The organism is Pseudomonas sp. 8AS (assembly GCF_902506505.1).
Taxonomy (GTDB): Bacteria; Pseudomonadota; Gammaproteobacteria; order Pseudomonadales; family Pseudomonadaceae; genus Aquipseudomonas.
This window is the reverse complement of sequence record NZ_LR733406.1, coordinates 3561955-3674440: the sequence shown is the minus strand read 5'-3', so window position 1 is coordinate 3674440 and position 112486 is coordinate 3561955. Positions and strand designations below refer to the sequence as shown.

Below are 112486 nucleotides of genomic sequence, written 5' to 3'. Positions count from 1 at the left end.
ATGCATGTCTACGAGATGAACCGCATGGGCGCGCAGATTCTGGTCGAAGGCAACACCGCCATCGTCACCGGCGTACCGGCGCTGAAAGGCGCTCCGGTGATGGCCACCGACCTGCGCGCTTCCGCCAGCCTGGTGATCGCCGCCCTGGTGGCCGAAGGCGAAACCCTGATCGACCGCATCTACCACATCGACCGTGGCTACGAGTGCATCGAGGAAAAACTGCAGCTGCTCGGCGCCAAGATCCGCCGCGTGCCGGGCTAGGTTGGCGCTGCGCGTAGCGAGGCCCAACCCACCAGCCCGCAAGGGCTGGCGCCTGTTCTAAGGAAATTGCGTAATGCTGACCATCGCCCTGTCCAAAGGCCGCATTCTCGATGACACCCTGCCGTTGCTGGCCGAAGCCGGCATCGTGCCCACCGAGAATCCGGAAAAGAGCCGCAAGCTGATCATCCCCACCACCCAGGAGGATGTGCAGCTGCTGATCGTCCGCGCTACCGACGTGCCGACCTATGTCGAGCATGGCGCGGCCGATATCGGCGTGGCCGGCAAGGACGTGCTGCTCGAGTACGGCGGCCAGCTCTACGAGCCGCTGGATCTGCAGATCGCCAAGTGCAAGCTGATGACCGCCGGCAAGGTCGGCGCGCCGGAGCCGAAAGGTCGCCTGCGCGTGGCCACCAAGTTCGTCAACGTGGCCAAGCGCTACTACGCCGAGCAGGGCCGCCAGGTCGAAGTGATCAAGCTGTACGGCTCCATGGAGCTGGCGCCGCTGGTCGGCCTGGCCGACAAGATCATCGACGTGGTCGACACCGGCAACACCCTGCGTGCCAATGGCCTGGAAGCCCAGGAGCTGATCGCCACCATCAGCTCGCGGCTGATCGTCAACAAGGCGTCGATGAAGATGCAGCACAGCCGCATCCAGGCGCTGATCGATACCCTGCGCGCCGCGGTCGAGTCCCGATGACCGCCAGGGATGGCGGAAATGTCGAAAATGCAGGAGCATTTTTCGACCACCGACGCTAATACCCTCAACGCGGCAATCCGCCGCGTCTGCCTATCCGTGTCATAGCCACTTTTCTCGGGCGTCCATGCGGTGGGCTTGGTAGCCTAGCGACGCCCGAGCATTTGCCAATCAAGAGGCCCGCTATGACCAGTCCCATTGCTATCCGCCGACTCAACGCCGCCGACCAGGACTTCGCCCGTCATCTGGATCATCTGCTGAGCTGGGAAAGCGTGTCGGACGATGCGGTCAATCAGCGCGTGCTGGAGATCATCCAGGCCGTGCGCAGCAGAGGCGATGCCGCCCTGGTCGAGTACACCAAGCAGTTCGACGGCCTGGACGTCGCCGGCATGGCCGACCTGATCCTGCCGCGCGAGCGCCTGGAACTGGCCCTGACCCGCATCACGCCCGAGCAGCGCAGCGCTCTGGAAAAGGCCGCCGAGCGCGTGCGCCTGTACCACGAGCGGCAGAAGCAGGATTCCTGGACCTACACCGAGGCCGACGGCACGGTGCTGGGGCAGAAGGTCACCCCGCTGGACCGCGCCGGCCTGTATGTGCCGGGAGGCAAGGCCTCGTACCCCTCTTCGGTGCTGATGAATGCCATCCCGGCCAAGGTCGCCGGTGTACCGGAAGTGGTGATGGTGGTGCCGACCCCGCGCGGCGAGATCAACGAGATCGTCCTGGCCGCCGCCTGCATCGCCGGCGTCGACCGGGTGTTCACCATCGGCGGGGCCCAGGCCGTGGCCGCGCTGGCCTACGGCACCGAGAGCGTGCCGCCGGTGGACAAGATTGTCGGGCCGGGCAACATCTATGTGGCCACCGCCAAGCGCCACGTGTTCGGCAAGGTCGGCATCGACATGATCGCCGGCCCTTCGGAGATCCTGGTGGTCTGCGACGGCCAGACCGATCCGGACTGGATCGCCATGGATCTGTTTTCCCAGGCCGAGCACGACGAAGACGCCCAGTCGATCCTGGTCAGCCCGGATGCCGCCTTCCTCGATCGCGTTGCCGACAGCATCGCCAAGCTGCTGCCGACTCTGGAACGCGAGAGTATCGCCCGCACGTCCCTCGAAGGCCGCGGTGCGCTGATCCAGGTCGCCGACATGGCGCAGGCCATCGAGGTGGCCAACCGTATCGCCCCGGAGCACCTGGAACTGTCGGTGGAAAACCCCGAGCAGTACCTGCCGCTGATCCGCCACGCCGGTGCGATCTTTATGGGTCGCTATACGGCAGAGGCTTTGGGCGATTACTGCGCCGGGCCCAACCACGTGCTGCCGACCTCCGGCACCGCGCGCTACTCCTCGCCGCTGGGCGTCTACGACTTCCAGAAGCGCTCGTCGATCATCCACTGCTCGGCTGAGGGGGCATCGGAGCTGGGCAAGGTCGCCAGCGTGCTGGCCCGTGGCGAGTCGCTGACTGCGCATGCGCGCAGCGCCGAGTACCGGATCAAGCCTTAAGTACCCGAACCTGTAGGAGCCAGCTTGCTGGCGATCCATGCTGAACAGCATCGCCAGCAAGCTGGCTCCTACAACAAGCAGATCGAACGAATTCGAGGAGAGAAGGGCAGATGAGCAAATTCTGGAGCCCCTTCGTCAAGGACCTGGTGCCCTACGTGCCGGGTGAGCAGCCGAAACTGGCCAGGCTGGTCAAGCTGAATACCAACGAGAACCCCTATGGCCCGTCGCCCAAGGCGATCGCCGCCATGCAGGCCGAGCTGAACGACAGCCTGCGCCTGTATCCGGACCCCAACAGCGACCGCCTGAAACAGGCGGTGGCCGACTACTACGGCGTGAGCACTGCCCAGGTGTTTGTCGGCAACGGTTCCGACGAGGTGCTGGCGCACGCCTTCCACGGCCTGTTCCAGCATGGCCAGCCGTTGCTGTTCCCGGATGTCACCTACAGCTTCTACCCGGTCTACTGCGGCCTGTACGGCATCCCCTACGAGGCCTTGCCGCTGGATGAGCAGTTCCAGATTCGCGTGGAAGACTACGCGCGGCCCAATGGCGGCATCATCTTCCCCAACCCCAATGCGCCAACTGGCTGCGCCCTGGCTCTGGACGCCATCGAGCGCCTGCTCAAGGCCAATCCGGACAGCGTGGTGCTGGTCGACGAGGCCTATATCGACTTCGGTGGCGAGACGGCAATCAGCCTGGTGAACCAGTATCCCAACCTACTGGTGACCCAGACCCTGTCCAAGTCGCGCTCCCTGGCCGGCCTGCGGGTTGGTCTGGCAGTCGGCCACCCGGACCTGATCGAGGCCCTGGAGCGGATCAAGAACAGCTTCAACTCCTACCCGCTGGACCGCATGGCGATTGCCGGTGCGGCGGCGGCGTTCGAGGACAAGGCGTATTTCCAGCAGACCTGCCAGGCGGTGATTGCCAGCCGCGAGGCGCTGGTGGCCGCCATGAGCGGCCTGGGTTTCGAGGTGCTGCCATCGGCCGCCAACTTCATCTTCGCCCGTCACCCGCAGCATGATGCCGGCGAGCTGGCCGCGGCCCTGCGCGAGCACGGCGTGATCGTGCGGCACTTCAAGCAGCAGCGCATCGCCCAGTTCCTGCGCATCACCATCGGCGCGCCGGAGCAGAACCAGGCCTTGCTGGATGCCCTGGGGCAGATCCTCTGAAATAGACAACGGCGCCCAAAGGCGCCGTTTTTCATGTTGCGTCGCTTGAGCGGCTTCAGCCGCGAAGCCCGTCGTTACTGCGACTCTTGTTCCAGCTGCTGCAGGCGCTGTTGACTCTGGGCGTTGGCCTGGTCGATCTGCTGTTTGAGCTGGTCCATCTGCTGCTGTGCCTGCTTGGCCTGTTCGGCCTGCAGGGCAGCGGTGGTCGCGGTGGCGCCGGCGTCGCAGCCGCTCAGGGCGAGGATCAGCAGGGAGAGTACGAGGGCTGTACGCATGGCGGGCTCCGGCAAGGCTAGGGGCGTCACCATAGCCTGCCTCGGGCGTCGCGGCCAGTCATCGCGTCGTGCTCGGCTGAATCAGCCGTAACGCTTCTTCGCCTCGATGGCCAGGCCGCTGCCGATGCTGCCGAAGGTGTTGCCTTCGGTGGCGCGGGCATTCGGCAGCAGGGCGCAGATGCTCTGGCGCAGGGCCGGGATGCCGCTGGAGCCGCCGGTGAAGAACACCGTGTCGATGTCCTCGGCCTTCACCCCGGCCTGCGTGAGCAGCTCGGCGACGCTGGCGGTGACCCGCTCCAGCAGGCCGCCGATGGCCTGGTCGAACAGCGGCCGGTCGAGCAGGACCTGCAGGCCGCTTTCGACCCGCTGCAGGTCGATGCGGTGCTGGTCGTGCTCGGTCAGGGCGATCTTGCTGTCCTCCACCTGCATGGCCAGCCAGTGCCCGGCACGTTGCTCGATCAGCTTGAACAGGCGGTCGATGCCGGTCGGGTCGACGATGTCGTAGCGCATGTTCTGCAGCGCCAGTTGCGACTTCTGCGCGTACACCGCGTTGATCGTGTGCCAGGTGGCCAGGTTGAGGTGGTAGCTGGTGGGCATGAAGGCGTCGCTCTTCATCCGGCTGCCGTAGCCGAACAGCGGCATCACCCCTTCCAGGCTGAGCTGCTTGTCGAAGTCGGTGCCGCCGATATGCACGCCGCCGGTGGCGAGGATGTCGCTCTGCCGCTCGGCCATATCGCGGCGCTCGGGCGACAGGCGGATCAGCGAGAAGTCCGAGGTACCGCCGCCGATGTCGACGATCAGCACGCGTTCCTCGCGGGTCACCGTGCGTTCGTAGTCGAAGGCCGCGGCGATCGGCTCGAACTGGAATGACACGTCCTTGAAGCCGAGCTTGTTGGCCACCGCCACCAGGGTGTTGGCGGCTTCCTGGTCGGCGAGCGGGTCGTCGTCGACGAAGAACACCGGACGGCCCAGCACCACCTGCTCGAACTCGCGGCCGGCGAAGGCTTCGGCGCGCTTCTTCAGCTCGCCGATAAAGAAGCCGAGCAGGTCGCGAAACGGCAGGGCGCTGCCCAGCACGGTGGTTTCGCTTTTCAGCAGCTTGGAACCCAACAGGCTCTTCAGCGAGCGCATCAGTCGCCCTTCATAGCCGTCCAGGTATTCGTGCAGGGCCAGGCGGCCATACACCGGGCGGCGTTCCTCGGTGTTGAAGAACACCACCGAGGGCAGGGTGATCTTGCCGTCTTCCAGTTCCAGCAGCGGCTCGACGCCGTTGCGCCACCAGCCGACGGTGGAGTTGGAAGTACCGAAGTCGATGCCCAGGGCATTGGCGGGAAGATCGAGACTCATGCTGCAGCGGTTCCGGGAAAAAACGGCCGCGCAGTTTATGCGAGAGCGGCGCGGCATGCTCGGGGAATCTGCGCCCGTGTGTCGGGGCGCGTCATGCCGCGCATGGGGTATGCGGGACGAATGCCGACGGGCAACTGCAAGCCATGGATCGCCACTGGCCAGGCGTGGCTTGGTCGAGCCTCATGGCCGCCCGGCAAGTGCGTCGACATGGGCTAGGCTGAACTGAACGGGGAGGAGGCGACGATGCGTGCATGGCTGCTGGCCGGCTTGCTGCTGGGCCTGGTTCTGCCGAGCCCGGGTTCGGCCGAGTTGTTGCTGCTGACCGAGGAGGCGCCGCCGACCAGCTATAGCCGCGACGGCAAGCTGGGTGGCTACTCGGTGGAAGTGGTGCGCATGCTGGTGCAGCGCACCGGGCATGCCGTGCGCATGGAGTTGCTGCCCTGGACGCGGGCCTACCACCTGGTCAAGACCGAGCCCGACACGGCGCTGTTCTCCATGGTCCGAACCGAGGAGCGTGAGCCGCTGTTCCAGTGGGTGGGGCCGATTCTGCAGGGCTCCACGCGCTTCTTTTCGCTGAAGTCCAGCAACCTGCGCATCGATACCCTGGAAGATGCCGCCAACAGCGGCACCCTGGCCCTGCCCAAACAGTGGTACAGCTTCGAGACCCTGCAGCGCATGGGCTTCACCAACCTCTATGGCGTGCCCAACTCCAGGCAGATGGTGATCATGCTCAAGCACGGTCGGGTCAAGCTGATCGTCGCCGAGGACGTGACCCTGCGCGAGGAGCTGGCCGCCGGCGGGCTGAGCACCGATGACGTGCAGGCCCACCTGAGCTTCATGAAGTCCGATTATTACATCGCGTTTTCCAGGCAGACCGCCCCCGCGGTGATCGCCGAGTGGCAGCGGCAGCTTGATGGGATGCGCCGGGACGGTAGTCTCGTGCAGCTCCGCCAGCGCTGGCTGCCTGAAGCCGGCTCCGCAGAGCCTGCGCAATAGGAGATGCTCGCCGGCGTGTGGCAGCGGTCATCGGACCTGGCGTGGGAATGGATTTGCCGGCGATCTGGTCGCGACAGTTGCCACGCAACGTCGGTGAACGGCTGCCGAGTCATAGGTACGGGCAGTGGCGTTGGGTTTGCATCAGGTTGGCAGGGGTGCCCTGTGTTTTGGCGCGGGTAGGTTGGCGTCGAGCGCAGCCGGGCTCGGCAGGCTTGTCGCGCAGCCCAGTGTGCAAGCGAGATATGGCTTTTGCTTCGCTGCTGAAAGCCGGGCGCAAGGTTGATGGGGCTATATGGCGATCTTGGTGCATGGATGCTTTTGTAGTTTTGCTACATAATTGACCCTCCAGAGCAGACAACGACTTGTAGTGCAGACCATGCAAAGAGCCTCACATCACGACCTTCGCGCGCAGTTTCGCGCACTTCTTGCAGCTAATTCCTGCTATCACACGGCATCTGTGTTCGATCCAATGTCTGCGCGGATCGCTGCAGACCTCGGTTTCGAGGTGGGTATCCTGGGCGGTTCTGTAGCTTCACTACAAGTTCTGGCGGCGCCGGACTTCGCCCTGATCAGCCTCAGCGAGTTCGTCGAGCAGGCCACCCGCATCGGCCGGGTCGCCCGCCTGCCGGTGATCGCCGATGCCGACCACGGCTACGGCAACGCGCTCAACGTGATGCGCACGGTGGTCGAACTGGAACGTGCCGGCATCGCCGCGCTGACCCTGGAAGACACCCTGCTGCCGGCCCAGTTCGGCCGCAAGTCCACCGACCTGATCGGCATCGACGAAGGTGTCGGCAAGATCCGCGCGGCACTGGAGGCACGGGTCGATCCCGAGCTGGCGATCATCGCCCGCACCCATGCCGGCGTGCTGGATGTCGACGAGGTGATCCGCCGCACCCTGGCCTACCAGGCCGCCGGGGCCGATGCCATCTGCATGGTCGGGGTGCGCGACTTCGAACACCTGGAGCTGATCGCGCAGAACCTCAGCGTGCCGCTGATGCTGGTTAGCTACGGCAACCCCTCGCTGCGTGACGACTCGCGCCTGGCCAGTCTCGGCGTGCGCATCGTGGTCGACGGTCATGCCGCCTACTTCGCCGCGATCAAGGCCACCTACGACTGCCTGCGCGAGCAGCGCGGCATCGCTGCCAGCGCGCACAGCGCCACCGAGCTGACCCACAAGTACACCCAGCCCGAGGACTATATCGTCTGGGCACGCGAGTACATGGACGTGCAGGAATAGACGAACTGCACTGGCAAATCGCCGCGAGTCTGCGCATAACTGTCGCAGGACGCTAACGTAGCGGAGGTGGTCATGGCCGGTGGCTGGAGCAGCGATGGCGCGGTGCAGGAACAGATCGACAGCAGCATCGAGGATGCCATCCAGCGTGCCCGCAGCCAGCTGCCGCGCGGCGCCAGCCTGACGCATTGCCAGGAGTGCGCCGCGCTTATCCCCGAAGCCCGGCGCCAGGCCGTTCCGGGTGTGCGCCTGTGCGTGGCGTGCCAGAGCGAGCACGACAAGGAGCAGGCGCAGTTCGCCGGATACAACCGGCGCGGCAGCAAGGACAGCCAGCTACGCTGATCAGGGCGTGATCGAGTAGCCGCGGCTCTGCATGCAGCTGGAATAGGCCGAGCTCGATGTGCTGGACGCCTGCTCGGCCGTGCGCCGATCGTCGCGCCGCTCCCGCCGGTCGCGGGAACCGCCGACCACCATGCCGACGGCCGCGGCCTCGCGCGCCTGATTCTGCCGGTATTCCTGCTTCACATCGTCGTCCACCCGGTCATAGACCTCTTCGTGACGCTCGCCGCGCACCTCGGCGGCGGCGGCGCCAGCCACTGCCCCGGCGGTCGCGCCCCGTAGGCGGCCACCGCCGTCACGCCCGCTGTCACTGGAGCTGCTCGAGCTGCCGCCGGCCTGGCTCTGGCAGGCAGTGATATCGCTCTGGATCTGTTGCTGGGTCTGGCCATTGAGCGGCACCAGGGTTTCGGCATGCGCCGGAGTGAAGCTGAACAACAGCGACAAAGCAGTGCTTGCCGCGAGGGGCTTGAGAATAGGCATGCTGGCTTCTCGCGCAGTGAAGGTAGCTTTAACTTTAGTCCTCTAGTGCCCGGGCGCATTGCCATTGATCAATAAGCTACGAGAGCCGCTGGTCAGGCTGGGCGCTCGTTCAGTAACATGAGTAGCTTGCTAATTATGTGTCGGGTTACCTTCTGTGCATAACACCTCCCGTCCGGGGCTGGGGATACTGCTGATCCTCTGTTCCGGTCTGCTGCTGTCCAGCCAGGATGCGCTGTCGAAGGTCCTCACGGCGGTTTATCCGGTGCTGCTGGTGGTCTGGCTACGCTACCTGTCGCAGAGCGTGCTGATGCTGGCGCTGTTTGCGCCGCGCATGGGCTGGAGCCTGGTACGCACCCAGCGGCCCTGGCTGCAACTGGTGCGCGGCCTGAGCCTGGTGGCGATCACCCTGCTGTTCTACAGCGCGCTGCGTTATATCCCGTTAGGTGAAGCCACGGCGGTGATCTTCCTCGCGCCGCTGGTGGTCATCGTGCTGTCGGCGACCTGGCTGAAAGAACACATCAGCCGCGGCCTGTGGCTGTCGGTGGGCTGTGGCCTGCTCGGCGTGTTGCTGATCGTGCGTCCCGGCGGTGCCCTGTTCACTCCGGCGATCCTGCTGCCGCTGGGCGCGGCGTTCTGCTTTGGCCTGTATCAGCTGCTGACCCGGCGGCTGAGCGCGACCGACCACCCGGCCACCAGCAACTTCCTCTCCGCCTTGCTCGGCACCCTGAGCATGAGCCTGTTGCTGCCCTGGGTCTGGCAGACGCCGAGCCTGATGGATGGCCTGTTGATGGCGACCTTGGGGGCCACCGCCATGACCGGCCATATGCTGCTGACCCACGCCTACCGCTTCGCCAGCGCGGCCAGCCTGGCGCCGTTCACCTATGGCCAGATCGTTACCGCCACACTGCTCGGGCTGGTGTTCTTCGACCATGCCCCGGATGCCTGGTCGATCCTCGGCATGGCGGTGATCATCCTCAGCGGCGCGGCCCTGGCCTGGGGGCAGCGCGCCCGCTAGACCCGGGTTGAGCGCAGCAAGCACGACCTCAGAACAGGCCGCTCAGAACAGGCTGCTCAGAACAGAAAGTACCGCTGCGCCAGCGGCAGTACCTCGGCCGGTTCGCACCAGAGCAGCTGGCCGTCGGCCTTGACCTGGTAGTTCTGCGGGTCGACCTCGATGCTCGGCAGGTAGTCGTTATGGATCAGGTCGCTCTTCTGCACGGTGCGACAGCCCTTGACCACGCCAATCTGCTTCTGCAAACCCAGTTGCTCCGGCACCCCGGCATCGAAGGCGGCCTGGCTGATAAAGGTCAGGCTGGTGGCGTGCAGCATGCCGGCGTAGCTGCCGAACATCGGCCGGTAGTGCACCGGTTGCGGCGTTGGGATCGAGGCGTTGGCGTCGCCCATCAGGCTGGCGGCGATGGCGCCACCCTTGAGGATCAGCGTCGGCTTGACCCCGAAGAACGCCGGGCGCCACAGCACCAGGTCGGCGAACTTACCCACTTCGATAGAGCCGACTTCATGGCTGATGCCATGGGTGATCGCCGGGTTGATGGTGTACTTGGCGATATAGCGTTTGACCCGGAAGTTGTCGTTGCCCAGTGCGTCTTCTGGCAGGGCGCCGCGCTGCTGCTTCATCTTGTCGGCGGTCTGCCAGGTGCGGGTGATCACCTCGCCGACGCGGCCCATGGCCTGGCTGTCGGAGCTGATCATCGAGAACGCACCGAGGTCATGCAGGATGTCTTCGGCGGCGATGGTCTCGCGACGGATGCGGCTTTCGGCAAACGCCACGTCCTCGGCGATGCTCGGGTCGAGGTGGTGGCAGACCATCAGCATGTCCAGGTGTTCGTCGATGGTGTTCTTGGTGAACGGCCGGGTCGGGTTGGTCGAGCTGGGCAGCACGTTGGGGAAGCCACAGGCCTTGATGATGTCCGGCGCATGGCCGCCGCCGGCGCCTTCGGTGTGGTAGGTGTGGATGGTGCGGCCCTTGAACGCGCCCAGCGTAGTCTCGACGAAGCCGGACTCGTTGAGGGTGTCGGTGTGGATGGCCACCTGCACGTCGTACTGGTCGGCCACGCTTAGGCAGTTGTCGATGGCCGCCGGGGTGGTGCCCCAGTCCTCGTGCAGTTTGAGGCCGATGGCGCCGGCCTTGACCTGTTCGATCAAGGGCTCGGGCAGCGAGACGTTGCCCTTGCCGGTGAAGCCGATGTTCATCGGGAAGGCATCGGCGGCCTTGAGCATCATCGCCATGTGCCACGGGCCGGGCGTCACGGTGGTGGCATAGGTGCCGGTGGCCGGGCCGGTGCCGCCGCCGATCATGGTGGTGGTGCCGCTCATCAGGGCTTCTTCGATCTGCTGCGGGCAGATGAAGTGGATATGGGTGTCGACGCCGCCGGCGGTGAGGATCATGCCCTCGCCGGCGATCACTTCGGTGGCACCGCCGATGGCGATGGTGACAAAGGGCTGGATATCCGGGTTGCCGGCCTTGCCGATGGCAGCGATGCGCCCGCCCTTGAGGCCTACGTCGGCCTTGACGATGCCCCAGTGGTCGATGATCAGCGCGTTGGTGATCACCGTGTCGACCACGTCCTCGGCGCACAGCTGGCTCTGGCCCATGCCGTCGCGGATGACCTTGCCGCCGCCGAACTTGACCTCGTCGCCGTAGGTGGTGAAGTCCTTCTCCACCTCGATCCACAGCTCGGTGTCGGCCAGGCGTACCTTGTCGCCAACGGTGGGGCCGAACATGTCGGCATAGGCTTGGCGGGAAATCTTCATTACAGCGCTCCCATGATGCGACCGGCAAAACCGTAGACGCGACGATCACCCGCCAGCTCCACCAGCTCGACTTCGCGCGACTGGCCCGGCTCGAAGCGCACGGCGGTGCCGGCAGCGATGTTCAGGCGCATGCCCCGCGTGGTCTCACGGTCAAATGTCAGCGCATCGTTGGTCTCGAAGAAGTGGAAGTGGGAGCCGACCTGGATCGGCCGGTCGCCGCTGTTGGCCACGGTCACGCGCAGGGTGCGGCGGCCGGCATTGAGTTCGATCTCGCAGTCCTGGATCTGGTATTCGCCGGGAATCATGGTGCGCTGCGCTCCGGGGTGAGGATCAGTTGCATGAAGGTCAGATCCAGCCAGCGGCCGAACTTGCGGCCGACCTGGGGCATCTGCCCGGTGATGGTGAAGCCAAAGCGCTGGTGCAGGCCGATGGAGGCGCTGTTGCCGCTCTCGATGGCGGCGACCATCACATGCTTGCCGCCAGCCCGTGCGCGCTCGATCAAGGCGCCGAGCAGCAGCACGCCGAGGCCGCGGCCACGCTGCTCGGCCTGTATGTACAGCGAATTTTCCACGGTGTTGCAGAAACCGTCGAAGGGCCGCCAGTCGCCATAGGCGGCATAGCCGAGCACATGGTCCTCGGCATCCACCGCGACCAGTACCGGGTAACCCTGCTGGCGGCGCGCGGCGAGCCAGGCCTGGCGGTTGGCCAGGTCGACGGTGGCGTCCATCCAGATCGCCGTGGTGCTCCGCACGGCGTCATTGAAGATGTCGCGGATGGCTTCCAGGTCGCTGTCGCGGGCATCGCGAATGATCATGTGGCTTCCTCGCGTAGGGCGGGTGCAACCCGCGATCTCATGGCGCGGGTTGCACCCGCCCTACGCTTGTTACGCAATGGGTTGGTGCACGGTGACCAGTTTGGTGCCATCCGGGAAGGTGGCCTCGACCTGGATTTCCGGGATCATTTCCGGGATGCCTTCCATCACCTGCTCGCGAGTCAGCAGGGTGGTGCCGTAGTGCATCAGCTCGGCCACGGTCTGGCCGTCGCGGGCGCCTTCGAGCAGGGCGGCGCTGATGTAGGCCATGGCTTCCGGGTAGTTGAGCTTCACGCCACGGGCCAGGCGCCGCTCGGCGACCAGGCCGGCGGTGAAGATCAGCAGCTTGTCTTTCTCGCGGGGTGAAAGATCCATCAGGTACTCCAGATACGAGGGGGCACGGCTTCGCGCCCGAGCAAGGCAGGGCGCAGCAGGCGCCAGAGTTCGATCAGCCAGGCGCGGGCATGCAGCGCCTCGCCGGCCAGGCAGCGGGCGACCAGCAGGCCCGGCAGCTGGCTGAGGTCGCCGTGCACCGGGCCGGGGATGGTGCGGCAGCGTTCCAGCAATTCGGTGGCGAGTTCGCCGCTGATCAGCAGGGTGGCGAACACCGGCTGCCCGGCCAGGCCGATCGGCGAGTCGAGCAGGCCGTCGTTGCCGCTGATGCGCTGGCGTTCGTGCCAGAGCAGCTGGCCGTCGCGGCGGATATCCAGCTGGGCCTGGAAATGCCCGGCGTCGAAGCGTTCTCCCGCCGCCGGGCGGCCGAGGGCGACCATGTCCCAGTAGCACAGGCGCGCGTCGCCCTCGAGGTCGATGCGGGTGCTCAGCTCGGCCTGGGCGCCGGCGTAGACGATGGTTTCCTGCGGCAGCCATTCCAGGGTGGCGCCGGCGGCTACCTTGAGTTCGACCTGCTGATAGGCCGGCCCGGCGGCGCGGTACCACTTGGCGGCGCCGGGGCTGGTCAGCTGGGCCCAGGCGTGCTCGCCGAGGGTGGCGCTGATGTGCAGGCGATCACCCCCGGCAATCCCGCCCGGCGGGTGGACGATGATGTGCTGGCACACCTCGGGGCCTTCGGCGTACAGGTGCTTCTGCACCCGCAGGGGGCCGAGATGGCGGCGCTGCACGGGCCGCGTGGCGTCACCCTGGCGCGCATAGCCGAGTTCCAGCTCGGCATGCCAGTTGGGGGTGAACAGGGTAGGGGGAAGGGCTGCGTTCATGGGCTGTGTTGTATCAGATTGCCACCAGCCCGCGCACGCCATCGGCTTCCATCGTCTCGCCACGGCCCTGCTGGACGATCTCGCCACGGCTCATCACCAGGTACTGGTCGGCCAGCTCGGCGGCGAAGTCGTAGAACTGCTCGACCAGCAGGATGGCCATATCGCCGCGCTCTGCGAGCTTCTTGATCACCGCGCCGATCTCCTTGATCACCGAGGGCTGGATGCCCTCGGTGGGTTCGTCGAGGATCAGCAGGCGCGGCTGGCTGGCCAGTGCGCGGCCGATGGCCAGCTGTTGCTGCTGGCCTCCGGAGAGGTCGCCGCCGCGGCGTTGCTTCATCTGCAGCAGCACCGGGAACAGCTCGTAGATAAAAGCCGGGACTTCCTTGGCTTCCGTCGCGCCAAAACGGGAAAGCCCCATCAGCAGATTCTCTTCGACTGTCAGTCGAGGGAAAATTTCTCGCCCCTGCGGTACGTAGGCGATGCCGGCGTGCACGCGCTGGTGTGGCTTGAATGCGGTAATCGGTTTGCCTTCCCATTGCACGGCGCCTTCCTTGGCCGGGATCAGGCCCATCAGGCATTTCAGCAGGGTGGTCTTGCCCACGCCGTTGCGGCCAAGCAGGCAGGTGACTTCGCCGACCTTGGCCTCGAAGCTCAAGCCACGCAGGATGTGGCTGCCGCCGTAGTACTGGTGCAGTTGTTGGACTTGCAGCATGTCTTGCCCCTTGATCGTTCCCACGCTCTGCGTGGGCATGCATCCGGTGACGCTCTGCGTCGCTGGGACGCGGAGCGTCCCGTTAGGGATTCCCACGCTGGAGCGTGGGAACCATCAATCCTGTGCAGCCTGGCTCGCGATCCTCGGTATTTAGCGGCCGAGATAAACCTCGATCACCCGCTCATCCGCCTGCACCTGGGCCAGCGAGCCTTCGGCCAGCACGCTGCCCTGGTGCAGCACGGTGACGTGGTCGGCGATGGAGCCGACGAAGCCCATGTCGTGCTCGACCACCATCAGCGAGTGCTTGCGCGCCAGGGACTTGAACAGTTCGGCGGTGAATTCGGTCTCGGCGTCGGTCATGCCCGCCACCGGCTCGTCGAGCAGCAGCAATTGCGGATCCTGCACGAGCAGCATGCCGATCTCGAGGAACTGCTTCTGGCCGTGGGACAGCAGCCCGGCCGGGCGCTGGCGCGCGCTTTCCAGCTTGATGGTGGCGAGGACTTCGTCGATCCGTTCTTTCTGTGCGGCGGAGAGTTTGGCGCGCAGGCTGGCCCACACCGACTTGTTGGTCTTCAGCGCCAGTTCGAGATTTTCGAACACGCTGAGGGCCTCGAACACCGTGGGCTTCTGGAACTTGCGGCCGATGCCGGACTGGGCGATCTCGACTTCGCTCATCTGCGTCAGATCGAGGGTTTCGCCGAAGTAGGCGTGGCCGTTGTCGGGGCGGGTCTTGCCGGTGATCACGTCCATCATGGTGGTCTTGCCGGCGCCGTTGGGGCCGATGATGCAGCGCAGTTCGCCGACACCGATGTACAGGTTGAGGTCGGTCAGCGCCTTGAAGCCGTCGAAGCTGACGTTGATGCCTTCCAGAGTGAGTATGGTGCCGTGACGCACATCCAGGCCCTTGGCCGCGGCGCTGCCGAGCCCGACGGCCTCGCGGCCTGTGCCGGCCGGGTCGAAGGCGGGCTCGAGCATGAATTCGGGTACTGGAGTGGCGCGCATCATTGCTCTCCCTTCTTACGCAGCAGGCCGATCACGCCCTTGGGCAGGAACAGCGTGACGACGATGAACAGGAAGCCCAGGGCGAACAGCCAGTACTCGGGGAAGGCCACGGTGAACCAGCTCTTCATGCCATTGACCAGACCGGCGCCGAGCAGCGGGCCGATCAGCGTGCCGCGACCACCGAGGGCGACCCACACGGCGGCCTCGATGGAGTTGGTCGGCGACATCTCGCTGGGGTTGATGATGCCCACCTGCGGCACGTACAGCGCACCGGCCAGGCCGCACAGCACGGCGGAGAGCACCCAGATAAACAGCTTGTAGCCGCGAGGGTCGTAGCCGCAGAACATCAGGCGGTTTTCCGCGTCGCGCAGGGCGGTGAGTACCCGGCCAAACTTGCTGCGCGCCAGCTTGAAGCCCAGCAGCAGGCTACCGACCAGCAGCGCCACGGTGCAGAGGAACAGCACGGCGCGGGTGCTCGGCGCGGTGATGTCGAAGCCGAGCATGCTGCGGAAGTTGGTGAAGCCGTTGTTGCCGCCGAAACCAGTCTCGTTGCGGAAGAACAGCAGCATGCCGGCGAAGGTCAGCGCCTGGGTCATGATCGAGAAATACACGCCCTTGATCCGCGAGCGGAAGGCGAAGAAGCCGAACACCAGGGCCAGCAGGCCGGGCGCCAGCACCACCAGGCACAGCGCCCAGAGGAAGCTGGAGGTGCCGTACCAGTACCACGGCAGCTCTGTCCAGGAGAGGAACACCATGAACGCGGGCAGGCCGTCACCGGCGCTTTCGCGCATCAGGTACATGCCCATGGCGTAACCGCCGAGGGCGAAGAACAGGCCGTGGCCGAGCGAGAGCAGGCCGGCATAGCCCCAGACCAGGTCCAGTGCCAGGGCGACCACGCAGTAGCAGAGGATCTTGCCGACCAGGGTCAGGCTGTAGGCCGAGACATGCAGGGCATGGTCGGCCGGCAGCAGGTGCAGCAGCGGCATGGCCAGCAGCAGGAGCAGGATCAGGCCGCCGATGGTCAGCGAGGTCTTCGGTCCGAGTTTCGCCGTGGCGCGTGCCAGCAACGTTTGATTGAGTGCTTGAGTCATTAGTCGATCACCCGTCCTTTCAGTGCAAAAAGACCTTGGGGTCGTTTCTGGATAAACAGGATGATCAGCGCGAGGATGAGGATCTTGCCCAGCACGGCGCCGATCTGCGGTTCGAGGATCTTGTTCGCCACGCCCAGGCCGAAGGCGGCCAGCACGCTACCGGCCAGCTGGCCGACGCCACCGAGCACCACCACCAGGAACGAGTCGATGATGTAGCTCTGGCCCAGGTCCGGGCCGACGTTGCCGATCTGGCTGAGGGCCACGCCGCCTAGGCCTGCGATGCCCGAGCCGAGGCCGAAGGCGAGCATGTCCACCCGCCCTGTAGGAACCCCACAACAGGCCGCCATATTGCGGTTCTGCGTCACGGCGCGCACGTTGAGGCCGAGGCGGGTCTTGTTCAGCAACAACCAAGTCAAGGCCACCACAAAGAGTGCGAAGCCGATGATCACCATGCGGCTGTAGGGCAGCACCAGATTCGGCAGCACCTGCACGCCGCCGGACAACCACTCGGGGTTGGCCACCTCGACGTTCTGCGCGCCGAAGATCACCCGCACCAGCTGGATCAGGATCAGGCTGATGCCCCAGGTGGCCAGCAGGGTTTCCAGCGGGCGCCCATAGAGATGGCGGATCACCGTGCGTTCCAGGGCCATGCCGATGGCGGCGGTGACGAAGAAGGCGATCGGCAGGGCGGCCAGCGGGTAGATGGCCAGGTAGTTGGGGGCGAGTTTCTGGAAGGCGATCTGCACCATGTAGGTGGTGTAGGCACCGAGCATCAGCATCTCGCCGTGGGCCATATTGATCACCCCGAGCAGGCCGAAGGTGATGGCCAGGCCCAGCGCCGCCAGCAGCAGGATGCTGCCCAGGCTCAGGCCGCTGAACGCCTGGCCGAGCAGCTCGCCGCCGAGCAGGCGACGTTTGACCTGGGCCAGGCTGGTTGTGGCGGCGGTACGCACCTCGGCATCGCTTTCCACACCTTCGGTGAGCAGCGCTTCCAGGCGGGTGCGGGCCAACGGTTCGCCGGTCTCACCGAGCAGGCGTACGGCGCTCAGGCGGATCGCCGGGTCCGGGTCGACCAGTTGCAGGTTGGCCAACGCCAGGGCCAGGGCGGCGCGCACGCTGGCGTCCTCCTCGCTGGCGACGCGGGCATTGAGCAGTTCCAGCTGCGCCGGCTTGGCGCTCTTCTGCAGTTGCTGGGCGGCGGCCAGGCGCACGGCCGGCGCGCTGGCAAGTAACTGGTGGCTGGCCTGGGCGGTGGCCAGCAGGCCGCGCAGGCGGTTGTTCAGGCGCAGCTTCTTCGGCGGGCTGGCCGGCTCGGCCTGGCCTTCGGCGGCGACGAAGCGGCCGGCTTCTTCAAGGAAGGGCGTCTTGTTGCTGTCACTGGCCAGACGGCCACTCTGCAGGGCATCGAGCAGTGGCAGGCGGACGGGATCGGGCTGGGCGGCCCAGTTTTCCAGCAGCTTGGCCTGCTGGGCGGGATTGGCGGCGACGAAGTCGGCGGCATCGCCGGCATGGGTGGTCAATGGCAGGAGCAGGGCCAGTGACAGGAGAATGCGGATAAGGGCAGTGGGCATACATATGTCCTGGAAGCGGAGCTCCGTAGGAGCGAGCTTGCTCGCGATCGCGGTTCACCAGGACAACCGCGTTGCTTCGATCGCCAGCAAGCTGGCTCCTACGGAGTGAATCGGGCTAGGCCCGGCGGATCAGTTGGACTTCACCGCATAGTCCGGCTTCTTGTCGTTGCCGGGGATGTACGGGCTCCACGGCTGGGCGCGCAGCGGGCCTTCGGTCTGCCAGACGATGGAGAACTGCCCGTCTTCCTGGACTTCGCCGATCATCACCGGCTTGTGCAGGTGGTGGTTGGTCTTGTCCATGGTCAGGGTGTAGCCGCTCGGCGCGGCGAAGGTCTGGCCGGCCAGGGCTTCACGCACCTTGTCGACGTCGGTGGTGCCGGCTTTCTCGACGGCCTGGGCCCACATGTTGATGCCGACGTAAGTGGCTTCCATCGGGTCGTTGGTCACCGCCTTGTCGGCGCCCGGCAGGTTCTTGGCCTTGGCGTAGGCCTTCCACTTGTTGACGAACTCGGTGTTGACCGGGTTTTCCACCGACTGGAAGTAGTTCCACGCCGCCAGTTGGCCGACCAGCGGCTTGGTGTCGATGCCGCGCAGTTCTTCTTCGCCGACCGAGAAGGCCACCACCGGGATGTCGGTGGCTTCGATGCCCTGGTTGGCCAGTTCCTTGTAGAACGGCACGTTGGAGTCGCCGTTGACGGTGGAAATCACCGCAGTCTTGCCGCCGGCGGAGAACTTCTTGATGTTGGCGACGATGGTTTGATAGTCGCTATGGCCGAAGGGGGTGTAGACCTCTTCGATATCCTTGTCGGCCACGCCTTTGCTGTGCAGGAAGCTGCGCAGGATCTTGTTGGTGGTGCGCGGGTAAACGTAGTCGGTGCCGAGCAGGAAGTAGCGCTTGGCGGCGCCGCCGTCTTCGCTCATCAGGTATTCCACGGCTGGGATTGCCTGCTGGTTCGGCGCGGCGCCGGTGTAGAAGACGTTCGGCGACATCTCTTCGCCTTCGTACTGCACCGGGTAGAACAGCAGGCCGTTGAGTTCCTCGAACACCGGCAGCACGGATTTGCGCGATACCGAGGTCCAGCAGCCGAACACCACGTCGACCTTGTCCTGGGTCAGCAGCTGGCGGCCTTTCTCGGCGAACAACGGCCAGTTGGAGGCCGGGTCGACCACCACGGCTTCCAGTTGTTTGCCATTGACGCCGCCTTTGGCGTTGATTTCGTCAATGGTCATCAGCGCCATGTCTTTCAGCGAAGTCTCGGAAATCGCCATGGTGCCGGACAGCGAGTGGAGGATGCCGACCTTGATGGTCTCGGCGGCCTGCAGGCTGTAGGGGAACAGGCCGCTGAGCAGCAGGGCGCTGGCGGCGAGGGTGGATTTCAACAGAGGACGGCGTTTCATCTTGTTAGGGCTCCATGCGCAACTGTGATTGAACCTAAGGGTCGCCAGTTCTTTGGCAGCATCCGTGCCAAGCTGCGCAAAGCCTTGTGCCAGCGGGCTTTCTGCGGATCGGGGTGTGCCGTGCAGGGCTGCGCCTGAGCGATCTTGGTGCGCGGATGCGCGGGTCCGGCCGACCGCATCGCGGTATGCACTGCTTTGAGGCAAGGGGCGGCGTGCGGGCCGGCGGCGCTTGTCTGCCCGGCGCCGAGGCACGCTGGTGGTGAGATAGGAGTGACTCGGTGCTTTAACCCCGGCAGCGAGCCGGCACCGGGATTCAGGGCAGCAGGTAGCCGCGCACGCCGGTGAAGATGATCTGCGCCGCCAGGGCGCAGACGAACAGGCCCATCAGGCGGCTGAGAATCTGCAGGCCCTTCTCGCCCAGGACCCGCTCGAAGCCGTGGGAGAGGAACAGCACGAAGCCGACGGTGAGGCTGGCCAGGGCGATGCCGGCCACGGCCAGCAGCTTGTCGTCCCAGTGCGGCTGGCTGACGCCCATCACCAGCAGGGCGCCGATGGTGCCGGGGCCGACCGTGAGCGGGATGGTCAGCGGCACGATGGTGACATCCTGGTGGATGTCGTCGGTCTGTACCGCCGACTTGCCCTGGGCCATGCCCAGGGCGGAGATGAACAGCACGGAGCCGGCGCCGATGCGGAAGGCGTCGGCGGTGATGCCGAACACGTCGAAGATGCTCTGGCCGAACAGGTACAGCAGCACGCTGGCGATCAGGGTGCCGAGCGCCACCTTCCAGGCCAGCTTCTTGCGCTCGCGGTTGGTGTAGCCGGGGGTCAGACCGATGAAGCAGGACAGCACGAAGAACGGGCTGTAGAGGACCAGCATCTTCAGGTACAGGCTGAACAGCTCGGGCAGCATGGGGCGGACTCGTCAGAAGGCGGTTGGGGCAAGCATAGCGGCCGCGTCGCGGCGCGGCATGGGGCGGATTCAGCCGGGCAGGGCGGCATGCTGGCGGCGTTCGCGCTCGGCCACCCAGTGGGCGATCAGTTCGCGCAGTTGCGACATCTCTACCGGCTTGGCCATGTGCCCGTCCATGCCGACCTGGCGCGCGCGCTCCTTGTGCTCGGTGAGGATGTGCGCGGTCAGCGCCACCACCGGCGTGTGGCTGCGCCGTTCGCGCTGCTCCCAGGCGCGCAGCTGCTCGGTGGCGGAGAAGCCGTCGAGCACCGGCATTTCGCAGTCCATCAGTACCAGGTCGTACTGCCGCGCCTGCATGGCGCGCAGGGCTTCTTCACCGTTGCTGGCGGTGTCCGGCTGCAGGTTGAGCTTGCTCAGCATGCCGCGGATGACCTTGGTGGAGATGCTGTTGTCCTCGGCGACGAGGATACGGAAGTCTTCCGGAACCTTCAGCGCCGGGCCTTCGCCGGCATGCGTCAGGGGCACGCTGAAGCCGCTCTGGCGCTGGGCCAGCTCGTCGGCCAGGGTGGTCTTGAGGGTGTAGCCGGCCACCGGCTTGGCCAGGATGCGCTTGATCCCGGCGTTGCGCGCGATGATCTTGCTCGGCGCATGGCTGATGCCGGTGAGCATGACCAGCAGGATGTCGTGGTTGAGGTTGCGGTCTTCCTTGATCTTGGCCGCCAGCTGCATGCCGGTCATGCCGGGCATTTCCTGGTCGAGCAGCACCGCGTCGAAGAACTCGTGCATGTGCGCCTTGGTCCGCAGCAGGGCCAGGGCCTCCTTGCCGGACGCCACGCTGCTGACCTGCAGGCCCCAGGCGACGCATTGCTGCACCAGCACCTTGCGGCAGGTCTCGTTGTCGTCGACCACCAGCAGGCGGGCGCCCTGCAGCGGACCGTCGAGGTCGGCGGTGGGTTGTTCCAGGCGCTCGGCGTCCAGCGGCAGGGTCAGCCACAGGGTGCTGCCCTGGTTGTCGCCACTCTGGATGCCGAACTCGCCGCCCATCAGGCGCACCAGCTGGCGGGCGATGATCAGGCCGAGGCGGCCGCCGAGCTTGCTGGTGCTGAGGAAGTCGGCGCTGTGCAGTTCGGTGTTGAGCAGGGCATCGCGCTCGGCGGCCTCCAGGGCGCGGCCGCTGTCCTGCACGGCGATGCGCAGGCGCGGCAGCTTGCTTTCGCTGTCCAGGGCCACCACCAGGAGGATCTCGCCTTCGCTGGTCTGGCGGAAGGCGTTGTCCAGCAGGCTGAGCAGGGCCTGGCGCAGGCGGGTCGGGTCGCCGCTGATGACCCGCGGCGCCTGCGGCTGGACGAAGCTGATCAGCTCGACCTTCTGCTGCTCGGCCTTGGCGCGGAAGATGTCCAGGCAGTCGTCGATCAGGGCGTTGAGGTCGAACTGCACGTCGTCCAGCTCGATCTGCCCGGATTCCAGCTTGGAGATGTCGAGAATCTCGTTGATCAGGGTCAGCAGCTCGTTGCCGGAGCTGTGGATGGTCTGCACGTAGTCGCGCTGCTTGGCCGACAGCGGTGTGCCGAGCAGCAGTTCGGTCATGCCCAGCACGCCGTTCATCGGGGTGCGGATTTCGTGGCTGATCTTGGCGAGGAATTCGGCCTTGGCTTTCAGCTCGGCGCTGCTGGCTGCTTCGCTGGTACGTTGGAACAGGGTGTCGTTCTGGATCTGCCGCTGTCGCTCGGCCAGCGCGATGCTGAGCGTCAGCCCGCAGAGCATGGCCACGCTGAACAGGCTGAGCACCAGCCAGCCCGGGTTGAGCTGGTCGAAGCCGAACAGCACCGGAATCAGCACGGCGAAGCCCAGGTTGAAGACCAGCAGGCCGGCGACGATCAGGCGCGCCGGCTGGTAGCCCGCGCGCCAGTGGATGAAGGCGATCACCGGCACGGTCAGGGCAGTCATGATCACCAGGCCATAGACCAGCCAGCTGTGCCAGAACAGGCCGGTGAAGGCGATCATCGCCGCGGCCAGGCTGATCACCAGGAACTCGGCGTGCAGCACGTGGCGCAGCCGGCTGTGTTCGGCCGGGGTGGCGTGGAAGAAACGCAGGGTGAAGCCCAGGACGCAGAGCCCGGCGGCCAGGGCCGAGAGGTCGGCGATCAGCGACTGGTTGTAGCTCTGTTCCGGCAGCCATACCGCCAGCAGGCCGATGTTGCAGGTGGCGCAGAGGGCCAGGGCCAGGTGCATGCCGGCCAGCCACAGGTTGCTGGTCGTCGGCGAATAGGCCATGCGCAGCAGGTTGAACAGGGCCAGCAGGAGCAGGCCGCCGAGCAGGGCGCCGAACAGGTAGGCGGGTTTTTCCTGGGTGACCAGCTCGGCCTCGTTGATCGCCTTGAACCACATCATCAGGGCGTGGTTGGAGGTCATGCGGATATAGGCTTCGCGCGGCTGGCCATCGTTGGGCTGGCTGAACAGGTAGGCGCGCGACGGCAGCGGGCGGCTGTTCTGCGACAGGGCTTCGCCGGTCTGCAGCTGCTGCTCCAGCTGGCCATTGCGCAGCAGGTAGTAGTCCAGGTGCTGCACGCGCGGGGCGAACAGCCACAGCCAGTGCGGAGCCTGGTAGGCCGGGGTCTTGATATGCAGCCAGATGGCGTGGCGCGAGGCCGGGAAGGTGATGGCGCGACGATCCAGCGGCTGGAAACGGGCGGACTGGTCCTTGATCTGCGCGAAGCTGAGTTCGGCCGTCTTATCGAGCAGGATGGACCAGCTTTCCTGTGCGGCCGGGCGCGTGGCGGCTTCACCTTCCGCCAGTGCCGGGGGCAGGCAGAACAGGGTCAGCAACAGGCTGACGATGAGTCCGGTGGCGATCCTGAGCCGTCGCACGGGCGAGGTCCCTTCAATGGTGAATCGTCGGATTATAGCCGTGGCTTATAGGCAAAAGGCAGCCACCAGGGCTGCCTTTTATGGGCTTTTGCCGCAACTTTACCCTCAGGCCTTGCCTTGCTCGCGAGCGATGGCGCGGTAGCCGATGTCGTGGCGGTAGAAGCAGCCATTCCAGCGGATTTTCTCGGCCAGACGATAGGCCTGCTGCTGGGCTTCGGACACCGTGCGGCCGATGGCGGTGGCGCACAGTACGCGGCCGCCGGCGGTGACGATCTCACCGGCAGCGTTCAGTGCGGTACCGGCGTGGAATACCTTGCCGTCCAGTTGCGCGGCGTCGGCCAGGCCGGAGATGGTGTCGCCCTTGGCGTAGTCGGCCGGGTAGCCACCGGCCGCCAGCACCACGCCCACGGTCGGGCGCGGGTCCCAGGTGGCCTCGACCTTGTCCAGCGCCTTGGCCAGCGCGGCCTCGATCAGCAGCACCAGGGAGGATTCCAGACGGACCATGATCGGCTGGGTTTCCGGGTCGCCGAAGCGGCAGTTGAACTCGATGACCTTCGGCTTGCCGGCCTTGTCGATCATCAGACCGGCGTAGAGGAAGCCGGTGTAGACGTTGCCTTCGGCTGCCATGCCGCGCACGGTCGGGTAGATCACTTCGTCCATCACGCGCTGGTGCACGTCCGGGGTGACCACCGGGGCCGGCGAATAGGCGCCCATGCCGCCGGTGTTCGGGCCGGTGTCGGCGTCGCCGACGCGCTTGTGGTCCTGGCTGGTGGCCATCGGCAGCACGTTCTCGCCGTCGACCATGACGATGAAGCTGGCTTCTTCGCCGTCGAGGAACTCCTCGATCACTACACGCGCGCCGGCGTCACCGAAGGCGTTGCCCGACAGCATGTCGCGCACGGCCTCTTCGGCCTCGGCCAGGGTCATGGCGACGATCACGCCCTTGCCGGCAGCCAGGCCGTCGGCCTTGACCACGATCGGCGCGCCTTTCTCGCGCAGGTAGGCCAGGGCCGGCTCGACTTCGGTGAAGTTCTGGTAGTCGGCGGTGGGGATCGCGTGGCGGGCGAGGAAGTCCTTGGTGAAGGCCTTGGAACCTTCCAGCTGGGCGGCGGCGGCGGTGGGGCCGAAGATGTCCAGCTTGCGGGCGCGGAACAGGTCGACCACGCCCTTCACCAGCGGCGCCTCGGGGCCGACGATGGTCAGCTGTACGTTCTTCTCGGCGAAATCGGCCAGTTGCTCGATGGCCAGCACGTCGATGGCGACGTTCTCGCACTTGGGCTCAAGGGCGGTGCCGGCGTTGCCCGGGGCGACGAAGACCTTCTCGACGCGCTTGTCCTGCGCCACTTTCCAGGCCAGGGCGTGTTCACGACCGCCGCTGCCGATGATCAGTACGTTCATGTCTCTCTCCTTTTGGAGGCGGGCCTTGGGCCCGTTTGGTGGACAGCCTGGGCGGTCCACCCTACGAATCTGTTGGGCTTCGCTGCGCTCAACCCAACCTACAAGTCTGCTTTTTGCGTCGTATCGGCCGTGATGGAGCGTCTGGCTGCTAGGCGGAGATCGGTTCGACGAGCGCAGTTGCCGCCTGGCAATGAGCATCGGCGAATCGGCCTCCAACAACGCAGGCGGGCGCTTCAGCGCGGCCGTGCCACGGTCAGTGGCGGAAGTGGCGCATGCCGGTGAAGACCATGGCGATGCCGGCCTCGTCGGCTGCAGCGATGACTTCCGCATCACGCATCGAACCACCCGGCTGGATCACCGCGGTGATGCCATTGGCCGCCGCATTGTCCAGGCCGTCGCGGAAGGGGAAGAAGGCGTCGGAGGCCATCACCGAGCCGGCGACCTGCAGGCCGGCATGCTCGGCCTTGATTGCGGCAATGCGCGCGGAGTTCACGCGCGACATCTGGCCGGCGCCGACGCCGATGGTCTGGCGGCCCTTGGCGTAGACGATGGCGTTGGATTTGACGAACTTGGCCACTTTCCAGGCGAACACCAGGTCGTGGATTTCCTGCTCGCTCGGCGCGCGCTTGGTGACCACTTTGAGGTCTTCGGCCTTGATCATGCCGATATCGCGGCTCTGCACCAGCAGGCCACCGTTGACCCGCTTGAAGTCCCAGCCGGCGGCACGTTCGGCCGGCCATTCGCCGCATTCCAGCAGACGCACGTTGGCCTTGGCGGCAACGACGGCACGGGCTTCGGCGGAAACCTTGGGTGCGATAATCACTTCGACGAACTGACGCTCGACGATGGCCTGAGCGGTGGCACCGTCCAGCTCGCGGTTGAAGGCGATGATGCCGCCGAAGGCGGATTCGGTGTCGGTGGCGTAGGCCAGGTCGTAGGCCTTGCGGATGCCGCCTTCCTCGTCGGTGGCCACGGCCACGCCACACGGGTTGGCGTGCTTGACGATGACGCAGGCCGGCTTGACGAAGCTCTTCACGCACTCCAGCGCGGCGTCGGTGTCGGCCACGTTGTTGAACGACAGTTCCTTGCCCTGCAGTTGCACGGCGGTGGAGACGCTGGCTTCGCCGCGCTGGGCCTCGACATAGAACGCCGCGCTCTGGTGCGGGTTCTCGCCGTAGCGCATTTCCTGGGCCTTGATGAACTGGCTGTTGAAGGTGCGCGGGAAGGCGCCGCGGTCTTCAGTGGACAGGGTTTCGCGGCTCTGGTCGATGGTCCCCAGGTAGTTGGCGATCATGCCGTCGTAGGCAGCGGTGTGCTCGAAGGCTTTCAGGGCCAGGTCGAAGCGCTGGGCGTAGCTCAGGCCGCCGGCCTTGAGCGACTCGACGATGCCGGCGTAGTCGCTGGCGTTGACCACGATGGCCACGTCCTTGTGGTTCTTCGCCGCGCTGCGGACCATGGTCGGGCCGCCGATGTCGATGTTCTCGATGGCGTCGGCCAGGTCACAGCCGGGCTTGGCCACGGTGGCGGCGAAGGGGTAGAGGTTGACCGCGACCAGGTCGATCGGCTTGATGCCGTGCTGCTCCATCACGGCGCCATCGAGGGCGCGACGGCCGAGGATGCCGCCGTGGATCTTCGGGTGCAGGGTCTTGACGCGACCGTCCATCATCTCCGGGAAGCCGGTGTAGTCGGCGACTTCCACGGCGGCCACGCCGTTGTCCTTGAGCAGCTTGTAGGTGCCGCCGGTGGAGAGGATCTCGACGCCCAGGGCGACGAGTTCGCGGGCGAACTCGAGGATGCCGGTCTTGTCGGAAACGCTGATCAGGGCGCGGCGAACGGGGAGGCGGGTGGTCTGGTCGGTCATGTCACTGTCCATCAGGCGGTAAAGATCAAAAACATAAAGGGCGACCTCGGCCGAGATCGCCCTTCATGCGGGATTGGGTCAGAGCAGGTCGTACTGCTTGAGCTTCTTGCGCAGGGTGCCGCGGTTCAGGCCGAGCAGTTCGGAGGCCTTGGTCTGGTTGCCCTTGACGTAGTTCATCACGGTTTCCAGCAGCGGGGCCTCGACCTCGGTCAGAACCAGGTTGTAGACATCGGTGACGTCGGCGCCTTCGAGGTGAGCAAAGTAGTTGTGCAGCGCCTTTTCCACACTGCCGCGCAGGGTGTGGCCCTGCTCGCTGGGTGTGCTCAGGTGCTGCTTCAGGTTGGCGTTGTCGCTCACGGGTACTGCCCCATCAAAAACTGATTGATCAAAAAAAGGCTCGGTCATCCTCGTCATGCGGCCACCTCGTTGTCCTTGTTATGGCGTGCGGCAAAAAACTGCCGAACGTGGGTGTACTGCGCGTCCGTACTGTCCAGACGATTGAAAGCGGTGCGAAATTCCCGGGCTCCGGGGAGGGTGGCCAGGTACCAGCCGACGTGCTTGCGGGCGATGCGTACGCCCATCACCTCGCCGTAGAAGGCGTGCAGGGCGGCCAGGTGCTCCAGCAGGATCCGTTCGATCTCGTGCAGGGGCGGCGCTGCCAGCTCCTGGCCGGTGGCCAGATAATGGGCGATTTCGCGAAAGATCCACGGCCGCCCCTGGGCGGCGCGGCCGATCAGCAGGCCATCGGCGCCGGTGGCGGCGAGTACGCTGCGGGCCTTGCGTGGCGAGTCGATGTCGCCATTGGCGAACACCGGAATGGAGACCGCCTGCTTGATCGCGGCGATGGTGTCGTATTCGGCCTGGCCGGTGTACAGGTCGGCGCGGGTGCGGCCATGCACGGCCAGCGCGCTGATACCGGCCTGTTCGGCGATTTTTGCCACGGTTGTGCCGTTCTTGTTCGCTCGATCCCAGCCGGTGCGGATCTTCAGGGTGACCGGCACGTCGACCGCCTTGACCACCGCGTCGAGGATGGCGGCGACCAGCTCCTCGTCCTTCAGCAGGGCCGAGCCGGCGGCCTTGTTGCACACCTTCTTGGCCGGGCAGCCCATGTTGATGTCGATGATCTGTGCGCCCAGCTCGACATTGCGGCGGGCGGCTTCGGCGAGCATTTCGGGGTCGCCACCGGCGATCTGTACCGAGCGCGGCTCGGGATCGCCGCTGTGGATCATGCGCAGGCTGGACTTGCGGCTGTTCCACAGGCGCACGTCGCTGGTGACCATCTCCGACACCACCAGCCCGGCGCCGAGGCGCCGGCACAGCTGCCGGAACGGCTGATCGGTGACGCCCGCCATGGGGGCGAGGATCAGCTGATTGGGCAGTGTGTATGGGCCGATGCGTACCACCGACATGGGATCATCCCTGTTGTTTTGAGGCTGTTCCGGGAATGGCGAGGCCCGCCTGATCTCAAAAAACGGCTTCATGGGAGTGCGAAAAAGGGAGGGCATGATACCCGCTCTCGGTGACCGGATAAAGGCTGTTTTGAACAAATTATGAGCAGCTGCCGGCTTATCGCCATAGGGTATGGCTAGCCGTGCAAGTGCCGGAAATCCGGCACTTTCAGGCTTATTCCGGGGAGTGGAAGCTGAGGCTGTAGTTGACCGCCTTGGTGCCCGGATCGAGGATTTCCAGGGACACGTGGATCGGCGTCTGCGGCGGCATTTCCGCCTGGCCGGCCAGTTCGCCGCCGAGGTATTCGCCCGGCTTGAAGCGACGGCTGGCCAGTAGTTGGCCATTGAGGTCGGCGAAGCGCAGTTCCAGCAGGGGGAAGGGCTGGGCGAAGGGTGCGCGGTTGTAGATGATCGCGTCGACCACCAGCGAGTCGCGGAACTCCGGGTGGCTGCGCACCACCAGGTTGCTGCTCTTGATCTGCTCGATATCGACCTTGGACGGCAGCACGCAGCCGATTTCCGGGCACAGCTGTTCGAACCAGGGGCGGTACTGGTCCTGGCGGGCCAGTTCCTCGAAGTGGTAGGCCACGTACTGGCTGGTCAGAGCGCCGGCGGCCAGCAGGTTCAGCAGGCCCCAGCCGAGCCAGCGGCCCCAGGGCTTCCTGGCTTCCTGCCAGTCCAGTTGCAGCGGCTCTTCTTCCAGGTTCAGCAGGCTGTCGTCGCGCAGCGCCGGCTCGTTGCGCTCGGGCTTGCTGTGCCCGGCAGCGGGGGCGTAGTCGCTATCGCTCAGCTGCTCGGCGGCGGGTTCGGCGAATTCGTCTTCGTCGCGCTCGGCGTGCAGGCTGGGTTCCTTGCGTTCGAGCGGTGCGCTCGGGGCGGCCGGCTCGGGCGCTTCGACAGCCGGGGCGTTGCTGCGGGGCGGCGTGATGCTGAGGGCGGCGGGCTTGTCCTCGTGCAGCAGGGATTCGGCCCAGCCTTCGTCATGCGGGTCGTGTGCCTCGGTCGGAGCCTTGAGCAGGTCGGCGCCGTCTTCGCTGGCCGGCTTGAGCGCGACGAAGGCCTGGGACAGCTGCATTTCCTGCTCTTCCAGCTTGGCCAGCTCCTCGTCCAGGTCGAGGTTGTCGAGGTCGAGATCGTCATGGATCCACAGGGTGTCGACGGACTGCTTGGGCGGTGCGGCGGGCTTGTCCAGGCTGGCAGCCGGAGCCGGAGCCGGAGCCGGAGCCGGAGCGACCTTGGGCTGCGCGGCGGGTGCGACCGCCGGGGTAGCGGGGCGGGCCGCTGCTGGCGGCGTGGGCTCGGCCGCCGGTTTGGCGCGCGTCTGGTCGACCAGCAGCTGCTGGGCGGCATTGAACACATGCATGCAGGCGCCACAGCGCACCGCCCCATGGGCCGCCCCCAACTGGGCGCGGCTGATGCGGAAACTGGTACGGCAGTGGGGGCACTGGGTGACGAAACTGTCGGTCATGCGGCGATCCGTGCAAAACGTGGCGCTAGTTTACTCAAGCTCATGCCGGCGCTACTAGCGCTTGACCCCGCTGATGCGGACCCAGCCATCCTTGCTTGCGGTCGGATCGAGGTTGAAGGCGTCCTGATAGGCGGCGCGAACCTCGTCGGCCTGTTCGGCGAGGATGCCGGACAGCGCCAGGCGCCCGCCGCTCTTGACCAGGCTGGTGATCTGCGGCGCCAGGGTGACCAGCGGCCCGGCGAGGATGTTGGCCACCACCACGTCGGCCTGCTGCTGCGGCAGGTCGGCCGGCAGGTAGACGGGGAAGCGTGCCGGCTCGATGCCGTTGCGCGAGGCATTGTCGCGCGAGGCCTCCAGGGCCTGCGGGTCGATGTCGGTGCCGACCGCTTGGGGTGCGCCGAGGAGCAGGGCGGCGATGGCCAGGATGCCCGAGCCGCAGCCGAAATCCAGCACGCTGCAGCCCTGCAGGTCCTGGCCGTCCAGCCATTCCAGGCACAGGGCGGTGGTCGGGTGGGTGCCGGTGCCGAAGGCCAGGCCCGGGTCGAGCAACAGGTTGACCGCCTCCGGCTCCGGCGCGGCGTGCCAGCTCGGCACGATCCACAGGCGCCGGCCGAAGCGCATCGGCTGGAAGTTGTCCATCCAGCTGCGTTCCCAGTCCTGGTCCTCGATCTGCTCGATCTGGTGCTCGGGCAGTGGCGCGCCGGTCAGCAGTTCCAGGTGGGCGATCAGGTTGGCCGGGTCGGTGTCGGCCTCGAACAGGGCCAGCAGGTGGGTGTGCGACCACAGCGGGGTGGTGCCCAGGTCCGGCTCGAAGATCGGCTGGTCTTCGGCGTCCATGAAGGTCACGGAGACGGCGCCGACGCCGAGCAGGGCGTCTTCATAGGTTTGCGCCTGATCCGGGGTGATGGCGAGACGGACTTGTAACCAGGGCATGGGGAAACCTCGAGAGCGATGCGGCGGGTTGGCGCGATTGGCCGCGCAGCTTACTTGAACGGGTGGGGCGCCTGCCAGCGCAGGCGCCGGGCGGAAACGACAAGGGCCGCCCGTGGGCAGCCCTTGTCGCGTGCAGCAATGGAGCTTAGTGCTTATCCATCCCGAGTTTTTTCTCGAGGTAGTGGATATTCACGCCGCCCTTGTTGAAGCCCTTGTCGACCACCAGGTCGCGGTGCAGCGGGATATTGGTCTTGATCCCGTCGACCACGATCTCGTCCAGGGCATTGCGCATGCGCGCCATGGCTTCGTCGCGATCCTTGCCGTAGGTGATCAGCTTGCCGATCAGCGAGTCGTAGTTCGGCGGTACCGCGTAGCCGCTGTACAGGTGCGAGTCGACGCGCACGCCGTTGCCGCCCGGAGCATGGTAGTGCTTGACCTTGCCGGGGCAGGGCATGAAGTTGTCCGGGTCCTCGGCGTTGATCCGGCACTCCAGGGCGTGACCGCGGATGACCACGTCGCTCTGCTTGATCGACAGCTTGTTGCCGGCGGCGATGCTGAGCATCTCCTTGACGATGTCGATGCCGGTGACCATTTCGGTGACCGGATGCTCGACCTGCACGCGGGTGTTCATCTCGATGAAGTAGAAACGGCCGTCTTCGTAGAGGAACTCGAAGGTGCCGGCGCCGCGGTAGCCGATCTCGATGCAGGCGTCGACGCAGCGCTTGAGCACTTCGGCGCGGGCCTTCTCGTCGATGCCCGGGGCCGGCGCTTCTTCCAGCACCTTCTGGTGGCGGCGCTGCAGCGAGCAGTCGCGGTCGCCCAGGTGGATGGCGTTGCCCTGGCCGTCGGACAGGACCTGGACTTCCACGTGACGCGGATTGCCGAGGAACTTCTCCAAGTAGACCATCGGGTTGCCGAACGCGGCACCGGCTTCGGTGCGGGTCAGCTTGGCCGACTTGATCAGGTCTTCCTCGTTGTGCACCACGCGCATGCCGCGACCGCCGCCGCCGCCGGCAGCCTTGATGATCACCGGGTAGCCGACTTCGCGGGCAATCTGCAGGGCGGTTTCTTCGTCTTCCGGCAGCGGGCCGTCGGAGCCGGGTACTACCGGGACGCCGGACTTGATCATGGCGTTCTTGGCCGAGACCTTGTCGCCCATCAGGCGGATGGTGTCGGCTTTCGGGCCGATGAAGGCGAAGCCGGAGTTCTCCACCTGTTCGGCGAAGTCGGCGTTCTCGGCGAGGAAGCCGTAGCCCGGGTGGATCGCCGTGGCGCCGGTGACTTCGGCGGCGCTGATGATCGCCGGGATGTTCAGGTAGGACAGGGCGCCCGGCGCCGGGCCGATGCACACGGACTCGTCGGCCAGGCCCAGGTGCATCAGTTCGCGGTCGGCGGTGGAGTGCACGGCCACGGTCTTGATGCCCAGTTCCTTGCAGGCGCGCAGGATGCGCAGAGCAATTTCGCCACGGTTGGCGATCAGGACTTTTTCCAGCTTCTGCATCGCAGGTTCCCCGCGCATCAAACGATGGTGAACAGGGGCTGGTCGTATTCCACCGGCTGGCCGTTTTCCACCAGGATGGATTCGATCACGCCGCTGGCTTCGGCCTCGATGTGGTTCATCATCTTCATCGCTTCGACGATGCACAGGATGTCGCCTTTCTTCACGTGCTGGCCCACTTCAACGAAGTTGCCGGAGGTCGGCGAGGCGGCGCGGTAGAAGGTGCCGACCATCGGCGAACGGGCCACGGTGCCGTTCAGCTTGGCGGCGGCCGGGGCAGCGGCTTCGGCGGCGGCCGGGGCGGCAGCGACCGGTGCGGCAACCGGGGCCGGAGCCTGGGCATACACCGGCTGCGGGGCATAGGCCGGTTGCTTGCTGTGGCGGCTGATGCGCACGGACTCTTCGCCCTCGCGGATCTCCAGTTCGTCGATGCCGGACTCTTCCAGCAGTTCGATCAGTTTTTTGACTTTACGGATATCCATAGCTTTGCAACTCCCAAGGTGAGGTCGTCAGGGGCGTTCTAGTTGTTCCAGGGCAGCCTCCAGGGCCAGCCGATAACCGCTGGCGCCAAGGCCGCAGATCACTCCCACGGCTACGTCGGAAAAGTAGGAGTGATGGCGGAAGGCTTCACGTTTGTGCACGTTGGACAGGTGCACTTCGATGAATGGGATGCTCACCGCCAGCAATGCGTCACGTAATGCGACGCTGGTGTGAGTAAAAGCGGCAGGATTGATCAGGATAAAGTCGACACCTTCGCCTTTTGCGGCGTGAATGCGCTCGATCAGTTCGTACTCGGCATTGCTCTGCAGGTACTGCAGGTGATGCCCGGCGGCGCGGGCGCGCTGCTCGAGATCCTGATTGATCTGGGCCAGGGTGGTGGCGCCATAGACGCCGGGCTCGCGGCTGCCCAGCAGATTGAGATTGGGGCCGTGCAGCACCAGGAGGGTGGCCATGCAGTTGTCCTTGTTCTGTCCGGGGGATGGCCGGGACTATGCCGAAAGCACTGCGGGCTGTCCAGTTGCCGACAGTAGTCGCCACGATGGCCGAACTTTACGGCAAAGATGTGACGCCGTTACGGCTGGCGGCTGCTCGCGCGGGTCAACCGCTCGGCAAAGTCGGCGGCGCTGATCTCTCCTACGACACGCAAATCCGTCCATTCGTCACCCGTGGCGGAGAAGAACAGGATCGCCGGCGGGCCGAACAGCTGGTAACGGTCGAGCAGGGCGCGCTGCGCGGGGTTGCTCTCGGTGATATCGAAGCGGATTAGCCGGTAGGCACCGAGCTGGCTGGTCACTGTCGGCGCTGTCAGCACTTCGCGCTCGATCACCTTGCAGCTGATGCACCAGTCCGCGTACCAGTCCAGCAGCAGCGGCTGGCCGGCGCTTTTCGCCGCGGCCAGGGCGGCCTCCAGTTCGGCCGGGCTGCTGATGCTCTGCCAACTGCTGGCGGGCGCGCTGACGGGCGCGGCGGCGGCGCTGGGCAGGCCGAGCGGGCGCAGCGGGTCGCTCTGTCCCTGCAGGGCGCCGACCCAGGCGACGATGGCGTACACCAGCAGCGGCAGGCCGAGCACCTGCGCGACCTTCTGGTGGTGGGTCTTCGGCGTCAGCTCCAGCACGCCCAGCCACAGGGCCACGCCGGCGGCCAGCAGGCCCCACAGGGCCAGGCTGAGCGGGCCGGGCAGCACGCGCTCGAGCAGCCAGATCGATACCGCCAGCAGCAGGGCGCCGAAGGCGTTGCGCACGCTGACCATCCAGGAACCGGAGCGTGGCAGCAGGGCGCCGCCGCCGACGGCGAACAGCACCAGCGGGGCGCCCATGCCCAGGCCCAGGGCCAGCAGCTTGAGGCCGCCGCCGAGGCCATCGCCGCTGGCGCTGATATACAGCAGGGCGCCGGCCAGCGGTGCCGACACGCAGGGCGAGACCAGCAGGCTGCTGAGGGCGCCGAGCAGCGCGGCGCTGAGCACCGTGCCGCCGTGGATGCGCTGGCTCAGGCGCTGCAGCGGGCCGTCGATGGCCTGCGGCAGGCGCAATTCGAGGAAGCCCAGGCTGGCGGCGGCGAACAGGGCGAAGAACAGCGCGAAGGGCACCAGTACCCAGGGCGACTGCAGGCGCGCCTGCAGGTTGAGTTCGGCGCCGAACAGGCCCATCAGCGCGCCGAGCACGGCGAAGCTGGCGGCCATCGGCAGCACGTAGGCCAGCGACAGCACCAGGCCGCGCAGGCCGCCGGGCTGGCCGCGCAGGACCACGCCGGTGAGGATCGGCAGCATCGGCAGCACGCAAGGGGTAAAGGCCAGGCCGAGGCCGGCGAGGAAGAACAGGCCCAGTTCCTGCCAGCTCCAGCCGCTGGCGTTGGCGGGGGGCGTGGCGCTTGTGCCGGCCGGTTCGCCGGCCACGCTGGCCGGTGCTGTGCTGGCGGCTTGGCCGACTTCCAGGCGCTCGTTCTCCGGCGGATAGCACAGGCCCTTGTCGGCGCAACCCTGGTAGGTGACGTGGACGGTAAACGGCAGGCCGATGGGGTTGTCCAGCGGCAGCTCTATGTCGGTGATGCCGTAGTACACCTCGACATCGCCGAAGTATTCATCGTGCTTGGGCTGGCCGGCCGGGATCACGGCCTCGCCCTTGGCCAGGTCGCTCGGTTCGATGCGGAACTTGAAGGCGTGGCGATAGAGGTAGTAGCCCTCGGCATTGACGAAGCGCAGCTTCACCGCAGTCGGTGAGCTTTCCACCAGGCTCAGGTGGAAGGCTTCGCGTACCGGCAGGAAGTCGGCACTGTTGTTCAGCGGGGCGCCCAGGGGCGCGTCGGGCAGCTTGTCGAACAGGCCGGCAGTGGCCGGCAGGCTGAACAGCAGGAACAGGACGAGAGGCAACAGACGGCGCATGGCGGGCTCGCACGACGGACTTGCGGCCATCATACCCAACTCGGCGCAGCGACCCTAGGCGACTGGATGGCGCACAGGGTTAGTGAATGTTGCCGGGTGATGGACGGCCATCCCGCGGCACGGCCCTAGCCGACGCGAAAGGCCTGCACCGCGGTATTCAGCTGGCCACCCAGATGCAGCAGCTGCTCGCCCTGCTGGCGGGCTTCGCCGATGTGCGCCAGGTTGTCGCTGCCGAGATGGTGGATGCGCTGGCTGTGGCCGCGGATCTCGCTGGCGGCGCCGCCCTGCTGGGCGGTGGCCTCGGCGATGCGCTCGGCCATGCTGGCGATGGTACGGATCGCCTCGACCACTTCGTCGAGCGCACCGTCGGCCTCGGCGGCCTGGCCGGCGGTGGTTTCGGCGTGCTCGACCTGGGCGCGCATGGCCGCCACCGACTGCTGCGCGGCCTGCTGCAGGCGGGCGATCAGCTGCTGGATCTCTTCGGTGGCGCCGCTGGTGCGCTGGGCCAGGGAGCGCACTTCCTCGGCGACCACGGCGAAACCGCGGCCCATCTCGCCGGCCCGCGCCGCCTCGATGGCGGCGTTCAGCGCCAGCAGGTTGGTCTGCTCGGCCACCCCGCGGATCACCGTGAGCACCTGGCCGATGGTGGCGGTTTCGCTGGCCAGCTGTTCGACGGACTGGGCGTTGCCCTGCACCTTGCCGACCAGCGCATGCAGGCCGGTGAGGCTCTGTTCGATCACCCGCTGGCCCTGTTCCACCGCGCGGCTGGCGGCGCGGCTGGCGTCGGCGGCCTGGCTGGCGTCGTCGGCGACCTGGGCGATGGTGCCTTCCAGCTCGCCGAGGGCATCGCGGATCTGCGCGGTGTCGGCCAGCTGGCGCTCGGCGCCGCCGTGCAGGCCCTGGCTGAGATCGGCCAGGGTGCGGCTGCTGCCGGCGACCTGGGCGGCGTTGTGGTGGATGGTGCCGACCAGCTCGACCAGGTAGCGGCGCAGGCGGTTCAGCGAGTCCTCGATGTCGCGCATTTCGCGGGTCTGCGAATTGAGCGTGATGTCGGCGGCGAAGTCGCCGGCGGCCCAGGTGCCCAGGGCCGGGGCCAGGCGGCTGAGGACATTGCTCAGGCGGCGCTGGATGCGGTCTAGGGCCAGGGCGATCAGCAGGATCAGGCCGATCATCAGGGCCTGGATCAGCCGCACTTCGCCCTGGATGCGCCCGTGCTCGGCGCGCACCGCCGGCTCCAGGGCGGCCAGGGCGGTTTGCAGCTGCTCGATCTTGGCGCTGCTGCTGCGCGCCAGCTCGGCGCGCTTGTCGATCAGTTCGCGGGTGCGCGCCAGTTCGCCCGGGTAGCGCTTGAGCAGGCTGGCCAGGTCGCGCTTGAGGGCGATGCCGCGGTCCTCGGCCTGCTCGGGCTCGCCGCTATCGGCCAGGCCGAGCAGGGCGCTGAAGCTGTTGCTGCTGGCCTCTGCGCTGGCGGTCACGCCGAGCAGCGGCAGGCTGTCGAGGGTGGCGGCCTGCAGGCCGAGGGCGGCCAGTTCGCGTTCGACATCGGCGAGCAGCTCGCTGCGTCCGCTGCTGGCCAGCTTGGCGCGGGCATGGGCCAGGCGCGTCAGGTGCTGGGCGGCCTGGAACAGCGGTGCCTGGTAGCGGGCGGCTTCGCTGCTCTGGCTGTCGCGGCTGTATTTGTCCAGCTGTTCGAGGCTGCCGCTCATTTCGCGCTCGGCCTGCAGCAGCAGGCCCTGCGGATCGCCGGCCAGCTTGCCGGCGGCGAGCAGGTCGGTGGCAGCGAACTGGCTGAGTTCGGACAGGCTGGGGCGCAGTTCGGCGGCCAGCTGCGCGGGCAGCTCGCCGAGGCTCTGCTCCAGGCTGGCGATGGCCTGGCTGGCGGCACTGTGGCGCAGGGCGTCGCCGCTGCCGAGGTAATCCTGGATGTTGTCGGCGACCTGGTGCTGGAACTGCTGGGACAGGTTCAGGTAGCGCTGCATCAGCAGGTAGGGCCGCTCCAGCGCCCGTTCCGACCACCACAGGGTGGCGCCGAGGGCCAGGCAGGCGATGACCAGGAGGGCGGTGGACAGGTTGGTGAGCAGTTTGAGGCGCATGACGGCAACCGGAGGACTGATTCGGTGCCGTCGAGGTTATTGCGGTTTGATTGCGGCTTTATGACAGCGTGACGTTCGTCACGCTCTGCCGGGCTCAGTCGCGGTGGATTTCCACCCGGTTGCGCCCGCCGTGCTTGGCCACGTACAGCGCCTCGTCGGCCTGCTTGGACAGCTGGTTGCCGTCCAGGCCGTCGCGCAGTTCGGCGATGCCGCAGCTGAAGGTGCAGGACAGGTCATGGGGCTGCGCCGGGTAGTGGATTTCGGCGAAGCGCCGGCGGATCTCGTCGAGCACCTTGGCCGCGGTGGCGGCGTCGGTGTCGGGCAGGACCACAGCGAATTCCTCGCCGCCGTAGCGGCCGATATGGTCGGTCTTGCGCAGGCGCTGCTTGAGGAACAACGCCAGGCTCTTGATCACCCGGTCGCCCATGGGGTGGCCGAAGGTGTCGTTGACCTTCTTGAAGTGGTCGATGTCGAGCATCGCGAAGGACAGCGGCTGGCCGTCGCGGCGGGCGCGGAAGCGCGCATCCTCGAGCAGCTGCAGGGTATGGGTGTGGTTGTACAGCCCGGTGAGGCTGTCGCGCACCATGCGCGACTTGAGGTTGCGCGCGCGGCTGGCGCGGTTGCGCACGGTGGCGATCAGGTGGCGCGGTTTGATCGGCTTGGTCAGGAAGTCGTCGCCGCCCTCGCTCATGGCGTCGAGCTGCTTGTCCAGGTCGTCCTCGGCGGACAGGTAGATGATCGGCACGCTGACGTAGCGGTCGTTGTGGCGGATCACCTTGGCCAGTTCCGGGCCGTTGCATTCGGGCATGTACATGTCGAGGATGATCAGGTCCGGCTGGAACTCGGCCAGCTCGGCCATCGCCTGGATCGGCTCGGTGAGGGTGCGGGTGACGATCCCGGCGCTGTTCAGCACGCGCTCGGTATGGGTGGCCTGGGCCCGCGAGTCGTCGATGATCAGCACCCTGTACGGGTCGTACTGGCTGACGTGGGTAAGCACCTCGATGCGCTCGATCAGGCTGGAGGCGTCCAGGCTGTCGGTGAAGAACTCCTGGCCGCCGGCGCGCACGGCGGCCAGGCGGGTCGGGGTGTCGGTTTCGCCGTGGCTGAAGAACAGCAGCGGCAGCTTCTGTTCCAGGCCCTGCTGGGCCTCGTTGGCCAGCTGCAGGCCGAGGCCCGGGGCGGCGAAGTCGATTTCCATCAGGATCGCCGCCGGATGGCGTTCGGCCATGGCGGCGCGGAAGGCATTGGCGCTGGGCAGGGCCTGGGCGCTGAGGCCGAAGAACTCCAGTTGCTGGGCCAGGCGCTCGGCGCGCTCAACGTCCTGCAGGGCCAGGTAAACCGGCTTGCGCAGCGGTGGCAGGAAGGTCTGCTCGTACTGGTCGGCATGCCGCAGGCCGGTGCGCGACAGGCGCTGCATGAGCAGGTTGAGCTCGCTGATCAGCGGGCTGTTGAGCCGGCCGCGGTTGGCCTCCACGGCCGTCAGGCAGTTGCCGATGCTGGCGGCCAGCTGGGTGTGCACCGCCTGCTCGAAGCGTTCGGCATAGCGCAGCAGGCCGAGATTGGCCTCGCTCAGTTCGGCCATGTCGGCGGCATTCCATTCGCCCAACTGCAGGCGCTGCCAGACTTCCAGGACCTGGCGGGCCTGGTGAATCACCCGTTTGGCGAAGTGCTGCTTGAGGCGGTCGCGGCTGGGATCTTCTTGCTCGGTCATGGGTCGGGAGTCTGTCGTGGCCCGTGTTGCGGGCTGGATGATGGCCTCATGCTACCACTGGGCGATTGCAGTGCCACTGCCGTCGATCATATGGCGTCAACCTTTCATCATTTGGCGGATTTGCCCGCTTTTAGTTCCTTCAGGCTTCCCGCGGCGCTGCGTTTGCTCCTAGGCTTCACTTATAGTGCACGGCCGGCAACCCCCAGGTCTGGGCCGTGGTCGGTAAATTGGGCAAGACGATTTAAGGATTATGACCATGCTGGATTGGAAGAAACGCACAGAAGACCTGCGCGGCAGCGTCGATGACTCGGTGGACGATGTGCGCAGCTATTTCGGCGGCCTGTGGCTGAGCCGCACCCTGGGCAGCCTGCTGGCGCTCTACCTGCTGGGCGCGCTGCTGGTCGGCTGGTACTGGAGCCAGGAACCGGCGCTGTTCCCGGTGCAGCAACAGGCCCAGGCGGCGGCCGAGCAGGCGCAGCGCAAGCTGGTCAGCGGCTACACCACGGTGGAGACCCTCAAGCAGGTGTCCGGCACGCTGCTGGGCAAGCCCGGCGGCTACCTGTCCAACGACATCGCCCCGCCCGGCCTGTGGCTGGACAACATGCCGGCCTGGGAATACGGCGTGCTGGTGCAGGTGCGCGACCTGTCGCGTGCCCTGCGCAAGGACTTCGCCCGTTCCCAGTCGCAGTCCACCGAAGACCCGGATCTGGCCAAGGCCGAGCCGCGCTTCAACTTCGACAACAAGAGCTGGGCGCTGCCGGCGTCGGAATCGGAATACGTCGAGGGCATCAAGTCGCTGGATCGCTACCTGGCCCGCCTGGCTGATCCGGGCCAGCCCAATGCGCAGTTCTATACCCGCGCCGACAACCTCAACAACTGGCTGGGCGATGTCGCCACCCGTCTCGGTTCGCTGTCCCAGCGCCTGTCCGCCAGCGTCGGCCGGGTACGTCTGAATACCGACCTGTCGGGCGCGGCGCCGGCCGAAGGCGAGGCGCCGTCGGTCAGCGAGGAGGAGGTGAAGACCCCCTGGATGCAGATCGACAACGTGTTCTACGAGGCCCGCGGCCAGGCCTGGGCCCTGTCGCACCTGCTGCGCGCCATCGAGGTGGACTTCGCCGATGTGCTGGCGAAGAAGAATGCCACCGTCAGCGTGCGGCAGATCATCCGCGAGCTGGAGGCGGCGCAGGAGCCGCTGTGGAGCCCGATGGTGCTCAACGGCAGCGGTTACGGCGTGCTGGCCAACCACTCGCTGGTGATGGCCAACTACATCTCGCGGGCCAACGCGGCGATCATCGACCTGCGCACCCTGCTGACCCAGGGCTGAGCCATGCCTGCCTGTGCGATCGGGGATCGCGCCGCGTCCGGCTGCTCCAGCAACCCGGGCGGGGGTTGAGGCAGTGGCGATTTCCGCCCGCGAGGCGGCGCACCGTGCCGCCTCCGATGCCGAGCGCATCGCCTGGGTCGACGAGCGCGACCAGCTGCTCGGCAGCCTGCCGCGCGCCGAGCTGCGCGAGCGCGGACTGATCGGTCGCGGCACCTTCATCCTGCTGTTCAACTCCGCCGGCGAGCTGTGCGTGCATCGGCGCACCCTGAGCAAGGCCCTCTATCCCGGCTACTGGGACGTGGCGGCCGGCGGCATGGTCGGTGCGGGCGAGAGCTACGCCGAATCGGCCGCCCGCGAACTGCACGAGGAACTGGGCATCGCCGGCGCCGAGCTGCGCGAGCACCAGCGCTTCTTCTTCGACCAGCCGGACAACCGCCTGTGGTGCGCGGTGTTCTCGGCGGTCTCCGATGCGCCGCTGCTGCTGCAGCCGGAGGAAGTGCTGGAGGCACGCTTTCTGCCGTTGCCACAGGTGCTGCGCGAGGTCGAGACCAAGCCGTTCTGCCCCGACTCGCTGCAGGCGCTGCGCAGCTACCTGGCCAGCCTCGCCTGAACCGCTGCAACCCCTGCCGCGCCTGGCTTTGTGCAGTATTTCAAGACAGCCTTGTGCGGGATGCCGCACGGCGTCGCCAATCCATCGATCAATGGCGCAATTTCGCACTTAGCAAGGGCGATCTTTGCCGCTACACTGCGCGACCTTTGAAGCCGGGCCCCCAGCCCGGCTGCGCTGCCCCTGCCTGAGTGGGGCCTCGCGGCTGACGCCTGTCAGCCAGTCGCTATCCTGACCAACCCAAGAGGAAAAGCCGGTGGTCAAGAAAGCTTCGTCGTTTACCGCCCTGGGCGGTCTCGTCTATTCCACCGACAGCGGTCGGCATTGCCCCGACTGCGGCCAGCCTGTGGCTGCCTGCATCTGCAAGCAGAGCCAGCTGCCCGCCGGCGACGGCATCGCTCGCGTGCGCCGGGAAACCAAGGGCCGCGGCGGCAAGACCGTCACCACCGTCAGCGGCGTGCCGCTGGCCGAGGCCGAGCTCAAGGAGCTGGCCAGCGCCCTGAAGAAACGCTGCGGCTGCGGCGGCGGGCTGAAGGACGGGGTCATCGAGATCCAGGGCGACATGGTCGAGCTGCTCCTCGAAGAACTCGCCAAGCGCGGTTTCAAGGCCAAGAAGTCCGGCGGCTGAGCCGGGGCTTTCTAAACTTCTCTCATACGGGTGCAGTCCATGTACCTGTAATCGTCATATCCATGCCTTACACCTGCGCTCCCAGGGAGCTGCAGCTTTGACTCGCTATAGGGAGACCTCGATGGCCGCAAGACGCACACGCAAAGACGACGGCAGCCAGTGGACCGTTGCGGACAGCCGCAGCGTGTATGGCATTCGCCACTGGGGCGCCGGCTTTTTCGCGATCAACGACGCCGGTCGGGTCGAGGTCCGTCCCAACGGCCCGGACAGCGCACCGATCGACCTCTACGCCCAGCTCGACGGCCTGCGCCAGAGCGGCCTGTCGCTGCCGCTGCTGGTGCGCTTCCCGGACATCCTGCAGCACCGCGTGCGCCAGCTGACCGGCGCCTTCGACGCCAATATCGCGCGCCTGGAATACCAGAGCCGCTACACCGCGCTGTACCCGATCAAGGTCAACCAGCAGGAAGCGGTGGTGGAAAACATCATCGCCACCCAGGACGTGTCCATCGGCCTGGAAGCCGGCTCCAAGCCCGAGCTGATGGCCGTGCTGGCCCTGGCGCCGAAGGGCGGCACCATCGTCTGCAACGGCTACAAGGACCGCGAGTTCATCCGCCTGGCGCTGATGGGGCAGAAGCTCGGCCATAACGTGTTCATCGTCATCGAGAAGGAATCCGAGGTGCAGTTCGTCATCGACGAGGCGGCCGAGCTCAAGGTCGCCCCGCAGATCGGCCTGCGCGTGCGCCTGTCCTCGCTGGCCTCCTCGAAGTGGGCCGACACCGGCGGCGAGAAGTCCAAGTTCGGCCTGTCCGCGGCGCAGCTGCTGTCGGTGATCGAGCGTTTCCGCGCGGCCAAGCTGGACCAGGGCATCCGCCTGCTGCACTTCCACATGGGCTCGCAGATCGCCAACCTGGCCGACTACCAGCACGGCTTCAAGGAAGCCATCCGCTACTACGGCGAGCTGCGCGGCCTGGGCCTGCCGGTCGACCACATCGACGTCGGCGGCGGCCTCGGCGTGGACTACGACGGCACCCATTCGCGCAACGCCAGCTCGATCAACTACGACATGGACGACTACGCCGGCGTGGTGGTCGGCATGCTCAAGGAGTTCTGCGACGCCCAGGGCCTGCCGCACCCGCACATCTTCTCCGAGAGCGGCCGGGCGCTGAGCGCCCACCACGCGGTGCTGGTGATGCAGGTCACCGATGTCGAGCGGCACAACGACGAGGTGCCGCTGATTGAGGACAAGGCCAGCCTGCCGGAGACCGTGCAGTGGCTGGTCGACCTGCTCGGCCCCACCGATATCGAGATGGTCACCGAGACCTACTGGCGCGCCACCCACTACATGAGCGACGTGGCCGCGCAGTACGCCGACGGCAAGCTCAGCCTGACCCAGAAGGCCCTGGCCGAGCAGTGCTACTTCGCCGTGTGCCGGCGCCTGCACACCTCGCTGAAGGCCCGCCAGCGCTCGCACCGCCAGGTGCTCGACGAACTCAACGACAAGCTGGCGGACAAGTACATCTGCAACTTCTCGGTGTTCCAGAGCCTGCCGGACACCTGGGCCATCGGCCAGATCCTGCCGATCCTGCCGCTGCACCGCCTCGACGAGGAGCCGCTGCGCCGCGCCGTGCTGCAGGACCTGACCTGCGACTCGGACGGCAAGATCAAGCAGTACGTCGACGAGCAGTCGATCGAGACCAGCCTGCCGGTGCATGAAGTGCGCGAAGGCGAGGACTACCTGCTGGGCGTGTTTCTGGTCGGCGCCTACCAGGAAATCCTCGGCGACATGCACAACCTGTTCGGCGACACCGACTCGGTGAACATCTACCAGCACCCGGATGGCAGCGTGTACCACGCCGGCATCGAGACCCACGACACCATCGAGGACATGCTGCGCTACGTGCACCTGTCGCCCGAGGAGCTGATGACCTACTACCGCGACAAGGTGGCCGGCGCCAAGCTCAGCGCCCGTGAGCGCACCCAGTACCTGGATGCCCTGCGCCTGGGCCTGACCCGCTCGTCCTACCTGTCGTCGTAAGCGCGCCACGGCAAGCGGAAGCCCGGCCTCGGCCGGGCTTTTTGCTGTCTGCCCAGGGGCGCCGCTCACCCAGCGAACATGCCGACCCCGCGCGCCATCAGGCTGGCCAGCACCGGCATGGCCAGCAGCAGCAACAGCTCCAGGCGGATCACCAGGATCGTGCGGCGGGCGTTGGCCGGGCTGATCTGCGGCGCCCGGCCGGCCAGCAGGTCGTTGCGCCAGTTGAAGAAGGTCAGCGTCGGCAGCGCCGAGAGCAGGCCGACCAGCAGGAACAGGCCGACCTTGGCGTGGAACAGGCCGTTGTGCAGGTAGTAGTCCAGGCCCTTGCCGTACCACAGCACGCGTACCGCGCCGGTCAGCAGCACCAGGCCGGCGCTGATGCCATAGGCGATGTCGATGCGCTGCAGGCGCCGCGCGGTGGCGGCATCCAGCTCCGGCTTGAACAGGATGTGCTCGCTGGTGAGCAGGGCGAACAGGATGAAGATCGACAGGTAGTGCAGGCTGGCGGCAATGGCATCGGCCATGGGCATTCCTCAGTGCGGGTGGCTGGCGTGGACCGTTCTGTCGCGGCCCTGTTGCTTGGCAAGGTACAGCGCGCTGTCGGCGCGCTCCAGTAGCGTGGCCTGCGCTTCCCCCGCGGCGGCGATGGCGGTGCCCAGGCTGGCGGTCACCGTCAGGCTGTGCTGGCCGACGCTCATCGGCGTGCCGCCAAGGGTCTGGCGCATGCGCTCGGCGATGCCGTGCAGTTCGCCGGCGTCATGCACGCTGACCAGGGCAATGAACTCCTCGCCACCCAGGCGCACCAGCACATCGTTCGGGCGCAGGGCCGCACTCATGCGCCGCGCGCTCTGCCACAGCACCTGGTCGCCGCCGGCGTGGCCGAACTGGTCGTTGACCCGCTTGAAGTGGTCGAGGTCGCAATAGATCAGCGCCAGCTGCAGGCCCTGTTCGCCGGCCGCGGCCTGCTCGCGGGCGTAGAACTGCTGGAGTCCGGCACGGTTCCACAGCTGGGTCAGCGGGTCGATCAGCGCCTTGCGCTGTTCACGGCTGACCGCCTGGCGCAGCCGTTGCGCCTGCTGGCCGAGCGTGCGCAGATGCAGGTACCCCTCGACCAGGGTGGCCAGGTCGCGCAGGCGCTGGCCCTCCTCAGGCGTGAGGCCGCGTGGCTGCGAGTGCAGCAGGCAGAGCGTGCCGATCGGCTGTTGGTCCAGGCTGTAGAGCGGCTGGCCGGCATAGAAGCGAATGAAGGGCGCACCCGTCACCAGCGGGTTGTCGGCGAAGCGCGGGTCCAGCCGGGCGTCCTCCACCACCAGCGGGCTGCGCGCCGCCACGGCATGGCCGCAGAAGGAAATGTCGCGCGGGGTCTGTGCCACCTCCAGACCGATGCGCGCCTTGAACCACTGGCGGTCGCGGTCGATCAGGCTGATCAGCACGCTATCCACCTGAAACAGCTCGCGGGTCAGGCGCACCAGGGTGTCGAGATACAGCTCGGCGGGCGTGTCGAGCAGTTCCAGGTCATCCAGGGCCCGTTGGCGGATGGCTTCATCGGGCGGGCAGGGGGCGGACAGCATCGGATACTCCGTTAGTGAGTGGCGGCGAACCAGGCGTCGTCACGCTGCAGGCGCCAGGCCAGGGCGCCGAGGCTCAGGCTCCTGAGCAGCATAAAGCATAGGAAGGCCAGCCACAGACCGTGATTGCCCAGGCCCTGCAGCAGCCAGCCCAGCGGCAGGGCCAGGGCCACGCTGAGGAGCATGGCGTTGCGCATTTCCCGCGCCCGCGTGGCGCCGATGAACAGGCCGTCGAGCAGGTAGCTCCACACCGCCAGCAACGGCAGCGCGGCGAGGTAGGGCAGGTAGCCGCTCGCCACTTGCCGCACGCTGGCGATATCGCTCTGCAGGGCGATGAACGCCGGGCCGGCGCCGAGGAAGAACAGGGCGAATACCAGGCTGGCCAGCAGCGACCAGCCGCCGGCGACCACCAGCGCGCGGCGCAGCGCGGCGCGGTCGCCGGCGCCGATGGCGTGCCCGCACAGCGCCTCCACGGCGTGGGCCAGACCATCCAGGGCATGCGCGGTGAGCAGCAGGCCGTTGAGCAGCAGGGCGTTGGCCGCCACCGTGGCATCGCCCAGGCGGGTGCCCTGCACGGTGATCAGGAAGAACACCAGCTGCAGGGCCAGGGTACGGATCAGGATGTCGCGGTTGACCGCCAGCAGCGGTCGCCAGCTCGCCCAGCGGCGCAGCGCGGCCCACTGCGCGCGGCCCGGATGGTGGCGCAGGGCCTGGCGGGTCAGTGCCAGGCCGAGCAGGCAGCCGCTCCATTCGGCGATCACCGCGGCGCGGGCGGCGCCCAGCACGCCCCATTCCAGGCCGAGGACGAACCACAGCGCCAGCAGCACGTTGAGCAGGTTGGTGGTGAGCAGCATGGCCAGCGGTGCGCGGGCATTCTGCGTGCCCAGCAGCCAGCCGATCAGGGCATAGCTGGCCAGCGCCGCCGGCAGGCCGAGCAGGCGGGTGCGGAAGAATTCGCCGGCCAGCTGCTGCAGCTGCGCCGAGGGGCGCATCAGGGCCAGCGCCCGCTCGCTCAGCGGCACGGCCAGCAGGCCGAGCAGCAGGGCCAGGCCGCCGGCCAGCAGCAGGCCCTGCAGCAGCACCTGGCGCAGGGCGCCGCCCTCGCCGCGGCCGCAGGCCTGGGCGGCGAAGCCGGTGCTGCCCATGCGCAGGAAGCCGCAGGTCCATACCAGCAGGGTGTACAGGCTGGCGCCGACCGCCACCGCGGCGAGCTGGTGGGCATGCGGCAGGTGGCCGACCACGGCGCTGTCGACCAGGGCCACCAGCGGCACCGACAGGTTGGAGAGGATCATCGGCGCGGCCAGGGCCCAGACCCGCCGGTGGGTCGGAGCGTGGCGCCAGGCGTCGAGCAGGGCGGACATCGCGGTACCGGGCAAAGGGGCGATTATAGCCAGGCGCGTATAGCCTGTTCGCGACTATCGACGGGCCCTGATAGCAGCAAGTGTTTCTGCCGTGCGGGGTCGCGGGCGAGGGCCGGCGACTAGACTTGGCTTATCGGTGCCGCCCGTACTGGCGGCCGAGGAGGTGGATCATGCATGTGGCCGAAACCCTGGCCCGCAGCTTGCGGCGGGCCGACTGTCATTACGATCTGGTCGAGCACCCGCACTCGGCCACCAGCCTGGAGTCGGCACGCAAGGCCGGCATTCCCGCGGCGCAGATGGCCAAGCCGGTGATCCTCGACGATCGCCGCGGGCATTACCTGATGGCCGTGGTCCCGGCCAACCGGCTGCTGGACTTGGGCAAGGTGCACAAGGGCCCGTGGCGCTGGCAGCTGACCAGCGAACAGTCCCTTGGCGGCCTGTTCCGCGACTGCGAGCGCGGCGCCGTGCCGGCCCTGGGCGAGGCCTACGGCATGAGCATGCTGGTGGACCCGGAGCTGACCCGGCAGGCGGACATCTACCTGGAGGCCGGTGACCACGAGAGCCTGGTGCAGCTGCCGGTCGAGGAGTTCTTCAAGCTGGCGCCGAACGCCCAGCTCTGCTCGCTCTGCCAGTAGCGAACTGCGTGGCGACTCCTCGAAAGGGGAAGAGGCTTGACTGTGGCTCGCCCCCTCCGGCACCTACCGGATGCCACAGCCGCAGGTCGAGTCGATAGCCTGGAATGCGTTGGGGGTGACGCGGGAGCGGTTGGTGGTGAGGGAGCGCGGGGGCTGAATTGCTCAGCGCAAAAAAGCAAATCGCCCAGAATTTTCTGGGCGATTTGCATTGGGGGGCGATTAGGGGGCCGTTTCATCGTCCGGCGGGGTGGGGCCGCTGTAAGTGACTCCGTTGATAGGAATGCTTACCTCACCTGTGCTGGGGTCTACATCGGGCGATGGACTGGGTGTTGCGCAGGTATTCGGCGCCAGTGAGGCATAGGTGAAGTCGCCATAGTACCAATCGGTCATAGAGCCTAGGGCCCCGGGGTAAGCGGCAGAGTTTTTCATCTTGATATGCTGCTTAACGACAAACATCTGCATGCCTGGAATGCCAATACTTGGTAGGCACATGTTACTGCTCGGGTTGCCGAAGTCATCCGGGGCGATGGCATCCAGCAGCTGCGGAATATCTACAGGCTGCTGGTTTTTTGTGGTGGTTTGTACCGCTGCTGCGCTTTGCAATTCAAAGTTTGCATTGATGGTTGTGTCGAGGCCTACCGTGCGCGCATCTGCGCAGGTGTTTACCAGGGCCACCACGTGCTGTCCCTGGTGGCTTGTGTTTAAAAACGTCTTGGTATTTACGGAAAGAGTTATGCCTGTATCGCTCAGGCTGCTGTCTAGACCGCTGTTTGCGACCATGTGCAACGGCCGAATGCAGGCAATTTCTGATGGGTGCACCAGGGTCAGATGAATCTTTACTGTAGTCACCGTATCCAAGTGAATGCGTGGGCCGGTTGCCAGTTGCAGGTTGGCAACCAGTTCGGTGCCGTCCTCCTGAAAGTCAGGATCGTTCGCGACCAAACCTGGCACTGAAACTGTGACGTTGGTGCATGCTAGAGATCCGCTGCCAGAGAACTGGAGGCTGGATTGGGAAAGCGCAAGGTTTACGTCCGGCGTACCCACTTGGGTTAGATCGACCACTGCGGGATAGGCGGTGGCGGGTTTGCTCTTGCCCTCGATGGTATCGAGACATAGCTGGAACTGCTTGATCGTCTCATCGGCTGGGAACTGCATGCCGATGATCGGGTAATCGATCTTCACGGTGCCGACGGCGAAAGTACCGGGTGTCTGGAATGCGCCGTTTTGTACCACCGTACCTCCGTCAACCCCCTCAACCGTTACGCGCACGGCGTCTTTGGCGTACACGAGCGAGGGGACAACAGCAAGGGCGAGTGCGACTACTGCGCTGCTGGCCCAAATCCTGGGGGCCATGCCGAAATGCGGGCTGGCCTCGACCGTTACTTTCCCGCACGTTACTTCCGGCGCTGGCTGTAATGGATTTTCTAATGCTTGGATGTCCATTGCGCTGTCCTGCCTTGAGTTGATAAGTGCTTACAGCTCGGCCGATCCTGATCACCCTGCAGGCAATCCGGTCTGCGTCGCTCAACGAGTCCTGACGGCGCGATTGAGGGACCGCAGGCCGCTGAGGCCGGGCGTTGCTGTTCGCGTATTACCGAACCAAGGCTGCGGTTCGCAGCATCTGATATCGGTTTGATATCTAATAGCCCTGGGCCTGGATGCTGTACAGGTGCTAATCCAACTTTACAGTGTAAATTTGACGCTATCTGATGGGTGGTTGGTTGTTGCCATTTTATTGGCGTTTTATGTGGCGATTCCCTGGCGGATCCTGGGCTTGGCTTGCAATGGCCTACGCCTAACCGCTAATCAGCAGGCCATAGCAGTTCTCGCCATCGGGCTGATTTGCAGGTTGATGCCGGTGACCTGAAGGGAGTTCTGGCGGTGTTCTGGCTGACCGACTGTCTGTTTCCACTGCCCTTGCTGCCAGACGATTTGATCCGTGTGGTACTAGCCGAGGCTAGCGGTCAGCGGCAGATCGGAGTCGGTCATGTGTTGTGATCACAAATGCGGCCGGTTGCCAGCATAGTCCCCGGCAGCAGGGAGTGACCGGTAGATTGCCAGCACTGTCGCCGTTCAGCGCAGTATCAGCACTGGGCCGCTGCTGGCGCGCAGCAGCTGAGTGGTGGTGCTGCCGACCAGGAACTGGTGGAGCCGCGAGTGGCCGTAGGCGCCCATCACCAGCAGGTCGATGGCCTGTTCGCGCTGGTAGGCGTGCAGGGTTGCCGCCACCTCGCCGGCGCGCAGCGCCAGGTGCACCGGCTGGTCGCCCTGCAGTTGCTGTTCTGCCCACTGCAATTGGCTGCGGGCCTCGTCGCTGTCGCTGCCGACCATCAGCACGTGGACCGGCAGGCCCCGGCACAGCGGGCTGGCGGCGAGCAGCTCGACGCCCTGGCGACAGCTGGGGCTGCCGTCGAAGGCCAGCAGCAGGTTGCGCGGCGCCTGGAAGTGCTCCGGGCAGACCAGGATCGGCCGGTGCAGGGTGCGGATCACGCTTGCCAGGTGGCTGCCGAGCAGCCGGCCGCTGCTGTCGCCGGCCTCGCCCCGGTGGCCGATCACCAGCAGGTCGATTTCGCCTTCCAGCTCGTGCAGGGTCTGCGCCAGGTCGCCGTGGCGCTGGCGCAGGGAGGGCGCGCCGACGCCCTGCCGGGCAACCCGTTCCTTGGCCGCCTGCAGTACCAGGCGGCCCTGCTCCAGGGCCAGCCGGTTGCGCTGCAGGTCGAGCTCGGCCAGCTCCCGGAGCAGCTGTTCGCGGTTGCCCAGGCCGATGATCCCGGTGAAGTCGTTGTGCTGCGGGTACTGCTGGTGATCCAGCACGTGCAGCAGGGTCAGCGGCGCCTGCAGGCGCAGGCTGGCCCAGGCGGCGTAGTCGGACACCGCCGCCGCGCTGAGGGAGGCATCGATACAGGCCATGACCTGGGACATCGTGGTTTCCTCTTGCCACCGGCTGGCGCCGATTCAGGCGGTCATAAGGCAAGTGTAGGTCGTGCCCGCCCGGTGCGGGGCCGTCAGCCGCGGCGGATCAGCCAGACGCCGGCGACGATCAGGGCCAGGCCGGCAGCCTTGCCCAGGGTCAGCGGCGCCTCGCGAAAGCCGGCCCAGCCGTTGTGGTCGAGCAGCAGGGCCATGCCCAGCTGGCCGGCCAGTACCAGCACCATGAACAGCAGGGCGCCGATGCGCGGCCCGGCAAAGGCGGCGGTGGCGATGAAGAAGGCGCCGAGCAGGCCGCCGCTCCAGTGCCACCAGCTCAGCCCGCGGAATGCGGCGAGGCCGTTGACCTCGCGCTGGGCCAGGACGATGAACAGCAGCGCCAGGCTGCCGACCAGGAACGACACCAGGGCGGCGGCCATGAAGCTGGACAGGTGCTTGGCCAGCTGGCCGTTGATCCCGGCCTGCAACGGCAGGCAGGCCCCGGCGATCAGGGGCAGGACGAGTAGCCACCAGTTGGGCATGGCGCGCTCCGGGCAGGAAAAGGGCCGCGCATTATGCGCTTAGCTGTCGATTCGGTCAGCTTGTGGCGGCGGTCGACAGGTTCAAGTGCATGCTGCGCCCCATGGGCCCGGCGGCGGCTCAGCTGCCCAGTCGTTTACTGAACTGCACCAGCGCCACCCGCTCGCCGTTGCCGCGCTGGCGTTCGACCAGGCCGCTCAGCTGGTAGCCCAGGCGCGCATACAGCAGCAGCCCGGCGGCGTTCTGGTTGAAGCAGGAGACGTGCAGTTCACGGGCCTGGAAGTCGCGCGCGGCGAGGCGCTCCATCACCCCGACCAGGTGCTGCGCCACGCCCTGGCCACGGGCCCAGGGCGCGATCATCAGGTTGCCCAGGGCGCAGAACTCGCCGGGCTGGCATTGGTAGAAGTTGGCGAAGCCGGCCAGGCGCCGGTCGAGCAGCACCACCGTACTGCCCTGGCGACTGGCGCAGGCCTCGGCCAGCTGCTGGCGGGTCAGCGGCCAGTGGGCGCGGGGGAAGGCGAAGAACAGTTCGTCGGCGTCGTGCACGAAGCCGACCACCGTATCAAGGTCGTCGGCCTGGGCCGGACGATGGCTGAGCAATCGGTCATTCATTGCGGCGGGTACTGGTTGAGGATCTGGATAACGGTGGCGCGAATCGCCGCCTCGCGCTCGCTCGGCTGCTGTGGCGACTGGCGCATGACCTGCTCGGCACTGCCGCGCCAGACCAGCTTGCCGTCGCGGCCATCGAACAGATCGACCTGCAGGGTCGCCACCCGGTAGTCCAGGGTGCGCGTTTCGCTGTGCAGCGGCGCGCCCCAGTAACCTCCCCAGCCGCCCCAGTAACCGCCGGCATAGTTGGTGCTGATCTGTTCCCGGCGCTGGTCGACGATCAGCCAGGCCTGCACCTTGAGATCGGCCGGGGCCCCGCCGGACGCCGCGCGCAGGCCGCGCTGGTCGAGCTGCTCGGCGATCGCCTGGCGGATGCGCTGCTCGGTGAGGTCGCTCTGCAGGCGCGGGTCCTGCGGGCGGTATTGCAGCGCCGGCTCCTGCCAGTTCCAGCTGCGGTAGGCGGCGAAGTCGCGGCTGGCATCGTAGTCGCGTTCCACCTGCACGTTCTGGCAGGCGACCAGCAACAGCAGTGCGGGGATGATCAACAGGCGGGGCAGCATGTGAAACCTCCGGGCTAGAGCTGCTATCGAAGCGCAAGGCAAGGATTTCGGCAAGTTCTGTTTCAGTCCGGTGGGTAGTCGGCCAGGGCCTGCTGCACCGCGCGGCGCAGGGCCTCGGTCCGTTCGGCCTGGCTGCCGCCGCTGCTGGCCTCGGCGCTGCCGCTCCACAGCGGCTGGCCGCTGGCGCCGTCGAACAGGTCGATGCGCACCACGGCCACTTCCACCTCGTAGGTGCGCAGCAGCGGCGCGCTGCCGTACAGGCCGTAGCGGTCGCCGTAGGGGCCGTGGCCGTAGTAGCTGCCGTAGTCGTCGTACTGCTGGTACTGGCGGCGTTCCAGGCTGACCGCGATGCTGGCCTGCAGGTCGGCGGCGCCCTCGCTGGGGCGCAGGCCGCGCTGGTCGAGGCCGTTGCCCAGGGCTTCGGCGATCAGCGCGCCGTCGGCCCAGGCGCTGCCGGCCGGCAGCTGGCCGTCGCGCCAGCTCCAGCTGCGGTAGCGGGCGAAGTCGCGCGGGGCGGCCGGGTAGGCGCTGCGGTCGAAGTGCGTGGCCGCCGCCGCAGGGGCGGGCGGCAGCGGGCGACTGGCGGCGACATAGGGGTTGGGGCCCTGGCAGGCGGCGAGCAGGGGCAGCAGGAGCAGGTAGCGCAGGGCAGGCATGGCAAGACTCCTAGCGTGGCCGGCACACCCAGTGCAGGTAGCGGCCGAGGCCGGCGAAGGTCGGGTGGCGGCTGTAGGCCAGCTCCATTTCCAGCAGGTCGGCGAGTTCCGCCTTGGCCTGGAAGTCGCTCGGCATGTAGTCGTGGAACACCCGCACCCCGCTCTCGATTTCGACCGTCCAGTGCTCGGCGAGTTGCGCCGCCAGCTCGCGTGGGTCGAGCGGGCGCTGCGGGGTCAGGCTCTGCCCCTCACCGGCGAAGCGCGCCTTGCGCAGCTTGCGAAAATGCCCCTTGAGCAGGTTGCGGTAGATCAGCGCGTCCTTGTTGTAGAAGGCCAGCGACAGCCAGCCGCCCGGTGCGGTGAGCTGGTGCAGCACCGGCAGGATGGCGTGCGGCTCGGCCAGCCATTCCAGCACCGCATGGCACAGCACCAGGTCGTAGGGCTGGTTGAGCTGGCCGAGCAGCTCCTGCCAGGGCGCCTGGATGAAGGTGGCGGCGACACCGGCTTCGGCAAAGCGCTGGCGGGCGCCGTCGAGCATGGGCTCGGCCGGCTCGGCCAGGGTCACCGCATGGCCGCGCTGGGCCAGCCACAGCGACATGTGGCCGAGGCCCGCGCCGATGTCCAGCACGCGCAGCGGGCGCTCGGGCAGGGCTTCCTTGAGGTCGGCCTGGAGCACGGCCAGGCGGATCGCGCCCTTGGCGCCGCCGTAGATCTTCTCGGCGAAGCGGGTGGCGAGTTCATCGAAGTGACGATCGGTCATTGGCTGAAGCGCCTTTCATTGTCGGCCAGTTTGGCCCGCACGGCCTGTTCCATGTCGATGCCCAGCTCGCTGCACAGCAGCAACAGGTAGAGGACGATGTCGCCGACTTCCTGGCCGGCGTGTTCCAGCTGCGCGGGGGCCAGCTGGCGCGACTGCTCCTCGCCGAGCCACTGGAAGATCTCCACCAGCTCGGCCATTTCCACGCTGGCGGCCATGGCCAGGTTCTTCGGGCTGTGGAAGGGGCGCCAGTGGTTGCGGTCGCGGATCGCATGCAGGCGTTGAGTGAGTTCGACGAGGTTCATCGGGCGGGCTCCGTTCAGGGCGCATAGCTTCGGCCCGAAGCGTGCGCGTCGCAAGCCCGCGTTGGCGAACAGGCTCGCCGTAGGGTGGGCGCCAGAGTCCCATGCGTGGCGTGTTGGTGCGCGCGGCGCACCCTACGAGTCAACGGGGGCGCCTTCCTTTTTCAGCAGCGCGGCCTTGCGCGGCACGCCCCAGCGGTAGCCGCCGAGGCTGCCGCCGGCGCCGACCACCCGGTGGCAGGGCACCAGCAGGCCCAGCGGGTTGCTGGCGCAGGCGCGGGCCACGGCGCGGGGGTGGCTGCCGAGCTGCTCGGCCAGCTCGCCGTAGCGCCGCGTCTGCCCGGCGGGAATGCCGCATAGGGCCTGCCACACCTGCTGCTGGAAGGCCGTGCCGCGCAGGTCCAGCGGCAGCCGGGCGGCGCGCGCCGGCTCCTCGATCTGCGCCACCACGGCGGCCAGCCAGGGCTGCAGGCCGGCCTGGTCGCGGCGCAGCTCGGCGGCGGCGAAGCGCTCGCCCAGCTCGCCCAGCAGGGCGGCTTCGTCGTCGCCGAACAGCAGGGCGCAGGCGCCTTTCGCGCTGGCGGCGAGCAGCAGCAGGCCCAGCGGGCAGGGGGCGATGGCGTAGCGCAGGCTTTCCCCTGCGCCCTGCCGGCGGCGCCGCGCCGGGCTCAGCGCGCCGCTTTGCTGGTACAGCGCGCGGGTGCCGCAGTAACCGGCGTCCAGCGCCGCCTGCAGCACCGAGCCGGCCTGGGCCAGGCCGGCGTCCAGGCGTTCGCGCCGCCGCGCGGCGGCCCAGGCTCGTGGCGTCAGGCCGGTGCGCGCCTTGAACGCGCGGGCCAGGTGCGAGGCGGACAGGCCGATGCGCGCCGCCAGCTGGTCCAGGGTCAGGGGCTGTTCACTGCGCTCCAGCAGCTGGCAGGCGGCGATCACCAGGGCGTCGAGCTGCTCGGCCGGGCTCTGCCCCTGGGGCGAGCAGCGCCGGCACGGGCGAAAGCCGGCCGCCTCGGCCGCGCCGGCATCGGCGTGGAAGCTGACGTTCTCGCGTTTCGGCCGGCGCGCCGGGCAGCTCGGCCGACAGTAGATGCCGGTGCTGCGCACGGCGAAGACGAAGCGGCCGTCCTGCGCGGCATCGCGCTCGCAAACGGCTTGCCAGCAGCGGTCGGGATCGGGCATGGCGCTGTCCTCAATGAGCATGGGCTGATTGTCGGCCCGCCGGCCGGTGCTGCCAATGCACATCTGACTTTCAAAGCACTGGCTAAGCTGAGCGAGTCCGTTATGCGCAAGGAGGGGCCCATGCTGCGTCTGTGGTTGCTGTTGTTCTGCCTGCTGCCCTTGAGCGCGCCGGCCGCGCCGCCGCTGAGCGCAGAGCAGCAGGCCTGGGTCCGCGAGCATCCGCGCATCCGCGTCGGCATCGAGCGCGCGGGCTGGGCGCCCTTCGATGTGCTGGACCAGCAGGGCCGGCATACCGGCCTCAGCGGCGACTACCTGGCGCTGCTCGGTCAGCGCCTGGGCTTGCGCTTCGAGCCGGTGCTGCTGGATGACTGGGACGCCGCGCTCAAGGCCCTGCGCGCCGGCCGGGTCGACCTGCTGCCGTCGGTGGCCAAGACCCCCGAGCGCTCGGCCTACCTGGCCTTCAGCGAACCCTACCTGACCAGCAGCAGCCTGATCTTCACCCGCGCCGAGGTGGCGGTGCAGCGTATCGGCGACCTGGCCGGGCGGCGGGTGGCCATCGAGCGGGGCTACGTGCTGCAGCAGGCGCTGCGCGACCAGGTGGCGGACGTGCGCCTGCTGGAGGTGGCGGACAGCGAGGCGGCCCTGCGCGCGGTGTCGTCCGGGCGCGCCGATGCCTATGTCGGCGACATGATCGTCGCCAGCTACCTGATCCGCGAGCTGAACCTGACCAACCTGGAGCTGCGCGGCGAGACCGGGCTGTCCACCAGCGAGCTGCGCTTCGCCGTGCGCCCCGACTGGCCGCAACTGGTCGGCCTGCTCGACCAGGCCCTGGCGCAGGTCAGCCAGGCCGAGCGCGAGGCGATCAAGGAACGCTGGCTGCCGCCGCTCACCGCCTTCAACTGGCGGCGCCTGCTGCAGGTCGGCTGGCCCTACCTGCTCGGCTTGCTGGCGCTGGTCGGCTTCGTCCTGCTGTGGAACCGCCGCCTGGCCGTGCAGATCGCCGAGCGCCAGCGCGCCGAGGCCGAGGCGCAGCGCCAGCGCAGCACCCTGCTGGCGCTGATCAACGCGATTCCCGACCCGATCTGGTTCAAGGACGCCGAGGGCCGCTACCTGGGCATCAACCAGGCCTGCGCCGAACTGTTCGGCCACAGCCGCGAGGCGGTCATCGGCAAGCGCGACGAGGCACTGCTCGAACCGGAGTGGGCGGCGATGCGCACCGAGCACGACCTCGCCGCGCTGAACTGGACCGGCCCCTACGAGAGCGAAGGCTGGGCGCTCTACCCGGATGGCCGGCGCGCGGTGTTCAACACCCTGCGCACGCCGTTCGCCGATGAACGCGGCCTGCTGCTGGGGCTGGTCGGGGTCAGCCGCGACATCACCGTGCGCAAGCAGACCGAGGCCGAACTGGCCAAGGCCAAGGAGCTGGCCGAGGAGGCGGCGCGGCTGAAGTCGGACTTCCTGGCCAACATGAGCCACGAGATCCGCACGCCGATGAACGCCATCATCGGCATGTCGCACCTGGCCCTGAAGACCGAGCTCAACCCGCGCCAGCGCGACTACCTGGGCAAGATCCAGCAGGCCGGCCAGCACCTGCTGGGGATCATCAACGACATCCTCGACTTCTCCAAGATCGAGGCTGGCAAGCTGAACATCGAGTGCATCGACTTCGACCTGCAGCAGGTGCTGGAGAACCTGGCCAACCTGCTCGGCGACAAGGTGGCGAGCAAGGGCCTGGAGCTGGTGTTCAACCTCGACCCGGAGCTGCCGCAGCAGCTGGTCGGCGACCCGCTGCGGCTGGGGCAGATCCTGATCAACTTCGCCAACAACGCGGTGAAGTTCACCGAACGCGGCGAGATCGAGGTGATCCTGCGTGCCGAACGCCTGGGCAGCGAGCACCTCGACCTGTACCTGGCGGTGCGCGACACCGGCATCGGCCTGACGGAGGAGCAGATGGGCCGGTTGTTCGAGTCCTTCCAGCAGGCCGACAGCTCGACCACCCGCAAGTACGGCGGCACCGGGCTGGGGCTGGCGATCTGCAAGAGCCTGGCCGAGGCCATGGGCGGCCGCGTCGGGGTGCAGAGCCAGGCGGGGCGCGGCAGCCTGTTCTGGTGCCGGCTGCCGCTGGGCATCGCCCGCCAGCAGGGCCAGCGCCTGTTGGCCCAGGCCGACCTGCGCGGCCGGCGGGTGCTGGTGGTGGACGACAACGCCAGCGCCCGCCAGGTGTTGCGCGAGCTGCTGGAAAGCATGAACTTTCGCGTCGAGGCGGTGGACGGCGGCCGCGCCGCGTTGCGCCAGGTGGCGCTGGCGGCGCAGCAGGGGCAGCCGTTCGAGCTGGTGCTGCTGGACTGGCAGATGCCCGCCATGGATGGCCTGGAAACCGCCCGCCGCCTGCTCGAACTGGGCCTGCAGCCGGCGCCGCACCTGCTGATGGTCACCGCCCACGGGCGCGAGGACGTGCTGCTGGGCGCGCAGCGGGCCGGCATCGAGGATGTGCTGCTCAAGCCGCTGAATCCCTCGCTGCTGTTCGATGCGGTGATCCGCAGCCTCGGCGGCGAGGCACCCGCCGCCGGCGGCGGGCGGCTGGCGGTCGGCGCGCAGGTGCCGAACTTCGCCGGCCAGCGTGTGCTGCTGGTGGAGGACAACGAGCTGAACCGCGAAGTGGCCTGCGGCCTGCTGCGGGAAAGCGGCCTGGCGATCGACCAGGCCGAACACGGTGGCATCGCCCTCGACCTGCTGCGCGGCGCCGCCGACGGCCACTACGCCCTGGTACTGATGGACATGCAGATGCCGGTGCTGGACGGCCTGGCCTGCACCGCGGCGATCCGCGGCGAGGCGCGCTTTGCCGCGCTGCCGATCGTGGCGATGACCGCCAACGCCATGCCCGCCGACCGCGAGCGCTGCCTGGCGGCCGGGATGAACGACCACCTGGGCAAGCCGATCGACCCCGACCAGCTGTGGGCGACCTTGCGCCGCTGGCTGCCCGAGGGGGCTGCGGCGGTGCAGTCGACGCCTGAACCGGCGGCACCGGCCATCGACCTGCAACTGCCCGGGGTGGATGTGGCCAGCGGCCTGCGCCGGGTGCTGGGCCAGCCGGCGGCGTACCTGCGCCTGCTCGGCCGCTTCGCCGCCAGCCAGGGCGATTTCCCCTCCCGGCTGCGCGCCGCCCTGGCTGCCGGCGCCAGCGCCGATGCCGAGCGCCTGGTGCACAGCCTCAAGGGCCTGGCCGGCAACCTCGGCGCCACCACTCTGGCGGCCCAGGCCGCGGCGCTGGAACGCGCGCTCGGTGAGGGCCGATCGGCCGAGCTGGAAGGGCTGCTGGCCGAGCTGGAAAGCAGCCTGGCGGAGCTGGTCGCGGCCATTCTGGCCCAGCAGCCGGCCGCCCCTGCGGCCGCGCTGGCGGTCGATCCGGGGCAGCTGCTGGCGCTGTGCCGCCGGTTGCAGCGGCTGTTCGACGCGGACGACCCGCGCGCCGGGAAAGTCTTCGATGAGCATGCCGAACTGCTGCGCAGCGCCTTTAATGAAGACTACGGAGCCCTGGCCACGGCGGTGCGCGGTTTCGATTTCGAACGGGCCCAGGCCCTGCTGCGCGATGGCGCCCGGCAGCGGCAATTGATGCTTTGATGGGGAGCGGCAAATGGACGACATGCTCGATCGGCCGGACCAGCCTCTGGTGCTGGTGGTGGATGATACGCCGGAGAATCTGCAACTGATGAGCGAGCTGTTGCTCGGCCGCTACCGGGTCAAGGTCGCCAGCAGCGGCGCCAAGGCCCTGCGCATCGCTGCCGGCAGCTCGCGGCCGGACCTGATCCTGCTCGACATCATGATGCCGGAGATGGACGGTCATGAAGTCTGCCGGCGGCTCAAGGCCGACCCGGCCACGGCGGACATCCCGGTGGTGTTCCTCACCGCCAGGAGCGAGTCGGCCGACGAGCAGCAGGGCTTCGACCTGGGCGCGGTGGACTACATCACCAAGCCGATCAGCCCGCCCATCGTCCTCGCCCGCGTGCAGGCGCAGCTGCAGCTCAAGGCCAGCAACGACTTCCTGCGCGACAAGAGCGAGTACCTGGAGCTGGAGGTGCGCCGGCGCACCCGCGACATGCAGCGCCTGCAGGACGTGACCATCGAGGCCATGGCCAGCCTGGCGGCGATGCGCGACAACCCCTGCGGCAGGCACCTGGCGCGGATCGAACCCTACATGTGCACCCTGGCCGCGGCGCTGGCCCGCCAGCAGCCGATCCTGGCCGCCGAGCTCGGCGGCGAGCGCATCGCCCGGCTGGGCAAGGCGGCGCTGCTGCATGGCATCGGCAAGCTGATCCTGCCGGATCGCATCCTGCTCAGCCCGGGGCCGCTGCAGGGCGCCGACCTGCAACTGCTGCACCGCCACGCCGAGGCCGGGCGCGATGCCTTGCTGGCGGCGGAGTCGAAGCTGGACAGCGGCACCGACTTCCTGCGCGATGCCCGCGACATCGTCTACAGCCAGCACGAGCACTGGGACGGCAGCGGCTACCCGCAAGGCCTGCGCGGCGAGCAGATCCCCCTGGCCGCGCGGCTGATGGCCGTGGTCGGCTGCTACGAGGAGCTGACCAGCCGCCATCCCTACCGGCAGCCGGTGAGCCACGCCGAGGCACTCAGGCAGATCAGCGCGGCCAGCGGCACGCGCTTCGATCCCTCTGTAGTGCTGGCCTTCATCGAGGCGGCCGACGCCTTCGCCGGCATCGCCGCGCGCCTGGCCGACGATGCGGCGTCGATCCATTGCGAGCTGCAGCGCCTGGAGGAGTCGCTGGGGGAAAACATCGAGATGACCCTGCCGGCCGACTGAGCGGGCGGGGCGCCCGGCTGCCCGCGCCACTGTTCATCTCAATACGCCACGGTGAAGCGCTGGCGGATGTACTGCGGCTGCTCGGTCTCATCGAGCAGGGCCACCGCCAGGTCGGCCACCGAGATCTGCGCGGGGGCGTCGCCGTTCATCAGCAGTTGCTCGCCACCGAGGCGGAAGTGCCCGGTGCGCGGCCCCGGTTGCAGCAGGGCGGCGGGGGAGAGGAAGGTCCACTGCAGCTGCTGTTCTTCGCGCAACTGGTTGAGCAGCTGGCGCGCGCCTTCGGCGCCTTCCTTGTACTCGGCGGGGAAGTTCGGCGTGTCGATCAGTTGCAGGCCCGGCGCCACATACAGGCTGCCGGCGCCGCCGACCACCAGCAGGCGCGCGACGCCGGCGGCCTTGGTCGCGGTGACGATGGCCTGGCTGCCGGCGATGAACTGCTGGCGGATGTCGGCGCTGCCCCAGCCGGGGTTGAAGGCGCTGAGCACGGCATCGTGGCCGCGCAGCTGCTTGCTCAGCGTGGCCACGTCATGCACGTCGGCCTGCACGGCGGTGAGCAGCGGGTGCTGCGGCAGCTTCTGCGGGTTGCGGACCAGGGCGGTGACCTGGTGGCCGCGGCTGAGGGCTTCTTCGAGCAGGGCCGCGCCGACATAGCCGGTGGCGCCGATCAGGGCGAGTTTCATGGGGGCATCCTCGGTGAGTGGGGGTGAATGGATAATCACCGCTGGATAAAGCCGAGAAAAAGCGCCTTAATCGGCTTAGACAATTAAGCAGGGCTTAATAATGGAGCAGCTCAAGCGCATGGCGCTGTTCGCCACGGTGGTCGACAAGGGTTCCATGGTCGGCGCCGCCGAGGCCCTGGGCATGACCCCTTCGGCCGTCAGCCAGCAGATCCGCAAGCTGGAGGAACTCACCCAGGTCAGCCTGCTGCACCGCACCACGCGCAAGCTGACCCTGAGCGAGGCAGGCGCCAGCTTCTACGAGAGCTGCGCCCAGGTGCTGGCCCTGGCCCAGCAGGCCGAGCAGCGCCTGGCCGAGTTGCGCGATGCGCCGGTGGGTGAGTTGCGCATCGCCGCGCCGGTGGGCCTGCCCGGCCAGCTGCTCAGCGAAGCGCTGGCGCCGCTGCTGCGTGCCCATCCCAAGCTGAGCCTGCGGCTGTTCTTCCACGACGAGCTGATCGACCTGATCGAGCAGCGCATCGACCTGGCCATCCGCGTCGGTCAGCAGGAAGACTCCAGCCTGGTGGCCCGCCATGTGGCCGACTGGCGCATGCTGCTGTGCGCCGCCCCGGCCTACCTGGCGCGCTGCGGCCCGATCGAGGGCCCGCAGCAGTTGCTCGGCCTGGACTGGCTCAGCCTGAACACCGAGCGCTGGCAGCAGGTGACCCTGCACGGCCCGGGCGGCGCGGTGCAGCGCCTGCGCATCGAGAGCCGGGTGGCGTGCAACAACATCCTCTCGGTGCGCCAGTTCACCCTGGCCGGCATGGGCGTGTCCCTGCAGCCGGAGCCGGAGATCCGCGAGCTGCTGGCCCGGGGCGAGCTGCTGGCGCTGCTGCCGGCCTGGCAGGCGGCGCCACTGGGCATTCATCTGGTCACCCCGCGCCGCGACGCCCAGCCGGCCAAGGTGCGCTATGCCATCGAGGCCCTGCGGCGTAGCCTGCTGGTCCGTTAGGGGCTGTTTGCGTTTCGTGAACAAACCGGGAACAGACCCTAATCTGTGCGAGAACGCCGGATTGCCGTATAACGACAGGCTTTCACGCCGCCTTTTCGACAGGACCCTAAGCCCGCGCAATGAAGACCCCGAAACGCCTGGAACCCGTGCTTGAAGATGGTTTGATCGACGAGGTGATCCGTCCGCTGATGAGCGGCAAGGAAGCCGCTGTCTATGTCGTGCGCTGCGGCAGCGAACTGCGCTGCGCCAAGGTCTACAAGGAAGCCAACAAGCGTGGCTTCCGCCAGGCCGCCGAATACCAGGAAGGCCGCAAGACCCGCAACAGCCGCGACGCCCGGGCCATGGCCAAGGGCAGCAAGCATGGCCGCAAGGAGCAGGAGGAGGCCTGGCAGAACGCCGAAGTGGCCGCCCTGTTCCGCCTGGCCGCCGCCGGCGTGCGGGTGCCCAAGCCCTACGACTACCAGGACGGCGTGCTGCTCATGGAAATGGTCGACGATGGTTACGGCGATGCCGCGCCGCGTCTGAACGATGTCGAGCTGTTGCCCGAAGATGCCCGCGAATTCCATGGCTTCATGATTGGTGAGATCGTCAAGATGCTGTGCGCCGGCCTGGTCCATGGCGACCTCTCCGAATTCAACGTGCTGCTCGGCCCGGACGGACCGGTGATCATCGACCTGCCGCAGGCGGTGGACGCTGCGGCGAACAACCATGCCTTTGCCATGCTCGAGCGCGATGTGCGCAACATGGCCGAATATTTCGGCCAGTTCGCTCCAGAGTTGCGCTATACCAAGTATGCCAAGGAGATGTGGGCGCTGTTCGAGGCCGGCAAGCTGACCCCGGAGAGCCCGCTGACCGGCGAGTTCGACGAGCCGGAGGAGGAGGCCGACGTCGAGGCGGTGATGCGCGAGATCAAGGCCGTCCTGGCCGAACAGGCGCGCCTGGAAGCCCTGCGCAACGCCGAGGATGCGCCGCAGGGCGAGCCACCGCCGCCGCCCTGGGCCGGCTGATCGCTGTTCATGGCAACGCCCGCTGCATAGCGGGCGTTTTTGTTCTGGCGGTTGGCCAAACCCGGACGCTCATGCGCTGTTGTGGGAGCGGCAGTGTCCTGAGGATATCGGCAGGCCTGGCGCTGTTGCTCGGCAACTGTACCGGGAAAGCCGGGCGACCAGCTGCTAGTGTGCTGGGAGTTTCTTCGGAGCCCCGCCATGACCCCCTCGCATATCTGCCTGGCCCTGCTGGTCACCCTGATCTGGGGCCTCAACTTCGTGGTGATCAAGGTCGGCCTGGCGGACTTCCCGCCGCTGCTGTTCTGCGCCCTGCGTTTCGCCCTGGCGGCGCTGCCGCTGCTGTTCCTGCGCGGCCCGCTGCCGGCGCCGCTGTGGCGCATCGTGCAGATCGGCCTGCTGCTGGGGGTGATCAAGTTCGGTCTGCTGTTCGTCGGCATGCACCTGGGCATGCCGGCCGGGCTGTCGTCGCTGGTGCTGCAGAGCCAGGTGTTCTTCACCGTGCTGATCGCCGCCGTGCTGCTCGGCGAGCGTCCCAGCCGGCGTGCCCTGTGCGGCCTGCTGCTGGCGGCCGGCGGTCTGCTGCTGATCGGCGCGCAGCGGCCGCTGGGTGACAGCCTGCTGGCCTTCGCCCTGGTGGTCGCCGCGGCGCTGGCCTGGGCCTGCGCCAATATCGCCACCAAGCGCTCCGGGGCGACCGACATGCTGCGCCTGATCTGCTGGGTCAGCCTGGTGCCGCCCTTGCCGCTGCTGGGGCTGTCTTATCTGTTCGAAGGCCCGCAGGCGATCGCCACGGCGCTGAGCCAGGCCAGCTGGGCGGGGATCGGCGCGCTGCTGTACATCGCCTTCCTTGCCACCACGGTGGGCTTCGCCATCTGGAGTTTCCTGCTGCGCCGCTACCCGGCCAGCCAGGTCACCCCGTTCGCCCTGGCGGTGCCGGTGTCCGGGCTGCTGGCCGGCTGGCTGCTGCTGGGCGAGGCCCTGACCGCCTTGGGTTGGCTGGCCTGTGCCCTGGTGTTCGGCGGGCTGGCCATCACCGTGCTGCCGGCCGGGTTGTTCGGGCGCGGCGCTGGCGTGCCCGTCGATCCCGCCCGCCCATAAGCAAGCCGCAGCGGCGGGGTTTGCCGGGCGCTGGCGCGGCCCACCGGATGCGCGCGGGGCTGGGTTTCCGTGCCGGCGGCTTCTTGACCATTGGGCCAAGGGGGTCGAAGCTTGTCCTTCTGATTCGTCATGTTTGCCAAGGACACCTCCCATGCAAGGCCAGGCTGAAGTCATCGAATACCTGAAAGACCTGCTGCGCGGTGAGCTCGCTGCCCGCGACCAGTATTTCCTGCATTCGCGGATGTACCAGGACTGGGGCTTCGACAAGCTCTACGAACGGCTCAATCACGAGATGCAGGAGGAGACCGAACACGCCGATGCCCTGCTCAAGCGCATCCTGTTCCTCGAAGCCACCCCGGACATGACGCCCAAGGCCATCCAGCCCGGCGCCAGCGTGCCGGACATGCTGCGCGCCGACCTCCGGCTGGAATACGAGGTGCGCGAGGCGCTGAGCAAGGGCATCACCCTGTGCGAGCTGCACCAGGATTACGTCAGTCGCGACATCCTCGCCCTGCAGCTCAAGGACACCGAGGAAGACCACGCCTACTGGCTGGAGCAGCAGCTCGGCCTGATCGACCGGGTGGGCCTGCAGAACTATCTGCAATCCCAGGCCTGAGAACCTGTTAAAAGTCTGCTGCGCGTCGGCCATGCTGCGTTGAAATCGGGCTCAGAAAGCGGCTTGCCGCTAGCGCGCTTTAGCGTGACCCGAAGGGCGAGTGAAACGAGTCATGCCATTTACAACTCGTAAACTGCGCTTCTTCGCCCGATCTCGCCTTGCCTGGCTCTAGCTCGCGAGACTTTGAACAGGTTCTGATTCGCCTGCTTATCCCTTCTGGCAGCAGCCCGATTCCAGGTCCCTGAGAATCGGGCAATCCGGCCGGTGGTCGCCCTGGCAGTGCTGCGCCAGCTCGTCGAGGGTGTCGCGCAGGGCGCTCAGTTCGGCGATCTTGCGGTTCAGTGTGTCGATATGGCTCAGCGCCAGGGCCTTCACGTCGGCGCTGGCGCGGCCACGGTCCTGCCACAGGGTGAGCAGCTTGCCGACTTCCTCCAGGGCGAAGCCCAGGTCGCGCGAGCGCTTGATGAAGGCCAGCACATGCAGGTCCTGCTCGCCGTACAGGCGGTAGCCGCTGGCGCTGCGCCCGGCCGGCCGCAGCAGGCCGATCGACTCGTAGTAGCGGATCATCTTGGTGCTGAGCCCGGATTGCCGGGCGGCCTGGCCGATATTCATGGCTGCTGCCCCTCGCTCGGCCGCCAGCGCTTGAGCAGCAGGGCGTTGCTCACCACGCTGACGCTGGACAGGGCCATGGCCGCGCCGGCGACCATCGGGTTGAGCAGGCCGAAGGCCGCCAGCGGAATGCCCACCAGGTTGTAGACGAAGGCCCAGAACAGGTTCTGCTGGATCTTGCGCCAGGTGCGCCGGCTGATTTCCAGCGCCGCCGGCACCAGGCGCGGGTCGCCGCGCATCAGGGTGATGCCGGCCGCGTGCATGGCCACGTCGGTGCCGCCGCCCATGGCGATGCCGACATCGGCGGCGGCCAGGGCCGGGGCGTCGTTGATGCCGTCGCCGACCATCGCCACCGTGGTGCCGCCGTGCTTGAGGGCGGCGATATGCGCGGCCTTGTCCGCCGGCAATACCTGGGCATGCACCTGGTCGATGCCCAGCGCACGGCCCACGGCGGTGGCGCTGCCGGCGTTGTCGCCGCTGATCAGGTGGCTGTGGATGCCGCGTGCGCGCAAGGCCTGGATCGCCTCGCCGGCGCCGGCCTTGAGGCTGTCGCCAAAGGCCAGCAGGCCGAGCACGCGCGGCTGCGGCGCGCATTCCAGCAGCCAGGACAGGGTGCGGCCTTCGGCCTCCCAGGCGCTGGCCTGCTCCTGCAGCCCGGCGGCCGTCAGCTGCAGTTCGTCGCGCAGGCGCTGGTTGCCCAGGGCCAGTAGGCGATCCTCCACCCGGCCCTGGGTGCCGCGGCCGCTCAGGGCCTGGCTGGCGCTGACGCTGGGCAATTGCAGCTGGCGGGCGCTGGCGGCCTGCAGCACGGCATGCGCCAGCGGGTGTTCGCTGCCCTGCTGCAGGGCGCCGGCCAGGCGCAGCAGTTCGTCCTCGTCCCCCGCCACGGCGGCCAGGTGGACGATATGCGGCTGTCCGGAGGTGAGGGTGCCGGTCTTGTCGAAGGCCACCACGCCGACCTTGTGCGCCAGTTCCAGGGCCTCGGCGTCCTTGATCAGGATGCCGTGGCGCGCCGCCACGCCGGTGCCGGCCATGATCGCCGCGGGGGTGGCCAGGCCGAGGGCGCAGGGGCAGGCGATCACCAGCACGGCCACGGCGTTGATCAGCGCCTGCTCCAGGCCGGCGCCGGCCAGCAGCCAGCCGGCCAGAGTCAGCGCGGCGATCAGCAGCACGGCCGGGACGAACACCGCGCTGACCCGGTCCACCAGTTTCTGGATCGGTGCCTTGGCCGCCTGGGCGTCCTCGACCAGGCGGATGATGCGCGCCAGCACGGTTTCCCCGCCCAAAGCGGTGGTGCGTACCAGCAGGCGGCCCTCGCCATTGATCGCGCCGCCGGTGACCCGGTCGCCGGGGGCCTTGCTCACCGGCAGGCTCTCGCCGCTGATCAGCGCCTCGTCGGCCTGGCTGTGGCCGTCGATGACCTCGCCGTCGACCGGGAAGCGCTCGCCGGGCCTGACCACCACCAGGTCGGCCAGGTGCAGTTCGCCGATCGCAACTTCTTCCTCGCGCCCGTCGCGCAGGCGTACCGCGCGCTCCGGGCGCAGGGCTTCGAGGGCGCGGATGGCCGCGCTGGTCTGGCGCTTGGCGCGGCTTTCCAGGTACTTGCCGAGCAGCACCAGGGCGATGACCACCGCCGAGGCCTCGAAATACAGGTGCGGCACCTGGTGCTGCGCCGTGGCCCACAGGTACAGGCTCAGGCCGTAGCCGGCGCTGGTGCCCAGGGCCACCAGCAGGTCCATGTTGCCGCTGCCGGCGCGCACGGCTTTCCAGGCGGCGACATAGAAGCGCGCGCCGAGGATGAACTGCACCGGCGTGGCCAGGGCGAACTGCACCCAGGCCGGCAGCATCCAGTGCAGGCCGGCCCACTCGGCCAGCATCGGCACGACGAGAGGGGTGGCCAGCGCGATGGCCAGCAGCACGGCCAGGCGTTCGCGGCGCAGGGCGGCCTGCGGGTCGGCCGGCGGCGTGCTGTCGAGCGGGCGCGCCGAGTAGCCGGCGGCCTCCACGGCGGCGATCAGGCTGGCCACGGCGGTGCCCTGCAGCAGTTCGACCCGCGCCCGCTCGCTGGCCAGGTTGACGCTGACCGCGCGCACCCCGGCGACCTTGCCCAGGGCCCGCTCGATGCGTCCGGCGCAGCTGGCGCAGGTCATGCCGCCCAGGCTCAGCTCGATGCTCTGCAGCGGCACCGAGTAGCCGGCCTGCTGCACCGCCTCGATCAGGCCGGGCAGGCTGCCCGCCGGCGCCTCGACCTGGGCGCGCTCGCTGGCCAGGTTGACGCTGGCCTGGCGCACAGCCGGCAGTTTGCCGAGGGCCCGCTCGATGCGCCCGGCGCAGCTGGCGCAGGTCATGCCGGCGATCGGCAGGTCGAAGCGGGTCAGGGGGGCGGTGCTGGTCATGGCGATCTCCTGAAGGCGAGTGCCGCAAGGATCAACCTTAACCCCATGGCAAGGTCAAGCGGCGGATTACGGCGCCGGCACCGGCAGCAGGGTCAGGCTGCGGGCATCCAGGGCGATGCGCAATTGCTGCACGACGCCGGCCTGGATCTGCACGGGCATGCTGCGCAGCTGCTCGAAGCTCGGCTCGCAGCCCAGCCCGCCCATGTAACCCAGGCGGATGCGGACTTCGCCGGGTGGCAGGTTGAAGGACGCCGACTGGCCCTGATACAAACGGGCGGCCAGACGATCCTGCAGGTAGACGCCGACATCGCAGGGGGTGGCGATTTCCAGGCGGTCGCGGGCCACGATCAGCACGCCGTAGTAGGCGGGGCTCGGCGACAGCTCCGCGGCACTCGGCGGGGCGCCGCAGAGCAGGGCGGCGAACAGGGCAAGTAGTGGGCGCATGGCGATCTCCTGGTGGGCTTGCAGTGTATCGACCGCTCGCCGCGGTGCTTGACCTTGCCACGGTGGCAAGCCGGATGCTGGCATTACAGTCAATCGAGGAGGGTTATTCCATGCAGATTCTGAAAGTCACCGGCATGTCCTGCGGGCATTGCGTGCGCGCCATCACCCAGGCCGTGCAGGCGCTGGACGGCGCCGCCGAGGTGCAGGTCGACCTGGCGGCCGGCGAAGTGCGCGTGGCCAGCCGGCTGAGCCTGGAGCAGTTGCTGCAGGCCGTGCGCGAGGAGGGCTATGGCGCCGAGCCGGCCTGATCCGTGGGCGGTGCTGGGCGGCTGCAGCCGTTCTTAGGCGAGAGCCGGGTCTGACGGCAGGCGGGGCGGGTTCCAGTCACGCACCAGGCCGCGCAGCTGGGCATCGATCAGGCCGGCGGTATCCTGCAGCGGGTCGAACAGGCTCTGATCCCGCGTCCAGTCGGTGAACAGGCCGATGATCAGCGCGTGCAGGGCCCGTGCCGCCAGGCGCGGGGTGACCCCGGGCTGCAGGCGCGGCCGGCAGTCGGCGCGGGCGAATAGCTCCTCCACCAGGCTAATGAACTGGTTGATGAAGGCGGTGTGGCGTTCTTCGGCCTCGCGCAGTTCGGCGGTGAATTCGCAGCGGTGCAGGAGGATGGTGAAGATGCGCTGCTTCTGCGCGTCGCGGGCCAGGTTGGCGATGGCCGCGATGCACAGGTCGCGCAGCGACAGCAGGGCATCGCCGTCGGCGCAGCCGCACAGGCGCTCGGTCAGCTGTTCGGGCGGCAGGCGCACCTGGCTGAGCATCTCGTGGAACAGATGGGCCTTGTTCTGGAAGTGCCAGTACACCGCGCCGCGGGTGACCCCGGCCGCCTGGGCGATCTGTTCCAGGGTGCTGTGGGCCACGCCTTTTTCCAGAAACAACTGTTCTGCGGCCAGCAAAATGGCGCTGCGGGTCTGCTCGGCTTGTTCTTTGGTTCTGCGCATGGCGGGGCCAGGGAATGGGGCTAGGCTCTTGTTTGGGGAACAGAGTGTAATGATTTTGCTGCCGATGTCGTGTTTACAAGCATGAATGTATGTAACTAGCATGGCAGCTTTTCCAGGCTCTGCCTGCGACCGCGCCGTCACGGAGATGACCTCATGCTTTTTCGCCACCTTCCCTTCGCCCTCAAGGCCAGCGCCCTGAGCGTGCTCCTCTGCACCGTTGCCGAGGCCGCCGAGCCGGCTGCCGGCACCCCACCGCCACCGGAAGTCGTGGTGGAAGTGGCCAAGACCGAGTCGCTGCCGCTGGTGCTGGAGTACGCCGCGCGTACCGCCGGTTTCCGCGAGGTAGAGGTACGCGCCCAGGTCAGCGGCATCCTGCAGGAGCGCACCTACCTGGAAGGCAGCCGGGTCAAGCAGGGGCAGGTGCTGTTCCGCATCGACCCGCGCTCCTATCAGGCGGCCCTGGCCCGGGCCAAGGGCGCCCTGGCCCAGGAGCAGGCGCGCTACCGGCAGACCGAGCGTGACCTCAAGCGCATCCGCGAGCTGCAGAGGAAGGGCTTCGCCAGCGAGAGCGAGCTGGACAACGCCATCTCCAATTTCGAGCAGAGCAAGGCCAATATCGAGGCGGCCCAGGCCGAGGTGCAGTCCAAGCAGATCGACCTCGACTACACCACGGTGGAGGCGCCGATCTCCGGCATCACCAGCAAGGAAACGGTCTCCGAAGGCAGCCTGATGGTGGCCGGCGACCCGAGTGCCAGCCTGCTGACCAACATCACCCAGCTCGACCCCATCTACGTCAACTTCGCCCTGCCCGATCGCGAGGACGCGCGCATCCGCCAGGCCCTGGCGGAAGGCAAGCTGGTGCGCGACAGCGAGCAGTACGTGGCGCAGATCCGCTTCGGCGACGGCAGCACCTACCCGCTGGAAGGCAAGGTCGACTTCACCGACAGCCTGATCGACCGCAGCACCGGCACCGTCAGCGCCCGCGCCGTGGTGCCCAACCCGGATCAGGCACTGTTGCCGGGGCAGTTCGTGCGCGTGTTGCTCAAGGGCATCAGCAAGCCCAACGCCATTACCGTGCCCGAGCGGGCCATCGGCCAGGGGCCGAACGGTACCTATGTCTACGTGGTGGACGAGCAGGGCATGGCGCGCGCGCGTCCGGTGACCACCGCGCATACCGCCGACGGCCGCTGGGCCGTGGACAGCGGCCTCGCCGCTGGCGAGCGGATCATCGTCGAGGGCCTGCCCAAGGTCAGACCCAACACCCCGGTCAAGGTGGTCGACGCGGCCGCAGTCGCCAAGCCGTAAGGAGCGCCACCCGTGATTTCACGTTTCTTCATCGACCGCCCGGTATTCGCCGCGGTCATCTCCATCGTCATCCTGCTCGGCGGCCTGGCCGCCATGCGCGCGCTGCCGGTCGCCCAGTACCCGCAGATCCTGCCGCCGCAGGTGTCGGTGTCGGCCAGCTACCCGGGCGCCAGCGCCCAGGTCATCGCCGAAACCGTGGCCGCGCCGCTGGAGCAGCAGATCAACGGCGTCGAGGGCATGATCTACCAGCTGTCCAACTCGGCCAGCAGCGGCAGCATGAGCCTGTCGGTGTACTTCGAGGTGGGCCGCGACCCCGACCAGGCCACCATCGACGTCAACAACCGGGTGCAGGCCGCCCTGGCCAAGCTGCCGGAAGAGGTGCGCCGCCAGGGGGTCAAGGTGGAGAAGAAGTCTTCGGACATTCTCCAGGTGATCACCCTGTATTCGCCGGACAACTCCCGCGATCCGGTGATGATCTCCAACTACGCGCTGATCAACGTGATCGACGAGCTCAAGCGCCTGCCCGGCGTCGGCGCCGTCAGCCAGTTCGGTTCCAAGGACTACTCCATGCGCATCTGGCTGCGCCCGGACAAGCTGGCGCAGTACAACCTGACGCCGACCGACGTGGTCAACGCCATCCGCGAGCAGAACTCGCAGTTCGCCGCCGGCAGCTTCGGCCAGCAACCGCTGCAGACCGCCCAGGACTTCACCTACACGGTGACCACCCAGGGCCGTTTCAAGGACCCGAAAGAGTTCGAGAGCGTGATCCTGCGCTCCGATGAAACCGGCGCCAGCCTGCTGCTCAAGGACGTGGCGCGCATCGAGCTGGGCGCTCAGGACTATTCCCTGGTCACCTCGCTCAACGGCCAGCAGAACGCCGCCTTCGGCATCTACCTGCAGCCGGGCGCCAACGCCCTGGATACCGCCGAGGCGGTGCAGACGACCATGAAGCGCCTGGCCGAACGCTTCCCGGACGGCATCACCTACAAGATTCCCTACGACACCACCAAGTTCGTGCAGATCTCCATCGAGGAGGTGGTCAAGACCTTCTTCGAGGCGCTGCTGCTGGTGGTGCTGGTGGTGTTCGTGTTCCTGCAGAACTGGCGCGCCACGCTGATCCCGGTGCTGGCCATCCCGGTGTCGCTGATCGGCACCTTCGCCGGCATGTATGCCCTGGGCTTCTCGATCAACCTGCTGACTCTGTTCGGCCTGGTGCTGGCCATCGGCATCGTGGTGGACGACGCCATCGTGGTGATCGAGAACGTCGAGCGGGTGATGCGCACCGAGAAGCTGAATGCCCGCGAGGCTTCGATCAAGGCCATGGAGGAGGTCACCGGGCCGATCATCGCCATCGTCCTGGTGCTGTGCGCGGTGTTCGTCCCGGTGGGCTTCCTCGGCGGCCTGGCGGGGGAGATGTACAAACAGTTCGCCATCACCATCGCCGTGTCGGTGGTGATCTCCGGCATCGTCGCCCTGACCCTGTCGCCGGCCCTCTGCGCCCTGCTGCTCAAGCCCGACCACAGCGAGCCGGCCGCGCCGTTCCGCTGGTTCAACCGGGTGTTCGACAGGCTCACCGATGGCTACAGTGCCGGCGTGGCGTTCTTCCTCAAGCGCTCGCTGGTGGGCCTGCTGCTGTTCGGCGGGATGATTGCGCTGACCATCGGCCTGTTCAGCCGCGTGCCGGGCTCGCTGGTGCCGGACGAAGACCAGGGCTACGTGATCAACGCCTACTTCCTGCCGCCAGCGGCCTCGGTCAACCGCACCGATGCGCTGACCGCCGACTTCACCCAGCAGCTGATGAAGCACCCGGCGGTGCAGGACGTGGTGACCTTCGCCGGTTTCGACGTGCTGACCTTCGGCAACCGCACCAACTCCGGGGTGTCCTTCGTGCCGCTCAAGGACTGGTCCGAGCGCACCACGCCGGAACTGGACGCGCGCAACCTGACCCGCGAGTTCATGGGCATGGGCATGACCGAGAAGGACGGCGTGGTGATGAGCTTCAACCCGCCGCCGATCACCGGCATGAGCACCACCGGCGGCTTCGAGGGCTACATCCAGGATCGCTCCGGCGGCAGCGTCGAGCAGATGGCCAGCAAGGTCCAGGCCTTCCTCGCCGCGGCGGCCAAGCGCCCCGAGCTGGGCGGCGTGCAGAGCACCTTCAGCGCCAACGTGCCGCAGTACTACATCGACCTCGACCGCACCAAGGCGCGCGCACTGGGGGTGACCATCAGCGATGTGTTCACCGCCATGCAGTCGACCTTCGGCAGCTACTACGTCAACGACTTCACCCTCTATGGTCGGACCTGGCAGGTCAGCCTGCAGTCGGAGTCGGAGTTCCGCCGCAAGCCGGAGGACCTGTCGCAGGTCTACGTGCGCTCCAGCACCAGCAACGACCTGGTGCCGCTGACCAGCCTGATCAAGGTACGCCGCATCCTCGGCCCGGATACCTACGCGCGCTTCAACGTCTACCCCTCGGCCAAGGTGCTCGGCGCCCCGGCGCCGGGCTACAGCTCCGGCCAGGCGCTGGCGGCCATGCAGGAAGTGGCCGACGAGGTGCTCGGCAGCGACTACAGCCTCGGCTGGGTCGGCTCGGCCTACCAGGAACTGGCCACCCAGGGCTCGGGCAGCATCGCCTTCGTCTTCGGCCTGATCATGGTGTTCCTCATCCTGGCCGCCCAGTACGAGCGCTGGACCCTGCCGCTGGCGGTGGTCACCGCGGTGCCGTTCGCGGTGTTCGGCGCGATCCTCGCGGTGTGGCTGCGCGGCATCCAGAACGACGTGTACTTCCAGGTCGGCCTGATCACCCTGATCGGCCTGGCGGCGAAGAACGCCATCCTCATCGTCGAATTCGCCGTGCTGCTGCGCGCCGAAGGCAAGGGCATCTTCGAGTCGGCCTATGAAGCGGCCAAGCTGCGCTTCCGCCCGATCGTGATGACCTCGCTGGCCTTCATCCTCGGCTGCGTGCCACTGGCCATCAGTAGCGGCGCCGGTTCGGCCAGTCGCCACTCGATCGGCACCGGGGTGATCGGCGGCATGCTGGCGGCGACCCTGCTGGCGACCTTCGTCATCCCGATGTTCTACCTGCTGGTCGAATCCGCCGCGGCGAAGTTCGGCAAGAAACCCACGACGACTGCCCCCCACCCGTGACAGTCGTTCCCGACGCCGCCCGCTACCCGCGGGCGGCGTTCCTGTTCGGGCGCACGGCCCTGGTGGCCGGCGCCACCGTGGAACCCTGATGAACTTTCGCATCCTGCTGATTCTCGGCACGCTCAGCGCCTTCGGGCCGATGGCCATCGACTTCTACCTGCCGAGCTTCCCGGCCCTGGCCCGGGCCTTCGCCACCGATGTCGAGCATATCCAGCTGTCGTTGGCGTCCTACTTCGCCGGCATTGCCATCGGCCAGCTGATCTACGGGCCCCTGGCGGATCGTTATGGCCGGCGGCGGCCGCTGCTGGCGGGCGTTTTGCTGTTCACCCTGGCCTCGCTGGGCTGTGCCCTGACGCAGAGCCTGGAGGGGCTGATCATCGCGCGCTTCGTCCAGGCCCTCGGCGGCTGCGCCGGGATGGCGATTTCCCGGGCAGTGGTGCGCGACCTGTGCGACCCGCTGGCCTCGGCGCGGGTCTTCTCCAAGCTGATGCTGGTCATGGGCGTGGCGCCGATCCTCGCGCCTCTGGGCGGCGGCGTGCTGCTGGAGTGGTTCGGCTGGCAGTCGATCTTCTACGGCCTGATGCTGTTCGGTGCGCTGTGCCTGCTGGCCGTGCTGCTCTGGCTGCCGGAAACCCTCAAGGCCGAGGCTCCGCACGCGCCGCTGAGCGGGGTGTTGATGCGCTACGTGCGCCTGCTGGGCGACTGGCAGCTGATCGGCCACGGCCTGACCGGCGGCGTGGCCATGGCCGGGATGTTCGCCTATATCGCCGGCTCGCCCTTCGTCTTCATCGACCTCTACGGCCTGTCGCCGCAGGACTACGGCTGGCTGTTCGGCCTGAACGCCGCCGGCTTCATCGTCACCGCCCAGTTCAACGGCTGGCTGCTGCGCCATCACGGCCCCGGCCACTGGCTGCAGCGCACGGTGTGGGTCTACCTGCTGGCGGGCATCGCCCTGCTGGGCGTGGCGCTGGCCCAGCCGCAGGCGCTGTGGCCGCTGCTGATTCCGCTGTTCATCTGCATCGCCAGCCTGTCGTGCATCCTGCCCAATGCCACGGCCTGCGCCATGGCCGGGCAGGGCAGCCATGCCGGTAGCGCCTCGGCGCTGATCGGCTCGCTGCAGTTCACTGTGGCGGCGGGGGCGGTGGGTCTGGTCGGCGTGCTGCATGACGGCACGGCGCGGCCGATGGCGACAGTCATCGGCCTGTGCGCAGGGCTGACCGTGCTGCTGGCGGTGCTGACGGCGCGCCATGCGCGGCGCCTGTCCCTGGAGTTCTGAGCGCCGTCGTGGGAATCCGCGCTGCGCCTGGCGCAGGCTGTGGCAGAAGCGGGCGGCTTGCCTGGCGAGCCTCAGCCTGCGGTTTGTACGACCTTGCTCGTCGGTGTCGGATGGCTGTTGCGCCAGGGCAGGGGGTGGGGCGCCTGCAGGCGGGCCTGCAGGGTGACGACGAAGTGGCGCGCCTCGGCCTCGCTGCGGAAGGTGACGCCGTGTTGATCCATGCAAACCTGCCAGCGATTACCGCTCGGGGTCATGACCTGGCGAATTAAGACATTCATTGCACGCCTCCATAGGATAGAGAAAGTGCAGTCTAGTCCCTTGCCGCGGCTGTTTTATGACCTGGGTCAACCGGCCGACTGATGGTCGCCGCGCAGCCAGTTGACCAGCTGAATGGCACTCAGCGGGCGGCTGAACAGGTAGCCCTGGCACTGTTCGCAGCCCAGCTGGCGCAAGGCCTGCAGCTGTGCCGGGGTCTCCACGCCCTCGGCCAGCACGCGCAGCTTGAGGTTGCGCGCCAGGCCGACGATGGTGGCGACTATCTCCAGGTTGGCCTGGTCCTCGGGCACCCCCTGCATGAAGCTCTGGTCGACCTTCAGCTTGTCCAGCGGGAAGCGCCGCAGGTAGGCCAGCGACGAGTAGCCGGTGCCGAAGTCGTCGACCGCCAGCTTGAGGCCGAGGGACTTGAGGGCGATCAGGGTTTCCCGCGCCTGCTCGACGTTGTCCATCAGCGCCCCCTCGGTGATCTCCAGTTCCAGGCAGGCGGCCGGCAGGCCGCTGTCATGCAGGGCCTCGCGCACCTGCTGGAGCAGGTCGGCCTGGCGGAACTGGCGTGGCGACAGGTTGACCGCCAGGGTTTGCAGGTCCAGGCCCTGCTGGCGCCAGAACTGCATCTGCCGGCAGGCCTCGCGCAGTACCCAGTTGCCGATCGGCACGATCAGCCCGGTGTCCTCGGCCAGGGGGATGAAGCGCGCCGGCGAGACCAGGCCCTGCTCGCTGTTCCAGCGCAGCAGGGCCTCCACGCCGATGGCGCGGCCGCTGGCTGCATCCAGCAGCGGCTGGTAGTGCAGGCTGAATTCGTTGCGCTTGAGCGCCTGGCGCAGCTGTGCTTCCAGGGCCAGGCGGCTGTGCGCCTGGTGGGTCAGGCCCTGGGTGTAGAAACGGTAGGTGTTGCGGCCCTCCTGCTTGGCCTGGTGCAGGGCGGCTTCGGCATTGCGCAGCAGCTCGTCGCTGGCCAGGCCGTCGTCCGGGTACAGGCTGATGCCGATGCTGGCGCCCAGGTAGACCTCGCGGCCGTTGCTCATCTGCAGCGGCCGTTCGAGCAGGGCGAGCAGGGTGCGGGCGATGCTGGCGGCCTCCTCCGGGCGCTGCAGGTTTTCCAGGACGACGAGGAACTCGTCGCTGCTCAGGCGCGCCAGGGTGTCCTCGTTGCGCAGGCGCTGCTGCAGGCGGCGCGCCACGGCGATCAGCAGCTCATCGCCGATCTTGTGACCGAGGCCTTCGTTGATGGTCTTGAAATGGTCGAGGTCGAAGAACAGCACGGCCACCCGCTCGTCGTGCCGCTGGGCGTGTTCGAGGGCGTGGTTGAGGCGCTCGTTGGCGAACAGGCGGTTGGGCAGGTCGGTGAGGGTGTCGAAGTGCACCAGGCGGGCCAGACGCTCCTGGCTGTCGCGATACTGGCTAAGGTCGGTGAAGGTCAGCACGTACTGCGGCTGTTGCGGGTCACTGCCGCGCACCCGGCTGACGGTCAGCCAGAAGGGGAAGGGCGAGCCGTCCTCGCGGCGGCTGCTCAGCTCGCCCTGCCAGTGGCCGCTGTCCTGCACCTTGCGCCACAGGGTGCGGTAGCGGGTGCGCTCGACGCTGTTGCCGGGCAGCAGCGGCAGGCGGCGGCCGATGGCCTGCTGCGGGCTGAGGCCGGTGATGCCGGTGAAGGCCGGGTTGCTGGTGAGGATGCGCCGGTTGGCATCGACTATGACCACCGCCTCCTGGGTGCTTTCGAAGACCGTCGCCGCCTGCTGCAGGGCCAGCTCCTGCTGCTTGCGCAGGCCGATGTCCTCGACCACCGAGATGAAATAGTGCGGCGCGCCATCGGTGTGGCGTACCAGGGTGGCGCTCAGGTTGGCCCACAGCAGGCTGCCGTCGCGCCGGGTGTAGCGTTTCTCCAGGCTGTAGCGGGCGATGTCGCCGGTGAGCAGGCGCTCGACCTGCTGCAGGTCGCTGCCCAGGTCGTCCGGGTGGGTGATGTCCTGGAAGGTCAGCTCGAGCAGGTCGTCGCGGCTGTAGCCGAGCATCTGGCACAGGCGCTGGTTGACCCGCAGCCAGTGGCCGTCGGGCGCCAGGTGGGCAATGCCGACCGCGGCCTGCTCGAAGGTGGCGCGAAAGCGCAGCTCGCTCTGCAGGCGCTCGGCATCGCGCTGGTGCTGGCGCACGGCCAGGCCGGCGAGGCGGGTGAACTCGGTGACCAGGGCGATATCCTCGGGGGCCGGGCGGGCCACGCGGCGGTAGTAGATGCCGAACACGCCGAGCACCTCGCCGACATCGTTCTTGAACGGCAGCGACCAGCAGGCGCGCACGCCAGCCAGGGCCGCCTGGTCGCGGAAGCTGGCCCAGTTCGGGTGGTTGGCGATGTCCTCGACTATGCTCAGCTCGCCGCTGGCGGCGGCGTGGCTGCAACTGCCCAGGCCGCTTTGCGCGGGCAGGTTGTCGAGGGCGCTGGTGTAGCTGTTGGGTAGGCTGGGCGCGGCCAGGACGCGCAGGCGGCCCTTGTCCAGCTGCATGATCGAGACCCGCATTTCCGGGTTGATCGACTCCAGCCGCAACACCATGTCGTTGAGGGTTTCGCGCAGCGGCCGCTGCGCCAGCATGCGGTCCAGCACGGCATTGCGCGCTTCCTGCAGGGCCTGGGTCTGACGCCTTTCCTGGATGTCGCTGAGGCTGCCGTGCAGGCCCAGGCCATGCTGCTCGCCGGCGGCCAGGCGCAGGGAGATCCAGCGCGTGCGGCCGTCGGCTTCGAGCAGGCGGGTTTCCCCCAGCCAGCCGCTGTCCTGGCGCGCGAGGATGGCGGCTATCCGCTGGCCGAGCGCTTCGCGCTGTTCGGCGGCGATGAAGTCGAGCAGCGGGCGACCCAGGCTCTCGCCGATGCTGTGCCCGGTGATGCTCTGCCAGGACGGGTTGAGGAAGGTCAGGCGGCCGCGGCTGTCGGTGAGGAAGATCGCCTCGTGCAGCTGCTCCACCAGTTCGCGGTAGCGTGCCTCGCTGGCTTCCAGTTCGGCATGGGCCTTCTTCTGCAGGCCCAGGTCGATATCGACGCAGTACAGCTCCAGCTGATTGCGCGCGTTGCGCAGCAGCAGATGGCTGGAATACACGTGCACCGGGCTGCCGTCGCGGTGCTGCAGGGTCAGCTCGCCGGCGGTAATGGCCGGCCCGCCGATCATCCAGGCGTTGATGTCGTTGACCACCTGGGGGCGCATCGGCGGTGGCACGATCAGCTCTTCCAGGCAGCGGCCCATGGCGTCGGCCACTTCGTAGCCATACAGCTGGGTGCTGGCCTGGTTCCAGAAGATCACCCGGCGCTGGCGGTCGTAGCCCTGCACGGCGATGCGCGGGGTCTGCTCGAACAGCTGGCGAAAGCGCTGTTCGCTTTCGCGCAGGGCCTGTTCGTCGCGTTTCTGCGAGCTGATGTTCTGCACGCTGCCCTGGCTCTTGCCGGCCGCATCGCGCTTGCCGCGCAGCAGCAGCCACACCGGCGCCTGGTTGTTCGGGTGATTCAGGCGGGCGTTGACCTGCAGCGGCGCGCCGCCCTCGAACAGGCCGAGCAGGGCACGCTGCACGGCGTTGCGGTCGGCGGGGTGGAGCCAGCCGAGGAACTCCTCCAGGCTGCTGTCGGCGGGCGTGGCGTCGCGTTCGAGCAGGCGCAGGGCCTCGGCGGACCAGTGGAAGCGGCCGGCGAAGCTCCAGTTGCCCAGGCCGGCATCGCGCTGGGTCTGCTGCAGCTGCTCGGCATTGCGCCGCAGGCTGTTCTCCAGGCGGCGCTGGATGTGCTGGTCGCGCCTGGCCAGCAGCAGGATCAGCAGGCTGCTGACCACGACGAAGGCCAGGCCCTTGTAGGTCTGTGCGGTACTCAGGGTGGCCTGTTCGAGATTCAGGGACAGCAGCAACCAGTCGCTGAACAGGATCCATAGGGCGCTGAATAGAACGTAGCTACCGGCCAGGCGCCAAGGCCGAGAAACCGTGGGTTGCATCCTGAACCCCCAGTGCTGACAGTGTTTGAGGCTCCGTGCCACTGCCTGGGGCGGCGAAGCTGAACTTCAGTCTAGCCGCTCCTGCCCGGCCTGCTGGCACTTTGTCATATGGGCCGTGCCGATTGCCGGGGCGCCAGCGCGCGGAGGGGCCCCGGCCGCCGTCACGGTCGGGGCGGCTTGAGCTTCTGCAGGGCCTTCTCGGCGCCTTCGTGCAAGGGCACGCCGAGGCCGCGCAGGGCGTTGTCCGCGGACAGCTGGGTGCCCTGGATGCTGCCATGCTGCAGCCATTGTTCCTTGAGGCTGAACAGCTGGCCCACCAGCAGCTCGACTTCGCGCCCGGTCAGCTGCTGGTTGGCCAGCAGCAGGCTGCTCACCGCCAGGGTCGCCAGCGGTTCCGTCTGCCCCGGGTAGCTGCCCCGGGGCAGCTGGTAGGCGAAGCTGCCGGGACGTTCCTGCTGCAGGCGGCTGATGGCATCGCCGTCCAGCGGCAGCAGGCGCAGGGCGAAGGCTTCGCTGGCGGCGCGGATATTGTCGGCCGGGCTGCCGATGACCTGGATCAGTCCATCCAGCTGCCGTTCGCGCAGGGCGCCGAGGGCCTGCTGCAGGTCGAGCCGGCGCAGTTCGGCGAAGTCGCCGGGTTGCAGGCCGTGGGCGGCGAGAATGGCCAGGGCGGTGTGCTGCGAGGCGGAGCCGGGCAGGCCGATGCTGATCCGCTTGCCGCGCAGGTCGGCGATGCTGCGCAGCGTGCTGTCGGCGCGCACCAGCACGTGCACCGGCTCCGGATAGAGGCTGGCCAGGGCGCGCAGGTCACGGTCCGGGCCGGCGTCTTCGAACGGCCCGGCGCCGCTCACGGCAAAGTGCGCGGCGTCGCTCTGCGACAGGGCCAGCAGCACCTCGCCGCTGCGCAGCAGGCGCAGGTTGTCCAGGCCGCCTTCGGTGGTCAGCGGCTGCACCTTCATGCCCTGTTCGAGCAGCCCGGCGCTCATGGCCCGGGCGAAACTGGCGTACTGCCCGGACTGCGGGCCGCCGGCCATCGGGTAGCCGTGCTGCAGGCGGCTCAGGCGTCCCTGGATATTGTTCAGCGAGCGTTCCAGTTCGTCGCTGATGATCTGCCGTTCGGTGCTGCCGGTACCGCCGGGGGAGAGGTTCAGCGCGGTGCCGATGGCCAGCACCAGCGATTCGCGGGTGCTGCTGGCATTGCTTGGCTGTGGCGCGCGGGGCGCGGTGAAGCCTTGCGGCACCACGGCCAGCCAGGCGCCGTCCTGCTCGCGGTAGATCAGGCTGCCGTGGGCGCGCAGCAGGTCGCCGCGCTGGTTGCCGCCGCTTTCGATGCCGGACAAGCCGCGCGGGCCGGCGCCCAGCGCACTGATCAGGCTGGCCACGCCGGGGGAGTCCCAGGAGCCGAAGTCCTGGTCGCGCTCCACCCGCAGCTCGGCATCGAAGTAGATCAGCACGCGCTTCTCGCCATCCGGGGCGTTCACGTCGCTGGCCGAGCCGCGCCGCTGCAGCGTGGCCAGGCTCAGGCTGTCGGTGGCGAAGGCCTGCTCCAGGCGCTGCCGCAGGTCGGCCTCCAGGCTGGCCTGGTCGGGGCCGCGCGAGCAGGCGGCGAGCAGGGCCAGCAGGGCAATCGCGAGTAGCCGCCGCATGTTCAACCCCCCATTCCCGGCAGCGCCAGGAACCCGGTGAGGACTAGGGCATTGAGCAGGTCGATGAGGAAGGCGCCGACCAGCGGCACCACCAGGAACGCCTGGGGCGCCGGGCCGTAGCGCTGCACGATGGCTTGCATGTTGGCGATGGCGGTCGCCGTGGCGCCCATGGCGAAACCGCAGAAGGCCGCCGACATCACCGCGCTCTCGTAGTCGCGGCCGACCGCGCGGTAGACCAGCAGGCCGCCGTAGACCAGCACCACGACCAGCTGGCCGAGCAGGATCAGCAGCAGCGGCCCGGCCAGACTGGCCACGCTGGCCAGGTTCAGGGCCATCATGGTCATGGCCAGGAACAGCGCCAGGGTCAGGCTGGAAATCAGCTCGATGGCGGCATCGTTCAGGCGCAGGCCGATCAGCTGGCCGCCGTTGCGGATCAGTACGCCGAGCAGCAGGCACCAGAGGAAACTGGGCAGGGTGACCGGCGCGCCGCTGACCAGATCCGCCAGCCAGCTTCCCGCCAGGACGGCCAGCAGCACCGCAGCCAGGACCGGCACCAGGTTGCCGGCGCTGATCGGCGAATCGTCGCTGCCGGCAGCGATCTGCGCGACGCCGGCATGACCGTCGGCGCCGGCCAGCTGGTGGCGCTTGATCAGCCACTGCGCCAGCGGTCCGCCGCAGATGCCGCCGAGCACCAGGCCGAGGGTGGCGCCGGTCATCGCCAGTTCCATGATCGACTGGATGTTGTTCACCTCGGCGAAGCGCTCGGCGTAGGCCGCGCCCGTGCCATGGCCGCCGACCAGGGTGATGCTGCCGCCGACCAGGCCCATCAGCGGGTGCAGGTCCAGGCCCCATGCGATGAGGATGCCGGTGAGGTTCTGCAGGAGCAGGAACGGCGCCAGGATCAGCACGAACCACAGCAGGCGCTTGCCGCCCTGGCGCAGCAGGCTGAGGTTGGCCGACAGCCCCACGGCGGCGAAGAAGGCCAGCAGCAGCACCGGCTTGAGGGCGACGTCGAACTCCAGGCTGAAGTCCGCCGTGCTGCCGAGCAGCAGCATGCCGAGGGCGACCAGCAGGCCGCCGGTGATCGGGTCGGGAATGTTGTAGCGCGACAGAAAGGGGATCAGGCGATTGACCGTTCGCCCCAGCAGCAGGACCAGCACGGCGGCCAGCAGGGTTTCCACGGGTTGCAGGGTCATCGGTGCGCGCGCTCCCAGCCAGACAGATCCTTTGCCGGCCTGCGCCGGTCTTTGCCAGAGAGTAGCCAGCCAGACCCCGCCCGCGCTAGCGGGGCATGGCTATTTTTGTGCGAACCGGGTTGGCGTCCGCCGCCGCCAACGGCACTCGCCCTCAGAACCCTTCGAGGACGATCTTGCCGCGTGCCTTGCCGCTTTCCAGCAGGGCATGGGCGCGGCGCAGGTTGGCCGCGTTGATGGGGCCGAAATGCTCGGCCAGGGTGGTCTGCAGCACGCCGTCGTCGACCAGCTGGCTGACCCGGTTGAGCAGGCGGTGCTGCTCAATCATGTCGGCGGTCTGGAACAGCGAGCGGGTGTACATGAACTCCCAGTGCAGCGACAGGCTCTTGCGCTTGAGCTTGACCACGTCGAGCTGCGCCGGATCGTCGATCAGCGCCAGGCGGCCCTGGGGGGCCAGGGCCTCGACGATCTGCTCGAAGTGCTGGTCGGTGTGGGTCAGGCTGGCGACGTGGCTGACCTGGCCGATGCCGATGCGCTGCAGCTCCTCGCTCAGCGGCAGGCTGTGGTCGATCACATGGTGGGCGCCGAGCGCCTGCACCCAGTCGCGGGTCTCGGCGCGCGAGGCGGTGCCGATCACCGTCAGGCCGGTGAGCCAGCGGGCCAGTTGCACCAGCACCGAACCGACGCCGCCGGCCGCGCCGACGATCAGCAGGCTCTGCTGCTCGCCCCGGCCTTCGGCAATCTGCAGGCGCTCGAACAGCAGCTCCCAGGCGGTGATGGCGGTCAGCGGCAGGGCGGCGGCGCGGGCGAAATCCAGCGAGCCGGGCATGCGCCCGACGATGCGCTCATCCACCACGTGCAGCTCGCTGTTGGCCCCGGCGCGGTCGATGGCGCCGGCGTAGAACACCCGGTCGCCCGGGCGGAACTGCTTGACCTCGGCGCCGACGGCCTTGACCACGCCGGCCACGTCCCAGCCGAGCACCTTGGCCTGGCCGTCCGTTGGCGACACGTTGCGGCGGATCTTGGTGTCCACCGGGTTGACCGAGATGGCCTTGACCTCCACCAGCAGGTCGTGGGCGCCCGCCTGCGGCTCGGCCAGTTGCACATCCTGCAGGGCCTCGGGGTGGTCGATGGGCAGGGACTGGTAGTAGGCGATGGCTTTCATGGGCGGGCTCCACGGCGGGGCAAGACGACGGAACAAGGCTCCAGCTTAGTCGGGCTGGCACTGGGCGCATGGTCGGCTATTTCACCGGCCAGGAAAACCGCCCGGCTGTAGGGTTTCTCCCGCTAGGTCCTGCGCAGGCAGGCGAGCCGGCGGTCGCCGGTTGCGCCGTCTTAAGATTGCTTTAAGCCTGGGCGGGCAGATTGTGCGCAGATTCCAACCCACCCGAGGCAACTCCCATGCGTAACGTGCTCCTGCTCTCCCTGGCCATCGCCAGCCCCCTGGCCTTTGCCGGCCCGCAATGCACCACCGCCGACAAGGCGCAGTGGCAGGATCAGGCCAAGTTCCAGGAAAACCTCAAGGCCGAAGGCTACGAGATCAAGAAGTTCAAGGTCACCAGCGGCAACTGCTACGAGATCTACGGCTGGAACAAGGACAAGCAGAAGGTCGAAATCTACTTCGACCCGGTCACCGGCAAGGCGGTGAAGAGCGAGATCGACTGACATGAGCCACCCCACCCTGCGCCTCTGGGACCCCGTGGTACGCCTGTTCCACTGGTCCATGGCCGGTGCCTTCATCGCCAACTACTTCTTCACCGAAGAGGGCGAGGCCTGGCACCGCTGGTTCGGCTATTACGCCGTGGCCTGGCTGGCCATTCGCGTGGTGTGGGGCTTCATCGGCTCGCCGGCGGCGCGCTGGGCGGACTTCTGGCCGACCCGCGCGCGCCTGGCCGCGCACCTGCGCGCCCTGCTCGGCGGGCAGCCGCACCACCGCCTCGGCCATTCGCCGCTGGGCGGCCTGGTGATGATCCTGATGATGGCGGCGATGCTCGGCCTCGGCCTGAGCGGCTACCTGATGGAGGAGGTCGACTACTTCTGGGGCGAGGACTGGATCGAGGAGCTCCACGAAGTCTTCGCCAACGGCCTGATGGCCCTGGTCGGCGCGCACCTGCTGGCGGCTGTGGTGGAGAGCCTGCGCCTGGGCGAGAACCTGCCGCTGTCGATGATCACCGGCAAGCGGCGCCAGCGCTGAGCCCGGCGCCGCCACCGTCGTAAGGCTCAGCGTGCCTTGGGCGTCAGCCCGCAGCCCTTGAGGATGATGCGTTCCAGGTTGCTGGCGGCTTCCTCGAAGTCGCTCTTCTTCAGGCTGCTCTTGCCGGTCAGGCGGCAGATCTGGCTGGCGAAGTCGGCGTAATGCTGGGTGCTGCCCCACAGCAGGAAGATCAGGTGCACCGGGTCGATCGGGTCCATCTTGCCGGCGTCGATCCAGGCCTGGAACACCGCCGCGCGGCCGCGGAACCAGTCGCGGTAGTCCTGGGTGAAGTGGCCGGTCAGGCACTCGCCGCCGCTGATCACCTCCATGGCGAAGATGCGCGAGGCCAGCGGCTGGCTGCGGGAGAACTCGATCTTGGCGCGGATGTAGCGGGAGAGCGCTTCGGCCGGGTCGTCGTCCACGCTCAGGTTGCTGAAAGTGGCGTCCCACAGGTCGAGGATATTGCTCAGCACCGCCACGTACAGGCCGAGCTTGTTGTTGAAGTAGTAGTGCAGGTTGGCCTTGGGCAGACCCACCGCCTGGGCGATGGTGTTCATGCTGGTGCCCTTGTAGCCGTGACGGGCGAACTGCTCTTCGGCGGCGGCGATGATGGCGTTTTCGTTCTTCTGACGGATACGGCCGGCAGGCTTGGCGGAGCTGGTAACGGCTGAGGTCACAGCGGGCATCGAGGGATTCCCTACAAATCAACGGGTTGATGACGAACAGATACCCCAGCGCGGGGCGCGAAACAACCCTTGTGCGTCAAAAACGTGTGCAATTGCGAAGAAGAGGGCTGATTGCCGGGCAAATTGCCGGATCTGCGCCAGAAAACCGTCTTTCAGGACAGTTTTAGAACCCGCCGGTCAGGCGCCGCAGGCCAGCTGGCACTGGCGTTCCAGCTGGCGCCGCCGCTGCCTAGTTGCCACTTTCCGCCAGGGCCTCGAGAAAACTCTCCAGCACCAGTTGCGGGCGGCGGCCCTTGCGCGTCACCGAGGCCAGGGTCAGCTCGTAGAAGCGCGACGCCGGCTTGAGCACGCGCAGGCGGCCCTGCTGCAGCCACTGCTGGGCGTAGTGGTCGGGCAGGTAGCCGATATAGCGCCCGGTGAGGATGAGGAAGGCCATGCCTTCGCGGTCCGAGGCGCTGGCCGTGCAGTTGAGCACCTGGTAGCGCGCCTGGATGTCCGCCGGCAGGCGGAAGGTCGGGGCGATCGCCTCCTGGGCGTTCAGGCGGCTGTCGGACAGCTGTGCGTCGTCCACATAGAACAGCGGGTGGCCCACCGCGCAGTACAGCTGCGAACGCTCGCCATACAGCGGCTGGTACTCCAGGCCGGACAGCGCCACGCTCTGCGGCACCACGCCGACGTGCAGGCTGCCGTCCAGCACGCCCTGTTCCACTTCCGACGGCGGGGTCATGCGGATCTGGATGCGCACGTCCGGGCCGCGCTCCTTGAGCCGCGCCAGGGCGTGGGTGATGCGCATATGCGGCACGGTGACGAGATTATCCGTCAGGCCGATATGCAGCTCGCCGCGCAGCTCGCGGTGCAGGCCGTTGACCCCGTTGCGAAAGCTCTCCAGCGCGCCGAACAGCTGCAGGGCCGACTGGTACACCTCGCGGCCTTCCTCGGTCAGGGCGAAGCCGGCGCGGCCGCGCTGGCACAGGCGCAAACCCAGGCGCTGCTCCAGGTCGCTCATCTGCTGGCTGATCGCCGAACGGCCGATGCCCAGCACGCTTTCCGCGGCGGAGAAGCCGCCGCACTCGACCACGCTGCGGAACAGGCGCAGCAGGCGGATTTCAAAATCGCTGACCTGGGCCAGCGGATCGGGGCGGCGCACGCTCATTGTTTAGCTCTGGCTTAACTAAGGATAAGAAGAGTTGTGTTTTAGTGACTTTATGCCCGTGGCACCTTTCGCTGCAACAACAAACAGGTCCCGCTCCGGGAGAGCCACGATGAACATGCCGCAGACCACCACCCCGTCCCTGGCCAGCCAGCTCAAGCTGGATGCCCACTGGATGCCGTTTTCCGCCAACCGCAACTTCAAGCGCGACCCGCGCCTGATCGTCGGCGCCGACGGCAACTACTTCATCGACGACAAGGGCCGCCGCGTGTTCGACAGCCTGTCCGGCCTGTGGACCTGCGGCGCCGGGCACAACCGCAAGGAAATCCAGGAAGCCGTGGCCAAGCAGCTCGGCACCCTCGACTACGCCCCGGGCTTTCAGTACGGCCACCCGCTGTCCTACCAGCTGGCCGAGAAACTCGCCGAGCTGACCCCGGCCGGCCTCGACCACGTGTTCTACACCGACTCCGGCTCCGAGTGCGCCGACACCGCGGTGAAGATGGCCAAGGCCTACTGGCGCCTGAAAGGTCAGCCGAGCAAGACCAAGTTCATCGGCCGCGCCCGTGGCTACCACGGCGTCAACATCGCCGGCACCAGCCTCGGCGGCATCGGCGGCAACCGCAAGATGTTCGGCCAGATGATGGACGCCGACCACCTGCCGCACACCCTGCAGCCGCACCTGGCCTTCACCAAGGGCATGGCCGCGACCGGCGGCGTGGAGCTGGCCAACGAGCTGCTCAAGCTGATCGAGCTGCACGACGCCTCGAACATCGCCGCCGTCATCGTCGAGCCGATGTCCGGCTCTGCCGGCGTCATCGTGCCGCCCACCGGCTACCTGCAGCGCCTGCGCGAGATCTGCACCCAGCACAATATCCTGCTGATCTTCGACGAAGTGATCACCGCCTACGGCCGCATGGGCAAGTGGACCGGTGCCGAGTACTTCGGCGTCACCCCGGACATCATGAACACCGCCAAGCAGGTCACCAACGGCGCCATCCCGCTGGGCGCGGTGATCGCCTCCAGCGAGATCTACAACACCTTCATGCAGCAGGCTATCCCCGAGCACATGGTCGAGTTCGGCCACGGCTACACCTACTCCGGCCACCCGGTGGCCTGCGCCGCCGGCCTGGCGACCCTGGAGCTGCTCAAGCGCGAGCAGCTGATCGAGCAGTCGGCCGCCCTGGCGCCAGTGTTCGAGGAGAAGCTGCACGGCCTCAAGGGCGGCAAGCACGTCATCGACATCCGCAACTGCGGCCTGGCCGGCGCGATCCAGCTCGCCCCGCGGGACGGCGACGGCGTGATCCGCCCGTTCGAGGCCGGCATCAAGCTGTGGAACGCCGGCTTCTACGTGCGCTTCGGCGGCGACACCCTGCAGTTCGGGCCGACCTTCAACACTAAGCCCGAGCAGTTGGACACCCTGTTCAACGCCGTCGGCGACGTGCTGAACAGCCTCGACTAATCCCGTAGGTTGGGTGGAGGCGCGTCGCGCCGATACCCGGCGCAGCCCCACGATGGGTATCGCTGCGCTCCACCCATCCTACCCAGCATTTCCCCCTCGCCATTGATGGATGAGGGGATTAACCGAATTCCATGTGAGAGATAACCCCATGAGCACCATCGCCCACCTGATCAACGGCGAAATCACCCTGCGCAGCGGCCGTACCGCCCAGGTCTTCAATCCGTCCATCGGCGAGCCGGTGCGCCAGGTCGAACTGGCCGACCGCGCCACCATCCAGCTCGCCATCGACGCCGCCAAGGCCGCCTTCCCGGCCTGGCGCAACACCCCGCCGGCCAAGCGCGCCCAGGTCATGTTCCGCTTCAAGCAACTGCTGGAAGCCAACAAGGACAAGATCGCCGCGATGATCAGCGAGGAACACGGCAAGACCCTGGAAGACGCCGTCGGCGAACTGCAGCGCGGCATCGAGAACGTCGAGTACGCCTGTGGCGCCCCCGAGCTGCTCAAGGGCGAATACAACCGCAACGCCGGGCCGGCCATCGACAGCTGGTCCGACCACCAGCCGCTGGGCGTGGTCGCCGGCATCACCCCGTTCAACTTCCCGGCCATGGTGCCGCTGTGGATGTACCCGCTGGCCATCGTCTGCGGCAACTGCTTCATCCTCAAGCCGTCCGAGCGTGACCCCAGCTCCACCCTGTTCATCGCCCAGCTGCTGTGCGAAGCCGGCCTGCCGAATGGCGTGCTCAGCGTGATCAACGGCGACAAGGAAGCGGTGGACGCGCTGATCGAAGCGCCGGAAGTCAAAGCCATCAGCTTCGTCGGCTCGACGCCGATCGCCGAATACATCTACACCGAGGCCAACCGTCGCGGTAAGCGCGTGCAGGCCCTCGGCGGCGCGAAGAACCACGCCGTGGTGCTGCCCGACGCCGACATCGACAACACCGTCAACGCCCTGATGGGCGCCGCCTACGGCTCCTGCGGCGAGCGCTGCATGGCCATCTCCGTGGTGGTCGCCGTGGGCGACCAGGTGGCCGATACCCTGGTGGCCAAGCTGAGCCCGAAAATCCGCGAACTGAAGATCGGTGCCGGCACCTCCTGCGGCCTCGACATGGGCCCGCTGGTTACCGGCGCGGCGCGGGACAAGGTCAAGGGCTATGTCGACGCCGGCGTCGCCCAGGGCGCGACCCTGGTGGTCGACGGCCGCGGCCTGGTGGTACCGGGCTGTGAGGCCGGCTACTTCCTCGGCGGCAGCCTGTTCGACCACGTCACCGCCGAGATGAGCATCTACCAGGAAGAAATCTTCGGCCCGGTGCTGTGCATCGTCCGCGTCGGCAGCCTGGAAGAGGCGATGCAGCTGATCAACGACCACGAATACGGCAACGGCACCTGCATCTTCACCCGCGACGGTGAAGCGGCGCGGCTGTTCTGCGACGAGATCGAAGTCGGCATGGTCGGCGTCAACGTGCCGCTGCCGGTGCCGGTGGCCTACCACAGCTTCGGCGGCTGGAAGCGCTCGCTGTTCGGCGACCTGCATGCCTACGGCCCGGACGGCGTGCGCTTCTACACCAAGCGCAAGACCATCACCCAGCGCTGGCCGCAGCGCGCCAGCCACGAGGCGGCGCAGTTCGCCTTCCCGAGCAATGGCTGAGTAAACACCGGGGCTGGTCGCAAGACCGGCCCTTCCTTGTGTGCCGGGCTTTTGCTTTTGTGGGAGCGGCTTCAGCCGCGATAGCTCCTGTAGGAGGGGCCTTGGCCGCGACGCTTTTGGCGTTGCCTGCGGTCGCGGCCAAGGTCCCTCCTACCAAGAGCCGGCAGCGCAACACGGTTACATCGTTTGGCAATACCCCTGCCGCGCGGGCGCGGCATTGGTGCAGTGCCCGGCCTGGCCGGTTACGGCACCCCTTGGGTGAGCGGACTCACGGCCACGTGACCCGCAAGCCCGCTCTCCCAAGGGCAGCCCACTTCCATCACAAGAAGAGGACACCCTTGCAATGAACAAACCCATGATTGGCCTTCCCCTGTGCCGCTGGCAGCTGACGAGTCGTGATATCGGCTGGTTCCATCTGGTGGGCGAGAAGTACATTCACGCGGTCACCGGTTTCGACGCCTTCCCGCTGATGATCCCGGCCTTCGGCGACGACCTGGACATGGAAACCGTGCTCGACAGCGTCTCCGGCATCCTGTTCGGCGGCTCGCTGTCCAACGTGCACCCCAGCTGCTACGGCGATGAGCATCCCGGCCTGGGCCTGGCCGACCAACCCCGCGACGCCACCGTGCTACGCCTGATGCGCGCCTGCATCGAGCGGGGCATTCCCTTCCTCGGCATCTGCCGTGGCGTGCAGGAACTCAACGTGCTGTACGGCGGCACCCTGCACCGCGAGGTGCATGAGGTGGAAGGTCGCCTGGATCACCGCGAAGTGAAGGACGTGCCGGACGACGTGGCCTACGGCCCGATGCACAAGGTCGCCCTGACCGAGGGCGGGGTGCTGCACAAGCTGCTCGGCGAGCGCGAGATCGAGGTCAATTCGCTGCATGGGCAGGGGATTGATCGGCTCGGCGAGGGTCTACAGGTCGAAGCCGTCTGTGAGGACGGACAGATCGAGGCGGTCAGCGTGATTGGTGCCAAGGCGTTTGCTGTCGGGGTGCAGTGGCATCCGGAGTATCGCTATTGGGAGAAGGCGGATTACAACGCGCTGATTGGGGCGTTTCATGAGGCGGCGAGGGAGTATCAGGCGAAGAGGTCTGAGCGCAAAAAAGTGACAGTGAGCGCCTGAGCCTTCGCTGGGGCTTGCGCTGCGAGCCCCAGCGAAGCGGCAAATTGCTGGCCATACGCCATGCCTTTGTCAATAATCAGTAGGCCCTTCGGCTGACGCCGCCCCTATGTAAGGAGACCTGCATTGCGCCACTCATACCTTGTTGCCCTCAGTCTACTGGGCGCTGCCAATCTGCTTCCCGCCCTGGCTTATGCCGATAGTTCGTCTGCCCGCGACTGGTCAGGTGCGTACTTCGGTGCCAGCCTGGGTGCTGCTGAGGGTAAGGGGGATACCTCGACTCATGCTTCTGTAGGTGGCACTAGCGATTACTTCACCACCACTGATCCGCAACAGTTGGGTAATGCGGGCGATGGCAGTGTCTCGCAATGGAATGCTTCGGGCGGCCTGTTTGGTGGCTATGGGTGGCAACAGGGCAATCTGTACTGGGGCGTGGAAGCCAGTCTCAATAGTCTGAGTTTCGATGAGAGCCACAATCCAGCTACGCAAACCTACTTGAGTGACCCAGCCTCGACCTTCACCCTCAATCAGTCTGTTGAGGCCGACTGGCAAGGCACCCTGCGTGCCCGCCTTGGCCTAGCCGAGGGCCGTTGGCTGGCCTACCTGACCGGTGGCATTGCGCTGTCCCGGCTTAAGGTGGAGAGCAATTATGCTGACACCTCCGGCCTCGGGGGCAGCGGCCATGGTTCCAGTGAAGAGAGCAAAACCGGTTGGGTTGTGGGGGCTGGTGGTGAATATGCGCTAAGCGAGCGTCTATCCCTGCGGGGCGAGTACCTGTATGCCGATTACGGTTCGGTGGATACCTCGTACGCCGTTACCAATCCAACCTTCGCCGGCCTGAGTAGCACCATCAAGGACAAGGTGGATTTCAAGACCCAGACCCTGTCGCTGGGACTGGCCTACCACTTCTAAGCAACGTCAGGCCCGCGTTCCCACGCTCCGCGTGGGAACCCATCCGGGGACGCTCTGCGTCCCGCAGACGCGGAGAGTATGTGGCTGCATTCCCACGCGGAGCGTGGGAACGATCAAGCAAGTAGCCTGGATATCCGTAGGGTGGACAACGCTTCGCTTGTCCACCATTGGAGCTCATCGGAGCTTTTGCTAACTCCGAAACTACGCTTTTCGCCTTCCCGGCGAGTTACTTTCTCTTTGCTTGTGCAAAGAGAAAGTAACCAAAGAGAAAGCACACCCGACATCCGGGTCTCGCTGCGCGAGACTCCCTTCGTTCCATCATTGCTCCAGGGGCCCGCCGCGAAGGGCCATCCCTGGCCCATCGCGGCTCTCGCGGCATCCATGCCGCTCAACCCCTTACGCAACGATTCCACTACTCGCTTCGCTCGCCCTTCGGGCCAGCCTTCGGCTGTTACTTCGCTTCGCTGCGTTTCAGCCTCCTGACGGGACCCGATCCCGGCCCGACCTGTTGGTGCAAGGGCGGCAGTGTGGTGTTGGCGTTTGAGTTCTTTTCTTGCTCTTTGATGGTTCCCACGCTCTGCGTGGGAACCCATCCTGGGACGCTCCGCGTCCCGCAGACGCGGAGCGTCTGTGGCTGCATGCCCACGCGGAGCGTGGGAACGATCGAGTAGGGCGGGTGAAACCCGCATGGGCCGGCGGCGCGGGTTGCACCCGCCCTACGGCGGGACATACCGACAATGCCGAGCGGCCTGAAACGTGAAACCTTCATGCGCGCAAACTCCCCGTCAGGAGGCCGAGCGTAGGTGTTGCGTAGGGGGACGAGCCGCATGGATGCGGCGAGAGGCTTAAAGGGCCAGGGACGGCCCTTGTAAGCCGGCCCCCGGAGCGGCACCGGAGGAGGGAAACGGAGCGTAGCGGAGTAACAGCCGAAGGCTGGCCCGAAGGGTGAGCGAAGCGAATCAGTCGAGCGCAGCGAAACCCGGATGTCGGGCGCGCTTTCTCTTTGGTTACTTTCTCTTTGCGCGCGCAAAGAGAAAGTGACTCGCCGTGCGAGGCGAAACCTGTAGTCCAAAGCCGAGGAAAGTGTGCCGTGTGACACGCGAGGTCTATGCCGGTGCCGAGTTTGTTCGGGCTCACTTGCCAGACTTGCGGTTACGCACATACAGCACCTTGCCCCCTGTCGCTGTAGTGCCACGCTCTTGTAGCTCGAACTGGCCGTTGCGCGCTTTGATCAGGTCAGTGAGTTTTTTGTAGCCATACAGCCGCGGGTCGAAGTCAGATTTCAACTTGCGCAGGTTTTCCCCCAGCGCAGCCATATGCCCCCAGCCTTCCTCATCGGAAATATCGTCAATTACCTTGGTGATCAATTTCACTGGAATCTTTTGCGGCGCGACTGCTGCCGGTACAGGTGTAGTTGCAGGCTGGCTTTCTGCCTTGGGAGCGGGCGTATCGGGCGTCGTAGTGGGGGTGGTCGGCTCGCTTTCGGGTATGTCGGCGTCAGCACGAAGCAACTCGGTGTAAATGAACTTGTCGCAAGCTGTCACAAACGGCTTGGGCGTCTTCTGTTCGCCAAAGCCGATCACCTCCAGCCCTTCCTCACGCAACCGCGCGGCCAGCCGGGTGAAGTCGCTGTCGCTGGAAACCAGGCAGAAGCCGTCGAAACGCCGGGTGTAGAGCAGGTCCATGGCGTCGATGATCAACGAACTGTCGGTGGCGTTCTTGCCCTTGGTGTAGGCGAACTGCTGGATAGGTTGTATGGAGTAATCCAGCAGCACCTGCTTCCAGCCGCCAAGATTGGGCAGGGTCCAATCGCCATAGATGCGTTTGACACTGGCAAGCCCGTACTTGGCGATTTCCTCGAACAGTCCTTCGACTATGGCGGCGGAGGCGTTGTCGGCGTCGATCAGCACCGCGAGGTGCTTCTGCTGGCGGCTGGTGGTGGGCTTGAGGGCCATGCTTCATCCTTGTGGCAGGTATACACCGACCTTACTGCGAAATCCTGGCTCAAAGCCATAGCTGACTAGCCAGTCAGCAAGCCTGGCGCTACCACCACCCGCCCCGAAGCACCAAAGTGAATCCGCTCCCCCACAAGCGTCGTGCTGGCGCTGCGGCTGGCGGTTAGAGGGGCATCCACCGCCCCGCGGCGGCAGGGCTGTTGGCTACCAGCGGTGCCCGTGATAGTCGCGATGGCCGCCGTGGCGATGGTGGCGGTGATGATGGTAGCGATACGGGTAGCGGTAGTACGGACTGATCACCACCCGGTAGGGCGGGTAGTACATGGGGTAGTAGACCGGTTGCGGCGGGTAGTACACCACGTGTGGCGGCGGCACATACACGCCCACCGGGTAGCCGGCACCGATGGCACCGCCGACCAGCCCGCCGACGACCGCCCCGGCAATCACGGCATCGCGATCCGACGCCTGGGCCGGTTGCTGGCCCAGCAGCATCAGGCTGGCGATCAGGACAGCGACGAGGGCAATACGCGAACGCATGATCAGACCTCCTCTGCGACCGGGTGGCGCCGGTTAAACATATCGACCACCGCCCCGGGCGAAGATTCGCCACCGCCCATCCGCCGCGCCCAACCGCGCCCATTGAGGCGGCTGCGGCCGCGAACCCCGCGCAAGAAACGGGCGCAGCCCCCGCACCTTTGCGCCAGGCGCGGGGCTGTGATACGCGCAACGCCAACCTGCCCATGACCTCACCGCTGGCCCGCACAAGAAAAAGCCCCGCGGGTGCGGGGCTTGGGTTTACCAGCGACGGTCGTGGTGGCGGTGATGGTGGCGATGGCCGTGCCCATGCCTATGGTGGCGCGGCACGTAATACACCGGGCCGGATGTGTAGTAGACCGGGCGCGGCTCGTAATACACCGGCTGCGGCGGGTAATAGGCCACCGGCGGCGAGTAGTACACCGGCTCCGCCTCGTAGACCCGCACCGGCCGGGTGTGGCTGGCGATGACGCCGCCGACCACGGCCCCTAGCACCACGCCGGCGGCTACATCGCCGCTGTCTGCCGCGTGTGCCGGAGCCTGGCCGAGCAGGGCCAGGCTGACAATCAGGCCGGTGATAAGGGGAAGACGCGCACGCATGTTCGAAACTCCTCTGGAAACCGGTCGTTCCCGGTTACAGAGTTCGACTGCGGGGCCCGGGATAGTTTCCAGCGGCAATGTAAAGCCTGTGTAAAACCGCCGCGCGCGGCGCCCGTTCAGCTGCTGCCGGCTTTGCTCGCGTCGCCTGGGCGAGCCTGCTGTTTATGAGCGTCCTGCCGCTGCAGTGCCGGGGCGGGGGTGTACGGATTGGTGGTGAGAAAAGCTTCGTAAAATATATTGGACTATGAACGGCGGAAAAATATTCTTTGTCGCGTGCCAGTCCTTGCCGTTAGCAGGTTGTAGGCCGGTTTTGCAAAGAAAACCCGTCTGAAATCCGTGTGCCATGTTTGACATATTTTACGGCTTTGGCAGACTGGCTAGCAGGTTCCGACTGCCAACAGGCCGGCTCGGGCAGACGACCAGCGCTTGCCGGCTTTCCCCGGCGGGGCGTTCCAGGGTTCTACGACAGACCCGTGGAAGGGGTGTTGCCCAAGCCGCTCGCCCTGTGCGTGACAGTTACCGAACCTGCAAAAACAGGTAGCGTCCGGCCGATGCCGCGCACCTGCACAGCAATGACGGGCCCCGGCCCGTCCCAAGGTGACGTATGTCTAACAACAACACTGCAAGCCCCGCGAAAACTCCCCGCAAACCCGTCGTCCTGATGTCCATGGGCAGCCAGGAACGCAAAGGTCATGACTACCAGGTGATGACCCACAAATACATCGTGCCGCTGGTCGAGCTGTCCGGTTGTGTGCCGCTGCTGGCGCCGACCTGCTGCGGCAGCGATGACCTCGAGCAGTACCTGGACATGGTCGATGGCGTGTACCTCACCGGTGCCGGCAGCAACATCGACCCGAGCCTGTACGGCCAGGACAACCTGACCCCCGGCAAGGCCCAGGACCGCGACCGCGACCTGTTCGACCTGCCGCTGATCCACGCGGCCATCGCCCGCGGCCTGCCGATCTTCGGCATCTGCCGCGGCATGCAGGAAATCAACGTGGCCCTGGGCGGCGACATGCACCAGAAGGTCTACGAGGAGCCGGGCTACGGCGATCACCGCGAAGACACCGATGACCCGGTGGAGGTGCAGTATGCCGAAAGCCACGGCGTGCGCCTGGTACCGGGCAGCTGGCTGGCCAAGCTGATGGGCCGCGAGGAAATCCGCGTCAATTCCCTGCACGGGCAGGCGATCAAGACCCTGGGCGCAGGCCTGGAGGCGCTGGCCCATGCCGAGGACGGCCTGATCGAGGCGATCCACGCGCCGCAACTGCCGCAGTTCACCCTAGCGGTGCAGTGGCACCCGGAATGGCGCGCGGCGAGCAACCCGGAGTCGGTGAAGATCTTCCAGGCCTTCGGCGAAGCCTGCCGTCAGCGGGCCGCGCAAGGCGCCCGCTAAAAGCCCTCACGACCTGCCACGTGGCCCCGGATGCACGCCGGGGCGCGTCGGCACGTCGGCCTTTCATTCCCAGCGTTTATAGATGGCCTGCAGCCTGCCGCTGTCCTGCAGGCGCTGCAGGGCTGCGCCGAACAGCCTGGCCCTGGCCTGGTCGCCCTTGGCGAACGCCACGTAGCGCGGCATCTGCACCAGGGCGTGCGGCAGGATGCGCACGTGGTCCTGGGCGCGCTGCTCGCGCACGAAGTACAGCAGCTGGGCGCGGTCGCCGACGATGATGTCGATGCGCCCGGCCAGCAGCATGGAAACCAGCTGCCGCGGGTTCTGCGCGCTGGTGTCGCGGGCCAGGTCGGCCTGATCGAATTGCGACTCGTAGGCATAGCCGCGGACCTGGCCGATCACGTAGGGGGCCAGGTCGTCCAGCCGTTGCCAGTCCTGGATCGCGGTCTTGTGGCTGGTCATGAACACGGTGGAACCGGTGCGGATCGGCCCGGCCAGCTCATACTGGGCCATGCGCTCGGGAGTGCCGGCGAACTGGAAGGCCATCTGCGCCTCGCGCCGGTCGAGCATGCGCTTGACCCGTTCCCAGGGATACAGGCGCAGGGTGTGGGCCACCTTGGCTTCGTCCAGCACGGCGTTGACCAGCTCGACATCCAGGCCTTGCGGCGTGTCGCTGTCGACCGGCACGAAACTGTAGGGGGCGAACTGCTCGTCGCCGACCACGTGCCAGGGTTCGCCGCTGGCCAGCGGGCTGAGGGCGAGAAGCAGGCAGAGGAGTGCGTTGCGCATGACCATCTCCGGGCACCAGGCGCGGCCCCGTGGCGGGCCTGTAGGGCTGATGCTAGACAAACTGGCGGAGACTTGCGCAGTGGCGACCCGGGCGGGTCGCCAGGCTGTGACGGCTCAGACTTTCTTGACGAATTCCGACTTCAGCTTCATCGCGCCGATGCCGTCGATCTTGCAGTCGATGTCGTGGTCGCCGTCGCACAGGCGGATGCCCTTGACCTTGGTGCCGACCTTGACCACCAGGGACGAACCCTTGACCTTGAGGTCCTTGATCACGCTGACGGTGTCGCCGTCCTGCAGCACGTTGCCGACCGCATCCTTGATCACCTTGGCGCCTTCGTCCGCGCTTTGCGCCGCGCCATCGGCGGACCACTCATGGGCGCACTCCGGGCAGACCAGCTGGGTGCCGTCTTCGTAGGTGTATTCGGAGTTGCATTTGGGGCAGGGCGGCAAAGTGCTCACGGCGGATCCTCGGTTCGGGGGACTAAAAGCCGCATATTGTATAAGGATTTGCCGGTTTTTTCAGGTTTGCGCCGCGCTCGGCCCTGGAGCCCGCGTGGCCTGAGGGCTGGGCTCAGGGCGCGGGCAGCGGTTGGGGCCAGTTCAGGGTGCCGCTGTCGCTGAAGCGGGCGCCGTCGAACAGGCCGCCGGCCAGCTTGCCGCGCAAGCTGTAGGGCAGCCCCTGGCCCTGCCGGTAACCGGCGGCGGCCCAGGCCTGGCGCATGGCGGAGAACGCGGAAATGCTCACCGGTATGCGCACCAGCGCCTCGCCGTAGCGCGGCACCTGGCCGCGCTGGTCGCTCACGCCGCTGGCCAGTGGCTGGTCGTTGATGTCCAGTTCGAGGGCTGCGCCGTCGAAGTCGAGCGGCTGGTCGTTGGGATTCTGCACCCGCAGGACCACGGCCAGGCGCATTTCCATGCCCTGGCCGGGCAGCGGCTCCAGGCCGACCAGGTCGACGTGCAACGGGTCGCGCGGCAGCAGTGCGGCGCAGCCGCCCAGCAGCAGGCCGAGCAGGATGCAGAGCAGGCGCTGCGGCCTGCGGGGTGTGGCCATGCGGTTCGCTCCGGGCATGTTTCCTCCAGGGGGTACGTCGCCGGCTGGGCGCGGATGGCCCGATTAAAACGTTTGACCAGGGCCGCGGCCCTGTCCAGGGGAAATATAGGTGCTAGTCGTACTCAGCCTCGACATGCTCGCCCAGCAGGCGCCGCTGCCGTGCCGTGCAGGCGGCGAGCACCGCGGGGTTGAAGCGCCACTCCAGGTAGGGCGAGAACTTCTGCGCGACCATGCGCCGGCCGTAGTGGACCTGCAGCAGGTAGCGGCTGCGCGTGGGGCTGAGGTTGCGGCTGCCGGCGTGCCACAGCTCGCTGCGCAAAAACAGCACGTCGCCGGCCCGGCACAGCACCGGTTCGAGCGGGCGCCCCTGCCAGGCGCTTTCCCCGGGGGCCGGCTGGCGCCCGGCGCGGTGGCTGCCGGGGATGACCCGGGTGGGGCAGAGCTCGGCATCGATGTCGTCGAGGTAGAGCTGGGCGGTGCAGATCTGCATCGGCAGCTGGAAGCTCGGGTCGGCGAGCAGGGCGGGCGGCAGCTCCATCACCAGGTAGTCGAGGTGCAGCTCGCTGCCGATGAAGCCCGGATGGCTGCGCCAGGCGGTCTGGCCGATGATGTGGCAGTCGCTGCCCAGCGCCACCTCGGCCAGTTCGATCACTCCGGGCAGGTCGAGGTAGGGCAGCCACAGCGGGTCGCGGTTGAACACGCATTTGTAGTGGTCGAGCAGGCCGGAGTAGTCCCAGTGCTGCGGGCGCAGGGCGTCGATGGCCTGGTGCAGTTCGGCGATCTGACGGCCGTCGAGGACGCCGGGCAACAGCACGAAGCCCTGCTCGTGCAGGGCTTGCAGCTGCGCGAGAGTGGCTGGGGCGCTGGACATGCTGGGGCTCCCGTGGCAGTGGCCTGCCACCATGCTGGCACGAAGGCGCAGGCCTGGGAATGCCGGGCCGGCCGACTTTCTCGCGGGCAAAAAAAGACCCGGCAAGGTGCCGGGTCAATAACCGTGATTAGCCTGATGAGGAGATAATCTAAAGAGTCCGACTGCGTGGTCTCTTGAGCTTATCGGCTGATCTCGCGACCAGTTGCGGTAATAATAACAATTCTCATTTTCTCGTCAATGCCTAGATGAGAATTATTTTCGACTGATTGGCGAAACCCCGGAAAAACAAACCCCGGCGCGCGGCCGGGGTTGCTGGGGTTCTCGCTGAAGCCTCAGGCCGGTTCGCGCTGCAGGCGCAGCTGGGTGACTTCCTTGTTCAGCAGGTCGATGCGCCGGGCCATGCTCTCGATCAGGCTGTGGGCGATCCGTGGGTTGCTCTGCATCAGGCTGAGGAACTGGTCCTTGGGGATGACCATGACGGTGCAGGGCTCGCTGGCGATCACCGTGGCGCTGCGCTTCTCGCGGGTGAACACGGCCATGGCGCCGAAGATCTCGTCCTTCTGCACGTCGCCGACCTTCTGCCCGTCGACATGGGCTTCGGCGTGGCCTTCGATGATGACGAAGACATGGTCGGCCTCGTCGCCCTGGTGGATCAGCTCTTCGCCGGCGGCGAAATGCTGGAAGCCGGTGGACGGGCGCAGTTCCGGCTGCTTGAGGCGCGCCAGGGCGTCGGAAAGCAGGGCGGTATGGCCGATCAGGTACTGGATCAGCAGCTCCTGGCGCTGTTCGCTGGCGTTGATGTGGCGGAATACATCGGCGCGGGAGTAGGGCGTCAGGGTCAGTTGCTCTTCGCTGCTGTAGCGGCAGCTGGGCAGGTCGTGGCCCTGGCGCAGGCCGACCAGGTCGCCTTCCTGCAGGTAGAACAGCGGGCGCTCGTCGACCAGCGCATGCAGCAGGCCGTTGTTGATGATGTACAGCTGGTTGCCGGGCAGGATCTGCGCAAGGTCTTCGACCTGTTCGAGACGCAAGGGCGCGCCGCTGGGCTGCAGGCCTTCGAGCAGCTGTGCAGGAATGCTCTGCAAGCGTTGGATCAGCTGGTCGGCGTAGGCCGGTTGCTCCCCGAGTAGGTACATGACTCAAATTCCTTGAACTGGCTGGACTGACGATAAGGCACGCACGTCCCGGCAACAATAGAGGGCGCCGCCCGCCAGGTAAATCGCGGCGCTTGGAGGTTGTGAGCTAGCTCTTGTTGCTTGGGGCGAGGGAGTCGACCTTGCCGTTGAGTTCGGCCTTGTGCGCGGGTGGCAATTCGCTCCAGTGCACATCCAGCAGTGCCCCTTCGATGGCATAGAGCAGCACCTTGGAGGCGCGGAAGCCGCGCGCGCGCACGGCTCGATAGGCGTCCACCGCGCCGAGGCGGCGCAGGTCGCTGGCGCTGTGGATGCCAACGGCATGCAGCCATTGCGCCGAGGTCTTACCGAGGTTTTTCAGGTGTTGTAGTTCATCGTTCATTGCGCCTCCGTGCGTTGCTGCGCAGCTACTGATGAGTGTTATTGGGCAAACCTGCAAGGAAGTGTAGCGGCCAGCGGACAAAACGCCGTTGACCTGGGTCAGCCCAGATTTCCTCCAGGCGCGGGCGCAGTTCGCGCAGCGGGTCGCGGCCACTGGCCTGCTGCAGGCGCTGCACGGCCGACCAGGTGCCGAGGTAGCCGAGCAGCTGCGGCAGATCCCACTGCAATTCGATGGCGCAGGGCGGCGGCTGCAGGCACGGGAACGGCGCCTGGATATCGCGATAGCCGGCGTCGACGCTGGCCCGCCCGGGCGGCCAGTAGGGGCCGAGAGTGCGCTGGTAGAAGTCGTCGAGCACGGCATCCAGCGGGCTGTCGATGCGCAGCAGGCCGTAGCACCAGGCGCAGAACAGGCCGTCGGGCTTGAGCAGGCGCCGCACTTCGGCGAAGAAGGCCGGGGTGGCGAACCAGTGCAGGGCCTGGGCGACCACGATCAGGTCGAGGCTGGCATCGGCCAGAGGTTGGGCCTCGGCGCTGGCGGCGAAGCAGGCGATGCCGTGCAGGTCGGTGGCGGCGCGCAGCTGCTCGACGCTGCCGTCGCAGGCCAGCACCTGGCGGAAGTGGTGGCGCAGCGGGCGGCTGGCCTGGCCACTGCCGCAGGCGATGTCGAGTGCGCGCGCATGGCCGGGGCTGTTGGCCGCCAGCCAGTCGAACAGGGCGGCCGGGTAGTGCGGGCGGAAGCTGGCATAGGCGTCGGCGCGAGCGCCGAACAGGCGGGCGACTTCGCTCATGGCCGGGCTCAGCGCGTGCGATAGCGCAGGCGGGTGCCGAAGTTGAGCGACATGAGGATCTCGTCGGCGCTCAGCTCGGCCGGGAAGTAGGCCCCGGAGATCTGCGCATGGGCGATGCTGGCGCCCTCCAGGCAGGCCTGGCGCAGGTCCAGGCCGCGCAGGTCGGTGCCGCGGAAGTAGGCGTCGGAGAAGTCGATGCCGGCGGCATCCAGCAGGCGCAGGTCGATACCGCGAAAATCGCCGCCCTTGAGGTCGACCGTTTTGTCCTTGGGCTTTTGCGCGTTGAAGTCGCGCACTTGCTCCGAGTGGATCAGGCGGTACAGCGGGCAATCGAGCTGGCGTGGCTGGCTCATGGAGGGCTCCGGGCAGGGTTCGACGCCAGTATAGAAGCTGTGCGCCGGCCTGCCCGGAGTGCGCGCTCAGAGCCCGGGCAGGCGCTGGCGGATGCGCTCGACCAGGCTGTCCAGGCTGGCGCTGTCGTGGGTGTCGACGCGCTTGCTGTGCGCCTGTTCGTCCTCGTCGAGGGCCTCGCGGCTGGCCTGCTGGGCCGCGATCACTTCCAGGGTGGCATCGGAGGGGTCGTTGCCTTCGCTCTGGCGCTGCTGCAGCCAGCCGGCGATCACCGCCTGCGGCGCCTGGCAGTCGAGGATCAGGAAGGGATCGCCGTTCTGTTCGGCGACCTGCCAGGCGGCGGCGCGCTGGGCGCGCTTGAGGTAGGCGGCATCGAGCACCACCGGGAAACCGGCGTGCAGGGCCTGTTCGGCCAGTTGGTGCAGGCGCTGGTAGGTGGCGCTGCTGGCCGCGGCGCTGTAGATGCCGGCATGCAGCTCACCCCGGGCGGCGGCCGGCTGGTCGCCGAACAGGCGCTTGCGCTCGACGTCGGAGCGGATGCGGATGGCGCCCAGGGCCTCGACCAGGCGCATGGCCACGTGACTCTTGCCGACCGCCGAGACGCCCGTGGTGATGGCCAGGAACGGGGTGGGGATGGCGCTGTAGCTTTCCGCCAGGTTGGCGTAGTTGCGGTACTGGCGCAGGGTGGCGGCGCGCTGTTCGGCGTCGCTCTGGTGCGCCAGGCTGAACAGGGCGACCTTGGCCCGCACCAGGGCGCGGTAGGCCTTGTAGAAGTTGAGCAGCTCCAGCGCCGCATAGTCGCCGCTGTGTTCCAGCCAGGCGCTGACGAAACGTCGGGCCAGGCCCTTGAGGCCGCGGTCTTCCAGGTCCATGGCGAGGAAGGCGGCGTCCGAGGCGATGTCGATCAGGCGGAACGGTTCGTTGAACTCGATGCAGTCGAACAGCACCACCTGGCCGTCCAGCAGGGTGGCGTTGCCCAGGTGGATGTCACCGTGGCATTCGCGGATCGAGCCGTTGCCCGCGCGCTGGGCCAGCAGTGGCTCCAGGCGGGCGAAGCTGGCTTCGGTCCAGGCTTCCAGGGCGTCGACCTGGCGCAGGTCGGCGGCTTCGTCGAGCATCGGGCGGATCTGTTCGAAGTTCTGCCGCATCGGCGCCATGATCGCGGTCGGCGAGCACAGCGGGTGGCTGGCGGGCACGGCCGGGGTGCGGCCGTGGAAGTCGGCGATCTGCCTGGCCAGGGCGTCGATATGCGCGGCGCTCAGTTCGCCACGCGCCTGCGCGGCGCTGAGCAGCTGGCTCTGCGGGAACTGGCGCATCTTCAGGGCGTATTCGATGACCGGGCCGTCGCCGCCGAGCTGCGGGGTGCTCTCGCTGCCGGTGATCGGCAGCACGTCGAGGTACAGACCCTGGGTCAGGCGCTGGTTGAGGCGCAGTTCTTCGCCGCAGAAATGCTGGCGGGCGTCCAGGCCGGTGAAGTCGAGGAAGCCGAAGTTGACCGGCTTCTTGATCTTGTAGGCGAAGGGGCCGGTGAGCAGCACCCAGGAGATGTGCGTCTCGATGACCTGGAACCCTTCCACCGGGTGGGGGTAGAGGGCCGGGTTCTGCAGGGCGGCAATCAGGGCTTGGCTCACGGTCATTCCTTGCTTTTCGGGTGTTTCGGAAGCGGCATTATGGCCGCTGTGAGGCGCTCTGCAAACCGCCGGGGCGCGCCTGTTGGGCCTCGGCAAAGTGCGTATAATGCCGCGCCATGACTCGTTCCCGTACTCCGCGCAAAAGCGCCAAACGCCGCTCCGGCGTCTCCCGTCCCTGGCTTGGCTGGGCTCTCAAACTGGCATTGGTCGGCCTGGTCGTGCTCGCCGGCTTCGCCGTGTACCTGGATGCCGTGGTGCAGGAGAAGTTCTCCGGCAAGCGCTGGACCGTGCCGGCCAAGGTCTACGCGCGGCCGCTGGAGCTGTTCGTCGGGCAGAAGCTGGCCAAGCAGGACTTCCTCACCGAGCTGGATGCCCTCGGCTACCGCCGCGAAAGCGCGGCCGACGGCCCGGGTGCGGCGGTGGTCAACGGCAACGTGGTCGACCTGCATACCCGCGGCTTCCAGTTCTATGAAGGCGCCGAACCGGCGCAGCGCCTGCGCGTGCGCTTCTCCGGCGCCTATGTGGCCGGGCTCAACCAGGGCAACGGCAGCAAGCTCGACGTGGCGCGCATGGAGCCCTTGCTGATCGGTGGCCTGTACCCGGCGCACCATGAAGACCGCATCCTGATCAAGCTGGAGCAGGCTCCGCCCTATCTGGTGGAAACCCTGGTGGCGGTGGAAGACCGCGACTTCTTCGGCCACTTCGGCGTCTCGCCCAAGGGCATCGCCCGCGCCGTGTGGATCAACGCCACCGCCGGGCAATTGCGCCAGGGCGGCAGCACCCTGACCCAGCAGCTGGTCAAGAACTTCTACCTGACCAGCGAGCGCAGCCTGACCCGCAAGGCCACCGAAGCGATGATGGCGGTCCTGCTGGAACTGCACTACGACAAGAAGGAAATCCTCGAGGCCTACCTCAACGAGGTGTTCCTCGGCCAGGACGGTCAGCGCGCGGTGCATGGCTTCGGCCTGGCCAGCCAGTACTTCTTCAGCCAGCCGTTGGGCGAGCTGAAGCTGCACCAGGTCGCGCTGCTGGTCGGCATGGTCAAGGGGCCGACCTATTTCAACCCGCGGCGTTTCCCCGAGCGCGCCCTGGAGCGGCGCAATCTGGTGCTCGATCTGCTCGAACAGCAGGGCGTGGTCAGTGCCGAACTGGTGGCTCATGCCAAGCAGCAGCCGCTGGGCGTGACCCAGCGCGGCAGCCTGGCCGACAGTTCGTTCCCGGCCTTCCTCGATCTGGTCAAGCGCCAGCTGCGCGAAGATTACCGCGACGAGGACCTGACCGAGGAAGGGTTGCGCATCTTCACCAGCTTCGACCCGATCCTGCAGCTCAAGTCCGAGGCGGCGCTGAGCGAGACCCTCAAGCGCCTGGGTGGACGCAAGGGGGTGGACGAGGTCGAGGCGGCGATGGTGGTGACCAATCCGGAGAATGGCGAGATCCAGGCCATGCTCGGCAGTCGTCAGCCGCGCTTCGCCGGCTTCAACCGGGCCCTGGATGCGGTGCGGCCGATCGGCTCGCTGATCAAGCCGGCGGTCTACCTGACGGCGCTGGAGCGGCCCAGCCAGTACACCCTGACCAGCTGGCTGGCCGACGAGCCGTTCTCGGTGAAGGGCCAGGACGGCCAGGTCTGGCGCCCGCAGAACTACGATCACAAGGCCCACGGCACTATCTACCTGTACCAGGGCCTGGCCAACTCCTACAACCTGTCGACTGCCAAGCTCGGCCTGGAACTGGGCGTGCCGAATGTACTCAAAACCCTTGAGCGCCTGGGCGTGGATCGCGAGTGGCCGGCTTACCCGTCGATGCTGCTGGGCGCGGGAGCGCTGAGTCCGATGGAAGTGGCGACCATGTACCAGACCCTGGCCAATGGCGGCTTCAATACGCCGTTGCGCGGCATTCGCAGCGTGCTGACGGCCGAAGGCGAACCGCTCAAGCGCTATCCCTTCCAGATTCAGCAGCGCTTCGATGCCGGTGCCATCTACCTCACCCAGAACGCCATGCAGCGGGTGATGCGCGAGGGTACCGGGCGCTCGGTGTACAGCCAGCTGCCGTCGTCGCTGACCCTGGCCGGCAAGACCGGTACCAGCAACGACTCGCGCGACAGCTGGTTCGCCGGGTTCAGCCAGGATCTGCTGGCGGTGGTCTGGCTCGGTCGTGACGATAACGGCAAGACGCCGCTGACCGGTGCCACCGGTGCGCTGCAGGTGTGGACCGGGCTGATGGCCAAGGCCGACCCGCTGCCGCTGGACATGCCGCAGCCGGACAATGTCACCCTGGCCTGGGTGGATGCCGCGACAGGGCAGGGCTCGGCGCCGGGTTGTCCGAATGCGGTACAGATGCCGTATATTCGCGGCAGCGAGCCGGCCCCGGGCGCAGCCTGTGGCATGGCGCCGGATGAGGCGGTAATGGATTGGGTACGCGGCTGGCTCGACTGAGTCTGCCCAGAGTGAGGAAACGAATGAGCAAGTGGTGGTTGTGCGCGGTTGTAGCCTCGACGGTGTTGAGCGGTTGTACCACTGTGCAGCGGGGTTCGATCCCGGTCGTGGATGCCAGCGGTTCGTTGCAGGCGGATGAGCAGGGGGCGGGCGATTACCCGCCGGCCACTGCGGCGGCACAGGCGCAGAGCCTGCCGCAGGACTCCGGTGTGGTGGTCATGGTGCCGGGCGGGGTTTCCTCGGCGCCGCTGCAGACCTATCCGGACGGCAGCAGTTCCATGCCTTCCAGTATCAGTTCGGCGCCGTTGAGCAGCGGGCCGATTTCTACGGCGGGCAGCTACCAGCCCAGCGCGCCGAGCATGCCCAGCGGCATTCCTTCCGGCGGCAGCCTGACTGCGGACGAGCAGCTCGATGGCCCGGTGCTGGCGCTGCTGACCACTGCCCAGCAGCAGCAGAGCAGTGGCGATCTGAATGGTGCCGCCTCCAGCCTGGAGCGTGCCCAGCGCATTGCGCCGCGCGAGCCGCAGGTGCTGTATCGCCTGGCCGAGGTGCGCCTGGCCCAGGGTGATGCGGCCCAGGCCGAGCAGTTCGCCCGTCGTGGCCTGACCCTGGCCAGTGGTCGTCCGGCGCTGCAGGCTGGCCTGTGGGGCTTGATTGCCCAGGCGCGTGAGCGTCAGGGTGACCCGGCTGGTGCCGCCCAGGCGCGCGAGCGGGCCAAGGTCAACTTGTGATGGATGCGCGCTTGCCGGCGATAGCCCAGCAGCTGCTGCTGATCGAGCGTGAGTTGCGCGTGCTCGGCTGGTGGATGGAGACGCCGCCTTCAGACGAAGCGCTGGCCAGTCAGGAACCTTTCTGCGTGGATACCCTGCCGTTCGAGGCGTGGCTGCAGTGGGTGTTCCTGTTGCGGATGAAGGCGCTGGTCGAATCGGCCGGCCCGTTGCCCCGTGCGTCGGGTATCCGGTTCATGGCCGAGCAGGTCTATGTGGGGCAGGAGGGGCGAGTGCTCGCCCTGCTCGATGCGCTGGGCGAGTTCGATCGGTTGATCGGCGAGGCGGGCTGAGGCGCGAGGTTCGGCGACTTACTGGCAGTTTTCGGCGATGGCTTTCTCGCTTTCGCTGATCTTTGCCTGACGTTCTTCCTCGTTCAGGCGGCGCAGTTGGCCATCGGCTTCGACGCGCACCCGTGGATTGTTCCGCAGTTGGGCCAGGTTGGTGCGTACGGTTTCGCAATATGCCTTGAGCTCGGCTTCCTGCTTGGCCACATCCTTTTTCACCTTGCTATCAATCGCCTCCTGCTCGGTCGTGGCAGTGGGCTGCTCTGCCGGCTTGGCTGCTGGGGCGGCGGGCAGCTTGGGCTGCGAGACATTGGGGTTCACCTGCGCTGCCGCTTGGCCCTCGGGCGGCTGCGCGCCGAAGTGCGTGTTGCCCTGGGCGTCTACCCATTTGTAGATCTGGCCGGCCGAGGCAGTAGCGCTCAGGGCGAGCAGCAGGCTGCCCGTGAGAATCATGCGACGCATGTTGTGTCCTTGTATTGGCTGCGGAACCTGGTGGCTACTATAACCAAAACCCGGCAAACGTCATCCTGCGCCGCATCACAGCTATCAGACGAAGTTTCCGTGCGCGATAACTTGACTTAGTGTGCACGAATCAGAACAATCCCAGGCTCTGCTGTAGTGGAGTCCGCCGCAAGTGTCCTCCAGCTCAGCGAAAAAAGGCGCTACCCGTGCCGACCCCGTTACACCCGCAACGCGTTACCTCGCGCTGGGAAGGAGGGGCCCCGCAAGATTGGGCCGTTCCGCTACACGTCAAGCAGACCTCGTAGTATCCGCGACCACAGTCGCCGCCTGTTTGCTGACCTGTAAGACCTACTTCAAGGACCACTCGTTGACGGGTGGTAATCTGGCGTTCTAGAGGTGAACAACGTGGAGCTTTTATCCGGCGCTGAAATGGTCGTCCGCTCGTTGCGTGACGAAGGCGTGAAGTACATCTATGGGTACCCGGGCGGTGCCCTCCTGCACATCTACGATGCCCTGTTCAAAGAGCCGGAAGTGACCCATATCCTGGTGCGTCACGAGCAGGCCGCCACCCATATGGCCGACGGCTATGCCCGCGCCACCGGCAAGCCCGGCGTGGTGCTGGTGACCTCCGGTCCAGGCGCGACCAATGCCATTACCGGTATCGCTACCGCCTACATGGACTCGATTCCGATGGTCATCATTTCCGGTCAGGTGCCCAGCACCGTGGTCGGTACCGATGCCTTCCAGGAAACCGACATGGTCGGCATTTCCCGTCCGATCGTGAAGCACAGCTTCATCATCAAGCATCCTTCGGAAATCCCCGAAGTGATCAAGAAGGCCTTCTATCTCGCCCAGTCCGGTCGCCCCGGCCCGGTGGTGGTGGATATTCCCAAGGACATGGGCGATCCGTCGCAGAAGTTCGAGTACAGCTACCCGAAGAAGGTCAAGCTGCGCTCCTACAGTCCGGCTACCCGTGGTCACTCCGGGCAGATCCGCAAGGCGGCCGAGATGCTCCTGGCGGCCAAGCGCCCGGTGCTTTACTCCGGCGGCGGCGTGATCATGGGCGGCGCTTCCGAGCCGCTGACCGAGCTGGCCAAGATGCTCAATATCCCGGTGACCAATACCCTGATGGGCCTTGGCGCCTTCCCCGGCAGCGATCGCCAGTTCGTCGGCATGCTCGGCATGCACGGCAGCTACACCGCCAACCTGGCCATGCACCACGCCGATGTGATCCTGGCGGTCGGTGCGCGTTTCGATGACCGTGTGATCAACGGCGAGACCGGCGCCAAGTTCTGCCCGAACGCCAAGATCATCCACATCGACATCGACCCGGCTTCGATCTCCAAGACCATCAAGGCCGACATCCCGATCGTTGGTCCGGTGGACAGCGTGCTGACCGAGATGGTTGCCATCCTCAAGGAAATCGGCGAGACCCCGAACAAGGAGACCGTCGCCAACTGGTGGAAGCAGATCGACGAGTGGCGCGGCAGTGGCCGCCTGTTCCCCTATAACGAGGGTGACGGCAGCATCATCAAGCCGCAGACCGTGATCGAGACCCTCAGCGAAGTGACCAAGGGCGATGCCTTCATCACCTCCGACGTGGGCCAGCACCAGATGTTCGCGGCGCAGTACTACCGCTTCAACAAGCCGAACCGCTGGATCAACTCCGGTGGTCTGGGCACCATGGGTTTCGGCTTCCCGGCGGCCATGGGCGTCAAGCTGAACTTCCCGGAGGCCGACGTGGCCTGCGTCACCGGCGAAGGCAGCATCCAGATGAACATCCAGGAGCTGTCGACCTGCCTGCAGTACGACCTGCCGGTGAAGATCGTCAACCTGAACAACGGTGCCCTGGGCATGGTTCGCCAGTGGCAGGACATGCAGTACAGCAGCCGTTATTCGCACTCCTACATGGAATCGCTGCCGGACTTCGTCAAGCTGGCCGAGGCCTATGGTCACGTGGGCATGCGCATCACCGACCTGAAAGACCTCAAGCCGAAGATGGAAGAAGCCTTCGCCATGAAGAACCGCCTGGTGTTCCTCGATATCGCCGTGGACACCAGCGAGCACGTGTACCCGATGCAGATTCGCGGCGGTGCCATGCGTGACATGTGGCTGAGCAAGACGGAGCGGACCTGAACATGCGCCATATCATCTCCCTGTTGCTGGAAAACGAACCCGGTGCCCTGTCGCGCGTGGTTGGCCTGTTCTCCCAGCGCAACTACAACATCGAAAGCCTGACCGTGGCGCCGACCGAGGACCCGACCCTGTCGCGTCTGACGCTGACCACCGTAGGCCACGATGATGTGATCGAGCAGATCACCAAGAACCTCAACAAGCTGATCGAAGTGGTCAAGCTGGTGGACCTGTCGGAAAGCGCCCACATCGAGCGCGAGCTGATGCTGGTGAAAGTGAAGGCCACCGGCGCCCAGCGCGCCGAGGTCAAGCGCACCACCGACATCTTCCGTGGGCAGATCGTCGACGTAACCAGCAGCGTTTACACCATTCAGTTGACCGGTACCAGCGACAAGCTGGACAGCTTCATCCAGGCCATCGGCACCGCGTCGATCCTGGAGACCGTGCGCAGTGGTGTCACCGGCATTGCCCGTGGCGACAAGGTCCTGAGTATCTGATCGTCATGTTGCAAAAGAAAGCCCCGCCCAGTGCGGGGCTTTTTACTTCTGGCGGTTCCAGAAGGCGGCGATCAGCGGATCCTTGAGGCGCTTTTGCAGGGCGAACAGGCCGATGTCGTACGCGGTCAGTGGCGGCTGGATGTCGTAGATGCGGATGCGCGCGGTCAGCGGGCTGTTATCCAGGACGATCTGCGGTACCACGCCGATACCGAACCCCAGGCTCACCATGCTGACGATGGCTTCGTTGCCGCTCACCTGGGCATAGATACGCGGCTTGATGTTGTGGCTCTTCAGCCAGCGGTCGGTGCGAGTCCGCGCGAGTCCTTCTTCCGACAGGATCATCGGTACGTCCCGCCAGTTCTCGGCGCTGGGGTGCTTCAACTGTTCGTCGCTGAGCAGTTGGGATGACTGTGGGCCGATGAAGCGCAACTCGGAGCGGGCGATGGGCTGGAACGCGACGTCGGCCGGCAGGTTGTCCGGGCGAGCGCCGATGGCCAGGTCTTCCAGTTCCTGCTGCACGCGCTCGACAGCCGTTGCCGGATCCCCTGTATGCAGCTTCATTTCGATGCGCGGGTAGTTCTGGCGGAAGCTGCTGAGAATGTCGTACAGAAAGCTGTAGCTGGCCGTGACCGAGCAATACAGGGAGAGCTCGCCGTGCAGGATCTGTTGGTCCTGTTTGAATGTCTGGCGGATGGCCTGCCAGCCGTTCATCACGTCCTGGGCGTACTGGCGAAACTGCTGGCCCTCGCGGGTCAGGCGAACCGAGCGGTTGTCGCGCAGGAATAGCGGGGCGCCGAGCTCGTCCTCGAGTTGCTTGATACTGCGGCTGAGGGCCGAAGGGCTGACGTGCTGTTCGCGGCTGGTTTTGCCGAAGTGCAGGTTGTCTGCCAAGGAAAGAAAAAGCCTGAGTGCGTGGCTATCCATAATCGTTTCATATATCGGCACGTTGTATTGCAAATATATCATTTTACGCAATGGAACGGATCGCTTAAGGTGCCTCCGTAGCGGTGCTGTGCACCTCCCCCATTCGATCCAAAAGAGCCAAGACCATGAAAGTTTTCTACGACAAAGACTGCGACCTCTCGATCATCCAGGGCAAGAAAGTTGCCGTTATCGGCTACGGTTCCCAGGGCCACGCCCAGGCGTGCAACCTGAAGGACTCCGGTGTCGACGTCACCATCGGTCTGCGCAAGGGCTCCGCTACCGTTGCCAAGGCCGAAGCCCATGGCCTGAAAGTGACCGACGTGGCCACTGCTGTTGCCAACGCTGACCTGGTGATGATCCTGACCCCGGACGAATTCCAGGGCCGTCTGTACAAGGACGAGATCGAGCCGAACATCAAGAAAGGCGCTACCCTGGCCTTCTCCCACGGTTTCTCGATCCACTACAACCAGGTCGTACCGCGTGCCGACCTCGACGTGATCATGATCGCGCCGAAAGCCCCGGGCCACACCGTGCGTTCCGAGTTCGTCAAAGGCGGCGGCATCCCTGACCTGATCGCCATCTACCAGGACGCTTCCGGCAACGCCAAGAACGTCGCCCTGTCCTACGCCGCCGGCGTCGGTGGCGGTCGTACCGGCATCATCGAAACCACCTTCAAGGACGAGACCGAAACCGACCTGTTCGGCGAGCAGGCCGTTCTCTGCGGCGGTTGCGTCGAGCTGGTCAAGGCCGGTTTCGATACCCTGGTTGAAGCCGGTTATGCGCCGGAAATGGCCTACTTCGAGTGCCTGCACGAGCTGAAGCTGATCGTCGACCTGATGTTCGAAGGCGGCATCGCCAACATGAACTACTCGATCTCCAACAACGCCGAGTACGGCGAGTACGTGACCGGTCCGGAAGTCATCAACGCCGAATCCCGTCAGGCTATGCGCAACGCTCTGAAGCGCATCCAGGACGGCGAATACGCCAAGATGTTCATCACCGAAGGTGCGGCCAACTACCCGTCGATGACCGCCTACCGCCGCAACAATGCCGCTCACGGCATCGAAGTGGTCGGCGAGAAGCTGCGTGCGATGATGCCGTGGATCTCCGCCAACAAGATCGTTGACAAGACCAAGAACTAAGGTCTTTCGACGCTCGAAAAAGACGCGGCTCCGGCCGCGTTTTTTTATGCTCGCTGCGGGCTTCTGGTATAAAGCCCATTCGTTTGCAGGGCGCTGGCGAACCTGGCTCGCCGGCTCCGGTCGAAGTCCAATCAAACCGTTGCAAGGTATTGTTCATGAACGAACGTCCCGAGGAATCCGGCAAGGCCCCCGAAGAGGAGAGCCTCCTGCCCATCGATGAACATGTGGAAGAAGGGCAGGACGCCGAAGGCCGCAAGGTTCGTCATCGCGGCATCTATCTGTTGCCCAACCTGTTCACCACTGCTGCCCTGTTCTCCGGGTTCTACGCCATCGTCAATGGCATGAACGGGCAGTTCGATCATGCCGCCATCGCCATCTTCGTGGCCATGGTGCTCGACGGCCTGGATGGGCGGGTGGCGCGCCTGACCAATACCCAGAGCGCATTCGGTGCCGAATACGACTCGCTGTCAGACATGGTCGCCTTCGGCGTGGCGCCGGCGCTGGTCGCCTTCGAATGGGCGCTGGGCAGTCTGGGCAAGGTCGGCTGGATGGTGGCCTTCATCTATGTCGCCGGTGCGGCGCTGCGTCTGGCGCGTTTCAATACCATGGTCGGCAAGGCCGACAAGCGCTTCTTCATCGGCCTGGCCAGTCCTGCCGCGGCAGCCCTGGTGGCTGGTACCGTGTGGGCGTTCAGTGACTTCGGCATCAAGGGCTCGAACATGGCCTTCGTGGTCGCCTTGCTGGTCGCGGCTGCTGGTACCCTGATGGTCAGCAATATCAAGTACCACAGCTTCAAGGATCTCGACCTCAAGGGGCGCGTGCCCTTCGTGGCCATTTTGATCGTGGTGCTGGTGTTTGCCGTGGTCTTCAGCGATCCGCCGCGCATCCTGCTGCTGATCTTCGTGGCCTATGCCGCCTCCGGCCCGGTGCAATACCTGTTGCAACTGCGTCGCCGCAAAGCTGCGCAGTGATGTAATTTCCTGCCGGCTCCGCGGTCTATTGGCGCATCAGCCGTCCTTAACCGCGGAGCCATCATGCTGATCAAAAGCCCTCCCACATCTGCTGAACGCGAATCCGACGTCACCCCGGAAGCCGTCTATCTATCACGCCGCAGGTTCATGATTGCTGCCGGTGGTCTGGCGGCTATGGGCGCTTTGCCGCTGCGGGCCGAAAGCCAGCGCTATGTCGATGTCGAGCCCGCTGCGGCTCCCGCCTGGTTCGCCGACAAGCTTGCCGAAGTGCGCTGGGGGGCGATAACTCCCGGTGAAGAGGCGTTGACCCCGTTCAAGGATGTCACCCACTACAACAACTTCTATGAGTTCGGTACCAGCAAGGGCGACCCCGCGCGTTATGCCGACAAACTCGAAGTGGAACCGTGGGCGGTGATGATCGATGGGGCGGTCGCCAAGCCGGGGTTGGTGTCCTTGGGGGGGCTGGTCGGGCCGCATCAGTTGGAGGAGCGTATCTATCGGCTGCGCTGTGTCGAGGGTTGGTCGATGGTGATCCCCTGGCTGGGCTTCCCTCTGTCTGCGCTGCTCAAGCTGGCTGAACCGACGGGGCAGGCCAAATACGTACGCTTTGAAACCAAGGTTGCAGCCGAGCAGATGGCGGGGGTGCGTTCCGGTTTTTCCCTGATCGACTGGCCTTATGTTGAGGGCCTGCGAATGGATGAGGCCATGCACCCGTTGACCATCCTGGCGGTTGGGCTCTACGGGCGTGTGCTTCCGAACCAGAATGGCGCACCGCTGCGCTTGGTCGTGCCGTGGAAGTATGGCTTCAAGAGCATCAAGTCGATTGTGCGCATCAGCTTGCTTGAGGAGCAGCCGAGAACCACCTGGGAAGGCTTGGCGCCTGACGAGTACGGCTTTTATGCCAACGTCAATCCGGGCGTCGATCACCCGCGCTGGAGTCAGGCCAATGAGCGCCGCCTGCCGGGCAGCCTGTTCCGTCCGAATGTGATTCCGACCCGGTTGTTCAACGGTTATGACGAAGTGGCCGCGCTCTACAGTGGCCTCGACCTGCGGAGGTACTATTGATGCGCTATCGAAACTGGCGGTTGGCTGTATTCGTCGCGACGCTATGTCCCCTGCTGCTGTGGCTCTATCAGGGGTTGATGCAGTCGCTGGGTGCCGATCCTGGCAAGACGCTGGTTGACCGGCTCGGGCTGGGGGCGCTGATTATCCTGTTGCTGACGCTGGCGATGACTCCGTTGCGCCGCCTGACGGGCTGGGGTGGTTGGATTGCGGTGCGCCGGCAATTGGGGTTGTGGTGCTTCAGTTATGTGTTGCTACATGTCTGTGGCTACCTGCTGTTTCTTCTCGGGCTGGACTTTGCCCAGTTGCTCGATGATCTGCGTGAGCGGCCTTACATCATTGTCGGGGTTCTGGCCTTTACTGGCCTGCTGGCTTTGGCGCTGACGTCCAATCAGTACAGCATTCGGCGACTGGGTAAGCGCTGGCGGCAGTTGCATAGGCTCGTCTATTTCATCCTGGGCCTGGCCTTGCTGCATATGCTGTGGGTTGTACGCTCGGATATTGGAGAGTGGCTGCTCTATGCGGTCATTGGTGTTGTGCTGCTGTTGTTGCGTCTGCCGGCCCTGGCGGGCCGCTTATCGGGTCATTTGGCTGGGGTGACGAAGGCGGCGCAATAAAGTGTTGACGGCCAATTTCCCAAGCCTATAATGCGCACCTCTTCCGGCGCGGCCTGATCTGAAAACTCCTTGCTAAACAAAGAGTTAGACGAAAATAAAGGTTGTGCTGGCGGCGGATTCGAGTAGAATGCGCCGGCCTGACAGGGCGGTGGTTTGATCCTGTCGGTGCTTCGGTTCGAAAGAGCTGAAGAGGTTGGAAAGAGGTGGTTGACAGCGGCTTTGAACGCTGTAGAATTCGCCTCCCGCTGATGTGAAGCGTAAGGCAGATCGGAGGCGCAAGCGGTTGAGAAGAAAAGAAAAATTCTTCGAAACTGGTTGACAGAAAGAAAGGCTGCTGTAGAATGCGCGGCCTCGGTTGAGACGAAAGACTTCGCCGAAACGCTCTTTAACAACTTGAATCAAGCAATTCGTGTGGGTGCTTGTGGAGTAAGACTGTTAGTCGCAAGATTATCAGCAACACAAGTAACTCTTCGGTTGTTCTACAGGTAGCGCCGCGCTAGGT

The 112486-nt window shown here is 66.8% G+C and carries 103 protein-coding genes and 2 pseudogenes (2 of these 105 running past the window's edge); 39 read left to right on the top strand and 66 right to left on the bottom strand.

Annotated elements, in window-relative coordinates; genetic code table 11:
- The 4 genes from murA to hisC all read left to right on the top strand — a co-directional run.
- Window positions 1-261, top strand: the end of a protein-coding gene (gene murA, locus GV001_RS17185) for a UDP-N-acetylglucosamine 1-carboxyvinyltransferase (protein ID WP_160082022.1). Its footprint begins 1005 nt before the window's first position; 261 of the gene's 1266 nt are visible here — the last part of the coding sequence; the start codon falls outside the window, past its left edge; its stop codon occupies window positions 259-261.
- Between the two features lie 73 nt (window positions 262-334).
- Window positions 335-958 (top strand): ATP phosphoribosyltransferase, encoded by a 624-nt coding sequence (gene hisG, locus GV001_RS17180; RefSeq protein WP_160082020.1) that lies wholly within the window; start codon window positions 335-337, stop codon window positions 956-958.
- A 182-nt stretch (window positions 959-1140) separates the two neighbouring features.
- Complete coding sequence (gene hisD, locus GV001_RS17175) at window positions 1141-2451, top strand: histidinol dehydrogenase (protein ID WP_160082018.1); 1311 nt, start codon at window positions 1141-1143, stop codon at window positions 2449-2451.
- A gap of 110 nt (window positions 2452-2561) precedes the next feature.
- Entirely contained in the window at window positions 2562-3617 is a 1056-nt protein-coding gene (hisC, locus tag GV001_RS17170; protein ID WP_160082016.1) for a histidinol-phosphate transaminase, read from the top strand.
- A gap of 74 nt (window positions 3618-3691) precedes the next feature.
- On the opposite strand, the gene GV001_RS17165 is transcribed toward hisC, so the two are convergent.
- The gene (locus GV001_RS17165; RefSeq protein WP_160082014.1) at window positions 3692-3892 is read right to left on the bottom strand and encodes a hypothetical protein; all 201 of its coding nucleotides are present in this window, start codon (window positions 3890-3892) and stop codon (window positions 3692-3694) included.
- An 81-nt stretch (window positions 3893-3973) separates the two neighbouring features.
- Entirely contained in the window at window positions 3974-5239 is a 1266-nt protein-coding gene (locus tag GV001_RS17160; protein WP_160082012.1) for an Hsp70 family protein, read from the bottom strand.
- Between the two features lie 243 nt (window positions 5240-5482).
- On the opposite strand from GV001_RS17160, the gene GV001_RS17155 reads away from it, so the two are divergent.
- From GV001_RS17155 to GV001_RS17145, 3 genes are all read left to right on the top strand, one after another.
- The gene (locus GV001_RS17155; RefSeq protein WP_160082010.1) at window positions 5483-6235 is read left to right on the top strand and encodes an ABC transporter substrate-binding protein; all 753 of its coding nucleotides are present in this window, start codon (window positions 5483-5485) and stop codon (window positions 6233-6235) included.
- A 376-nt stretch (window positions 6236-6611) separates the two neighbouring features.
- On the top strand, window positions 6612-7475 hold the full coding sequence (locus GV001_RS17150) for an oxaloacetate decarboxylase (protein ID WP_160082008.1): 864 nt from the start codon (window positions 6612-6614) through the stop codon (window positions 7473-7475).
- 72 nt (window positions 7476-7547) lie between these two features.
- Complete coding sequence (locus GV001_RS17145) at window positions 7548-7814, top strand: DksA/TraR family C4-type zinc finger protein (RefSeq protein WP_160082006.1); 267 nt, start codon at window positions 7548-7550, stop codon at window positions 7812-7814.
- Here GV001_RS17145 and GV001_RS17140 read toward each other — a convergent pair whose 3' ends face one another.
- Entirely contained in the window at window positions 7815-8291 is a 477-nt protein-coding gene (locus GV001_RS17140; protein ID WP_160082004.1) for a hypothetical protein, read from the bottom strand.
- 154 nt (window positions 8292-8445) lie between these two features.
- Between GV001_RS17140 and GV001_RS17135 the strand changes: the two genes are divergently transcribed.
- Window positions 8446-9306 (top strand): DMT family transporter, encoded by an 861-nt coding sequence (locus GV001_RS17135; protein ID WP_256664951.1) that lies wholly within the window; start codon window positions 8446-8448, stop codon window positions 9304-9306.
- Window positions 9307-9362: 56 nt separating this feature from the next.
- Here the strand turns inward: GV001_RS17135 and ureC are convergent, their stop codons facing one another.
- The 24 genes and pseudogenes from ureC to GV001_RS17015 form a co-directional block, all read right to left on the bottom strand.
- Window positions 9363-11063: an urease subunit alpha gene (ureC, locus tag GV001_RS17130; protein WP_160082002.1), complete on the bottom strand. Its 1701-nt coding sequence runs from the start codon at window positions 11061-11063 to the stop codon at window positions 9363-9365.
- Entirely contained in the window at window positions 11063-11368 is a 306-nt protein-coding gene (locus GV001_RS17125; RefSeq protein ID WP_160082000.1) for an urease subunit beta, read from the bottom strand. Before GV001_RS17125 ends, ureC begins: the two co-directional genes overlap by 1 nt.
- The gene (locus GV001_RS17120) at window positions 11365-11877 is read right to left on the bottom strand and encodes a GNAT family N-acetyltransferase (RefSeq protein ID WP_160081998.1); all 513 of its coding nucleotides are present in this window, start codon (window positions 11875-11877) and stop codon (window positions 11365-11367) included. Before GV001_RS17120 ends, GV001_RS17125 begins: the two co-directional genes overlap by 4 nt.
- A gap of 69 nt (window positions 11878-11946) precedes the next feature.
- Window positions 11947-12249 (bottom strand): urease subunit gamma, encoded by a 303-nt coding sequence (ureA, locus tag GV001_RS17115; RefSeq protein WP_160081996.1) that lies wholly within the window; start codon window positions 12247-12249, stop codon window positions 11947-11949.
- Window positions 12249-13088, bottom strand: coding sequence for an urease accessory protein UreD (locus tag GV001_RS17110; RefSeq protein ID WP_160081994.1), 840 nt, complete (start codon window positions 13086-13088; stop codon window positions 12249-12251). The genes ureA and GV001_RS17110 overlap by 1 nt, the downstream gene beginning before the upstream one ends.
- A gap of 13 nt (window positions 13089-13101) precedes the next feature.
- The gene (urtE, locus tag GV001_RS17105) at window positions 13102-13800 is read right to left on the bottom strand and encodes an urea ABC transporter ATP-binding subunit UrtE (protein WP_160081992.1); all 699 of its coding nucleotides are present in this window, start codon (window positions 13798-13800) and stop codon (window positions 13102-13104) included.
- A gap of 150 nt (window positions 13801-13950) precedes the next feature.
- A complete protein-coding gene (gene urtD / locus GV001_RS17100; RefSeq protein WP_160081990.1) occupies window positions 13951-14802 on the bottom strand; it encodes an urea ABC transporter ATP-binding protein UrtD in 852 nt (283 codons plus the stop codon).
- A complete protein-coding gene (gene urtC, locus GV001_RS17095; RefSeq protein ID WP_160081988.1) occupies window positions 14802-15893 on the bottom strand; it encodes an urea ABC transporter permease subunit UrtC in 1092 nt (363 codons plus the stop codon). The genes urtD and urtC overlap by 1 nt, the downstream gene beginning before the upstream one ends.
- Window positions 15893-17464, bottom strand: a complete 1572-nt coding sequence (gene urtB / locus GV001_RS17090; protein ID WP_160081986.1) for an urea ABC transporter permease subunit UrtB — start codon at window positions 17462-17464, stop codon at window positions 15893-15895. Before urtB ends, urtC begins: the two co-directional genes overlap by 1 nt.
- 129 nt (window positions 17465-17593) lie before the next feature.
- Window positions 17594-18862: an urea ABC transporter substrate-binding protein gene (gene urtA / locus GV001_RS17085; RefSeq protein WP_160081984.1), complete on the bottom strand. Its 1269-nt coding sequence runs from the start codon at window positions 18860-18862 to the stop codon at window positions 17594-17596.
- A gap of 313 nt (window positions 18863-19175) precedes the next feature.
- The gene (locus tag GV001_RS17080) at window positions 19176-19772 is read right to left on the bottom strand and encodes a MarC family protein (RefSeq protein ID WP_160081982.1); all 597 of its coding nucleotides are present in this window, start codon (window positions 19770-19772) and stop codon (window positions 19176-19178) included.
- 69 nt (window positions 19773-19841) lie between these two features.
- Window positions 19842-22640 (bottom strand): hybrid sensor histidine kinase/response regulator, encoded by a 2799-nt coding sequence (locus tag GV001_RS17075; RefSeq protein WP_160081980.1) that lies wholly within the window; start codon window positions 22638-22640, stop codon window positions 19842-19844.
- Between the two features lie 105 nt (window positions 22641-22745).
- On the bottom strand, window positions 22746-24038 hold the full coding sequence (gene purD / locus GV001_RS17070) for a phosphoribosylamine--glycine ligase (RefSeq protein ID WP_160081978.1): 1293 nt from the start codon (window positions 24036-24038) through the stop codon (window positions 22746-22748).
- 253 nt (window positions 24039-24291) lie between these two features.
- On the bottom strand, window positions 24292-25899 hold the full coding sequence (gene purH, locus GV001_RS17065; protein ID WP_160081976.1) for a bifunctional phosphoribosylaminoimidazolecarboxamide formyltransferase/IMP cyclohydrolase: 1608 nt from the start codon (window positions 25897-25899) through the stop codon (window positions 24292-24294).
- A gap of 78 nt (window positions 25900-25977) precedes the next feature.
- Entirely contained in the window at window positions 25978-26313 is a 336-nt protein-coding gene (gene fis / locus GV001_RS17060) for a DNA-binding transcriptional regulator Fis (protein ID WP_160081974.1), read from the bottom strand.
- On the bottom strand, window positions 26310-27308 hold the full coding sequence (dusB, locus tag GV001_RS17055) for a tRNA dihydrouridine synthase DusB (protein WP_160081973.1): 999 nt from the start codon (window positions 27306-27308) through the stop codon (window positions 26310-26312). The genes fis and dusB overlap by 4 nt, the downstream gene beginning before the upstream one ends.
- A gap of 214 nt (window positions 27309-27522) precedes the next feature.
- On the bottom strand, window positions 27523-28815 hold the full coding sequence (locus GV001_RS17050) for a DUF3426 domain-containing protein (protein ID WP_160081972.1): 1293 nt from the start codon (window positions 28813-28815) through the stop codon (window positions 27523-27525).
- Window positions 28816-28869: 54 nt separating this feature from the next.
- Window positions 28870-29748 carry a 50S ribosomal protein L11 methyltransferase gene (prmA, locus tag GV001_RS17045; protein ID WP_160081971.1) on the bottom strand — a complete coding sequence of 293 codons (879 nt, stop codon included), beginning with the start codon at window positions 29746-29748 and terminating at the stop codon, window positions 28870-28872.
- A gap of 145 nt (window positions 29749-29893) precedes the next feature.
- Window positions 29894-31249, bottom strand: a complete 1356-nt coding sequence (accC, locus tag GV001_RS17040; protein ID WP_160081970.1) for an acetyl-CoA carboxylase biotin carboxylase subunit — start codon at window positions 31247-31249, stop codon at window positions 29894-29896.
- A gap of 17 nt (window positions 31250-31266) precedes the next feature.
- Window positions 31267-31728 (bottom strand): acetyl-CoA carboxylase biotin carboxyl carrier protein, encoded by a 462-nt coding sequence (gene accB, locus GV001_RS17035; RefSeq protein ID WP_160081969.1) that lies wholly within the window; start codon window positions 31726-31728, stop codon window positions 31267-31269.
- A 27-nt stretch (window positions 31729-31755) separates the two neighbouring features.
- Complete coding sequence (gene aroQ / locus GV001_RS17030; RefSeq protein WP_160081968.1) at window positions 31756-32199, bottom strand: type II 3-dehydroquinate dehydratase; 444 nt, start codon at window positions 32197-32199, stop codon at window positions 31756-31758.
- 119 nt (window positions 32200-32318) lie between these two features.
- Window positions 32319-34124: a protein-disulfide reductase DsbD gene (gene dsbD, locus GV001_RS17025; protein ID WP_160081967.1), complete on the bottom strand. Its 1806-nt coding sequence runs from the start codon at window positions 34122-34124 to the stop codon at window positions 32319-32321.
- 125 nt (window positions 34125-34249) lie between these two features.
- Window positions 34250-34768 (bottom strand): annotated as a pseudogene (locus GV001_RS20440) (methyl-accepting chemotaxis protein); the annotation flags it as partial.
- A gap of 1543 nt (window positions 34769-36311) precedes the next feature.
- A complete protein-coding gene (locus tag GV001_RS17015) occupies window positions 36312-37928 on the bottom strand; it encodes a PleD family two-component system response regulator (RefSeq protein WP_160081965.1) in 1617 nt (538 codons plus the stop codon).
- Window positions 37929-38184: 256 nt separating this feature from the next.
- Between GV001_RS17015 and GV001_RS17010 the strand changes: the two genes are divergently transcribed.
- From GV001_RS17010 to speA, 4 genes are all read left to right on the top strand, one after another.
- Window positions 38185-39252, top strand: a complete 1068-nt coding sequence (locus GV001_RS17010; protein WP_160081963.1) for a DUF2333 family protein — start codon at window positions 38185-38187, stop codon at window positions 39250-39252.
- A 25-nt stretch (window positions 39253-39277) separates the two neighbouring features.
- Window positions 39278-39862, top strand: a complete 585-nt coding sequence (locus tag GV001_RS17005) for an NUDIX hydrolase (protein WP_372238593.1) — start codon at window positions 39278-39280, stop codon at window positions 39860-39862.
- 253 nt (window positions 39863-40115) lie between these two features.
- On the top strand, window positions 40116-40487 hold the full coding sequence (locus tag GV001_RS17000) for a translation initiation factor Sui1 (RefSeq protein WP_160081959.1): 372 nt from the start codon (window positions 40116-40118) through the stop codon (window positions 40485-40487).
- Window positions 40488-40608: 121 nt separating this feature from the next.
- Complete coding sequence (gene speA / locus GV001_RS16995; protein WP_160081957.1) at window positions 40609-42522, top strand: arginine decarboxylase; 1914 nt, start codon at window positions 40609-40611, stop codon at window positions 42520-42522.
- A gap of 65 nt (window positions 42523-42587) precedes the next feature.
- Here speA and GV001_RS16990 read toward each other — a convergent pair whose 3' ends face one another.
- From GV001_RS16990 to GV001_RS16980, 3 genes are read right to left on the bottom strand one after another with little or no spacing between them, the layout of a single operon-like run.
- Complete coding sequence (locus GV001_RS16990) at window positions 42588-43046, bottom strand: DUF2214 family protein (RefSeq protein WP_160081955.1); 459 nt, start codon at window positions 43044-43046, stop codon at window positions 42588-42590.
- 9 nt (window positions 43047-43055) lie between these two features.
- Window positions 43056-44093, bottom strand: a complete 1038-nt coding sequence (locus tag GV001_RS16985) for a diguanylate cyclase (protein WP_160081953.1) — start codon at window positions 44091-44093, stop codon at window positions 43056-43058.
- 11 nt (window positions 44094-44104) lie between these two features.
- Window positions 44105-45451 carry an MATE family efflux transporter gene (locus tag GV001_RS16980; protein WP_160081951.1) on the bottom strand — a complete coding sequence of 449 codons (1347 nt, stop codon included), beginning with the start codon at window positions 45449-45451 and terminating at the stop codon, window positions 44105-44107.
- Window positions 45452-45621: 170 nt separating this feature from the next.
- On the opposite strand from GV001_RS16980, the gene GV001_RS16975 reads away from it, so the two are divergent.
- Window positions 45622-46086, top strand: coding sequence for an aminoacyl-tRNA deacylase (locus GV001_RS16975; protein ID WP_160081949.1), 465 nt, complete (start codon window positions 45622-45624; stop codon window positions 46084-46086).
- Between the two features lie 219 nt (window positions 46087-46305).
- Here GV001_RS16975 and GV001_RS16970 read toward each other — a convergent pair whose 3' ends face one another.
- The 9 genes from GV001_RS16970 to ada all read right to left on the bottom strand — a co-directional run bounded on the left by GV001_RS16970 (window position 46306) and on the right by ada (window position 53590).
- Window positions 46306-47529, bottom strand: coding sequence for a hypothetical protein (locus GV001_RS16970; RefSeq protein ID WP_160081947.1), 1224 nt, complete (start codon window positions 47527-47529; stop codon window positions 46306-46308).
- A 630-nt stretch (window positions 47530-48159) separates the two neighbouring features.
- Window positions 48160-49008, bottom strand: a complete 849-nt coding sequence (locus GV001_RS16965) for a universal stress protein (RefSeq protein WP_160081945.1) — start codon at window positions 49006-49008, stop codon at window positions 48160-48162.
- An 83-nt stretch (window positions 49009-49091) separates the two neighbouring features.
- Window positions 49092-49535: a DMT family transporter gene (locus tag GV001_RS16960; protein WP_160081943.1), complete on the bottom strand. Its 444-nt coding sequence runs from the start codon at window positions 49533-49535 to the stop codon at window positions 49092-49094.
- A 118-nt stretch (window positions 49536-49653) separates the two neighbouring features.
- Window positions 49654-50145, bottom strand: a complete 492-nt coding sequence (locus GV001_RS16955) for a GNAT family N-acetyltransferase (RefSeq protein ID WP_160081941.1) — start codon at window positions 50143-50145, stop codon at window positions 49654-49656.
- Window positions 50142-50702: a DUF4136 domain-containing protein gene (locus GV001_RS16950; RefSeq protein WP_160081939.1), complete on the bottom strand. Its 561-nt coding sequence runs from the start codon at window positions 50700-50702 to the stop codon at window positions 50142-50144. Before GV001_RS16950 ends, GV001_RS16955 begins: the two co-directional genes overlap by 4 nt.
- A 62-nt stretch (window positions 50703-50764) precedes the next feature.
- Entirely contained in the window at window positions 50765-51358 is a 594-nt protein-coding gene (locus GV001_RS16945) for a DUF4136 domain-containing protein (RefSeq protein WP_160081937.1), read from the bottom strand.
- A 10-nt stretch (window positions 51359-51368) separates the two neighbouring features.
- Window positions 51369-52118, bottom strand: coding sequence for a methyltransferase domain-containing protein (locus tag GV001_RS16940; RefSeq protein ID WP_160081935.1), 750 nt, complete (start codon window positions 52116-52118; stop codon window positions 51369-51371).
- Window positions 52115-52420: a nucleotide pyrophosphohydrolase gene (locus GV001_RS16935; protein ID WP_160081933.1), complete on the bottom strand. Its 306-nt coding sequence runs from the start codon at window positions 52418-52420 to the stop codon at window positions 52115-52117. Before GV001_RS16935 ends, GV001_RS16940 begins: the two co-directional genes overlap by 4 nt.
- Window positions 52421-52552: 132 nt before the next feature.
- On the bottom strand, window positions 52553-53590 hold the full coding sequence (ada, locus tag GV001_RS16930; protein WP_160081931.1) for a bifunctional DNA-binding transcriptional regulator/O6-methylguanine-DNA methyltransferase Ada: 1038 nt from the start codon (window positions 53588-53590) through the stop codon (window positions 52553-52555).
- 120 nt (window positions 53591-53710) lie between these two features.
- On the opposite strand from ada, the gene GV001_RS16925 reads away from it, so the two are divergent.
- Complete coding sequence (locus GV001_RS16925; protein ID WP_160081929.1) at window positions 53711-57211, top strand: response regulator; 3501 nt, start codon at window positions 53711-53713, stop codon at window positions 57209-57211.
- Window positions 57212-57224: 13 nt separating this feature from the next.
- On the top strand, window positions 57225-58409 hold the full coding sequence (locus GV001_RS16920; protein WP_160081927.1) for a two-component system response regulator: 1185 nt from the start codon (window positions 57225-57227) through the stop codon (window positions 58407-58409).
- A 38-nt stretch (window positions 58410-58447) separates the two neighbouring features.
- Here GV001_RS16920 and GV001_RS16915 read toward each other — a convergent pair whose 3' ends face one another.
- Entirely contained in the window at window positions 58448-59089 is a 642-nt protein-coding gene (locus tag GV001_RS16915; RefSeq protein WP_160081925.1) for an NAD(P)-dependent oxidoreductase, read from the bottom strand.
- A 100-nt stretch (window positions 59090-59189) separates the two neighbouring features.
- On the opposite strand from GV001_RS16915, the gene GV001_RS16910 reads away from it, so the two are divergent.
- From GV001_RS16910 to bfr, 4 genes are all read left to right on the top strand, one after another.
- On the top strand, window positions 59190-60077 hold the full coding sequence (locus GV001_RS16910) for a LysR family transcriptional regulator (RefSeq protein WP_160081923.1): 888 nt from the start codon (window positions 59190-59192) through the stop codon (window positions 60075-60077).
- 119 nt (window positions 60078-60196) lie between these two features.
- Window positions 60197-61084 (top strand): PA4780 family RIO1-like protein kinase, encoded by an 888-nt coding sequence (locus GV001_RS16905; RefSeq protein WP_160081921.1) that lies wholly within the window; start codon window positions 60197-60199, stop codon window positions 61082-61084.
- Window positions 61085-61282: 198 nt separating this feature from the next.
- Entirely contained in the window at window positions 61283-62182 is a 900-nt protein-coding gene (locus tag GV001_RS16900) for an EamA family transporter (RefSeq protein ID WP_160081919.1), read from the top strand.
- Between the two features lie 151 nt (window positions 62183-62333).
- Window positions 62334-62798, top strand: a complete 465-nt coding sequence (gene bfr / locus GV001_RS16895; protein WP_160081917.1) for a bacterioferritin — start codon at window positions 62334-62336, stop codon at window positions 62796-62798.
- A gap of 207 nt (window positions 62799-63005) precedes the next feature.
- On the opposite strand, the gene cueR is transcribed toward bfr, so the two are convergent.
- The 3 genes from cueR to GV001_RS16880 form a co-directional block, all read right to left on the bottom strand.
- The gene (gene cueR / locus GV001_RS16890; RefSeq protein WP_160081915.1) at window positions 63006-63410 is read right to left on the bottom strand and encodes a Cu(I)-responsive transcriptional regulator; all 405 of its coding nucleotides are present in this window, start codon (window positions 63408-63410) and stop codon (window positions 63006-63008) included.
- Window positions 63407-65803 carry a heavy metal translocating P-type ATPase gene (locus tag GV001_RS16885; RefSeq protein WP_160081913.1) on the bottom strand — a complete coding sequence of 799 codons (2397 nt, stop codon included), beginning with the start codon at window positions 65801-65803 and terminating at the stop codon, window positions 63407-63409. Before GV001_RS16885 ends, cueR begins: the two co-directional genes overlap by 4 nt.
- A gap of 66 nt (window positions 65804-65869) precedes the next feature.
- The gene (locus GV001_RS16880; RefSeq protein ID WP_160081911.1) at window positions 65870-66247 is read right to left on the bottom strand and encodes a hypothetical protein; all 378 of its coding nucleotides are present in this window, start codon (window positions 66245-66247) and stop codon (window positions 65870-65872) included.
- A gap of 110 nt (window positions 66248-66357) precedes the next feature.
- On the opposite strand from GV001_RS16880, the gene GV001_RS16875 reads away from it, so the two are divergent.
- A complete protein-coding gene (locus GV001_RS16875) occupies window positions 66358-66555 on the top strand; it encodes a heavy-metal-associated domain-containing protein (RefSeq protein WP_160081909.1) in 198 nt (65 codons plus the stop codon).
- Between the two features lie 33 nt (window positions 66556-66588).
- Here GV001_RS16875 and GV001_RS16870 read toward each other — a convergent pair whose 3' ends face one another.
- Complete coding sequence (locus tag GV001_RS16870) at window positions 66589-67242, bottom strand: TetR family transcriptional regulator (protein WP_160081907.1); 654 nt, start codon at window positions 67240-67242, stop codon at window positions 66589-66591.
- 153 nt (window positions 67243-67395) lie between these two features.
- On the opposite strand from GV001_RS16870, the gene GV001_RS16865 reads away from it, so the two are divergent.
- From GV001_RS16865 to GV001_RS16855, 3 genes are all read left to right on the top strand, one after another.
- Window positions 67396-68547 carry an efflux RND transporter periplasmic adaptor subunit gene (locus GV001_RS16865; protein WP_160081905.1) on the top strand — a complete coding sequence of 384 codons (1152 nt, stop codon included), beginning with the start codon at window positions 67396-67398 and terminating at the stop codon, window positions 68545-68547.
- Window positions 68548-68559: 12 nt separating this feature from the next.
- Window positions 68560-71694, top strand: a complete 3135-nt coding sequence (locus tag GV001_RS16860) for an efflux RND transporter permease subunit (protein WP_160081903.1) — start codon at window positions 68560-68562, stop codon at window positions 71692-71694.
- Between the two features lie 88 nt (window positions 71695-71782).
- A complete protein-coding gene (locus tag GV001_RS16855) occupies window positions 71783-72970 on the top strand; it encodes a Bcr/CflA family multidrug efflux MFS transporter (RefSeq protein ID WP_160081901.1) in 1188 nt (395 codons plus the stop codon).
- Window positions 72971-73041: 71 nt separating this feature from the next.
- On the opposite strand, the gene GV001_RS16850 is transcribed toward GV001_RS16855, so the two are convergent.
- From GV001_RS16850 to GV001_RS16830, 5 genes are all read right to left on the bottom strand, one after another.
- Window positions 73042-73248 (bottom strand): hypothetical protein, encoded by a 207-nt coding sequence (locus GV001_RS16850; RefSeq protein WP_160081899.1) that lies wholly within the window; start codon window positions 73246-73248, stop codon window positions 73042-73044.
- 66 nt (window positions 73249-73314) lie between these two features.
- Entirely contained in the window at window positions 73315-77208 is a 3894-nt protein-coding gene (locus GV001_RS16845; protein ID WP_160081897.1) for an EAL domain-containing protein, read from the bottom strand.
- Window positions 77209-77369: 161 nt separating this feature from the next.
- On the bottom strand, window positions 77370-78854 hold the full coding sequence (locus GV001_RS16840; RefSeq protein WP_160081895.1) for a TAXI family TRAP transporter solute-binding subunit: 1485 nt from the start codon (window positions 78852-78854) through the stop codon (window positions 77370-77372).
- Between the two features lie 2 nt (window positions 78855-78856).
- Window positions 78857-80050 (bottom strand): sodium/glutamate symporter, encoded by a 1194-nt coding sequence (gene gltS, locus GV001_RS16835; protein ID WP_160081893.1) that lies wholly within the window; start codon window positions 80048-80050, stop codon window positions 78857-78859.
- Between the two features lie 151 nt (window positions 80051-80201).
- Entirely contained in the window at window positions 80202-81212 is a 1011-nt protein-coding gene (locus GV001_RS16830) for a zinc-binding alcohol dehydrogenase family protein (protein WP_160081891.1), read from the bottom strand.
- 236 nt (window positions 81213-81448) lie between these two features.
- Between GV001_RS16830 and GV001_RS16825 the strand changes: the two genes are divergently transcribed.
- Window positions 81449-81712 carry a PepSY domain-containing protein gene (locus tag GV001_RS16825; RefSeq protein ID WP_160081889.1) on the top strand — a complete coding sequence of 88 codons (264 nt, stop codon included), beginning with the start codon at window positions 81449-81451 and terminating at the stop codon, window positions 81710-81712.
- A gap of 1 nt (window position 81713) precedes the next feature.
- Window positions 81714-82241 (top strand): cytochrome b/b6 domain-containing protein, encoded by a 528-nt coding sequence (locus GV001_RS16820; protein WP_160081887.1) that lies wholly within the window; start codon window positions 81714-81716, stop codon window positions 82239-82241.
- A gap of 26 nt (window positions 82242-82267) precedes the next feature.
- Here the strand turns inward: GV001_RS16820 and GV001_RS16815 are convergent, their stop codons facing one another.
- Window positions 82268-82927 (bottom strand): TetR/AcrR family transcriptional regulator, encoded by a 660-nt coding sequence (locus GV001_RS16815; RefSeq protein WP_160081885.1) that lies wholly within the window; start codon window positions 82925-82927, stop codon window positions 82268-82270.
- Window positions 82928-83156: 229 nt separating this feature from the next.
- Window positions 83157-84080 carry a LysR family transcriptional regulator gene (locus GV001_RS16810; protein ID WP_160081883.1) on the bottom strand — a complete coding sequence of 308 codons (924 nt, stop codon included), beginning with the start codon at window positions 84078-84080 and terminating at the stop codon, window positions 83157-83159.
- Between the two features lie 109 nt (window positions 84081-84189).
- Between GV001_RS16810 and GV001_RS16805 the strand changes: the two genes are divergently transcribed.
- The 4 genes from GV001_RS16805 to GV001_RS16790 all read left to right on the top strand — a co-directional run bounded on the left by GV001_RS16805 (window position 84190) and on the right by GV001_RS16790 (window position 89216).
- Window positions 84190-85536 carry an aspartate aminotransferase family protein gene (locus GV001_RS16805; protein ID WP_160081881.1) on the top strand — a complete coding sequence of 449 codons (1347 nt, stop codon included), beginning with the start codon at window positions 84190-84192 and terminating at the stop codon, window positions 85534-85536.
- A gap of 148 nt (window positions 85537-85684) precedes the next feature.
- Complete coding sequence (locus GV001_RS16800; protein ID WP_160081879.1) at window positions 85685-87181, top strand: CoA-acylating methylmalonate-semialdehyde dehydrogenase; 1497 nt, start codon at window positions 85685-85687, stop codon at window positions 87179-87181.
- A gap of 355 nt (window positions 87182-87536) precedes the next feature.
- Entirely contained in the window at window positions 87537-88307 is a 771-nt protein-coding gene (locus GV001_RS16795) for a gamma-glutamyl-gamma-aminobutyrate hydrolase family protein (RefSeq protein WP_218583040.1), read from the top strand.
- A gap of 123 nt (window positions 88308-88430) precedes the next feature.
- Entirely contained in the window at window positions 88431-89216 is a 786-nt protein-coding gene (locus GV001_RS16790) for an outer membrane protein (RefSeq protein WP_160081875.1), read from the top strand.
- 1133 nt (window positions 89217-90349) lie between these two features.
- Here the strand turns inward: GV001_RS16790 and GV001_RS16785 are convergent.
- From GV001_RS16785 to GV001_RS16775, 3 genes are all read right to left on the bottom strand, one after another.
- Entirely contained in the window at window positions 90350-91171 is an 822-nt protein-coding gene (locus tag GV001_RS16785; protein ID WP_160081873.1) for an NYN domain-containing protein, read from the bottom strand.
- A 204-nt stretch (window positions 91172-91375) separates the two neighbouring features.
- Complete coding sequence (locus tag GV001_RS16780) at window positions 91376-91708, bottom strand: hypothetical protein (protein ID WP_160081871.1); 333 nt, start codon at window positions 91706-91708, stop codon at window positions 91376-91378.
- A 258-nt stretch (window positions 91709-91966) separates the two neighbouring features.
- Window positions 91967-92305, bottom strand: coding sequence for a hypothetical protein (locus tag GV001_RS16775; RefSeq protein ID WP_160081869.1), 339 nt, complete (start codon window positions 92303-92305; stop codon window positions 91967-91969).
- A 604-nt stretch (window positions 92306-92909) separates the two neighbouring features.
- Here GV001_RS16775 and GV001_RS16770 point away from each other — a divergent pair.
- The gene (locus GV001_RS16770; RefSeq protein ID WP_160081868.1) at window positions 92910-93701 is read left to right on the top strand and encodes a gamma-glutamyl-gamma-aminobutyrate hydrolase family protein; all 792 of its coding nucleotides are present in this window, start codon (window positions 92910-92912) and stop codon (window positions 93699-93701) included.
- Between the two features lie 63 nt (window positions 93702-93764).
- Here the strand turns inward: GV001_RS16770 and GV001_RS16765 are convergent, their stop codons facing one another.
- From GV001_RS16765 to GV001_RS16725, 9 genes are all read right to left on the bottom strand, one after another.
- On the bottom strand, window positions 93765-94487 hold the full coding sequence (locus GV001_RS16765) for an ABC transporter substrate-binding protein (protein WP_160081867.1): 723 nt from the start codon (window positions 94485-94487) through the stop codon (window positions 93765-93767).
- A 114-nt stretch (window positions 94488-94601) separates the two neighbouring features.
- On the bottom strand, window positions 94602-94946 hold the full coding sequence (locus GV001_RS16760) for a zinc ribbon domain-containing protein YjdM (protein ID WP_160081866.1): 345 nt from the start codon (window positions 94944-94946) through the stop codon (window positions 94602-94604).
- A gap of 112 nt (window positions 94947-95058) precedes the next feature.
- Window positions 95059-95538, bottom strand: coding sequence for an LEA type 2 family protein (locus tag GV001_RS16755; protein ID WP_160081865.1), 480 nt, complete (start codon window positions 95536-95538; stop codon window positions 95059-95061).
- Window positions 95539-95650: 112 nt separating this feature from the next.
- Window positions 95651-96409 (bottom strand): phytanoyl-CoA dioxygenase family protein, encoded by a 759-nt coding sequence (locus GV001_RS16750; protein WP_160081864.1) that lies wholly within the window; start codon window positions 96407-96409, stop codon window positions 95651-95653.
- A 332-nt stretch (window positions 96410-96741) separates the two neighbouring features.
- Window positions 96742-97542, bottom strand: a complete 801-nt coding sequence (locus GV001_RS16745; RefSeq protein WP_160081863.1) for a cyclic nucleotide-binding domain-containing protein — start codon at window positions 97540-97542, stop codon at window positions 96742-96744.
- 106 nt (window positions 97543-97648) lie between these two features.
- Window positions 97649-97921, bottom strand: coding sequence for a TfoX/Sxy family protein (locus tag GV001_RS16740; protein WP_160081862.1), 273 nt, complete (start codon window positions 97919-97921; stop codon window positions 97649-97651).
- A gap of 25 nt (window positions 97922-97946) precedes the next feature.
- A complete protein-coding gene (locus GV001_RS16735) occupies window positions 97947-98708 on the bottom strand; it encodes a class I SAM-dependent methyltransferase (RefSeq protein ID WP_160081861.1) in 762 nt (253 codons plus the stop codon).
- An 8-nt stretch (window positions 98709-98716) separates the two neighbouring features.
- Window positions 98717-99061, bottom strand: a complete 345-nt coding sequence (locus GV001_RS16730; RefSeq protein ID WP_160081860.1) for a pentapeptide repeat-containing protein — start codon at window positions 99059-99061, stop codon at window positions 98717-98719.
- Between the two features lie 66 nt (window positions 99062-99127).
- Window positions 99128-100690, bottom strand: a complete 1563-nt coding sequence (locus GV001_RS16725; protein WP_160081859.1) for a bifunctional aminoglycoside phosphotransferase/ATP-binding protein — start codon at window positions 100688-100690, stop codon at window positions 99128-99130.
- 116 nt (window positions 100691-100806) lie between these two features.
- On the opposite strand from GV001_RS16725, the gene mrcB reads away from it, so the two are divergent.
- The 3 genes from mrcB to GV001_RS16710 are packed head-to-tail and all read left to right on the top strand — an operon-like array spanning window position 100807 to window position 104182.
- Entirely contained in the window at window positions 100807-103122 is a 2316-nt protein-coding gene (gene mrcB, locus GV001_RS16720) for a penicillin-binding protein 1B (RefSeq protein WP_160081857.1), read from the top strand.
- A gap of 23 nt (window positions 103123-103145) precedes the next feature.
- Window positions 103146-103853: a M48 family metallopeptidase gene (locus GV001_RS16715; RefSeq protein WP_160081855.1), complete on the top strand. Its 708-nt coding sequence runs from the start codon at window positions 103146-103148 to the stop codon at window positions 103851-103853.
- On the top strand, window positions 103853-104182 hold the full coding sequence (locus GV001_RS16710; RefSeq protein WP_160081853.1) for a YqcC family protein: 330 nt from the start codon (window positions 103853-103855) through the stop codon (window positions 104180-104182). Before GV001_RS16715 ends, GV001_RS16710 begins: the two co-directional genes overlap by 1 nt.
- Before the next feature lie 18 nt (window positions 104183-104200).
- On the opposite strand, the gene GV001_RS16705 is transcribed toward GV001_RS16710, so the two are convergent.
- On the bottom strand, window positions 104201-104638 hold the full coding sequence (locus GV001_RS16705) for a DUF4124 domain-containing protein (RefSeq protein ID WP_160081851.1): 438 nt from the start codon (window positions 104636-104638) through the stop codon (window positions 104201-104203).
- Between the two features lie 405 nt (window positions 104639-105043).
- Here GV001_RS16705 and GV001_RS16700 point away from each other — a divergent pair, with 405 nt between their 5' ends.
- Together GV001_RS16700 and ilvN are read left to right on the top strand one after the other, a co-directional pair.
- The gene (locus GV001_RS16700) at window positions 105044-106774 is read left to right on the top strand and encodes an acetolactate synthase 3 large subunit (RefSeq protein ID WP_160081849.1); all 1731 of its coding nucleotides are present in this window, start codon (window positions 105044-105046) and stop codon (window positions 106772-106774) included.
- 2 nt (window positions 106775-106776) lie between these two features.
- The gene (gene ilvN / locus GV001_RS16695) at window positions 106777-107268 is read left to right on the top strand and encodes an acetolactate synthase small subunit (protein WP_160081847.1); all 492 of its coding nucleotides are present in this window, start codon (window positions 106777-106779) and stop codon (window positions 107266-107268) included.
- 42 nt (window positions 107269-107310) lie between these two features.
- Here ilvN and ilvY read toward each other — a convergent pair whose 3' ends face one another.
- Window positions 107311-108192 carry an HTH-type transcriptional activator IlvY gene (gene ilvY, locus GV001_RS16690; protein ID WP_160081836.1) on the bottom strand — a complete coding sequence of 294 codons (882 nt, stop codon included), beginning with the start codon at window positions 108190-108192 and terminating at the stop codon, window positions 107311-107313.
- Between the two features lie 125 nt (window positions 108193-108317).
- On the opposite strand from ilvY, the gene ilvC reads away from it, so the two are divergent.
- The 4 genes from ilvC (at window position 108318) to msrQ (ending at window position 111984) form a co-directional block, all read left to right on the top strand.
- A complete protein-coding gene (ilvC, locus tag GV001_RS16685) occupies window positions 108318-109334 on the top strand; it encodes a ketol-acid reductoisomerase (protein ID WP_160081834.1) in 1017 nt (338 codons plus the stop codon).
- A gap of 155 nt (window positions 109335-109489) precedes the next feature.
- A complete protein-coding gene (gene pssA, locus GV001_RS16680) occupies window positions 109490-110305 on the top strand; it encodes a CDP-diacylglycerol--serine O-phosphatidyltransferase (protein ID WP_160081832.1) in 816 nt (271 codons plus the stop codon).
- A gap of 63 nt (window positions 110306-110368) precedes the next feature.
- Window positions 110369-111370: a protein-methionine-sulfoxide reductase catalytic subunit MsrP gene (gene msrP, locus GV001_RS16675; RefSeq protein WP_160081830.1), complete on the top strand. Its 1002-nt coding sequence runs from the start codon at window positions 110369-110371 to the stop codon at window positions 111368-111370.
- Window positions 111370-111984, top strand: a complete 615-nt coding sequence (gene msrQ / locus GV001_RS16670) for a protein-methionine-sulfoxide reductase heme-binding subunit MsrQ (RefSeq protein WP_160081828.1) — start codon at window positions 111370-111372, stop codon at window positions 111982-111984. Before msrP ends, msrQ begins: the two co-directional genes overlap by 1 nt.
- 468 nt (window positions 111985-112452) lie before the next feature.
- Here msrQ and GV001_RS16665 read toward each other — a convergent pair.
- Window positions 112453-112486 (bottom strand): annotated as a pseudogene (locus GV001_RS16665) (biotin/lipoyl-containing protein) (its annotated part continues 272 nt past the right edge of the window); the annotation flags it as partial.

Coding starts and splice junctions, on each gene's coding strand:
- hisG (WP_160082020.1), top strand. CDS start 335: ATGCTGACCATCGCCCTGTCCAAAGGCCGCATTCTCGATGACACCCTG.
- hisD (WP_160082018.1), top strand. CDS start 1,141: ATGACCAGTCCCATTGCTATCCGCCGACTCAACGCCGCCGACCAGGAC.
- hisC (WP_160082016.1), top strand. CDS start 2,562: ATGAGCAAATTCTGGAGCCCCTTCGTCAAGGACCTGGTGCCCTACGTG.
- GV001_RS17165 (WP_160082014.1), bottom strand. CDS start 3,892: ATGCGTACAGCCCTCGTACTCTCCCTGCTGATCCTCGCCCTGAGCGGC.
- GV001_RS17160 (WP_160082012.1), bottom strand. CDS start 5,239: ATGAGTCTCGATCTTCCCGCCAATGCCCTGGGCATCGACTTCGGTACT.
- GV001_RS17155 (WP_160082010.1), top strand. CDS start 5,483: ATGCGTGCATGGCTGCTGGCCGGCTTGCTGCTGGGCCTGGTTCTGCCG.
- GV001_RS17150 (WP_160082008.1), top strand. CDS start 6,612: ATGCAAAGAGCCTCACATCACGACCTTCGCGCGCAGTTTCGCGCACTT.
- GV001_RS17145 (WP_160082006.1), top strand. CDS start 7,548: ATGGCCGGTGGCTGGAGCAGCGATGGCGCGGTGCAGGAACAGATCGAC.
- GV001_RS17140 (WP_160082004.1), bottom strand. CDS start 8,291: ATGCCTATTCTCAAGCCCCTCGCGGCAAGCACTGCTTTGTCGCTGTTG.
- ureC (WP_160082002.1), bottom strand. CDS start 11,063: ATGAAGATTTCCCGCCAAGCCTATGCCGACATGTTCGGCCCCACCGTT.
- GV001_RS17125 (WP_160082000.1), bottom strand. CDS start 11,368: ATGATTCCCGGCGAATACCAGATCCAGGACTGCGAGATCGAACTCAAT.
- GV001_RS17120 (WP_160081998.1), bottom strand. CDS start 11,877: ATGATCATTCGCGATGCCCGCGACAGCGACCTGGAAGCCATCCGCGAC.
- ureA (WP_160081996.1), bottom strand. CDS start 12,249: ATGGATCTTTCACCCCGCGAGAAAGACAAGCTGCTGATCTTCACCGCC.
- GV001_RS17110 (WP_160081994.1), bottom strand. CDS start 13,088: ATGAACGCAGCCCTTCCCCCTACCCTGTTCACCCCCAACTGGCATGCC.
- urtE (WP_160081992.1), bottom strand. CDS start 13,800: ATGCTGCAAGTCCAACAACTGCACCAGTACTACGGCGGCAGCCACATC.
- urtD (WP_160081990.1), bottom strand. CDS start 14,802: ATGCGCGCCACTCCAGTACCCGAATTCATGCTCGAGCCCGCCTTCGAC.
- urtC (WP_160081988.1), bottom strand. CDS start 15,893: ATGACTCAAGCACTCAATCAAACGTTGCTGGCACGCGCCACGGCGAAA.
- urtB (WP_160081986.1), bottom strand. CDS start 17,464: ATGCCCACTGCCCTTATCCGCATTCTCCTGTCACTGGCCCTGCTCCTG.
- urtA (WP_160081984.1), bottom strand. CDS start 18,862: ATGAAACGCCGTCCTCTGTTGAAATCCACCCTCGCCGCCAGCGCCCTG.
- GV001_RS17080 (WP_160081982.1), bottom strand. CDS start 19,772: ATGCTGCCCGAGCTGTTCAGCCTGTACCTGAAGATGCTGGTCCTCTAC.
- purD (WP_160081978.1), bottom strand. CDS start 24,038: ATGAACGTACTGATCATCGGCAGCGGCGGTCGTGAACACGCCCTGGCC.
- purH (WP_160081976.1), bottom strand. CDS start 25,899: ATGACCGACCAGACCACCCGCCTCCCCGTTCGCCGCGCCCTGATCAGC.
- fis (WP_160081974.1), bottom strand. CDS start 26,313: ATGACGAGGATGACCGAGCCTTTTTTTGATCAATCAGTTTTTGATGGG.
- dusB (WP_160081973.1), bottom strand. CDS start 27,308: ATGTCGGTGGTACGCATCGGCCCATACACACTGCCCAATCAGCTGATC.
- GV001_RS17050 (WP_160081972.1), bottom strand. CDS start 28,815: ATGACCGACAGTTTCGTCACCCAGTGCCCCCACTGCCGTACCAGTTTC.
- prmA (WP_160081971.1), bottom strand. CDS start 29,748: ATGCCCTGGTTACAAGTCCGTCTCGCCATCACCCCGGATCAGGCGCAA.
- accC (WP_160081970.1), bottom strand. CDS start 31,249: ATGCAGAAGCTGGAAAAAGTCCTGATCGCCAACCGTGGCGAAATTGCT.
- accB (WP_160081969.1), bottom strand. CDS start 31,728: ATGGATATCCGTAAAGTCAAAAAACTGATCGAACTGCTGGAAGAGTCC.
- aroQ (WP_160081968.1), bottom strand. CDS start 32,199: ATGGCCACCCTCCTGGTGCTGCACGGCCCCAATCTCAATCTGCTGGGC.
- dsbD (WP_160081967.1), bottom strand. CDS start 34,124: ATGCGCCGTCTGTTGCCTCTCGTCCTGTTCCTGCTGTTCAGCCTGCCG.
- GV001_RS17015 (WP_160081965.1), bottom strand. CDS start 37,928: ATGACCGAGCAAGAAGATCCCAGCCGCGACCGCCTCAAGCAGCACTTC.
- GV001_RS17010 (WP_160081963.1), top strand. CDS start 38,185: ATGCTGGATTGGAAGAAACGCACAGAAGACCTGCGCGGCAGCGTCGAT.
- speA (WP_160081957.1), top strand. CDS start 40,609: ATGGCCGCAAGACGCACACGCAAAGACGACGGCAGCCAGTGGACCGTT.
- GV001_RS16990 (WP_160081955.1), bottom strand. CDS start 43,046: ATGGCCGATGCCATTGCCGCCAGCCTGCACTACCTGTCGATCTTCATC.
- GV001_RS16985 (WP_160081953.1), bottom strand. CDS start 44,093: ATGCTGTCCGCCCCCTGCCCGCCCGATGAAGCCATCCGCCAACGGGCC.
- GV001_RS16980 (WP_160081951.1), bottom strand. CDS start 45,451: ATGTCCGCCCTGCTCGACGCCTGGCGCCACGCTCCGACCCACCGGCGG.
- GV001_RS16975 (WP_160081949.1), top strand. CDS start 45,622: ATGCATGTGGCCGAAACCCTGGCCCGCAGCTTGCGGCGGGCCGACTGT.
- GV001_RS16970 (WP_160081947.1), bottom strand. CDS start 47,529: ATGGACATCCAAGCATTAGAAAATCCATTACAGCCAGCGCCGGAAGTA.
- GV001_RS16965 (WP_160081945.1), bottom strand. CDS start 49,008: ATGTCCCAGGTCATGGCCTGTATCGATGCCTCCCTCAGCGCGGCGGCG.
- GV001_RS16960 (WP_160081943.1), bottom strand. CDS start 49,535: ATGCCCAACTGGTGGCTACTCGTCCTGCCCCTGATCGCCGGGGCCTGC.
- GV001_RS16955 (WP_160081941.1), bottom strand. CDS start 50,145: ATGAATGACCGATTGCTCAGCCATCGTCCGGCCCAGGCCGACGACCTT.
- GV001_RS16950 (WP_160081939.1), bottom strand. CDS start 50,702: ATGCTGCCCCGCCTGTTGATCATCCCCGCACTGCTGTTGCTGGTCGCC.
- GV001_RS16945 (WP_160081937.1), bottom strand. CDS start 51,358: ATGCCTGCCCTGCGCTACCTGCTCCTGCTGCCCCTGCTCGCCGCCTGC.
- GV001_RS16940 (WP_160081935.1), bottom strand. CDS start 52,118: ATGACCGATCGTCACTTCGATGAACTCGCCACCCGCTTCGCCGAGAAG.
- GV001_RS16935 (WP_160081933.1), bottom strand. CDS start 52,420: ATGAACCTCGTCGAACTCACTCAACGCCTGCATGCGATCCGCGACCGC.
- ada (WP_160081931.1), bottom strand. CDS start 53,590: ATGCCCGATCCCGACCGCTGCTGGCAAGCCGTTTGCGAGCGCGATGCC.
- GV001_RS16925 (WP_160081929.1), top strand. CDS start 53,711: ATGCTGCGTCTGTGGTTGCTGTTGTTCTGCCTGCTGCCCTTGAGCGCG.
- GV001_RS16920 (WP_160081927.1), top strand. CDS start 57,225: ATGGACGACATGCTCGATCGGCCGGACCAGCCTCTGGTGCTGGTGGTG.
- GV001_RS16915 (WP_160081925.1), bottom strand. CDS start 59,089: ATGAAACTCGCCCTGATCGGCGCCACCGGCTATGTCGGCGCGGCCCTG.
- GV001_RS16910 (WP_160081923.1), top strand. CDS start 59,190: ATGGAGCAGCTCAAGCGCATGGCGCTGTTCGCCACGGTGGTCGACAAG.
- GV001_RS16905 (WP_160081921.1), top strand. CDS start 60,197: ATGAAGACCCCGAAACGCCTGGAACCCGTGCTTGAAGATGGTTTGATC.
- GV001_RS16900 (WP_160081919.1), top strand. CDS start 61,283: ATGACCCCCTCGCATATCTGCCTGGCCCTGCTGGTCACCCTGATCTGG.
- bfr (WP_160081917.1), top strand. CDS start 62,334: ATGCAAGGCCAGGCTGAAGTCATCGAATACCTGAAAGACCTGCTGCGC.
- cueR (WP_160081915.1), bottom strand. CDS start 63,410: ATGAATATCGGCCAGGCCGCCCGGCAATCCGGGCTCAGCACCAAGATG.
- GV001_RS16885 (WP_160081913.1), bottom strand. CDS start 65,803: ATGACCAGCACCGCCCCCCTGACCCGCTTCGACCTGCCGATCGCCGGC.
- GV001_RS16880 (WP_160081911.1), bottom strand. CDS start 66,247: ATGCGCCCACTACTTGCCCTGTTCGCCGCCCTGCTCTGCGGCGCCCCG.
- GV001_RS16875 (WP_160081909.1), top strand. CDS start 66,358: ATGCAGATTCTGAAAGTCACCGGCATGTCCTGCGGGCATTGCGTGCGC.
- GV001_RS16870 (WP_160081907.1), bottom strand. CDS start 67,242: ATGCGCAGAACCAAAGAACAAGCCGAGCAGACCCGCAGCGCCATTTTG.
- GV001_RS16865 (WP_160081905.1), top strand. CDS start 67,396: ATGCTTTTTCGCCACCTTCCCTTCGCCCTCAAGGCCAGCGCCCTGAGC.
- GV001_RS16855 (WP_160081901.1), top strand. CDS start 71,783: ATGAACTTTCGCATCCTGCTGATTCTCGGCACGCTCAGCGCCTTCGGG.
- GV001_RS16850 (WP_160081899.1), bottom strand. CDS start 73,248: ATGAATGTCTTAATTCGCCAGGTCATGACCCCGAGCGGTAATCGCTGG.
- GV001_RS16845 (WP_160081897.1), bottom strand. CDS start 77,208: ATGCAACCCACGGTTTCTCGGCCTTGGCGCCTGGCCGGTAGCTACGTT.
- GV001_RS16840 (WP_160081895.1), bottom strand. CDS start 78,854: ATGCGGCGGCTACTCGCGATTGCCCTGCTGGCCCTGCTCGCCGCCTGC.
- gltS (WP_160081893.1), bottom strand. CDS start 80,050: ATGACCCTGCAACCCGTGGAAACCCTGCTGGCCGCCGTGCTGGTCCTG.
- GV001_RS16830 (WP_160081891.1), bottom strand. CDS start 81,212: ATGAAAGCCATCGCCTACTACCAGTCCCTGCCCATCGACCACCCCGAG.
- GV001_RS16825 (WP_160081889.1), top strand. CDS start 81,449: ATGCGTAACGTGCTCCTGCTCTCCCTGGCCATCGCCAGCCCCCTGGCC.
- GV001_RS16820 (WP_160081887.1), top strand. CDS start 81,714: ATGAGCCACCCCACCCTGCGCCTCTGGGACCCCGTGGTACGCCTGTTC.
- GV001_RS16815 (WP_160081885.1), bottom strand. CDS start 82,927: ATGCCCGCTGTGACCTCAGCCGTTACCAGCTCCGCCAAGCCTGCCGGC.
- GV001_RS16810 (WP_160081883.1), bottom strand. CDS start 84,080: ATGAGCGTGCGCCGCCCCGATCCGCTGGCCCAGGTCAGCGATTTTGAA.
- GV001_RS16805 (WP_160081881.1), top strand. CDS start 84,190: ATGAACATGCCGCAGACCACCACCCCGTCCCTGGCCAGCCAGCTCAAG.
- GV001_RS16800 (WP_160081879.1), top strand. CDS start 85,685: ATGAGCACCATCGCCCACCTGATCAACGGCGAAATCACCCTGCGCAGC.
- GV001_RS16795 (WP_218583040.1), top strand. CDS start 87,537: ATGATTGGCCTTCCCCTGTGCCGCTGGCAGCTGACGAGTCGTGATATC.
- GV001_RS16785 (WP_160081873.1), bottom strand. CDS start 91,171: ATGGCCCTCAAGCCCACCACCAGCCGCCAGCAGAAGCACCTCGCGGTG.
- GV001_RS16780 (WP_160081871.1), bottom strand. CDS start 91,708: ATGCGTTCGCGTATTGCCCTCGTCGCTGTCCTGATCGCCAGCCTGATG.
- GV001_RS16775 (WP_160081869.1), bottom strand. CDS start 92,305: ATGCGTGCGCGTCTTCCCCTTATCACCGGCCTGATTGTCAGCCTGGCC.
- GV001_RS16770 (WP_160081868.1), top strand. CDS start 92,910: ATGTCTAACAACAACACTGCAAGCCCCGCGAAAACTCCCCGCAAACCC.
- GV001_RS16765 (WP_160081867.1), bottom strand. CDS start 94,487: ATGCGCAACGCACTCCTCTGCCTGCTTCTCGCCCTCAGCCCGCTGGCC.
- GV001_RS16755 (WP_160081865.1), bottom strand. CDS start 95,538: ATGGCCACACCCCGCAGGCCGCAGCGCCTGCTCTGCATCCTGCTCGGC.
- GV001_RS16750 (WP_160081864.1), bottom strand. CDS start 96,409: ATGTCCAGCGCCCCAGCCACTCTCGCGCAGCTGCAAGCCCTGCACGAG.
- GV001_RS16745 (WP_160081863.1), bottom strand. CDS start 97,542: ATGTACCTACTCGGGGAGCAACCGGCCTACGCCGACCAGCTGATCCAA.
- GV001_RS16740 (WP_160081862.1), bottom strand. CDS start 97,921: ATGAACGATGAACTACAACACCTGAAAAACCTCGGTAAGACCTCGGCG.
- GV001_RS16735 (WP_160081861.1), bottom strand. CDS start 98,708: ATGAGCGAAGTCGCCCGCCTGTTCGGCGCTCGCGCCGACGCCTATGCC.
- GV001_RS16730 (WP_160081860.1), bottom strand. CDS start 99,061: ATGAGCCAGCCACGCCAGCTCGATTGCCCGCTGTACCGCCTGATCCAC.
- mrcB (WP_160081857.1), top strand. CDS start 100,807: ATGACTCGTTCCCGTACTCCGCGCAAAAGCGCCAAACGCCGCTCCGGC.
- GV001_RS16715 (WP_160081855.1), top strand. CDS start 103,146: ATGAGCAAGTGGTGGTTGTGCGCGGTTGTAGCCTCGACGGTGTTGAGC.
- GV001_RS16710 (WP_160081853.1), top strand. CDS start 103,853: ATGGATGCGCGCTTGCCGGCGATAGCCCAGCAGCTGCTGCTGATCGAG.
- GV001_RS16705 (WP_160081851.1), bottom strand. CDS start 104,638: ATGCGTCGCATGATTCTCACGGGCAGCCTGCTGCTCGCCCTGAGCGCT.
- ilvN (WP_160081847.1), top strand. CDS start 106,777: ATGCGCCATATCATCTCCCTGTTGCTGGAAAACGAACCCGGTGCCCTG.
- ilvY (WP_160081836.1), bottom strand. CDS start 108,192: ATGGATAGCCACGCACTCAGGCTTTTTCTTTCCTTGGCAGACAACCTG.
- ilvC (WP_160081834.1), top strand. CDS start 108,318: ATGAAAGTTTTCTACGACAAAGACTGCGACCTCTCGATCATCCAGGGC.
- pssA (WP_160081832.1), top strand. CDS start 109,490: ATGAACGAACGTCCCGAGGAATCCGGCAAGGCCCCCGAAGAGGAGAGC.
- msrP (WP_160081830.1), top strand. CDS start 110,369: ATGCTGATCAAAAGCCCTCCCACATCTGCTGAACGCGAATCCGACGTC.
- msrQ (WP_160081828.1), top strand. CDS start 111,370: ATGCGCTATCGAAACTGGCGGTTGGCTGTATTCGTCGCGACGCTATGT.